At 73.4% G+C, this 112,614-nt stretch carries 110 protein-coding genes (2 of these 110 running past the window's edge); 44 read left to right on the forward strand and 66 right to left on the reverse strand.

Going from position 1 to position 112,614, the window contains the following annotated elements:
• Window positions 1-1,119: the 5' portion of a cellulose binding domain-containing protein gene (locus M8C11_RS01405; protein ID WP_252447912.1), read on the reverse strand. The gene continues 126 nt to the left of window position 1, outside the view; only the first 1,119 of its 1,245 coding nucleotides appear in the window; it begins with the start codon at window positions 1,117-1,119; its stop codon lies beyond the left edge, outside the window.
• Window positions 1,120-1,408: 289 nt separating this feature from the next.
• Between M8C11_RS01405 and M8C11_RS01410 the strand changes: the two genes are divergently transcribed.
• From M8C11_RS01410 to M8C11_RS01420, 3 genes are all read left to right on the forward strand, one after another.
• On the forward strand, window positions 1,409-1,753 hold the full coding sequence (locus tag M8C11_RS01410) for a hypothetical protein (RefSeq protein WP_252447913.1): 345 nt from the start codon (window positions 1,409-1,411) through the stop codon (window positions 1,751-1,753).
• Window positions 1,754-1,847: 94 nt separating this feature from the next.
• Window positions 1,848-2,186: a PadR family transcriptional regulator gene (locus M8C11_RS01415; RefSeq protein WP_091416661.1), complete on the forward strand. Its 339-nt coding sequence runs from the start codon at window positions 1,848-1,850 to the stop codon at window positions 2,184-2,186.
• Entirely contained in the window at window positions 2,183-3,160 is a 978-nt protein-coding gene (locus tag M8C11_RS01420; RefSeq protein ID WP_252447914.1) for a DUF1700 domain-containing protein, read from the forward strand. Before M8C11_RS01415 ends, M8C11_RS01420 begins: the two co-directional genes overlap by 4 nt.
• A gap of 36 nt (window positions 3,161-3,196) precedes the next feature.
• On the opposite strand, the gene M8C11_RS01425 is transcribed toward M8C11_RS01420, so the two are convergent.
• Entirely contained in the window at window positions 3,197-5,227 is a 2,031-nt protein-coding gene (locus M8C11_RS01425; RefSeq protein WP_252447915.1) for an acyl-CoA dehydrogenase, read from the reverse strand.
• A 167-nt stretch (window positions 5,228-5,394) separates the two neighbouring features.
• Between M8C11_RS01425 and M8C11_RS01430 the strand changes: the two genes are divergently transcribed.
• The 3 genes from M8C11_RS01430 to M8C11_RS01440 are packed head-to-tail and all read left to right on the forward strand — an operon-like array spanning window position 5,395 to window position 10,479.
• The gene (locus M8C11_RS01430; RefSeq protein ID WP_252447916.1) at window positions 5,395-7,116 is read left to right on the forward strand and encodes an ABC transporter ATP-binding protein; all 1,722 of its coding nucleotides are present in this window, start codon (window positions 5,395-5,397) and stop codon (window positions 7,114-7,116) included.
• Window positions 7,113-8,921, forward strand: a complete 1,809-nt coding sequence (locus tag M8C11_RS01435; protein WP_252447917.1) for an ABC transporter ATP-binding protein — start codon at window positions 7,113-7,115, stop codon at window positions 8,919-8,921. The genes M8C11_RS01430 and M8C11_RS01435 overlap by 4 nt, the downstream gene beginning before the upstream one ends.
• 34 nt (window positions 8,922-8,955) lie before the next feature.
• A complete protein-coding gene (locus tag M8C11_RS01440; RefSeq protein WP_252447918.1) occupies window positions 8,956-10,479 on the forward strand; it encodes a class I SAM-dependent methyltransferase in 1,524 nt (507 codons plus the stop codon).
• A 60-nt stretch (window positions 10,480-10,539) separates the two neighbouring features.
• Here M8C11_RS01440 and M8C11_RS01445 read toward each other — a convergent pair whose 3' ends face one another.
• Genes M8C11_RS01445 through M8C11_RS01470 form a run of 6 tightly spaced genes read right to left on the reverse strand, consistent with a single transcriptional unit; the run spans window position 10,540 to window position 15,679 of the window.
• Complete coding sequence (locus M8C11_RS01445; protein ID WP_120569426.1) at window positions 10,540-11,235, reverse strand: LysE family translocator; 696 nt, start codon at window positions 11,233-11,235, stop codon at window positions 10,540-10,542.
• Window positions 11,228-11,602, reverse strand: a complete 375-nt coding sequence (locus M8C11_RS01450; RefSeq protein WP_252447919.1) for a hypothetical protein — start codon at window positions 11,600-11,602, stop codon at window positions 11,228-11,230. The genes M8C11_RS01445 and M8C11_RS01450 overlap by 8 nt, the downstream gene beginning before the upstream one ends.
• A 5-nt stretch (window positions 11,603-11,607) precedes the next feature.
• Window positions 11,608-12,867 carry a lysine N(6)-hydroxylase/L-ornithine N(5)-oxygenase family protein gene (locus tag M8C11_RS01455; protein WP_252447920.1) on the reverse strand — a complete coding sequence of 420 codons (1,260 nt, stop codon included), beginning with the start codon at window positions 12,865-12,867 and terminating at the stop codon, window positions 11,608-11,610.
• Window positions 12,867-13,907, reverse strand: coding sequence for an FAD-binding oxidoreductase (locus M8C11_RS01460; RefSeq protein ID WP_252447921.1), 1,041 nt, complete (start codon window positions 13,905-13,907; stop codon window positions 12,867-12,869). Before M8C11_RS01460 ends, M8C11_RS01455 begins: the two co-directional genes overlap by 1 nt.
• The gene (locus M8C11_RS01465; RefSeq protein ID WP_252447922.1) at window positions 13,900-15,264 is read right to left on the reverse strand and encodes a class I tRNA ligase family protein; all 1,365 of its coding nucleotides are present in this window, start codon (window positions 15,262-15,264) and stop codon (window positions 13,900-13,902) included. Before M8C11_RS01465 ends, M8C11_RS01460 begins: the two co-directional genes overlap by 8 nt.
• The gene (locus M8C11_RS01470; RefSeq protein WP_252447923.1) at window positions 15,257-15,679 is read right to left on the reverse strand and encodes a cupin domain-containing protein; all 423 of its coding nucleotides are present in this window, start codon (window positions 15,677-15,679) and stop codon (window positions 15,257-15,259) included. The genes M8C11_RS01465 and M8C11_RS01470 overlap by 8 nt, the downstream gene beginning before the upstream one ends.
• Window positions 15,680-15,994: 315 nt before the next feature.
• Here M8C11_RS01470 and M8C11_RS01475 point away from each other — a divergent pair, with 315 nt between their 5' ends.
• Complete coding sequence (locus M8C11_RS01475; RefSeq protein ID WP_256484860.1) at window positions 15,995-16,903, forward strand: NB-ARC domain-containing protein; 909 nt, start codon at window positions 15,995-15,997, stop codon at window positions 16,901-16,903.
• Between the two features lie 25 nt (window positions 16,904-16,928).
• Here the strand turns inward: M8C11_RS01475 and M8C11_RS01480 are convergent, their stop codons facing one another.
• The gene (locus M8C11_RS01480; RefSeq protein WP_252447925.1) at window positions 16,929-17,603 is read right to left on the reverse strand and encodes a pyridoxamine 5'-phosphate oxidase family protein; all 675 of its coding nucleotides are present in this window, start codon (window positions 17,601-17,603) and stop codon (window positions 16,929-16,931) included.
• A 29-nt stretch (window positions 17,604-17,632) separates the two neighbouring features.
• Window positions 17,633-19,105, reverse strand: a complete 1,473-nt coding sequence (locus M8C11_RS01485) for a PLP-dependent aminotransferase family protein (protein WP_252447926.1) — start codon at window positions 19,103-19,105, stop codon at window positions 17,633-17,635.
• Window positions 19,106-19,151: 46 nt separating this feature from the next.
• On the opposite strand from M8C11_RS01485, the gene M8C11_RS01490 reads away from it, so the two are divergent.
• Window positions 19,152-20,459 carry an FAD-binding oxidoreductase gene (locus tag M8C11_RS01490; RefSeq protein ID WP_252447927.1) on the forward strand — a complete coding sequence of 436 codons (1,308 nt, stop codon included), beginning with the start codon at window positions 19,152-19,154 and terminating at the stop codon, window positions 20,457-20,459.
• A gap of 61 nt (window positions 20,460-20,520) precedes the next feature.
• Here the strand turns inward: M8C11_RS01490 and M8C11_RS01495 are convergent, their stop codons facing one another.
• The 5 genes from M8C11_RS01495 to M8C11_RS01515 form a co-directional block, all read right to left on the reverse strand.
• Complete coding sequence (locus M8C11_RS01495) at window positions 20,521-20,883, reverse strand: helix-turn-helix transcriptional regulator (protein WP_121685383.1); 363 nt, start codon at window positions 20,881-20,883, stop codon at window positions 20,521-20,523.
• Between the two features lie 117 nt (window positions 20,884-21,000).
• The gene (locus M8C11_RS01500) at window positions 21,001-21,408 is read right to left on the reverse strand and encodes an arsenate reductase ArsC (protein ID WP_252447928.1); all 408 of its coding nucleotides are present in this window, start codon (window positions 21,406-21,408) and stop codon (window positions 21,001-21,003) included.
• Between the two features lie 58 nt (window positions 21,409-21,466).
• Entirely contained in the window at window positions 21,467-22,552 is a 1,086-nt protein-coding gene (arsB, locus tag M8C11_RS01505; RefSeq protein WP_252447929.1) for an ACR3 family arsenite efflux transporter, read from the reverse strand.
• On the reverse strand, window positions 22,549-23,274 hold the full coding sequence (locus tag M8C11_RS01510; protein ID WP_252447930.1) for a helix-turn-helix domain-containing protein: 726 nt from the start codon (window positions 23,272-23,274) through the stop codon (window positions 22,549-22,551). The genes arsB and M8C11_RS01510 overlap by 4 nt, the downstream gene beginning before the upstream one ends.
• 79 nt (window positions 23,275-23,353) lie before the next feature.
• The gene (locus M8C11_RS01515) at window positions 23,354-23,737 is read right to left on the reverse strand and encodes a metalloregulator ArsR/SmtB family transcription factor (RefSeq protein WP_121685380.1); all 384 of its coding nucleotides are present in this window, start codon (window positions 23,735-23,737) and stop codon (window positions 23,354-23,356) included.
• A 322-nt stretch (window positions 23,738-24,059) separates the two neighbouring features.
• Between M8C11_RS01515 and M8C11_RS01520 the strand changes: the two genes are divergently transcribed.
• The 3 genes from M8C11_RS01520 to M8C11_RS01530 all read left to right on the forward strand — a co-directional run bounded on the left by M8C11_RS01520 (window position 24,060) and on the right by M8C11_RS01530 (window position 27,125).
• Window positions 24,060-24,389 carry a metalloregulator ArsR/SmtB family transcription factor gene (locus tag M8C11_RS01520; RefSeq protein ID WP_091416818.1) on the forward strand — a complete coding sequence of 110 codons (330 nt, stop codon included), beginning with the start codon at window positions 24,060-24,062 and terminating at the stop codon, window positions 24,387-24,389.
• 97 nt (window positions 24,390-24,486) lie between these two features.
• On the forward strand, window positions 24,487-25,902 hold the full coding sequence (locus M8C11_RS01525; RefSeq protein ID WP_252447931.1) for an FAD-dependent oxidoreductase: 1,416 nt from the start codon (window positions 24,487-24,489) through the stop codon (window positions 25,900-25,902).
• Entirely contained in the window at window positions 25,902-27,125 is a 1,224-nt protein-coding gene (locus M8C11_RS01530) for an MFS transporter (RefSeq protein WP_252447932.1), read from the forward strand. The genes M8C11_RS01525 and M8C11_RS01530 overlap by 1 nt, the downstream gene beginning before the upstream one ends.
• Here M8C11_RS01530 and M8C11_RS01535 read toward each other — a convergent pair.
• Entirely contained in the window at window positions 27,122-27,904 is a 783-nt protein-coding gene (locus M8C11_RS01535; RefSeq protein ID WP_252447933.1) for a DUF2470 domain-containing protein, read from the reverse strand. The two genes, M8C11_RS01530 and M8C11_RS01535, sit on opposite strands and share 4 nt — an antisense overlap.
• 152 nt (window positions 27,905-28,056) lie before the next feature.
• Complete coding sequence (locus M8C11_RS01540; protein WP_120569438.1) at window positions 28,057-28,353, reverse strand: DUF1540 domain-containing protein; 297 nt, start codon at window positions 28,351-28,353, stop codon at window positions 28,057-28,059.
• 591 nt (window positions 28,354-28,944) lie between these two features.
• Between M8C11_RS01540 and M8C11_RS01545 the strand changes: the two genes are divergently transcribed.
• Entirely contained in the window at window positions 28,945-29,523 is a 579-nt protein-coding gene (locus M8C11_RS01545) for a VanZ family protein (RefSeq protein ID WP_252447934.1), read from the forward strand.
• A gap of 94 nt (window positions 29,524-29,617) precedes the next feature.
• Here the strand turns inward: M8C11_RS01545 and M8C11_RS01550 are convergent, their stop codons facing one another.
• Window positions 29,618-32,335 carry a sugar-binding protein gene (locus M8C11_RS01550; RefSeq protein WP_252447935.1) on the reverse strand — a complete coding sequence of 906 codons (2,718 nt, stop codon included), beginning with the start codon at window positions 32,333-32,335 and terminating at the stop codon, window positions 29,618-29,620.
• A gap of 589 nt (window positions 32,336-32,924) precedes the next feature.
• Between M8C11_RS01550 and M8C11_RS01555 the strand changes: the two genes are divergently transcribed.
• The 7 genes from M8C11_RS01555 to M8C11_RS01585 all read left to right on the forward strand — a co-directional run bounded on the left by M8C11_RS01555 (window position 32,925) and on the right by M8C11_RS01585 (window position 41,494).
• On the forward strand, window positions 32,925-34,007 hold the full coding sequence (locus tag M8C11_RS01555) for an ROK family transcriptional regulator (RefSeq protein ID WP_252447936.1): 1,083 nt from the start codon (window positions 32,925-32,927) through the stop codon (window positions 34,005-34,007).
• A gap of 248 nt (window positions 34,008-34,255) precedes the next feature.
• Complete coding sequence (locus M8C11_RS01560; protein ID WP_121685375.1) at window positions 34,256-35,308, forward strand: extracellular solute-binding protein; 1,053 nt, start codon at window positions 34,256-34,258, stop codon at window positions 35,306-35,308.
• 61 nt (window positions 35,309-35,369) lie between these two features.
• Window positions 35,370-36,443, forward strand: coding sequence for an ABC transporter ATP-binding protein (locus M8C11_RS01565; RefSeq protein WP_252447937.1), 1,074 nt, complete (start codon window positions 35,370-35,372; stop codon window positions 36,441-36,443).
• Entirely contained in the window at window positions 36,440-38,188 is a 1,749-nt protein-coding gene (locus M8C11_RS01570; protein ID WP_121685373.1) for an iron ABC transporter permease, read from the forward strand. Before M8C11_RS01565 ends, M8C11_RS01570 begins: the two co-directional genes overlap by 4 nt.
• Window positions 38,176-38,997 carry a creatininase family protein gene (locus M8C11_RS01575; protein WP_252447938.1) on the forward strand — a complete coding sequence of 274 codons (822 nt, stop codon included), beginning with the start codon at window positions 38,176-38,178 and terminating at the stop codon, window positions 38,995-38,997. Before M8C11_RS01570 ends, M8C11_RS01575 begins: the two co-directional genes overlap by 13 nt.
• A gap of 47 nt (window positions 38,998-39,044) precedes the next feature.
• Entirely contained in the window at window positions 39,045-40,499 is a 1,455-nt protein-coding gene (locus tag M8C11_RS01580; RefSeq protein WP_252447939.1) for an argininosuccinate lyase, read from the forward strand.
• Between the two features lie 95 nt (window positions 40,500-40,594).
• Window positions 40,595-41,494, forward strand: coding sequence for an ROK family protein (locus M8C11_RS01585; RefSeq protein ID WP_252447940.1), 900 nt, complete (start codon window positions 40,595-40,597; stop codon window positions 41,492-41,494).
• Between the two features lie 60 nt (window positions 41,495-41,554).
• Here the strand turns inward: M8C11_RS01585 and M8C11_RS01590 are convergent, their stop codons facing one another.
• The 11 genes from M8C11_RS01590 to M8C11_RS01640 are packed head-to-tail and all read right to left on the reverse strand — an operon-like array spanning window position 41,555 to window position 53,271.
• Entirely contained in the window at window positions 41,555-42,304 is a 750-nt protein-coding gene (locus M8C11_RS01590) for an enoyl-CoA hydratase (protein ID WP_252447941.1), read from the reverse strand.
• Window positions 42,301-44,415 carry an acyl-CoA dehydrogenase family protein gene (locus tag M8C11_RS01595; protein ID WP_252447942.1) on the reverse strand — a complete coding sequence of 705 codons (2,115 nt, stop codon included), beginning with the start codon at window positions 44,413-44,415 and terminating at the stop codon, window positions 42,301-42,303. The genes M8C11_RS01590 and M8C11_RS01595 overlap by 4 nt, the downstream gene beginning before the upstream one ends.
• On the reverse strand, window positions 44,412-45,140 hold the full coding sequence (locus tag M8C11_RS01600) for a co-chaperone HscB (RefSeq protein ID WP_252447943.1): 729 nt from the start codon (window positions 45,138-45,140) through the stop codon (window positions 44,412-44,414). Before M8C11_RS01600 ends, M8C11_RS01595 begins: the two co-directional genes overlap by 4 nt.
• Window positions 45,137-45,931: a CoA transferase subunit A gene (locus M8C11_RS01605; RefSeq protein ID WP_252447944.1), complete on the reverse strand. Its 795-nt coding sequence runs from the start codon at window positions 45,929-45,931 to the stop codon at window positions 45,137-45,139. The genes M8C11_RS01600 and M8C11_RS01605 overlap by 4 nt, the downstream gene beginning before the upstream one ends.
• Window positions 45,928-46,758, reverse strand: a complete 831-nt coding sequence (locus M8C11_RS01610; RefSeq protein WP_252447945.1) for an SDR family oxidoreductase — start codon at window positions 46,756-46,758, stop codon at window positions 45,928-45,930. The genes M8C11_RS01605 and M8C11_RS01610 overlap by 4 nt, the downstream gene beginning before the upstream one ends.
• Entirely contained in the window at window positions 46,755-48,158 is a 1,404-nt protein-coding gene (locus M8C11_RS01615; RefSeq protein ID WP_252447946.1) for a 3-hydroxyacyl-CoA dehydrogenase NAD-binding domain-containing protein, read from the reverse strand. Before M8C11_RS01615 ends, M8C11_RS01610 begins: the two co-directional genes overlap by 4 nt.
• Window positions 48,155-49,321 carry a thiolase family protein gene (locus M8C11_RS01620; protein ID WP_252447947.1) on the reverse strand — a complete coding sequence of 389 codons (1,167 nt, stop codon included), beginning with the start codon at window positions 49,319-49,321 and terminating at the stop codon, window positions 48,155-48,157. The genes M8C11_RS01615 and M8C11_RS01620 overlap by 4 nt, the downstream gene beginning before the upstream one ends.
• Window positions 49,321-50,655 carry a phenylacetate--CoA ligase family protein gene (locus M8C11_RS01625; protein WP_252447948.1) on the reverse strand — a complete coding sequence of 445 codons (1,335 nt, stop codon included), beginning with the start codon at window positions 50,653-50,655 and terminating at the stop codon, window positions 49,321-49,323. The genes M8C11_RS01620 and M8C11_RS01625 overlap by 1 nt, the downstream gene beginning before the upstream one ends.
• Complete coding sequence (locus M8C11_RS01630; protein ID WP_252447949.1) at window positions 50,652-51,290, reverse strand: TetR/AcrR family transcriptional regulator; 639 nt, start codon at window positions 51,288-51,290, stop codon at window positions 50,652-50,654. Before M8C11_RS01630 ends, M8C11_RS01625 begins: the two co-directional genes overlap by 4 nt.
• Window positions 51,287-52,120 (reverse strand): cyclase family protein, encoded by an 834-nt coding sequence (locus M8C11_RS01635; RefSeq protein ID WP_252447952.1) that lies wholly within the window; start codon window positions 52,118-52,120, stop codon window positions 51,287-51,289. Before M8C11_RS01635 ends, M8C11_RS01630 begins: the two co-directional genes overlap by 4 nt.
• Window positions 52,117-53,271: an acyl-CoA dehydrogenase family protein gene (locus M8C11_RS01640; RefSeq protein WP_252447956.1), complete on the reverse strand. Its 1,155-nt coding sequence runs from the start codon at window positions 53,269-53,271 to the stop codon at window positions 52,117-52,119. The genes M8C11_RS01635 and M8C11_RS01640 overlap by 4 nt, the downstream gene beginning before the upstream one ends.
• A gap of 215 nt (window positions 53,272-53,486) precedes the next feature.
• On the opposite strand from M8C11_RS01640, the gene M8C11_RS01645 reads away from it, so the two are divergent.
• Together M8C11_RS01645 and M8C11_RS01650 are read left to right on the forward strand one after the other, a co-directional pair.
• Window positions 53,487-54,254 carry an enoyl-CoA hydratase-related protein gene (locus tag M8C11_RS01645; protein ID WP_252447958.1) on the forward strand — a complete coding sequence of 256 codons (768 nt, stop codon included), beginning with the start codon at window positions 53,487-53,489 and terminating at the stop codon, window positions 54,252-54,254.
• Window positions 54,255-54,263: 9 nt separating this feature from the next.
• Window positions 54,264-54,893 (forward strand): enoyl-CoA hydratase/isomerase family protein, encoded by a 630-nt coding sequence (locus M8C11_RS01650; protein WP_252447960.1) that lies wholly within the window; start codon window positions 54,264-54,266, stop codon window positions 54,891-54,893.
• Between the two features lie 53 nt (window positions 54,894-54,946).
• On the opposite strand, the gene M8C11_RS01655 is transcribed toward M8C11_RS01650, so the two are convergent.
• The 6 genes from M8C11_RS01655 to M8C11_RS01680 form a co-directional block, all read right to left on the reverse strand.
• Window positions 54,947-55,366, reverse strand: coding sequence for a heme-binding protein (locus tag M8C11_RS01655; RefSeq protein ID WP_252447961.1), 420 nt, complete (start codon window positions 55,364-55,366; stop codon window positions 54,947-54,949).
• A gap of 35 nt (window positions 55,367-55,401) precedes the next feature.
• The gene (locus tag M8C11_RS01660) at window positions 55,402-56,607 is read right to left on the reverse strand and encodes a CaiB/BaiF CoA-transferase family protein (RefSeq protein WP_252447962.1); all 1,206 of its coding nucleotides are present in this window, start codon (window positions 56,605-56,607) and stop codon (window positions 55,402-55,404) included.
• 46 nt (window positions 56,608-56,653) lie between these two features.
• Window positions 56,654-57,673, reverse strand: a complete 1,020-nt coding sequence (locus M8C11_RS01665) for an ABC transporter permease (RefSeq protein ID WP_252447963.1) — start codon at window positions 57,671-57,673, stop codon at window positions 56,654-56,656.
• Window positions 57,670-58,596: an ABC transporter permease gene (locus M8C11_RS01670; protein ID WP_252447964.1), complete on the reverse strand. Its 927-nt coding sequence runs from the start codon at window positions 58,594-58,596 to the stop codon at window positions 57,670-57,672. The genes M8C11_RS01665 and M8C11_RS01670 overlap by 4 nt, the downstream gene beginning before the upstream one ends.
• Window positions 58,597-58,657: 61 nt before the next feature.
• Window positions 58,658-59,764 carry a sugar ABC transporter substrate-binding protein gene (locus M8C11_RS01675; protein ID WP_252447969.1) on the reverse strand — a complete coding sequence of 369 codons (1,107 nt, stop codon included), beginning with the start codon at window positions 59,762-59,764 and terminating at the stop codon, window positions 58,658-58,660.
• A 44-nt stretch (window positions 59,765-59,808) separates the two neighbouring features.
• Complete coding sequence (locus M8C11_RS01680) at window positions 59,809-60,654, reverse strand: ATP-binding cassette domain-containing protein (RefSeq protein ID WP_252447973.1); 846 nt, start codon at window positions 60,652-60,654, stop codon at window positions 59,809-59,811.
• 336 nt (window positions 60,655-60,990) lie between these two features.
• On the opposite strand from M8C11_RS01680, the gene M8C11_RS01685 reads away from it, so the two are divergent.
• From M8C11_RS01685 to M8C11_RS01745, 13 genes are all read left to right on the forward strand, one after another.
• The gene (locus M8C11_RS01685) at window positions 60,991-62,100 is read left to right on the forward strand and encodes an amidohydrolase family protein (RefSeq protein ID WP_252447978.1); all 1,110 of its coding nucleotides are present in this window, start codon (window positions 60,991-60,993) and stop codon (window positions 62,098-62,100) included.
• Window positions 62,097-62,474: a metal-sulfur cluster assembly factor gene (locus M8C11_RS01690; protein WP_252447983.1), complete on the forward strand. Its 378-nt coding sequence runs from the start codon at window positions 62,097-62,099 to the stop codon at window positions 62,472-62,474. Before M8C11_RS01685 ends, M8C11_RS01690 begins: the two co-directional genes overlap by 4 nt.
• A 269-nt stretch (window positions 62,475-62,743) precedes the next feature.
• The gene (locus M8C11_RS01695) at window positions 62,744-63,952 is read left to right on the forward strand and encodes a substrate-binding domain-containing protein (protein ID WP_252447984.1); all 1,209 of its coding nucleotides are present in this window, start codon (window positions 62,744-62,746) and stop codon (window positions 63,950-63,952) included.
• Window positions 63,949-64,725: an ATP-binding cassette domain-containing protein gene (locus M8C11_RS01700; RefSeq protein WP_135240670.1), complete on the forward strand. Its 777-nt coding sequence runs from the start codon at window positions 63,949-63,951 to the stop codon at window positions 64,723-64,725. The genes M8C11_RS01695 and M8C11_RS01700 overlap by 4 nt, the downstream gene beginning before the upstream one ends.
• Window positions 64,722-65,819, forward strand: coding sequence for an ABC transporter permease (locus M8C11_RS01705; RefSeq protein WP_252447986.1), 1,098 nt, complete (start codon window positions 64,722-64,724; stop codon window positions 65,817-65,819). The genes M8C11_RS01700 and M8C11_RS01705 overlap by 4 nt, the downstream gene beginning before the upstream one ends.
• The gene (locus M8C11_RS01710) at window positions 65,816-66,856 is read left to right on the forward strand and encodes an amidohydrolase family protein (RefSeq protein ID WP_135240668.1); all 1,041 of its coding nucleotides are present in this window, start codon (window positions 65,816-65,818) and stop codon (window positions 66,854-66,856) included. Before M8C11_RS01705 ends, M8C11_RS01710 begins: the two co-directional genes overlap by 4 nt.
• Window positions 66,846-67,145: a NifU family protein gene (locus M8C11_RS01715; protein WP_052166116.1), complete on the forward strand. Its 300-nt coding sequence runs from the start codon at window positions 66,846-66,848 to the stop codon at window positions 67,143-67,145. The genes M8C11_RS01710 and M8C11_RS01715 overlap by 11 nt, the downstream gene beginning before the upstream one ends.
• Complete coding sequence (locus tag M8C11_RS01720; protein ID WP_135240667.1) at window positions 67,142-68,350, forward strand: CaiB/BaiF CoA-transferase family protein; 1,209 nt, start codon at window positions 67,142-67,144, stop codon at window positions 68,348-68,350. Before M8C11_RS01715 ends, M8C11_RS01720 begins: the two co-directional genes overlap by 4 nt.
• A 10-nt stretch (window positions 68,351-68,360) precedes the next feature.
• Complete coding sequence (locus M8C11_RS01725) at window positions 68,361-68,792, forward strand: heme-binding protein (protein ID WP_135240666.1); 432 nt, start codon at window positions 68,361-68,363, stop codon at window positions 68,790-68,792.
• The gene (locus M8C11_RS01730) at window positions 68,789-69,673 is read left to right on the forward strand and encodes a hydroxymethylglutaryl-CoA lyase (RefSeq protein ID WP_135240665.1); all 885 of its coding nucleotides are present in this window, start codon (window positions 68,789-68,791) and stop codon (window positions 69,671-69,673) included. Before M8C11_RS01725 ends, M8C11_RS01730 begins: the two co-directional genes overlap by 4 nt.
• Window positions 69,670-70,827 (forward strand): CaiB/BaiF CoA-transferase family protein, encoded by a 1,158-nt coding sequence (locus M8C11_RS01735; protein WP_252447987.1) that lies wholly within the window; start codon window positions 69,670-69,672, stop codon window positions 70,825-70,827. Before M8C11_RS01730 ends, M8C11_RS01735 begins: the two co-directional genes overlap by 4 nt.
• Window positions 70,824-71,573 carry an SDR family NAD(P)-dependent oxidoreductase gene (locus tag M8C11_RS01740; RefSeq protein ID WP_252447992.1) on the forward strand — a complete coding sequence of 250 codons (750 nt, stop codon included), beginning with the start codon at window positions 70,824-70,826 and terminating at the stop codon, window positions 71,571-71,573. The genes M8C11_RS01735 and M8C11_RS01740 overlap by 4 nt, the downstream gene beginning before the upstream one ends.
• A gap of 29 nt (window positions 71,574-71,602) precedes the next feature.
• Entirely contained in the window at window positions 71,603-72,238 is a 636-nt protein-coding gene (locus M8C11_RS01745; RefSeq protein ID WP_013286904.1) for a GntR family transcriptional regulator, read from the forward strand.
• Between the two features lie 58 nt (window positions 72,239-72,296).
• Here the strand turns inward: M8C11_RS01745 and M8C11_RS01750 are convergent, their stop codons facing one another.
• The 25 genes from M8C11_RS01750 to M8C11_RS01870 all read right to left on the reverse strand — a co-directional run bounded on the left by M8C11_RS01750 (window position 72,297) and on the right by M8C11_RS01870 (window position 96,191).
• Window positions 72,297-73,154, reverse strand: a complete 858-nt coding sequence (locus M8C11_RS01750) for a CoA ester lyase (protein ID WP_252447994.1) — start codon at window positions 73,152-73,154, stop codon at window positions 72,297-72,299.
• 12 nt (window positions 73,155-73,166) lie between these two features.
• Entirely contained in the window at window positions 73,167-74,630 is a 1,464-nt protein-coding gene (locus tag M8C11_RS01755) for a dihydroorotase family protein (RefSeq protein ID WP_120569441.1), read from the reverse strand.
• Window positions 74,631-74,652: 22 nt separating this feature from the next.
• Window positions 74,653-76,059: an MmgE/PrpD family protein gene (locus M8C11_RS01760; protein WP_252447996.1), complete on the reverse strand. Its 1,407-nt coding sequence runs from the start codon at window positions 76,057-76,059 to the stop codon at window positions 74,653-74,655.
• Window positions 76,052-76,891 carry a cyclase family protein gene (locus M8C11_RS01765; RefSeq protein WP_252448001.1) on the reverse strand — a complete coding sequence of 280 codons (840 nt, stop codon included), beginning with the start codon at window positions 76,889-76,891 and terminating at the stop codon, window positions 76,052-76,054. Before M8C11_RS01765 ends, M8C11_RS01760 begins: the two co-directional genes overlap by 8 nt.
• Before the next feature lie 31 nt (window positions 76,892-76,922).
• Window positions 76,923-78,122, reverse strand: coding sequence for a CaiB/BaiF CoA-transferase family protein (locus M8C11_RS01770; protein ID WP_252448003.1), 1,200 nt, complete (start codon window positions 78,120-78,122; stop codon window positions 76,923-76,925).
• Entirely contained in the window at window positions 78,115-78,972 is an 858-nt protein-coding gene (locus tag M8C11_RS01775) for an IclR family transcriptional regulator (protein WP_121685366.1), read from the reverse strand. The genes M8C11_RS01770 and M8C11_RS01775 overlap by 8 nt, the downstream gene beginning before the upstream one ends.
• A 45-nt stretch (window positions 78,973-79,017) precedes the next feature.
• Entirely contained in the window at window positions 79,018-80,007 is a 990-nt protein-coding gene (locus M8C11_RS01780; protein WP_252448013.1) for an EamA family transporter, read from the reverse strand.
• Window positions 79,994-80,458 carry an Ohr family peroxiredoxin gene (locus tag M8C11_RS01785; RefSeq protein WP_252448036.1) on the reverse strand — a complete coding sequence of 155 codons (465 nt, stop codon included), beginning with the start codon at window positions 80,456-80,458 and terminating at the stop codon, window positions 79,994-79,996. Before M8C11_RS01785 ends, M8C11_RS01780 begins: the two co-directional genes overlap by 14 nt.
• On the reverse strand, window positions 80,455-81,282 hold the full coding sequence (locus M8C11_RS01790; RefSeq protein ID WP_252448037.1) for an alpha/beta fold hydrolase: 828 nt from the start codon (window positions 81,280-81,282) through the stop codon (window positions 80,455-80,457). Before M8C11_RS01790 ends, M8C11_RS01785 begins: the two co-directional genes overlap by 4 nt.
• Window positions 81,279-82,643, reverse strand: a complete 1,365-nt coding sequence (locus M8C11_RS01795) for a M20/M25/M40 family metallo-hydrolase (protein WP_123109430.1) — start codon at window positions 82,641-82,643, stop codon at window positions 81,279-81,281. The genes M8C11_RS01790 and M8C11_RS01795 overlap by 4 nt, the downstream gene beginning before the upstream one ends.
• A gap of 36 nt (window positions 82,644-82,679) precedes the next feature.
• Window positions 82,680-83,426: an SDR family NAD(P)-dependent oxidoreductase gene (locus M8C11_RS01800; RefSeq protein WP_252448039.1), complete on the reverse strand. Its 747-nt coding sequence runs from the start codon at window positions 83,424-83,426 to the stop codon at window positions 82,680-82,682.
• A gap of 100 nt (window positions 83,427-83,526) precedes the next feature.
• Window positions 83,527-84,387 carry an ABC transporter permease gene (locus M8C11_RS01805; protein ID WP_091417004.1) on the reverse strand — a complete coding sequence of 287 codons (861 nt, stop codon included), beginning with the start codon at window positions 84,385-84,387 and terminating at the stop codon, window positions 83,527-83,529.
• Window positions 84,388-84,399: 12 nt separating this feature from the next.
• Window positions 84,400-85,230 (reverse strand): ABC transporter ATP-binding protein, encoded by an 831-nt coding sequence (locus tag M8C11_RS01810; RefSeq protein WP_181726621.1) that lies wholly within the window; start codon window positions 85,228-85,230, stop codon window positions 84,400-84,402.
• A gap of 25 nt (window positions 85,231-85,255) precedes the next feature.
• A complete protein-coding gene (locus M8C11_RS01815) occupies window positions 85,256-86,365 on the reverse strand; it encodes an ABC transporter substrate-binding protein (protein WP_252448040.1) in 1,110 nt (369 codons plus the stop codon).
• 132 nt (window positions 86,366-86,497) lie between these two features.
• On the reverse strand, window positions 86,498-86,884 hold the full coding sequence (locus M8C11_RS01820) for a nuclear transport factor 2 family protein (RefSeq protein WP_123109426.1): 387 nt from the start codon (window positions 86,882-86,884) through the stop codon (window positions 86,498-86,500).
• Entirely contained in the window at window positions 86,884-87,195 is a 312-nt protein-coding gene (locus M8C11_RS01825; RefSeq protein WP_120569453.1) for a hypothetical protein, read from the reverse strand. The genes M8C11_RS01820 and M8C11_RS01825 overlap by 1 nt, the downstream gene beginning before the upstream one ends.
• Window positions 87,195-88,271 carry a class I SAM-dependent methyltransferase gene (locus M8C11_RS01830; RefSeq protein WP_252448042.1) on the reverse strand — a complete coding sequence of 359 codons (1,077 nt, stop codon included), beginning with the start codon at window positions 88,269-88,271 and terminating at the stop codon, window positions 87,195-87,197. Before M8C11_RS01830 ends, M8C11_RS01825 begins: the two co-directional genes overlap by 1 nt.
• 63 nt (window positions 88,272-88,334) lie before the next feature.
• Window positions 88,335-90,362, reverse strand: a complete 2,028-nt coding sequence (locus M8C11_RS01835; protein WP_252448044.1) for an FAD-dependent oxidoreductase — start codon at window positions 90,360-90,362, stop codon at window positions 88,335-88,337.
• A 488-nt stretch (window positions 90,363-90,850) separates the two neighbouring features.
• Window positions 90,851-91,435: a TetR/AcrR family transcriptional regulator gene (locus M8C11_RS01840; RefSeq protein ID WP_121685357.1), complete on the reverse strand. Its 585-nt coding sequence runs from the start codon at window positions 91,433-91,435 to the stop codon at window positions 90,851-90,853.
• 62 nt (window positions 91,436-91,497) lie between these two features.
• The gene (locus M8C11_RS01845) at window positions 91,498-92,223 is read right to left on the reverse strand and encodes an ABC transporter ATP-binding protein (protein WP_252448045.1); all 726 of its coding nucleotides are present in this window, start codon (window positions 92,221-92,223) and stop codon (window positions 91,498-91,500) included.
• Window positions 92,220-93,350, reverse strand: a complete 1,131-nt coding sequence (locus M8C11_RS01850) for an ABC transporter permease (RefSeq protein WP_252448046.1) — start codon at window positions 93,348-93,350, stop codon at window positions 92,220-92,222. Before M8C11_RS01850 ends, M8C11_RS01845 begins: the two co-directional genes overlap by 4 nt.
• Before the next feature lie 135 nt (window positions 93,351-93,485).
• Complete coding sequence (locus M8C11_RS01855; protein ID WP_252448047.1) at window positions 93,486-93,902, reverse strand: DUF6069 family protein; 417 nt, start codon at window positions 93,900-93,902, stop codon at window positions 93,486-93,488.
• On the reverse strand, window positions 93,895-94,362 hold the full coding sequence (locus tag M8C11_RS01860) for an SRPBCC domain-containing protein (RefSeq protein ID WP_252448048.1): 468 nt from the start codon (window positions 94,360-94,362) through the stop codon (window positions 93,895-93,897). The genes M8C11_RS01855 and M8C11_RS01860 overlap by 8 nt, the downstream gene beginning before the upstream one ends.
• A complete protein-coding gene (locus tag M8C11_RS01865; protein WP_120573738.1) occupies window positions 94,316-94,696 on the reverse strand; it encodes a helix-turn-helix transcriptional regulator in 381 nt (126 codons plus the stop codon). The genes M8C11_RS01860 and M8C11_RS01865 overlap by 47 nt, the downstream gene beginning before the upstream one ends.
• 145 nt (window positions 94,697-94,841) lie before the next feature.
• The gene (locus tag M8C11_RS01870; RefSeq protein ID WP_256485029.1) at window positions 94,842-96,191 is read right to left on the reverse strand and encodes a PHB depolymerase family esterase; all 1,350 of its coding nucleotides are present in this window, start codon (window positions 96,189-96,191) and stop codon (window positions 94,842-94,844) included.
• Window positions 96,192-96,446: 255 nt separating this feature from the next.
• Between M8C11_RS01870 and M8C11_RS01875 the strand changes: the two genes are divergently transcribed.
• The 4 genes from M8C11_RS01875 (at window position 96,447) to M8C11_RS01890 (ending at window position 100,425) form a co-directional block, all read left to right on the forward strand.
• Entirely contained in the window at window positions 96,447-97,418 is a 972-nt protein-coding gene (locus tag M8C11_RS01875) for a PaaX family transcriptional regulator C-terminal domain-containing protein (protein WP_252448050.1), read from the forward strand.
• 77 nt (window positions 97,419-97,495) lie between these two features.
• Complete coding sequence (locus tag M8C11_RS01880) at window positions 97,496-98,749, forward strand: cytochrome P450 (RefSeq protein WP_252448051.1); 1,254 nt, start codon at window positions 97,496-97,498, stop codon at window positions 98,747-98,749.
• A 96-nt stretch (window positions 98,750-98,845) separates the two neighbouring features.
• Window positions 98,846-99,106, forward strand: coding sequence for an acyl carrier protein (locus M8C11_RS01885; RefSeq protein WP_121685322.1), 261 nt, complete (start codon window positions 98,846-98,848; stop codon window positions 99,104-99,106).
• A gap of 80 nt (window positions 99,107-99,186) precedes the next feature.
• Window positions 99,187-100,425 (forward strand): beta-ketoacyl synthase, encoded by a 1,239-nt coding sequence (locus M8C11_RS01890; RefSeq protein ID WP_252448052.1) that lies wholly within the window; start codon window positions 99,187-99,189, stop codon window positions 100,423-100,425.
• A 16-nt stretch (window positions 100,426-100,441) separates the two neighbouring features.
• Here M8C11_RS01890 and M8C11_RS01895 read toward each other — a convergent pair whose 3' ends face one another.
• The 3 genes from M8C11_RS01895 to M8C11_RS01905 form a co-directional block, all read right to left on the reverse strand.
• On the reverse strand, window positions 100,442-101,755 hold the full coding sequence (locus M8C11_RS01895) for a glycosyltransferase family 2 protein (protein WP_252448053.1): 1,314 nt from the start codon (window positions 101,753-101,755) through the stop codon (window positions 100,442-100,444).
• Between the two features lie 11 nt (window positions 101,756-101,766).
• Window positions 101,767-102,036 carry a phosphopantetheine-binding protein gene (locus tag M8C11_RS01900; RefSeq protein WP_252448054.1) on the reverse strand — a complete coding sequence of 90 codons (270 nt, stop codon included), beginning with the start codon at window positions 102,034-102,036 and terminating at the stop codon, window positions 101,767-101,769.
• 86 nt (window positions 102,037-102,122) lie between these two features.
• Entirely contained in the window at window positions 102,123-102,803 is a 681-nt protein-coding gene (locus M8C11_RS01905) for a 4'-phosphopantetheinyl transferase superfamily protein (protein ID WP_252448055.1), read from the reverse strand.
• Window positions 102,804-102,868: 65 nt separating this feature from the next.
• Between M8C11_RS01905 and M8C11_RS01910 the strand changes: the two genes are divergently transcribed.
• On the forward strand, window positions 102,869-104,278 hold the full coding sequence (locus tag M8C11_RS01910) for a condensation domain-containing protein (RefSeq protein ID WP_252448056.1): 1,410 nt from the start codon (window positions 102,869-102,871) through the stop codon (window positions 104,276-104,278).
• 4 nt (window positions 104,279-104,282) lie between these two features.
• Here the strand turns inward: M8C11_RS01910 and M8C11_RS01915 are convergent, their stop codons facing one another.
• Complete coding sequence (locus tag M8C11_RS01915; RefSeq protein ID WP_252448057.1) at window positions 104,283-105,485, reverse strand: cytochrome P450; 1,203 nt, start codon at window positions 105,483-105,485, stop codon at window positions 104,283-104,285.
• 10 nt (window positions 105,486-105,495) lie between these two features.
• Window positions 105,496-106,659 (reverse strand): nucleotide disphospho-sugar-binding domain-containing protein, encoded by a 1,164-nt coding sequence (locus M8C11_RS01920; protein ID WP_252448058.1) that lies wholly within the window; start codon window positions 106,657-106,659, stop codon window positions 105,496-105,498.
• Between the two features lie 157 nt (window positions 106,660-106,816).
• On the opposite strand from M8C11_RS01920, the gene M8C11_RS01925 reads away from it, so the two are divergent.
• A complete protein-coding gene (locus M8C11_RS01925; protein WP_252448059.1) occupies window positions 106,817-108,028 on the forward strand; it encodes a cytochrome P450 in 1,212 nt (403 codons plus the stop codon).
• A gap of 7 nt (window positions 108,029-108,035) precedes the next feature.
• On the opposite strand, the gene M8C11_RS01930 is transcribed toward M8C11_RS01925, so the two are convergent.
• The gene (locus M8C11_RS01930; protein WP_252448060.1) at window positions 108,036-108,899 is read right to left on the reverse strand and encodes a TauD/TfdA family dioxygenase; all 864 of its coding nucleotides are present in this window, start codon (window positions 108,897-108,899) and stop codon (window positions 108,036-108,038) included.
• Between the two features lie 161 nt (window positions 108,900-109,060).
• On the opposite strand from M8C11_RS01930, the gene M8C11_RS01935 reads away from it, so the two are divergent.
• From M8C11_RS01935 to M8C11_RS01950, 4 genes are all read left to right on the forward strand, one after another.
• Window positions 109,061-110,086, forward strand: coding sequence for a methyltransferase (locus tag M8C11_RS01935; protein ID WP_252448061.1), 1,026 nt, complete (start codon window positions 109,061-109,063; stop codon window positions 110,084-110,086).
• Between the two features lie 251 nt (window positions 110,087-110,337).
• Window positions 110,338-111,357 (forward strand): polyprenyl synthetase family protein, encoded by a 1,020-nt coding sequence (locus M8C11_RS01940; protein ID WP_252448062.1) that lies wholly within the window; start codon window positions 110,338-110,340, stop codon window positions 111,355-111,357.
• The gene (locus M8C11_RS01945; RefSeq protein ID WP_252448063.1) at window positions 111,354-112,391 is read left to right on the forward strand and encodes a UbiA family prenyltransferase; all 1,038 of its coding nucleotides are present in this window, start codon (window positions 111,354-111,356) and stop codon (window positions 112,389-112,391) included. Before M8C11_RS01940 ends, M8C11_RS01945 begins: the two co-directional genes overlap by 4 nt.
• On the forward strand, window positions 112,388-112,614 hold the 5' portion of the coding sequence (locus tag M8C11_RS01950) for a prenyltransferase/squalene oxidase repeat-containing protein (RefSeq protein WP_252448064.1). It continues 1,474 nt past the right edge of the window; the window shows 227 of its 1,701 coding nt (coding positions 1-227); the start codon lies at window positions 112,388-112,390; its stop codon lies off the right edge, out of view. The genes M8C11_RS01945 and M8C11_RS01950 overlap by 4 nt, the downstream gene beginning before the upstream one ends.

Below are 112,614 nucleotides of genomic sequence, written 5' to 3' on the forward strand. Positions count from 1 at the left end.
GGTGCCGCTGGGCACGCCGTTCCACAGCGAGCTGATCGCGGCGCCGCCCGGCAGCGTGAGCGTCACGCGCCAGCCGGTCAGCGCGGCGCTCCCGGCGGTGACCGTCACGTTGGCGACGAAGCCACCGTTCCACTGGTCCTGGACGGCGTAGACGGCGGTGCAGGAGGCCCCGCCCGGCGGCGGCGTGGTCGGCGGCGGGGTCGTGGGCGGCGGCGTGGTCGGCGGGGGCGTTGTGGGCGGCGGCGTGGTGGGCGGGGGAGTGGTGGGCGGCGGGGCGTCCAGCGTCAGGTTCTTCTGCTGGACGTTCCACTGGCTGCGGCACAGGCCGCAGTCCGGGCCGACGAAGTTGGCGCCGGCGCTGATGTCGCCCTTCAGGCGCCACTTGAGGTAGAGCACCGCGACGCGGCCGAACTCGCCGCCGTTGGGCTGGTCGTACGTGCCGCCGTGTCCGACGTTCAGGTTGCCCATGAAGGCGGGCAGCCCGGCCGGCAGCTTGCCCCAGTCGTCCATCGCGTTCGGGTACGCGATGTCGCTGGGCCCGCCGACGAAGTACGCGATCGGTTTGGTCAGTCTCCGCAGCTGGTAGTCGTCGGCGTCGTTCAGCAGGCCGCTGCTGAAGATGCCGGTGGTGGTGACGCGCGGGTCGTTCGAGACCGCGTACGCCTCCAGGCCGCCGCAGGAGAACCCGGCCACGGCGATCTTCGTGGTGTCGATCCGGTTGTAGTACTTGCTGCCCGACCGGGAGTTCTCCGCCACCGCCCAGTCGATGGACTGGGTGAGCATCTGGGAGTTCGTGGAGCCGGAGCCGTTCGGTGCGCCGTTGGCGATGGCGAGGAAGCCGTGGGAGGCGATCTCGCGGAGGAAGTTGCCCTGCGACAGGCCGTTCGCCGAGCAGGCGCCGTTGCCCCAGACCAGGACGGGAAGGCGCTCGGACGGGAGCGTCTGGGGCCGGAAGATGGTGTGGTTGGGCAGGCTCGACGAGGTCTCGTAGTCGGCGGGGTAGGGCCCCGAGCCGCCGATCGCGGCGCCCGCGGGTGTCGCGCCGAGCGCCACGACCACGGAGGCGAGCGGGACGATGGCGGCCGCCAGCCCGGCGTAGATCTTCGATCTTCTTCTCATGCGCCCTCCAGGGGACGTCGTGGCGGCGCTCCCTGGATGGTGGTGGCGGTGTGTCGGCCACGTCGGTGTGGCACCGCCGCGATGCGTCCCAGCGGAGGGACCGGCGGGAGCTTTGCAGTCACTATCACCGCCGTAACGAAATGTGTCAATAAACGTCGGTCGATGCTTGCTGCCGATTTGATTGACAACTCAACCTTCCTGCGGGATCGTCGGCATCGATGCGCATCACTCCTGGCGGGGCGGGAGACCGCCGCCCCGCCCTGGCCGCCCACCGTCCCTGGAGGACAGAATGCGCACGTCCGCCCTGCGAATCGCCGCCGGTCTCGCCGCCGCGGCCCTGACCGTCCCGCTGTTCGCCGTGCCGGCCGCCGCCGAGCCGGCGACGATCCCGAACCCCGACACGGGGCTGGTCTTCTACTCCAGCAATCCGCTCGCCGTGGTCGCCCGGCAGGCCGCGCCGGACGACCTCTGCCGCCCGTTCCCGGCCGACGCCGACTGGCTGCTCGGCTGGAGCGGCGGCTTCCAGAACGTCATCGGCTACCAGTCCGCCGACTGCAGCGGGCACGGGTACGGGCTCGGCCTCTTCCGGGGCTGGACGACGCGCGGCACGTTCGGCTCGTACCGGACGCTCTGACGGGCCCCGCGACGCCGGTCCGCGGTACGCCGTGCGAGGCGTACCGCGGACCCCTCGCGCCACATACCTTGCATAACAAGGTATCTTGCGACGCATGGACGGCGCACGTGAGCGGATCACCACGAACATCCGCAAGGGCGTGCTGGAGTACTGCGTGCTCGCGTTGCTCTCGCGACGCGACATGTACGGCCTGGAACTGGCCGAGTGGCTCGCCGTCCGTGGCCTGACCGCGAGCGAGGGCAGCCTGTACCCGCTGCTCGCCCGCATGCGGCAGGCGGGCACCGTGGAGACCCGGTGGGTGGCGCCCGAGCAGGGGCACGCCCGGCGGTACTACACGATCACCGATCAGGGGCGGGCGCACCTGCGGATGTTCGCGGCGGTGTGGCGGGAGATCCAGCCGCACGTGGACGAGCTGATGGTGGAGGAGACATGAGCGACGACGGCCTCCCGGAGGCGGCGGAGACCTACCTGCGGGCACTCGACGCGGAGTTGTCGGAGATCCCGCCGGACGCCGCGCACGAGATCGTCGCGGACGTCCGCGCGCACATCGCCGACGCGCTGGACGGCGGACGCGACATCGCCGAGATCCTCGCCGGTCTCGGCGGTGCGGACGCCGTGGCGAGCCAGGCGCGGGAGGAACTGGGCCTGCCGGTCCGGGACGGCGCGGAGCGGGCCGCCCGGACGCTGTCAGTGGTCGCGCTGGCGGCCGGCGTGCTGATCGCCGTGTGCGTGAGCTTCCTGCTGCCGTCCGCGGTGCCGGTGGACCCGCTCGGGGCCGACTCCGGCGAGCAGGGCGTCGTACGGCGGTTCGGCCCCGGGATCGCGATGCTCACCCTGCTGCCGGCGCTCCTCGTGGCCGCGCCGCTCGTGCTGCCCGGCCGGGTCCGCGGCGCAGCACGGTTCGCCGCCGCGACGGTCCTCACCGTGTCCGCCTGCGCGGCCGGCGAGATCGGCCTGTACTACGTCCCGCTCGCGCTGGTGGCCTGGGCGGCGGCGACCGTGCCGTGGGCCGTGCGGCGGGGAGCCGGTGGACGGTGGTGGCGCTACCTGACCGGCGGCTTCGTGGCGCTGCCCGGCGTGCTCGTGGCGGTCGCGTCGGCCGGCGGCTCGGTCGGTGTCGGCTGGGTGGGCGCGGCGCTGTGGATCGCCGGACCGCTCGCGGCCGGCGCGCTGTGCGCGTACGGCATCCGGGCGGGATACGCGGTGACCGCCCTGGCCGGCGCGCTCGTCATGATCCTCTCGATGGCCGAGCGCGGCTTCCTGTTCGCCGCGTTCTGGCTGTTCGGCGGGCTGTACCTGGCGATCGGCGCCGGCGGGTACGCCGCGTCGCGGACCGCCGACGGCGAACCGGCCGGGACACCCGGGCCACCGGCACGGACGCGCCCCGCACCGGCCCCCGGAGGCTGACCGAGGGTCGTGACGCCGGCGTCTCCGGCCGGCCGGCTACGGGGCGGCGGCCGCCGAGTCGGCGACGCCGCCCGGTGAATCGGCACCGGCGGCCTGCGGGTCGGCGGCGTCGTGCGCGGCCATCTCGTCCTGCCGGGCGGGCTCCTCGCGCAGGATCGCGGCGTGCAGCCACGCGTCCGGGATGGCGAAGCCGTCGACGAGCGTGCGCATGTACGGGCGCAGCTCCTTGAGCAGCCCGTTCACCACGCCGGTGATCGCCTTCGACCGGGCCGGGGTGAGCCGGCCGTGCTCCAGCAGCCAGCCCTTGTTCGCCTCGATGACGCTCAGCGCGTACAGGTCGCAGACCCGCGACAGCAGTTCCTTGACCGCCGGGTCGGCGGTGGCGTCGATGCCTGCGACGAACGCCTCCAGCGTGACGCGGTCGACGTGCGCGGCGGCGACGGCGAGGACGTGGTCCTGGACGTCGTTGAAGATGTCGAACGGGCGGTCCTTCTTGCTGGACGCGCCACCGCGCAGGCGGCGGACCGCGCTGTCGAGCAGGTGCTCCTCCCGGTCCTCGAACACCTTGAGCTGCCAGCCCCGGTCGGTGACGGCGACCTCGTCGTCCCGGCCGGGCACGGCGCCGACCAGCCGCGCGATGAGTGCCCGGGCGGCGGTGCGCTCCAGCACCATCTCGCGTACCTGCTCGGCGACGAACGACGCGCGCCCCCAGCCGTCCAGCGAGCCGAACTCGTCCCGGTAGCCGGTCAGCAGCCCCTTGGCGACGAGCTGGAGCAGGACCGTGTTGTCGCCCTCGAACGTGGTGAACACGTCGGTGTCGGCCTTGAGGCTCGGCAGCCGGTTCTCGGACAGGTAGCCGGCCCCGCCGCACGCCTCCCGGCACGCCTGGATGGTGCGTGTGGCGTGCCAGGTCTGCGCCGCCTTGAGCCCGGCGGCACGCGACTCCAGCTCCCGCTGCCGGTGCTCGTCGACCGGCCCGTCGCCGCCCTGGATCTCGTCGAGCGCGGCGACCAGCTCGGTCTGGGCGAAGTGCAGCGCGTACGTGGTGGCCAGCGCGGGCAGCAGCTTGCGCTGGTGGGCCAGGTAGTCGTTGAGCAGCACCTCGCGGTCGCCCTCGGCGTCACTGAACTGGCGGCGGATGTCGCCGTACCGCACCGCGATGGCCAGGGCCGCCTTGGTGGCCGCCGACGCGGCGCCACCCACGCTGACCCGGCCACGCACCAGCGTGCCGAGCATGGTGAAGAAGCGGCGGGAGTCGTTCTCGATCGGGCTGGAGTACGTCCCGTCCTCGGCCACCTGCGCGTACCGGTCCAGGAGCATGTCCCGCGGCACCCGTACGTGGTCGAAGCTGAGCCGCCCGTTGTCCACGCCGAGCAGGCCGGCCTTGGGGCCGGCGTCGCCGATCGTCACGCCGGGCATCGGGTTGCCGTGCTCGTCGCGGATCGGCACCAGCCACGCGTGCACCCCGTGGCGGCGCCCGCCGGTGATCAGCTGGGCGAAGACCACAGCCATCCGCCCGTCCCGGGCCGCGTTGCCGATGTAGTCCTTGCGCGCCGCCTCGTGCGGCGTGTGCAGGTCGAAGGTCTGCGTCTGCGGGTCGTACACGCAGGTGGTGCGCAGTTGCTGCACGTCCGAGCCGTGGCCGGTCTCGGTCATCGCGAAGCAGCCGAAGATCCGTCCCTCGACGATGTCCCGGAGATAGGCGTCGTGGTGCCGCTTCGTGCCGAGGGCGGCGACCGCGCCGCCGAACAGGCCCCACTGCACGCCGGCCTTCACCATGAGTGACAGGTCGACCTGCGCGAGCATCTCGGTGGCGACGATCGAGGCGCCGATGTCGGACCGGCCGCCGTACTCGGGCGGGAAGCCCGCGGCGATGCCCAGCTCGACCGGCAGTTCGCCGAGCAGCCGGGTGATCCGCTCACGCGCCTGGTCGCCGGTCTCGCCGTAGACCGGCAGGAAGCGCTCGTCGAGGTGTTTGCGGTGAGCCTGACGGACCTCGGCCCACGGTCCGTCGAGCGTCTCCTGAAGGCGGGCGATGTCGATGCGGCCGGACGCGTGATCGAGCATGGTCGCTCCTCGGGGCAGCGGACATATGGGTGCACTCTCGGCCTGATCAACATTACCGGCGGTCACCGTGCCCCGCTGGCGGAGACCGTGGTGAGCCGTGCCACCCGACTCGGCCACCGAGGCTGAGGTTAGGCTGTCCTCACTTCGATCACTGGAGGCATCCCCTCGTGTCCCCGCTCCCCGCCGGCAGCGCCGTCACGGCCCGGTACGTGCTGCGTCAGGCATTGCGCCGCCAGCGACGGCCGGTGCTGATCGGCGTGACGCTGCTCGGCCTGCACCAGGTCGCCGAGGCGCTCGTGCCGGTGGCGATCGGCCTGATCATCGACCGCGCCGTGGTCACCGGCGACCCGTGGGCGCTGGCGTACTCGGTCGCCGGCCTCGCGGCCCTGTTCGCCGTGCTCGCGTTCGCCTACCGCAACGGCGCCCGCCAGGCGTACGCCGCGGTGGAGCGGGAGGCGCACCTGCTGCGGGTGGAGATCGCCGAGCGCGCGCTCGACCCGCGCGGGCACCGCTCCGGCCTGCGCGACGGCGAACTGCTCTCCGTCGCCGCCTCCGACGCCGAACTCTCCGCGCTCGTGGTGCGGGTGGCCGGGTTCGGCGTCGCCGCGGTGACCGCGCTCACCGTCGCGGCCACCGCGCTGCTGGTCATCGACGTCCCCCTCGGACTCGGCGTGCTCGTCGGCGTACCGGTCCTGGTCCTGGTGCTGCAACGGATGGCGCCGCTGCTGTCCCGGCGCAGCACCTCCCAGCAGGAGGCCCTCGCGGAGACCACGGCGCTCGCCGTGGACCTCGTCTCCGGCCTGCGCGTGCTGCGCGGCATCGGCGCCCAGCACCACGCCGCCGGCCGGTACGCCGCCGCCAGCCGCAACGCCCTCGCGGTCACGCTGCGCGCCGCCAACACCAAGGGACTGCACCTCGGGCTCACCACCGCCGCCAACGGCCTGTTCCTCGCGGCGGTCGCCGGGGTGGCCGGCTGGCTCGCCCTGCGCGGCCGGCTCACCATCGGCGAGCTGGTCACGGTGGTCGGGCTCGCGCAGTTCGTCGCCGAGCCGGTGCAGACCATGGGCTGGTGCGTGCAGCTGTTCGCGATGGCCCGCGCCTCGGCCGCCCGGGTGGCGCGCGTGCTCGGCGCCGAGCCGCTGACCCGGCCCGGCGACGCACCGGCCCCGGCACACCCGGACGGGCCGCGGCTGACCCTCGACGACGTCGGGCACGCCGGACTGGACGGGGTGAACCTGCGCGTCGGCCCCGGCGAGGTGGTCGGTGTGCTCGCGTACGACCCGGCCGACGCCGAGGCGCTGGTGGCGCTGCTGTCCGGGCGGGTGCCGCCGGACGCGCGCCGGGGCGCCGTGCGTGTCGACGGCGTACCCGCCGACGAGCTGCACGTCGACGCGCTGCGCCGCACCGTGCTGGTCGAGCCGCACGACGTGACGCTGTTCGAGGGCACTGTCGCGGCCAACCTCGCCGCCGGCGCCCCCGCCGACCAGGCGCGGCTGCACGCCGCCGTCCGGGCCGCCGCCGCCGAGGACGTGGTGGACGCGCACCCCGCCGGCCTCGACCACCGCCTCGTCGAGCGGGGCGCGAACCTCTCCGGTGGACAGCGCCAGCGGCTCGGGCTGGCGCGGGCTCTGCACGCCGACCCGCCCGTGCTGGTGCTGCACGATCCCACCACCGCCGTCGACGCGGCCACCGAGGCGCAGCTCGCCGACGGACTCGCCGAAGCGCGCCGGGTGGCGCCCCGGGGCACGCTCCTGATCACCAGCAGCCCGGCCCTGCTGCGGATCACCGACCGGGTGGTGGTGATCGCCGACGGCCGGGTGGCCGCCGAGGGACCGCACGAACGCCTGCTGGCCTCCGACGCCCGCTACCGCGAGGAGACACTGCGGTGACCGCTGACCCGCGTACCCCCACCCGGACGTTGCTGCCGGTCGCGTCCGCCCGGCAGACCTGGACCATGCTCGGCGCCCAGTTCCGCGACCGGCCCGGCCTCAGCACCGCCGCCGCGACGGTGCTCGTCGCCGCCGCCACGGGCGGCCTGGTCGCGCCCTGGGTGCTCGGCCGCCTGGTCGACGACGTCATCGCCGACGCCCCGGTCTCCCGGATCGCCGGCCGGGTGGCGGTGATCGCCGCCGCCGCCGTGCTCACCGGCCTGCTCACCGCGCTCGGCGCCGCTCTCGCGTCCCGGCTCGGCGAGACGGTGCTGGCCCGGCTGCGCGAGCGCGTCCTCGACCGGGCGCTGCACCTGCCGTCGGCGACGCTGGAGCGGGCCGGCACCGGCGACCTGCTGGCCCGCGTCGGCGACGACGTGGCGGTGGTGACGAACGTGATCGCGGTGAGCGGCCCGGCGTTCGTCGGCGCGCTGCTGTCCGTCGTGCTCACCGTGTTCGGGCTGGTCGCGCTGGACTGGCGGCTCGGCCTCGCCGGGCTGGTGGCCGCGCCCGCGTACGCGCTGGCGCTGCGCTGGTACCTGCGGCGCTCGATGCCGTACTACGCCCGCGAGCGGGTCGCCACCGGTGAGCGGACGCAGGCGATGGCCGGTGCGCTGCGCGGCGCGGCGACGGTGCGCGCGTACCGGACCGAGGACGCGCACGTGGCAGCGATCGCCGAGCGGTCCGGCCTGGCCCGCGACCTGTCGCTGGAGATCTTCAACCTGCACACCCGCTTCGGGCTGCGGATCAACCGGTCGGAGTTCCTCGGCCTCGCCGCGGTGCTCGTGGCCGGGTTCTTCCTGGTCCGCGACGACCTGGTCACCGTCGGCGCGGCGACCACCGCCGCGCTCTACTTCCACCGGCTGTTCAACCCGATCGGCCTGCTGCTGATGGAGTCCGACTCGGTGCTGCAGGCCGGCGCGAGCCTCGCCCGCCTGGTCGGCGTGGCGAGCCTGCCCGACACCGCACCGCCCGCCGCGGCCGGCCCGGCCTCCACCCCCGCCCCGGCCACCGCGCCGGCCGGCCCGCGCGGCCCGGCGGCGCTGGACGTCACGGTGCGCCGCCACCACTACGACGACGGACCGCTCGTGCTCGCCGACGTCGAGCTGCGCCTGGCGCCGGGGGAGCGGGTCGCGCTCGTCGGCGCCAGCGGCGCCGGCAAGAGCACGCTCGCCGGCATCGCCGCCGGAATCATCGCGCCCACGGACGGATCGGTACGCCTCGACGGCGTGCCGCTGACCGGGGCGGGCGAGGCGGTCTCCCGGCGGGACGTGGCACTGGTCAGCCAGGAGGTGCACGTCTTCGCCGGGCCGCTCGCCGCGGACCTGCGCCTGGCCGCCCCGGACGCGACCGACGCCGAGCTGCTCGACGCGCTGGAGCGGGTCGGCGCCACCGCCTGGCTGCGTGCCCTGCCGGACGGGCTGGCGACGCCGGTGGGGGAGGGCGGTCACCGGCTCACCGCCGCGCAGGCCCAGCAGGTCGCCCTGGCCCGGCTGGTGCTCACCGCGCCCGCCGTCGCCGTGCTGGACGAGGCGACCGCCGAGGCCGGCAGCGCCGGGGCGCGTGACCTGGACCGGGCGGCCCTCGCGGCCACGCGGGGGCGTACCACGCTGATCGTGGCGCACCGGCTCAGCCAGGCGGTCACCGCGGACCGGATCGTCGTGCTCGACCACGGCCGGATCGTGGAGCAGGGCACGCACGACGAGCTGCTGGCCGCCGACGGCCGGTACGGCCATCTGTGGCGGTCCTGGCGCGTCCCGGTATGATCACCGACCGCTCCACGGCCCAGGCGAGGTGCCCATGACCGACCTGCCGACCCGCTTCGTGCTGTTCCCCGGGCGGCATCACCTGCTGACCCGGTTCCAGGCCGACTACCTGAGCCGGCTCGCCGGCGACGAGGCCACTGTGGTCTGGGCGGTGACGTCGGCCAACCACGAGAACACCCGGCGCAACCCGGTCGCGTACCACAGGCGGGAAGCCGCGATCGAGCGGTTCAGCGTGCTGACCGGGCTGCGCTCGCTGGCCGTGCCGATCTTCGACACCGCGTACACCGACGCGTTCGCGGAGGTCACGCTCAAGAGCATCGCGGTGGCCACCGGGCTCGAACTCACGCCCGCCGACACGGTGGTGGCCTGCTCCACGCCGGAGGTCGCGAAGCTGTACGAGCGGCTCGGCTTCGCGATCGCGCAGGTCGAGGCCGACCCCGGCCTGAGCGAGGCGCCCGAGCGGCCGTGGGACGTGCTGCTGCGCCTGGCCGCCGGCGACGAGACCTGGCGTGCGCTCACCCACCCGGCGACGATCGACGTGTTCGAGCGCTACCGCCTCGTCGAGGCGATCCGGTCGGTGGTGAACGACCCGCTCGTCGGCGACGAGGGCGGCCTCACGGTCACCCGCGACTACCGGACCTACGTGGAGGCGTTCGCCTCGGCCGCGCAACGCAAGTGGGACTCGGTGCGCCGGTACGTGCAGCCCGGACGCATCGTGGACATCGGCTGCGGCGCGGGCGCGGTCCTGGAGCTGGCCGACCGGGAGGCCGCGCTGCGGGAGAGCGACCTGATCGGCGTGGAGGTGGCCCGCCACCTCTACCAGGAGTGCCTGCACAAGAAGGCGCAGGGCGTGTTCCGCAACGCCAACGTCTACTTCTTCCACCGCAACGTCCTCGGCGGCGCCGTGTTCAAGGACCGGTCGGTGGACACCACGCTCACCTTCGCGCTCACCCACGAGATCTGGTCGTACGGGCGGCAGCGGGAGTCGCTGCTCCAGTTCGCCCGTCGCATCCACGACCACACGGTGCCCGGCGGCGTCTGGATCAACAGCGACGTGTGCGGACCGGACGACCCCGGCCGGCCGGTGATCCTGCGGCTGACCGCGGACGACGGCGACAACCCCGCCTCGCCCCGCCGTGACCTGGCCGACCTGACCTCGGCCGAGGTCCGGCGGTACGTCTCGGGACTGTCGGCGCGGGCGCGGCTGGACCAGTTCGCCGTGGACTTCGCGTTCGGCTTCGACTACGAGCCGCTCGCCGACGGCGCGGTACGCCTCGGCCTGGGCGCGGCGATGGACTACCTGACCCGCAAGGACTACACGGACAACTGGCTGTCGGAGACGAAGGAGCAGTTCTGCGGCCTGAGCTTCGCCGACTGGACGGCGTTGCTCACCGAGGCCGGTTTCGAGATCGGCCCGGCCTCGGCGCCGGTCCGCAACGACTGGGTGATCGACAACCGGATCGCACCGGTCGCGTCCCTCACCGACCTCGACGGCCGGCCGCTGGAGTGGCCGACCACCCACGTCCTCACCGTCGCCCACCGTCCGCGCAACGCCTGACACCACAGCGCCGCCGGCCCGGCTGGATGCGGCCGGGCCGGCGGGCGCCTGTGGTGCGGCTCAGTGGCTCAGCGCGATCCGCACCGCCAGGACGATCAGGATCAGCCCGGTCAGCCGTTCGATCACCAGCAGCACCGACGGCCGCGTCAGCCAGGGCTGCAACCGGTCGATGAGCAGGATGTAGCAGGCCCACCAGAGCACGGCGAGGCCGATGAACGTGGCGGCCAGCACCGCCGTGCGGGCCGCCGCGCCGTCGCCGGGCTTGACGAACTGCGGCACGAACGAGACGTAGAAGACGACCACCTTGACGTTCAGCAGCTGGCTGGTGACGCCCATGACGAACGAGCGGCGCGCCACGTGCGGCTCGTCGGCGGCCGGGACGTCCCGGACCGGCGCGGCGGCCTCAGTGCCGGCACCGGCCCCACCCGCGCCGACCGGCACCGGCTGCGCCACCGGGGCGCTCCGGCGCGGCCGGGTGGCCCAGAGGATGGTGCCGCCCAGGTAGAGCAGGTACAGCGCGCCGGCGACGCGCAGCACCGTGTAGAGCGCCGGTGAGGAGACCAGCAGGGCGGACAGGCCGGCGGTGGCGAGCGAGGCGTGCACCAGGGCGGCGGCGAACAGCCCGGCCAGCACCACGAATCCGGCCCGCCGCCCGTACCGGACGGTCTGCCGGGTGACCAGGGCGAAGTCGACGCCCGGCACGATGATGATGAGCAGGCTCGCGGCGACGAAGCTGACGATCTGGATGTCAGACACGCTGCTCCTCCCTCGCCTCGACGCGCGCCGGGGCGGCCTCCTCGATGACCGAGACGCCGCTGTCCCGACGCGGCCCGTGCCGGCGCCACTGCTCGCGCAGCCGGATCCGGCCGTCCGGCAGCCGCTCGGGCCGGGACTCGCACTCGCCGACCACGATGCTGCCGTCGGTGAGCACCTCCACGTACGCGAAACGCACCACGCCCTGCGCGTCGCAGGTGCCGGCGAGCCGGCCGTGCCGTACCGGGCCGCCGGAGATCTCCGCCCAGACCAGGTCGCCGCGCTGGTGGTAGTGCCCCCGCAGCGGATCGGCGTCACCGGCGTGGTCGACGGAGACGAAGATCCGGTCGTCGTAGTCGAATGTGGTCATCGCGCTCACGCCCATCGGGTGCTGAGGTAGTCGTCGCGGAACCGGCAGACGGTACGGCCGGCGATCGAGTTGAGGACCATCGCGCTGCGGATCGGCAGGATGCTCAGGTTGGAGTCGACGAGCCCCTGGACGTACCGCCCCCGGTTCAGCACGAAGATCTTGTGGTCGTCAGCGTGCTTCCACCGGATCGAGTAGTCCGACTCGATGACCGGCTCGCCGCGCTCGTCCAGGTCGATCAGCGCGGTCAGCTCCGGGTCGAAGGGCAGCGGCGCCTGCCGGCGTCCCGCCGCGACGACCAGGTTCACCGCCCGGTGCCGCTCCTCGCCGCTGCCGGCGGTCAGGCACTCCAGCTCGACCTCCCCGTCGAGCTGCCGGGCGCCGGTCACGGTACGGCTCGGCATGATCGTCACCGGGAACCGCCCGGTACGCAGCCGCTCCTCGTAGTTGTGCTGGTAGATGCCGCGCAACGTGCCCGGGGAGATGCCGTCGCTGGTCAGGATCTGGCCGGAGACGAGGCGTTCCCGCACGTCCCGGGACAGCGTGAGGAACGCCTCCTGGTAGGCGGGCCGGTACAGGTCGTTCGCCGACGGGGAGTCCTCCAGCGGAGCGAACCACGACCGCCGCCCGATCCACCTGATGTCGCGGCACCCGCGGGCGAGCAGCGCCGCGACGCACTCCGCGCTGGTCTGGCCGCTGCCGATCACGATCCACGGCAGGTCCGGCTCGTCCGGCACGGTGGCGAGGCGCTGGTGCAGCTCGTCGGCGACGAACAGATGCCGCGGGTCGAGGGCGTCCAGGAACTCCGGTACGAAGGGGACGGTCCCGCTGCCGAGCACCAGGTGCCGGGAGCGGGCGACCTCCGCACCGCCGCTGCGGCTGATCAGCGCTCCGTCGAACTCCACCCGGTCGACGCGGGTGCCGTACGTGATGCGCGGCAGCTGAGCCGCCGCCCACACCAGGTACTGCTGGTACTCGATCCGGGGGATGGTGTCGAACCCGGCGCCCAGCAGGGCGTACACCCGGCCGGTGGTGACCAGGTAGTTGAGGAACGACAGCGGGTGGGTCGGGTCGTAGAGCGAGACCAGGTCCTTGACCCAGCCGGTCTGCATGCGGACGCCGCTGTGCAGCATCCCGTCGTGCCAGCCCGGCCGGTCCCGCGCCTCGAACAGCGCGATGTCGTGCGGCGCGAGGGTGTCGTACATCGCCGCGAGGCTCAGGTTCGCCGGCCCGGCGCCGATTCCCACTGTGTGAAAGGTCTGCGTCATCAGTCTGCCTCTGTCTGGCCGTGGGGGACAGGGATCGCGGTTCGGGTGTTCAGCAGGGCGGTGGCGGCGAGCCGGCTGGCGGCCAGGACGGTCTTGGCGGCGCCGCCGCTGCCGCCGGTGAAGGTGTGCACGGCGCCGGCCACGTGGCGCAGGGCCAGGCCGGCGGGTTCGCTGTAGCAGTCGGCGGCGCTCACCGGCGGCCCGGCCGGTCGCAGGTCCACGCCGGGCAGCCGTCGTGCGGCCACCGCCCGGACCCGTGCCGCCAGATCGGCGTCCGGCTCGGGGACCGGCGGGTCGACGTCCCACCTGTCGCTGGGCAGCCCGAGCAGCACGCGCCCCGGACCGGCCGGCCGGCCGTAGAGGCCACTCGACTCGTCCACGAAGCACGGCAGGTCGTCCCGGCCGGTGGCGTGGTGGGCGTACTGGATGTGCTTGGTGCGCAGCGAGGTCGGCAACCCGGCGGCGCGCAACAGTCGCGGGGTCCAGGCCCCGGCGGCCACGACGACGAGGTCGCCGGTGAGCCGGCGGCCGTCGCGCAGCTCGACCACGCGATCGTCGAGGCGGGCCACCGGTGTCGTCTCGGTCCGGTCCAGGCCACGCAGGACGGTCCGGCGCAGCCGGTCCGGGTCCAGGTATCCGGCCCGGTCCTCCCAGATCCCCACCGTGCCGTCCGGCAGCCCGGCGAAACCGAACCGCTGGGCGACCTCGTCCCGGGTGAGCACCTCGGCGCCGTCCACGCCGGCCGCCGACCCGGCGTCGAGCAGGTAGAGCGAGCCGGTCCGCCGCCACCCGGCGGCGGCCGCGAGGGACGGATCGGCCCGCAGCTCGGCGAGGCTCGCGGCGGCCAGGGACCGGGCGGCCGGATCGGGCTCGAAGGCCCGCACCAGCCCACCGGACGCGGCCGTCGCGTCGGCGGGCCGCCCGTCCGGGCCGCCGTGCGGGCCGATCAGGACCGCCTCGGCGCCCGCGTCCCGCAGCCGCCGGGCCAGCAGGACACCGCTCACGCCCGCGCCGACGACGAGCACGCGCGGCTCACCCATCGGACTCCGCCGGTTCCGCGCCGCCGACGATGCCGAGCAGCCGGGCCGCCCGCTCCGGCCGGCCGGGGTACGCGGCCAGCGCCGCCCGGACCGCGGTGGCGGGATCGAAGTGCTCCAGGCGCAGCGCCTGCTCGCCGCGGGTCAGCTCGGTGTCGGCCAGTACGCCGTCCAGGCCGGCGGTGGTGCCGGCCAGGGTCGCGGCGTACCGGGCGGTGAACGCCTCGTACGCCTCCGGGCGGAAGTCCGACTCGTAGCTGTCCGGCCGGTCCCAGCTCAGGAACGCCCGGACCACCGCCGGGTCCTCGGCGGCCAGGAACTCGTGCGCCCAGATCGCGTGTTCGCGGCTGGTGGAGAACTTGGCGCCGGTGAGCCGGTAGAACTCGTTGACCACCAGCCCGGTCGGCCGGTCGGGCAGCCCGGCGGCCAGGTGCAGGGCCGGGATGAGCAGTGCGTAGTAGAACGCGTTGTCGACCCCGAGGAAGATCCACTGCTCGTCCACGTCCCGCCACGCGTCCAGATACCCGGCCAACGTGTCCGCGTCCGGCCGCAGGTGGCGGGCGGGCAGCACCAGGTTGGCCAACGCCATCTCGGCCCAGACGTCGATGCGCAGGCCGTCGTCCCACTCGATGCCCCAGTCCGACGGGTACGCCAGCGGCACCTCCGGCAGCCCGCCGTCGAGGTACGACGCGACGAGGCGCCGCAGCCGGGGCGGCAGCACCGCGCGGGACCAGAACTCGGCGAGCCGCTCCCGGTGCTCGTCCAGCCGCAGCACCGGGACCGTGCGGGTGACCGGCTCGGGTGCCGCGTCGCAGCAGGTCGACAGCGCGCCGACCAGGTTCGCGGCGGTGCAGAAGCCGCCGCACCCCTCGCAGGTGCCGCCGTTCGCGCCGGCGCCGCAGGCCGGGCAGCGCCCGGCGACCCGGACGTGGTGCAGGGTCCGCCGGCAGGCCGCGCACGCGCGCAGCGACACCGGGCCGACCTCCACCACCTTGGCCTCCACCAGTTCGGTGAGCAGGCCGGCCACCGCCCGGCGGTAGTCGGCGTCGGCCAGCGGGTCGGCCATGACGTCGTACCGGATGCGTGCGGCGCGCAGCGCGGCGTGGATCGACGAGCCGTAGCGGGCGGCGGTGTCCGCGGGAGTCTCGCCCAGCGCCTGCGCCCGGGCGAGCACGTAGTTCTGGTGCGCGTCCAGGCCGCACTGGGTCACCACCCGCCGGCCGGCGGCCCGCAGCGCGCGGGCGGCGACGTCCCCGGCGACGTACGGGCCGCTGAGGTGCCCGAGGTGCAGCGGCCCGTTCGGCGTCGGCGGCGGCGTCACCACCAGCACCGCCCCGGCAGTGGAGGCGGCGTCAGTCACGGCCGGCTCCGCCGTCCGCGCCGGCCTGCCGGCTGTCCGCCCCGCTCTGCCCGCCGTCCGCGCCGGCCTGCCCGGCCTCGTCGGGGCGGGGCATCCAGTAGATGCTGAGGATGGTGAGCGGTTGCTCCGGCGAGGGGTTGTGGATGACGTGCCGCTGCTCCGGTTCGAGCAGGATCACGCCGCCGGTCGGCACCTCGACCTTCTCGCCGCCCGCCTCGTAGATGGCCGTGCCGCGGGTCACCACGGCGAACTCGACCTCCGGGTGGACGTCCTCGCTGCTGCTGCCACCGGGCGGGATCACGCACCACATGGCGTCGAACGGCAACGGGCCGAGATCGCGGTACTGCGTCCAGCGGCCGATCCGGATGCCGTACTCGTCGGTGAGTTCGGCGGTGTCGCTGACGTACCTTCGCATGTTCGTCCTCCTGGTCGGCGCGCTGCCCTCCGGGCCCGCGCCGGACGGTTCTGAGGTTTGCGGAGAGTGACCGGAAGTGCTGCTTCTGCGACGCTGCACCGATGCCGGGAAGGGCCCGTCTCGTCGACCGTCGATTCGACTCCGGTCGATAGCGTCGGACCCACTGTGGACTTAACCTCGTCTGGCCAACAGGAGCTTCACCGGCAGATCACCGGCAATGTCGCTGCTGACTGCCCGCTCAGCGGCCTCGGCTTCGGTGGTCCACCGGCATGAATCCACCAGAACCGGTACGGAGACGACGCTGTGATCGGCTACATGGATACGTTGGGTCATGAAATCGCTACCGCACGGCGACTGGCCAACTTGACACAGGAGGAGTTGGCCGCCCGTACCGGACTGAGCGTCCGGAGCATCCGCAACCTGGAGTCGTCGCGCGTGACCCGTCCGCGGCCCGCGACCGTCCGGCTGCTCCGCGAGGTCCTCGGCCTGCCCGCCAACCCGGCGCCGTCGGGCCGGATCCGCCCCATGCAACTGCCGCTGGAGATTCCCGGCTTCACCGGCCGCTCGGCACAACTGCGGCAACTCGACCGGCTGCTCGACGGCGGACCGCGGCGGATGTCGAGCGTGGTCGTGTGCGTCCTGTCCGGCCGGTCCGGCATCGGCAAGACGGCGCTGGCGCTGCGCTGGGCGCACCGGTCGGCGGCCCGGTTCTCCGACGGGGTGCTGCACGTCCAGCTCGGCGGCAGCGAACCGGGCAGAGCGGCGGTGGCGCCGGCGGAGGCGCTCGGCGGCCTCATCGAGGCGCTCGACGTCCCCGGTGGTGTCCCGTGCGGACCGGCGGCGCGCACCGGGCTCTACCGCAGCGCGCTCGCCGGGCGCCGGATGCTCATCGTGCTCGACGACGCCCGCGACGCCGACCAGGTACGGCCGCTGCTGCCCGGCGTACCCGGCTGCATGGTGGTCGTGACCAGCCGGGACCGCCTCACCGGCCTGGTCGTCGGCGAGGCCGCGTGCCCGGTCGCGGTCGACGAGCTGGCCGCCGGCGAGGCGTGGGACCTGCTGGCCGCCCGCCTCGGCGAGCGTCGCCTCACCGCCGAGCGCGCGGCGGTGCGGGAGATCATCGCGTACTGCGCCGGAGTGCCCCGGGCGCTCGCGGTGGTGGCCGCCCGCGCGGCCGTCCAGCCCTGCCTGCCGCTGGCGGAGGTGGCCCGCCAGCTCCGGTAGGCGGGCCGGGGGCCGCCCGGGCCGGTCAGGCCTGGTCGGCGCGGGTGCCGGCGCGCGCGGCGACGTGCGCCGGCACCGGCGTCGTCGGCGGCAGCGCCGGGTCGGTCGCCGGCTGTTCCCAGCGCGCGACCAGGGGAAGCTCGCCCGCCCACAGCCCGAGAGCGGCGTCCGGGCCGTCGCCGTCGTCCGGCGGGCCGCTGCGCGTCTTGACCGACGCCTCGGCCAGCGGAAGCGCCAGCAGCGTGGTGGCCGCGAGTTCCCGCCGGTTCGGCCGGCGGGCGTGGTCCCACTGGCCCGGGGCCACGTGCTCGGTCAGCAGCCGCAGGCCGTGCAGCTTCTCCTCGGCGTCGGTCACCCACCGGGGCCGGCCGTAGATCATCGCGCTGCGGTAGTTGATCCCGTGCTCGAACACCGACCGCGCCAGGACCAGGCCGTCGACCACTGTGACGGTCACGCAGACCTCGGCGTCGGTGGTGAGACTCCGGCTGGCCACCGAGCCGTGCAGGTAGAGGTGCCGGTCGTCGAAGCCGTAGACGGTCGGCACCACCATCGGACCGCCGTCGACGAGCACCCCGAGATGGCAGACGAAGGCGGCCCGCAGCACGCCGAAGAGAGCGGCGCGGTCGCGGTGCCCCTTCTCCTTCATCCGGCGCAGGGTCGTACGCGGCGTCGCGGACAACCGCCCGTCGATATCGGTCATGGCTGATTCTCCTGTCGGCCCCGCCGTTTCTACCGGGTCGGGCCGCGGTCCTCAAGGGCCGGCCCGCCGGACCGGTGGGGGAGCGGGCTCCGGGGGAGGATGCGGCACAGCGCCTCCAGCGCGGCGGCGTACGCGTGCTCGGGCGGCGTCGCGTAGCCGACCACGAGGCCGTCGAGGGCGGGCATGACGGCGTCCGGGTGGCGGAAGCCGGCCAGTCCGTCGAGCGCGATCGACCGTCCGGCGGCGGCCTCGACCGCCGCGCGTTCGGTGCCCGGGGGCAGGCGCAGCACGGCGTGCAGCCCGGCGGCGACGCCGGTCGGCGTGACGTGCGGGGCGTGGGCGGCGAGCGTGGCGACGAGGCGGTCGCGGCGCGCGCGGTACCGCTGCCGCATCCGGCGGACGTGCCGGTCGTACCGGCCGGAGTCGAGGAAGTCGGCGAGGGTGAGCTGGTCCGTCACGCCCGCCCACGCCTCCCGCTCGCCCTTGGCGTCCAGCACCGGGCCGACGAGCCGTTCGGGCAGCACCATCCAGCCCAGACGCAGCGCGGGGGAGAGGCTCTTGCTCACCGAACCCAGGTAGACCACGCGCTCCGGGGCCAGGCCCTGCACCGCGCCGACCGGATCCCGGTCGTACCGGAACTCGCCGTCGTAGTCGTCCTCCAGCACCAGCCCGTCCCGCGCCTCCGCCCACCGCACCGCGGCGAGACGCCGCCCGGGATGCAGAGGGCCACCGGTGGGGAACTGGTGTGCCGGCGTGAGCAGCGCCGCCCGTACCCCGGAGAGGCCCGCCAGCTCCTCGGTGCGGGCCCCGTCCGCGTCGAGCGTGAGAGGGACGGTACGCACGCCTGCCGCCGCCAGGACCGCGCGGTGGAACGGTAGCCCGTAGGACTCCACCGCCAGCGGGCCGCGCAGAACCCGGCCGCCGAAGAGCAGCCGCAGCGCGTGCGCGACACCGGAACACACCACTATCTGCTCCGGGGTGGTCCGGACACCCCGGGCCCGCGCCAGGTAAGCGGCCAGCGCCCGGCGCAGCTCCGGGCGGCCCCGCGGGTCGCCCGGCCCGAACGCCTCGTTCGGCGCGGCGGTCAGGGCACGCCGCGCGGACGCCAGCCACGCGGCGCGCGGGAAGGAGGCGGCATCCGGCTGCCCCTGACGCAGGTGGTGCACGGCCGGGGCCGGACGCGCGGGCGTCTGCCTCGGGACGCGGGCGACCCGGGCGGGCTCGGCGCGCGGCGCCACCCGCGTCCCCGACCCCTGCCGGGCGACCAGCCATCCCTCGGCCACCAGTTCGGCGTACGCGGCGGCGACTGTGTTGCGGGCCAGGCCCAGGTCGGCGGCGAGGGACCGGTACGGCGGCAGGAGGGTGCCGGCGGCCAGCCTCCCGTCCCGGACGGCCTCCCGCAGGGCACGGGTGAGCGCGGACCGGCGGCCACCGGCGCCGGCCAGTTCCAGATGCAGGTCGCTGCCGAGCCGGCGCGCCGGATTGGCCCACGAATCCGTCATGCGAATGCACCCTAGTCCGGGTCTTTTCCGACCCTAGTGTGGGCTCATGGACACGATCACGAACGCCCCGCACCCGCTGCGCTCCGCCGTCCGGGGCCGGGTCCTGCTGCCGGGGGACGCCGGGTTCGACGTGGCCGGCCGGGCCTGGAACCTGGCCGTCGAGCAGTCGCCGGTGGCCGTGGTCGAGGCCGCCGACGCCGACGACGTCGTCGCGCTCGTCCGGTACGCCCGCTCGGCCGGACTGGGCATCGCCGCGCAGCCCAACGGGCACGGCGCCAGCGGCAGTGCCGACGGCACGATCCTGCTGCGCACCGGCCGCCTGGACACCGTGGAGATCGACCCGGACGCCCGCCGGGCCCGGGTCGGCGCGGGTGTGCCGTCCGGCCGGCTCCAGGCCGCCGCCGCGCCGCACGGGCTCACCGGGCTGCCCGGCAGTTCCCCGGTCGTCAGCGTGACCGGGGTGGCGCTGGGCGGCGGGCTGAGCTGGTTCGGCCGCGCGTACGGCTGGGTGTCCGACGCGGTCACCGCGTTCGACGTCGTGGACGCCGAGGCGCGGCACCGGCACGTCACCGCCGAGACCGACCCCGACCTGTTCTGGGCGCTGCGCGGCGGTGGCGGTGACTTCGCGATCGTCACCGCGCTCGAACTCGCGCTGCACCCCGCGCCGAGCCTGTTCGGCGGACGGATGCTGTGGTCGGCGGCGCAGGTGCGGGACGTGCTGCGGGCGTTCCGGCGGATCACCGCCACCGCGCCCGACGAGCTGACCGTGTGGATGGACCTGCTGCACTTCCCCGGCGGCGAACCGATGGTGGCCCTCGACGTCACCTACCTCGGCGACGAGGCCGGGGCGCGGAGCCTGCTCACGCCGCTGGACCGGTTGGCGACGCCGATCTCCGACAGCAGGCGGGTCATGGCGGTCACCGAACTCGGCGGCATCACGGCCGAACCCACCGACCCCAGCCCGGGCATCTCCCGCGCCGAACTGCTGACCCGCCTCGACGACGACGCGGCCGAGGCACTGCTGGCCGACCCGATCGCCCCGCTGCTGAGCGTCCAGCTCCGGCATCTGGGCGGCGCCCTCGCCCGGGCCTCCGACAGCCCGCACGGCACGCTCACCGAGCCGTACGCGCTCTACCTGTTCGGTGTCGCCACCGACCCGGCGGCGGTCAAGGCGCGCCAGCGGGACCTCGCCGGCGCCCTGCCGGTCAGCGGACGCAAGCCGGTGACGTTCCTCAACCGGGACGAGACGGTGGCCGACGCGTTCACTCCCGCCGTCCTCGACCGGCTCCGGGCGGTCAAGCGCCGCCACGACCCGGACGCGCTCGTCCGATCCAACTTCCCGGTGGCCGGCTGACGTTCCGGGGCACGAACCGGTCAGGCCGGCGGGCACGCGCGGCAGCCCGGCAGTCCTCCGCTCAGCGGACCTTCTTCGTCGGCCGTTTACGAGGCGGCGTCAACGACTCGGCGATCGCCGAGATCGCGGACGGCACCAGGCGGTAGTACGCCCACACACCCCGCTTCTCACGCTCGAGCAGGCCGGCCTCGGTGAGGATCCGAAGGTGATGGCTGACGGTCGGCTGGGAGAGACCGAGCGGCGCGGTGAGGTCGCTGACGGACGCCTCGCCCTCCGGAGCGGACTGGATCAGGCTGAGCAGGCGCAACCGAGCCGGGTCGGCGAACGCCTTCAGGACTCCCGCGAGCCGTTCGGCATCGGCACGCTTGATCGGCTCGCCGGCAAGCGGCGAGATGGCAGGGGTGGAGGTTTTCGCAGTTCCCACGCTTGCATCGTTGCACCAACGGCGGCCGCCTGCCCGTGCAACCAGGAGCGGATCACCGTCAGTTGCACGCCGGGAGCTGCCGACCGCCGTCCGGCCGCGGAACAGTCGGGGCGGATGTCAGGCGCTGCGGTGCAGCTCGGCGAGCAGCCGTTCCACCCGGGTGCGGATCTCGTCCCGGATGGGGCGTACCGCGTCGAGACCCTTGCCTGCGGGGTCTTCGAGCTTCCAGTCCTCGTACCGCTTGCCCGGGAAGACGGGGCAGGCGTCACCGCAGCCCATGGTGACGATGACGTCCGAGGACTCCGCCGTCTCGTACCGCAGGAGCTTGGGGGTCTGGTCGGTGATGTCGATGCCGGCCTCCCGCATGGCCTCGACGGCGGCAGGGTTGACCTCGCCGGCGGGTGCGCTGCCGGCGGAGCGGACCTCGACGGTGTCGCCGGCGAGGTGGCGCAGCCACCCGGCGGCCATCTGGGAACGGCCCGCGTTGTGCACGCAGACGAACAGGACGCTGGGCTTGTCGCTCATCGGGTCTCCCTGATTCCGGTGGTCGCCGCGCGGCGTGCCGCGGCGCAGTCGAGGCGTCTCATGGCCGGGTTCCCGGGGCGGGGAACAGGCGGGAGCGGGCCCACAGCGACACGTAGACCAGGCCGACGAGGACCGGGACCTCGATCAGCGGGCCGACGACGCCGGCCAGGGCCTGGCCGGAGGCGATCCCGAAGGTGCCGATCGCGACCGCGATGGCCAGTTCGAAGTTGTTGCCCGCCGCGGTGAACGCCAGGGTGGTGGTGCGTTCGTAGTTCAGGCCGACGGCCCGGCCGAGCAGGTAGGAGCCGGCCCACATGAGGGCGAAGTAGGCCAGCAGCGGCAGGGCGATGCGGGCCACGTCGACCGGTCGGCCGGTGATGGCCTCGCCCTGCAGAGCGAACAGGACGACGATGGTGAACAGCAGTCCGTACAGGGCGACGGGCCCGATCCTGGGCAGGAATCGCTGCTCGTACCAGTCGCGGCCCTTGGCGCGTTCGCCGAGGCGGCGGGAGAGGTAGCCGGCGAGCAGTGGGATGCCGAGGAAGACGAGCACGTTGCCGGCGATGTCCCAGCCGGAGACCTCCAGCGCGGCGCCGTCCAGACCCAGCCAGCCGGGCAGTACCGACAGGTAGAACCAGCCGAGCAGGCCGAAGGCGAGGACCTGGAACACCGAGTTGACGGCGACGAGGACCGCCGCTGCCTCCCGGTCGCCGCAGGCCAGGTCGTTCCAGATGATGACCATCGCGATGCAGCGGGCCAGACCGACGATGATCAGACCGGTGCGGTACTCCGGCTGGTCGGCCAGGAACACCCAGGCCAAGGCGAACATGACGGCGGGACCGACGATCCAGTTGAGGATCAGTGACGAGACCAGGAGACGCCGGTCACCGGTGACGGTGTCGAGGCGGTCGTAGCGGACCTTGGCCAGTACCGGATACATCATGATCAGCAGGCCGAGAGCGATGGGCAGGGAGATGCCACCGACCTCGACGGCGTCGAGAGCGTCGTCCAGTCCGGGAACGATCCGGCCGAGCAGCAGGCCGGCGACCATGGCCAGGCCGATCCAGACCGGCAGGAACCGGTCGAGGCGCGACAGGCGGGCCACCACCGGTGGGGCGTGGTCGGCTCTGGTGGCGGTGGTCATGGGTGTCTCCCGTGGGCCGTCGGTGCCGGCGCATGCGCGTCGGGTGAGGTCGCCGCGGTGTGCGGGGCGACGCGGTCGACGCGGTCGGCGAGGTCGGCGTAGGCCGCCTCGAACGCTTCGTCGGTGTCGACGCGGGCCGGGTCCGGCACCGACCAGTGCAGGCGGGGGCGGACCGGCCCGGTGAGCTCCTCGTGGGCGTTGTCGCAGACGGCGATGACCAGGTCGTCGTCCCGGACGATGTCGTCGACGTGTGCGGTGCCGGCCGGGTCGAGGTCGAGGGCGTGGCGGTGGGCCACGGCGACCGCGCGGGGATGGACCCGGGGAGCCGGCCTGGTGCCGGCGGACGCGGCGTCGCCGTTGGTGCGTCGCTTCCACAGCGCCGCGGCCAGTTGCGAGCGCGCGGAGTTGTGGGTGCAGACGAAGACGACCCGATGCGCAGCCGCCAGCGGCGGCGGCGTGAGAGCGGAGAGGGCGGCCGGTCGGAGTCGCAGGTAGGTGCGCCGCCGGTCGCCCTCCGACCGGCCCCGGGCGACGAGGCCGGCGTCGGTGAGGACCTTGACGTGGTGGGCGACCAGGTTCGTCGGCATGTCCAGGGCGTGGGCGATCTCCCCGGGGGAGGCGTCGCCCAGGGTGAGTGCGTCCACGATGGCCAGGCGGGCCGGATCGCCCAGCGCGGCGTGGATCCGCGCACGGGCGGCGAGGGATGAAGGCTCAATGTCCATTGACTCAATCATTGCTGAGCAATCTGGGAGCGTCAAGCCGGCATCGAGCGGATCGAAGCGCAGGGCGCCGCGCGGCGGTCTACCGCTGCGTCGCGGCGGTCGGCTCGATCGACAGCAGACCGGCGAGCTGGCGCAGGATCTGTGGCCGCGCCCGGTAGTAGACCCAGGTGCCCCGCCGCTCGGCGTCCACCAGGCCCGCCTCGCGCAGGGTCTTGAGGTGGTGGGAGATCGTCGGCCCGGTCAGGTCGAACGCCGGCGTCAGGTCGCACACGCAGGCCTCGCCGCCGTCGGCGGAGGCGATCATCGACATGAGCTGCAGCCGTACCGGATCGCCGAGGGCCTTGAACGCGGGTGCGAGCACCGCGGCCGTCTCGGCCGGGACCCGGCGCTGCGCCAGCGGGGGGCAGCACGGCACGTCGGCGTCGAGGTCGACGAGTGGGATCGGCGCCTGGTGCTTCGGCATGCCCCTAGGTTGACATCTATCTAATCAGCGTGCAAATCTCTGTTTAGACAGGCATCTAGACAGGGTGCCCCGAGGAAACGAGGCTCGCCATGTTCGGCTTCCCGCGTCGCCGGCCGTCCGTCCTGGCAGGGGTCCGGTTCTGCGGCTCCTGTGCCCGGGTGTCCACAACCGCGCAGCGGATCGACCGCCTCCACGACCGCGCCCGCACCGCCGCCTACGCGCTGACCGCCCCCCGCTGAGAAGGGATCACCGCCCTGCGGGTCACCGTTCCCGCGCCTGCTACGCTTCGATCGTTAATCGGCGATGAACGATAGAGGGAGTGATGGTGGGCGACCTCCTCGACCGCGGCACCGCGCAGACCTACGCCTCGTGGTTCCGGGCACTCGCGGACCCGACGCGGGTGCAGCTCGTGGAGTACCTGGCCCGCCATGCCCGCCCGATGAGCGTGGGGGAGATCGTCGCCGCCGTCGGGCTCGCCCAGTCCACCGTCTCCCAGCACCTGAAGATCCTCACCGAGGTGCGGTTCGTGCTCGTCGAGCCGGTCGGCACCGCACGCCACTACCGCATCAACGACGCCTGTGTCGGATGCTTCCCGTCCGCCGCCGACGTCGTCATGGGCCGCCCGGCGCCCGATCCGGTCGGAGCCTGCTGACGGCCGGCCGCGCCGTCACCTGATCCCGGTCCGTGCCGTCCGCGCGGCACCACCGCACCTCCTTGATTCGACAATTCTCAATACAGAGGAGTTCCCGATGAGTGTCCTGGACGAGTTGCCCGTCGTGGTGATCGGCGCGGGCCCGGTGGGTCTGGCCGCCGCCGCCCACCTGCGCGAGCGTGACCTGCCCTTCCTCGTCCTGGAGGCGGGCGACACCGCCGGCGCGGCGGTGCGGCAGTGGGGGCACGTGCGGGTGTTCTCCCCGTGGCGGTACAACGTCGACCCGGCCGCCCGCCGGCTACTCGACGACACCGGCTGGGTCGCCCCGGCCGAGGACGCCCTGCCCACCGGCGCCGAGCTGGTCACCGACTACCTCCAGCCCCTCGCGGACCTGCCGCAGCTCAAGCCCCACCTGCGCTACGGCGCGCGGGTGGAGGCGATCAGCCGGCTCGGCCTGGACCGGCTGCGCACCGCCGGCCGGGAACAGACGCCGTTCCTGATCCGCCTCGCCGACGGCGACGAACTGCTGGCCCGCGCCGTCATCGACGCCTCCGGCACCTGGGGCACCCCCAACGTCCTCGGCGCCTCCGGCCTGCCCGCCCGGGGCGAGAAGGACGCGGCGGCGTTCCTCGAACACGCACTGCCCGACGTGCTCGGCGCCGACCGGCACCGCTTCGCCGGCCGGCGCACCCTCGTCGTCGGCGCCGGCCACTCCGCCGCGAACACCCTGCTCTCACTGGCCGAGCTGGCCACCGCCGAGCCCGGCACCGAGGTGATCTGGGCGATCCGCTCGGCCAGCCCGGCCCGCACCTACGGCGGCGGAGACGCCGACGCCCTGCCCGCCCGCGGCGCGCTCGGCGCCCGGCTGCGCGACCACGTCGACGCCGGCCGCATCCGGCTGCTCACCGGCTTCTCCGTGCACGCCCTCACCCCGGCCGAGGGCCGGGTCGCCGTGGTCGTGCGTCACGCCGACGGCACCGACGAGTCCGTCACCGTGGACCGCATCGTCGCCGCCACCGGATTCCGCCCCGACCACTCGATCGCGGCCGAGCTGCGCCTGGACCTCGACCCGGTCATGGGCGCCACCCGCGCCCTCGCCCCGCTGATCGACCCGAACGAGCACTCCTGCGGCACCGTTCCCCCGCACGGCGCCGCCGAACTCGCACATCCGGAGGTCGGCTACTACGCCGTCGGCATGAAGAGCTACGGCCGCGCGCCGACGTTCCTCATGGCCACCGGCTACGAGCAGGTCCGCTCCGTCGTCGCCGCTCTCGCCGGCGACTGGGACGCCGCCCGCGACGTCCAGCTCGACCTGCCCGAAACCGGCGTCTGCAACAGCAGCCCCGCCGACTCCACCGGCACCGACGGCTGCTGCGGCCCCGACCCGGCCGCCCAGCCGGCCGCGCAGGGGCTGGCGACCGGAATCTCCGGGGGCCTGCTCTCCGCGCCGCTCAGCCTGGTCAGTCTCGACACCCCGGCCGGCGGCCAGACCGGCGGCTGCTGCACCAGCTGATGACCACCACGACGGCGCCCGCCGGCCTCACGGCCGGCGGGCGTCACGGGTGGCGCGTCGTCGCCGCCCTCGCCGTCACCAGCACCATCGGGTACGGCACCCTCTACTACGCCTACGCGGTCCTCCTCGGCCCCATGGCCGCCGGCCTCGGCGCCTCCACCACCGCCGTCACCGGCGCGCTCACCGCCAGCGTCCTCGCCGGCGCGCTGATGGCCATACCCGTCGGCAGGTGGCTCGACCGGCACGGCGGACGAGCCCTCATGACCGCCGGCTCGATCGCCGCCACCGCCCTCCTGATCGCCTGGTCCCAGGTCCGAACGGTCGGGCAGCTCTACGTCGTCATGGTCGGCATCGGCATCACCGGCGCGATGGTCCTCTACGAACCCGCTTTCGCCGTCGTCATCTCCTGGTTCGCCCCCGACCGGCGCCCCGCCGCGCTGCTCGCGATCACCGTCGTGGCGGGGTTCGCCAGCACCATCTTCATGCCGCTCACCGGCGTACTGGCCGCCCACCTCGGCTGGCGCGGCGCGCTCCTCGTTCTTGCCGCCGTCCACGGCACGGTGACCATCCCCCTGCACGCCCTCGCCGTCCGCACACCGCCGCACCTCGCCCCCGCCACCCCCGCGGCGTCACCTGTCGTCCCGCGACAAGCGGCGGCCCGCGCCGCGATGCGCGACAGGCGGTTCTGGATCCTCGCCGCAGCCCTCGTCGCCCACGGCGCCGCGACCGGCACCATCGGCGTCCACCTCGTCGGCTACCTGACCAGCCGCGGCCACCCCGCGACCTTCGCCGCCGCCGTCGCCGGTCTCCTCGGCGTCCTGTCGGTCGCCGGACGACTCGTCCTCACCGGCGCCCGTCGCCGCCTCCCGATCACCGCCGTCGTCGCCACGGTCTTCGCCGTCCAGGCCGCCGCGGTCCTCGCCATGCCGTTCACCGCGGGAAGCCCGGTGGGCGCCGTCGTCACCGTCACAGGATTCGGCCTCGGCTTCGGCGTCGCCAGCCTCGCCACCCCCGCGATCCTCGCCGACCGCTACGGAACCGCCGCCTACGCCACCATCGCCGGGCGACTCACCGCCCCCGTCACCACCGCCAAAGCCGCCGCACCCCTTCTTGCCGCCGTGCTTCTGGCGTACGGCGGCTACCACCTCCTGCTCGCCGCGGTCACCACGGCCTGCCTTCTCGCCGCCGCCGCGATGCGCTCCGTCGGGAGCGGCAGGCCCTAGGCGAGCAGCGTCCGCAGCGCCTCGGCCAGGCCGGCGCCGGCGGTGACCGGGCGGGCGAAGGGCAGCCGGGTGTCGGTGTGGCCGTCCGGCCGCTCCGCGCGCAGCACGATGCCCTCGGCGTCCAGCGCGACCGGGACGACGCGCGTCGAAGCGGCGGGGTCGACGAGCGTGCCGAGCCGGTCGAGGACGTCGCGGTGGCAGCGCGTCAGGTGCGCGAGGTGGGCGGCCTCGTCGACGGCGATCGGATCCGGCCGGGCCGCGCGGTACGCGCCGAGGTCCACCGAGACGGGATCGGCGGTCCGGTCGAGGACGACCTCGTCCGGCGCGATCGCCCACAGCGCCACCGGGGGCAGGTCGAGCAGCGACATCACGGTGGCCGGATCGCAGGAGTCGAGGGCGGCCGGGTCGAACCGGCGGGCGGTGCCGAGGATCCGCAGCCGGGCGCGCACCCGGGAGCGCACGGCGAGCGGGGCGAGGTGGGTCACGTCGAGGCGTACCGCGCCGCTGTGGCCCCGCGCGGCGACCAGCAGGCCGCCGGTGCGGCTCATCGCGTCGACCGCGAGGACGACCGTGCCGTCGGGGAGGACGGCGTGGGCGGCGAGGAGGTCGGCGGTGGTGTCGCCGAGCGTGAGCCGCAGTGAGGAGGCAGCGGTCAGTACGCACCGGGCGGCGACGGCGTCGCGGGGCGTGGAGGTGCCCGTACCGCCCGCCGACGGCCCGGCGGCGACCGGGACGACACCGGCCGCCGGGGCCGGACGCCCCGCGGGGTGCAACGCCATGTCTGTCTCCTCGGCCGGGAAGGGGTGAAGTCGGCCCAGGTCAGACGTTAGTAGGTAAGGCTTACCTGTGCAACGGCGGGTCGGGTGCCGGAGACGCGGTACGGGTCACGACGGTGACCGTCGTGACCCGTACGGACGTGCTGTCCGGTTTGTCAGGCGGGCTGGTAGGTGAGGCAGTCGCTGACCGTGGCGCCCGGACCGACCGTGATCGACTCGGCGGTGCAGGCGAGGTTGGTGTTGTAGACGCACTCGGCCCGCGCGCACGCGCCCACCGCGCCGGTGACCTCCTTCATCCCGCCGCTGAGCGACGACTCGACGAACGTCGCGCAGGAGGCCGCGTCGGCGGTCGCCGCGACGGTGATCGCGGGAGCGTGACAGCCGTTGTCGTTGAAGCTGCACGCGGTGGCGGCGCATTCACGTACCGGCGGAGACTGCAACAGGGTCTTCATGGTGCCTCCAAGTCATGCGGGCCGGCGGACGGGAGCGGCCGGCCCTCGTGGTGCTCGAATGCCATCTGGTATTTGCCTGGCGGCCGGTCCTCAAACCCGTCGGCCGCCAGTGAGGATCATGCTCACCTTAACAACGGAATGCGGGGTTGGTGGCCGTTAGCCGCCGTTTCCGCGCGGAATCCCGAACGACGAAGATAAGGCTTGCCTTGGTTAGGTGAGTCTTTCTTTACCCGCTGCGGGCGTGAAAGCGGATGCGTGATTTCCACCGGCCGGGCCGCGGCTCATCTGCGGTTATGCTCGCTGCCCACCGGCCGGATGCCCGGCGGTCGCGGTGGAATGGGTGAGCGCGTGACGACCGTGTGTCCCGAAACGGCCGGCACCATTGCGGCCCACGCCGAAATGCCGGCCGGGAAATCAGCGATTCGACGGGGGATTGACAACCGGCCGGCGGCCGAATGCGAATCCGGAGGTGGTTGGCGCGGTCGCCACGTACCCGATGGCGTCCGGGCCGGGGCCACCGCTCGACGCGGCCGTGGCACCCTGACCGACGGCGGGCCCGGTGCGGGCCCGGCGGATCCGGGCGGAGGCGGCGTGATCGAGGGATGGCACGGCTGGTTCGGCACGATCAACGGGGTCGTGCTGCTCACGGTGGCCGCGTTGCCGGCGGCCGCGCTCGTGGTGTGGCTCCTGGCCCGCCGGCGCGGCGGCACGCGGCCGGCGTGGCGCAGGTCGCTGGCCGAGGTGGGCATCGTCTACGGGACCGTGCCGTGGGTCTGGATGATCATGCTGCCGGGGGACGGCGCCGGCGTGGTCCCCGGCCGGGTGAGCCTGGTGCCGCTGCGGGACCTGCTCACCGTCCTCACGGGCGGGCCGCTGACCGTGACGGTCCAGATCGTCGGCAACCTGCTGGTGTTCGCGGCGCTCGGGTTCCTCGCCCCGCTGCGGTTCGCGACGCTGGCGTCGGTGCCGCGGATCCTGGCGCTGGCGGCCGGCTGCTCGGCCGTGGTCGAGGTGGCCCAGTACGTCCTGCGGCTGGACCGGGTGTCCTCCGTCGACGACGTCCTGCTCAACACCGCCGGCGCCGGGCTGGCCGCGCTGGCGTCGCGCCGCTGGTGGCGCGAGCCGGCCGAGGTGTCACCGGCCGCCACCGGTCCGGCGCCGGTCCGCTGAGCGGGGTGCGGCGCGGGTCACGCGGACGGCACGATGGGCCGGGCCTGCCGGCCCGGCCCATCGCGTGCGTCAGATCGACGCGATCAGTGTCCGCTCAGCAGATCTTCTTCGACAGAGCGGTGGTGGCGCCGCCGTGCTCGTACGAGACGAGCAGCGAGGTGCCGGCCGGAAGCGACCCGCTCAGCGGCAGGACGAGCGTGCCGTCCTTGCGCAGCTCGGCCTTGGCGTCCGCCACGACCCGGGTGCCGTCCCAGAGGAAGGCCCGGGCGGTGCCGGCCTTCTTCACCTGCAGCTGCACGGACACCTTGCTCGCGCTGCGGGTGACCTTCTTGATCTTCACGGTGTTGTCCGCCAGCTTGGCGTAACCACCCGGTGCGACCCCGTCCGAGACGGACTGGAGCAGGGTCTGCGGCGAGTCCACGCTCAGCGCCGCGGTGTCGGGCATGATCGGAGCCTTCGGCGCCGACGGCTTCGCCGGCAGGTCCGGCAGGAGCGCGTTGCCCCAGCGCCACGGGTCGGCCCGCACGCCGCTCCAGGTCGACCAGCCGACCCGGGTCTGCGAGCTGAGGTCCTGCGTGTCCGAGTCGTTGACCAGGATGTTCAGGCCCATCCGGCTCGGGTCGATGGTGTCCGGCAGCACGCTGAACGGAATCTTGACCTCGATCCGGTAACCCGTGTACGGGTTGCTGGTCACCACGGAGGCGATCTCCACACCCGGCGCGGTCTCCGGGCCGCCCTGGTGGTTGTCCCGCTCCCGGGCGAAGCACGGCGGGTTCCCGTTGGCCGGGTCGTTCGTGGCCGGGAAGAGCGCCATGTTGAACACGGTGGAGGTGTTCGCCGAGTTGCCGCGCGGGTCGATGCCGAACTCGATGTTGTCGTTACGCCGCGGACGCTTGCAGTCCTCCGGCGGCAGGACGGTGCCGAGCACGTCGTCGGTGATGTTGAAGATGGCGTACAGGGCGTCGTCGGTGTGGGTGAGCTGGGCGGTGCCGGAGATGTCCGACGCCGGGGCGGCGGTGCCCTCCCAGCGGGTGGAGATGTCGATGACCTCGCCGGTGTACTCGTGGTCGTGACCGTGACCGTCCACAGTCGGCGCGGTGGCGGCCTTCGGGATCGTGGTGGTCGGCACCAGGTTGAACGCACCCGGCTCGCTCGCGCTGCCACCGGTGTAGCTGGTCTCGATCTGCACCCGGTAGGCGCCGTTGTCCGGGGCCCGGTTGGCCGTCGGCAGCGACGTGTCGGTGTTGGTCACGGTGAACGTCACCGAGGTGCTGGCGCCCGGCCGCAGGCTGCTGTACGGCACCTGCTGTTCGGCCACCGAGAAGCCGGCGGGGACGTTCAGCTTGACCGTGCCGGACTCGACGCGGGTGCCGTGGTTGGTCAGGTTGACCTTGACGCTGCGGGTGCCGCCGCTGGGGATGTTCAGCAGGGACTCGATGAGCGCGTCGAGCTGCTGGGTCTTGTTGCGCACGGTCCAGGCGCGGAAGTCGGCGATCTCCTCCAGCGGCTCCAGGGTGCCGCGCACCGGAGCGGTGCCCTGCACTCGGGCGCTGCTGACGCCGCTGCCGTCCTTCTTGCTGGTAAGCGTGGCCTCGAGCTTGAAGCGGGTGCCCACCTCGACCTGCGCCGGCGGGGTGACGGTGAAGGTCTTCACGACCTCCTTGCCCGGCGTGAGCGTGCCGACGTTGCCGTTACCGCTGACCTTCCAGCCGGCCGGGACGTCCAGGGTGACCTTGGCGCCCGGGATGGCCTTCTCGGCGTACAGGACGGTGTCCACCTTGATGGGCTGGCCGCCGACGGCCTCCCAGTTGTGCGGACGCACGTGGACCTCGGTGCCGAGCGGCAGGCCGCCGGGCGCGCGCAGCGTGGCGCCCTGCAGCGCGCCGGTGCCGGCGCCGACGTTCGGGTCCGGGTACGGCGTCCGGGTGTCGATCAGCGTCAGCCGGTTGCAGCCGATGGCGTCCGGGTTGGTCGTCGGGAAGGAGCTGTTGCCCCAGCCCTGCGACACGTACTCCCGGCGGGCCCAGGTCTGGACCGTGTTCCACCGGTTGCCGTCGTGCCGCGCCGACTCGTACCCCTGCCAGGTGCCGAAGATGACGTCGCTGGCCTCGGCCGGCGTGAACGTCGTCTCGCAGGCGGGGCCGTTGGTGCCGGTGGTGCCGCTGCCACCGGTCTGGAAGATGCGGGAGACCCGCCAGGGCTTGAGCCCTTCCTTCTTGATCTGCTCCGGGAACGCCTTCGGGTCGGCCGCCGCGTAGAAGGCCTCCACGGCCAGCATGGCCGCCTTCTGGTGGTTGCCGTGGTTGCCCTGCGTCGCCGAGGGGTTCATCGTGAGGATGACCTCGGGCTTGGTGGTCCGCAGGACCCGCACGATCCGGGACAGCGTCTCCTGGTGGCCCCAGACCTCCTCGGTCAGGGGAGCGCTGGCGGTGTACCAGAAGTCCAGCGCGTCCAGGTTGTAGATGTGCTCGACGCCGGCCCAGCCGACGGCCTTGCGCTCCTCGGCCTCCCGCAGGATGCCGAGCTCCGGGCCCTCCTCGAGACCGGTGGCGTTGCCACCGCCCTCGCCGCGGGTGGTGGTGATGACGCCGGCCTTCATGCCGTGATACTCGTTCCAGTATCCGAGCATGCCGAGCTGGCCGGCCTCGTCGTCCGGGTGGGCGCCGATGAACATGATGTCCAGGTCGACCGGCTTGTCGGACTTCTTGGCCTGGGGCTTCGGTGCTTGCTGGGGGTTGGCCTGGGCCGGAGTGGCCAGGCCCAACGACAGCAGACCGCACATGGCGATCGCTGCGCTGGTGCGCCATCTCATGGGCATACCTCTTCGTCTCGAAGCGAGAGTGCTGCGGCTGGGGACGGTCGGCCCGGCACGGGCCGGCTGACACGTGGCTCGTGCCGGGCCGTGATGCAGACAGCTGTCCACTGAGGACCGTCGGGTCCTCGGGGGTCGTGGTGCTCGACAACGGGATGGTGGTGCTCGCGCACCGTCACGGGGTGAGCGGTACGCACGGTGGTGACGTCGGTCCACCGGAAGGCCTTCGGGCCGTAACCTAGGGATCTTGCGGAGGCGTCGTCAATAGCTCTGGACGACTTTCTTCCTTATCCGAATAAACGATCGTGCCTGCTCAGGGCGATCCTCGGGAGGCCGGCTGTGGCATGGGGACAGTCTTTGTCCGGGTTTGGCACCCCAATGTGGACCGTAGGGCTCGGTTTTGCGCGTCATGTCGGGCTGGCCCCAGCCCGACCGGCTTGTCGGTCGCAGAATTTTCCCTGGTCGGCGGACCGAGATCATCTCGTTACTTGACGGCAGAATTTTTTCTCACTAGGAAGAAAGTGTGTCTGACAAAGCCCCGACCAGCCCGGTCAGCCGTGAGCGGTCCCGTGAGATCAAGCGTCTCTCGGTGATCTTGGCCGCCCGGCAGGCCCGGCGGCTGTCCCGCGTCGACCTGGCGGAGATGACCGGCCTCTCGGCGGCCACTGTGACCGCGCTCGTGCGGGAACTCGTCGCCGAGGGCTACCTCATCGAACGCGGCCCGGGCGCGCCCACCACCGGCCGGCCCCGGGAGATGCTCGAGTTCAACCCCCGCGCCGAGCTGGTCGCGGCGGTGTCGCTGGAGCCGCCCCGGATCAGCTGCGAGATCGCCGACAGCGAGGGCGCGGTCATCGCGCACCGCGTCGCGCGGCTCGGCGCGAACGTGGTGGAGACCGTCTGCGAGTTCGTTCTCGACCTGGTCGGCGACAACCTGCCGTCGCTGCGCGGCGTCGCGATCGCGGTGCCCGGCGTGTCCAGCAACGGCGCGGTACGCCTCGCGCCGTCGGTCGGACTGGTCGAGGCGTGGCCGATCGGCGAATCGGTGCAACGGCGGCTCGGCGTACCGGTGGTCGTCGACAACGACGTCAACCTCATGGCCGCCGGCGAGTGCGTCGCCGGCGCCGGCGCGGACGTGGCCAACCTGCTGCTGATCCACGTCGCCGACGGCATCGGCGCCGGGCTCGTGCTCGACGGCAAGGTCCGCCGCGGCGCCAGCGGGGCCGCGGGCGAGGTCGGCTTCTTGCCGCTGGGCGGCGCGGCCGAGCGCCGCTACAGCGGCGTCGGCGAGTTCGAGGCCCGGTGGTCGGTCAACGCCATCGCGGAACGTGTCGTCGCGCTCAACCCGGGCCGCCGGCCCGAGTCGCCGGTACGGGAGCTGAGCCGGCTCGCCGCGACGTCGGCGCCCGCCCGCGCCTACCTCGACGAGGTACTCGGCGCCTGGGCCGGGCTCATCCTCTCCTGCGCCTGCGTGGTCGACCCGGGGCTGGTGCTGCTCAGCGGCGCCGCCGCGGAACTCGACGACCCGGCGCTCGACCAGCTCCAGACCCTCGTCTCCGCCCGCACCCCGGCACCCACGGAGGTGCGGCGGGCCACCCTCGGCGACCAGGCCGTGCTGCACGGAGCGATCAGCTACGCGCTCTCGGCCGCGGTGCCCCGGCCCTCGCTTCCCTGACCACCACCCGACCCCGACGACTCCGACACCCCCGACCCCGACACCACCCACCGTCACCGCAACCTTCGCGGCGACCGCGTCCCTCGGACGACCGGCCGCGGCGCGATACGGCGCGCCCCGGTCCGGCGCGCCACCCGCGGACCCTCGACCCCGTCCCGGGGAACCGGCGAACCCGCCGGCGCCTCCGGTCGGGATCGCACACCGTCTTTTCCCGCTTCCGATAGTTCCCCCGCAAAGTGGAGGTACCAATGAAACGTCGTTTGGCCCTGGCCGTCGCGTTCAGCGCGCTGCTGGCCGTCAGCGCGTGCGGCAGCAGCGACGACGACAAGGACGCCGGCTCCTCCGGCTCCGCGTCGGCCGAGAAGGTCGTCATCTACAGCGCCCGCGACAAGTCGGTCACCGACTACGTCGTCGAGCAGTTCACGACCAAGAACCCCGAGTACAAGGGCAAGGTCGAGGTGCTCAACATGGGCGCCCAGGAGGTGCTCGAGCGGGTCCGCGCCGAGAAGGCCAACCCGCAGGCGTCCGTCTGGTGGGGCGGCACCCAGCAGGGCCTCGCCGCCGGCGCGTCCGAGGGCCTGCTGGAGTCCTGGCAGCCCTCGTTCGCCTCGAAGATCGACGCGCGGTACAAGGACGCCGAGGGCCGCTGGTTCGGCGAGATCCTGCTGCCCGAGGTCATCATGTACAACAACAAGGCGCTGACCCCGGAGACCGCGCCGAAGGACTGGGACGACCTGGTCGACCCGAAGTGGAAAGACAAGATCATCATCCGGGACGTGGCCGCCTCCGGCACCATGCGCTCGATCTACGCCTCGATGATCCAGCGCTTCACCGCCGACGGGTCCAACCCGCAGCCCGGCTACGACTGGCTGCGCAAGCTCGACGCCAACACCGTCGAGTACGCCGCCAACCCCAGCGACCTCTACCTGAAGATGTCGCGTGAGCAGGGCGTGGTCAGCGCCTGGAACCTCCAGGACATCCTGCTGCAGGCCAACGAGAAGATGCCGTTCGGCTACGTGATGCCGGCCTCGGGCGCCCCGGTGCTCGTCGACGGCGTGGCCGCGGTCAAGGGCGGCAACAGCGAGGGCGCGAAGAAGTTCCTCGAGTTCCTGTTCGACGACTCGCTGCGGGCCAGCCTGGCCAAGGACTACTTCCAGATCCCCGCTGTCGACATCGCCGAGAAGCCCGAGTGGCTGACCAAGCTCGACCTCAAGCCGATGGACGTCGACTGGGACGTGATCGGCAAGAACGAGACCGCCTGGATCACCCACTGGAACGCCCAGATCAAGGGCAAGGGCTAAGACGCTCGGATCCGGGCCGTGCTCCGGCACGGCCCGGCTTCGTCCTGGAAGGACCCACGAAATGATCGATGTCCGACTGACGGCGGTCAGTAAGCGCTTCGCCAAGTCGAGCGACTCCGCGGCGGTCGATGACGTCACCGTCACCATCGGAGCGGGCGAGTTCTTCACGCTGCTCGGACCGAGCGGTTGTGGCAAGACGACGACGCTGCGCATGGTGGCCGGCTTCTACTTCCCGACCTCCGGTCACATCCACTTCGGCGACGACGACGTCACGCACTGGACGCCCAACAAGCGGGACACCGGCATGGTGTTCCAGAACTACGCGCTGTTCCCGCACATGACAGTGGCGCAGAACGTCGCGTACGGGCTCAAGGTCCGCCGGGTCTCCCGCGCCGACCAGGCCCGCCGGGTGGAGGAGGCGCTCGCCCAGGTGCACCTCGCCGGGTACGGCGACCGGCGCATCGACGCGCTCTCCGGCGGCCAGCAGCAGCGCGTCGCGCTGGCGCGGGCCCTGGTGATCCGCCCTCGCACCATGCTGCTCGACGAGCCGCTGTCGAACCTCGACGCGAAGCTGCGCGAGGAGACCCGCGCCGAGATCCGGCGCATCCAGCGGGAGAGCGGCACCACCTCGATCTACGTCACGCACGACCAGGCCGAGGCGATGGCGATGTCGGACCGGATCGCGGTCATGGAGTCCGGCCGGGTCCAGCAGGTCGGCTCCCCGCACGAGGTCTACTACCAGCCCGCGAACGCGTTCGTGGCCCGGTTCATCGGACGCAGCAACGTGCTGAGCCTGCCGGTGACCGGCGCCGCGGAGCAGCGCGTCCAGGTACGCCTGCCCGGCGGCGCCACCATCGAAGTGGGCGCTCCCGCCGGTCACGGGCTCGCCGAGGGCGACACCGCACTGGTCTCCGCGCGCCCCGAGCACATCGCGCTCGGCGGCGACGACGACACGGCGGCCATGCGCGGCCGGATCAGCCACGTCGAGTTCACCGGCATGGCCACCCACATCACGGTCGACGTCGACGGCGCCGAGGTGATGGCCGCGCTGGTCGACGCGCCCGCCGGCATCCAGCTCGGCGACGTCGTGGGCCTGCGGCTCACACCGGAGCGGCTCTGGGTGGTCAAGCCGTGACCGCTGCGACCCCGACCGCCCCCGGCTGGGCGGCGGCCCTCGGCCGGCGCCTGGCCGGCGGAGCCGGCTCCCGATGGTTCCCCTACCTGCTGGTGCTGCCGCTGGTCCTGGTGCTCTGGGGCTTCGTCGTCCAGCCGATGTTCGCAACGTTCCGGGAGAGCGTCAGCGCCAACGGCAGCGACAACTACCTCCAGTTCCTCTCCTCCTCCGGCGTGGCCCGCGAGTCGCTGTTCACCTCGCTGTTCATCTCGGCGGCCAGCGTGCTGCTCTGCGGCATCGTCGGCGTGGCGATGGCGTTCCTGCTCAAGCGCTTCCATTTCCGCGGCCGGCGGCTCATCGAGGCGTTCATCCTCGTGCCGGCGGCCCTGCCGCCGCTGATCGGCGCCGTCTCCTTCCAGCTGCTCTACAGCAACATCGGCATCGTGCCGCGCGGCCTTCAGGCGCTGCTCGGCACCGACAAGCCGGTCCTGGCCTTCGACGGCATCGCCGGCGTGCTGGTGGTGCACACGTTCACCATGTACCCGTTCTTCTACCTGGCCGCCTCCGCGGCGCTGGCCGGGATGGACCCCTCGGTGGAGGAGGCGGCGTACAACCTCGGCGCGGGCCGGGTACGCGTGTGGCGCACCGTCCTGCTGCCGATGCTCACCCCGGCGCTGATCTCGGCGTCGCTGCTGGTCTTCATGACGTCACTGGCGTCCTACACCGCGCCACTGCTGTTCAACGTCAGTCAGACCATGACCATGCAGATCTACATCAACCGCACCAACGGCGACCTGCCGATGGCCTCGGCGTACGCCTCCGTGCTCGGCATCGTCTCGATCATCTTCCTGCTGGCCATGCGCTGGTACGAGGGGCGGCGCAACTACCAGTCGCAGTCCAAGGGCATCTCGGCGGTCCGGCGGGAGATCACCAACCCGATCGGCCGCTGGCTCGCCCCGCTCGCCTCGGTGCTGGCCACGCTGGTCCTGCTCGCCCCGGTCGGCGCGATCGCGCTCGTCGCGTTCTCCGCGGACCGGTCCTGGACCACCGAGGTGCTGCCGCCGACGTACACGTTCGAGAACTTCGTCACCATCTTCACCGACCCCAAGGCGTTCCAGCCGATCCTCAACTCGGTGCAGATGAGCCTCCTCGCGGTCGTGGGCTGCGTGGTGATCGGCGTGCTCATCGCGTACGCGGTGCGGCGGCTGACGTTCGTCGGTCGCGGCCTGCTCGACGTGGCCGTGATGATCGCCTGGGCGCTGCCCGGCACGGTCGTGGCGATCAACCTGATCTCGGCGTTCAGCACCGGCAACGCGTTCAGCTTCGGGCAGGTGCTGGTCGGCACGTTCTGGATCCTGCCGCTGGCCTACTTCGTGCGGTTCCTGCCGATCGTGTTCCGGTCCAGCTCCGCGACGCTGGCGCTGATCGACCCGTCGCTGGAGGACGCGGCGCGCAACCTGGGCGCCTCCTGGCTGCGCGCGTTCTACACGATCACCGTGCGGCTCATGCTGCCCGGCGTGCTCGCCGGAGCGCTCCTGGCGTTCGTGCACGGCGTCGGCGAGTTCGTCGCCTCGGTGCTCATCTACACCTCGTCGACGGTGCCGATCTCGGTGGCCATCAACAACCGGATGTACAGCTTCGAGCTGGGCACCGCGGCCGCCTACGGCATGCTCCAGGTGCTGCTCATCTTCGTGGTGATGTGGTTCTCCGGGCGGCTGGAGAGCAGCCGGACCGCGACCCGGAGGGCCGAGCAGTGGACGAACTGATCGAGCGGTGGCGGACCGGGGGAGGGCTGCTCCCGGTCACCCGGGTACCCGGGCACGCGTTCGCCGCCGTGACCGAGGCGGCCGACCTGGCGGTGCTGCCGGTCGGCGCCGTCGAGTGGCACGGTCCGCACCTGCCGATCGGTACCGACCTGATCCTGGCCGAGGGCTTCGCCGGGGAACTTGCCACCGGGTCCGCCCGGGCGGTGCTCTTCCCGGCCACGCCGTACGCCGCCTGCCCCGGCCAGACCCGGCCCTGGCCGGGCACCGTGGCGCTGCGCCCGGAGATCGCCGTCGGCTACCTCGCCGACGTGCTCGCCGGCATCGTCGAGGCGGGCTTCACCCGGGTGCTCGTGGTCAACGGGCACGACGCCAACATGTCCACCGTCCGCGCCGCGATGGAGTGGGTGTCCGGGCGGCACCGGGCCAGCATGATGCTGGTGAACTGGTTCCAGCTCGTCGGCCCGGACGAGACGGCCGGGATGTTCGGGGAGCTGCCCGCCCGCGGGCACGGCGGCGCGTACGAGAGTTCCGCGGTGCTCGCCTTCGACCCGGCCGCGGTGCGCCTGGACGCGGCGCCGGACCTGCCGCCGAAGCCGAAGCTGCCCACCCCGTACCCGTACGTGCTGGTGGAGTCGCGGCCGGACCCCTGGCAGGGCTGGTCGGGCCACATCTCGCTGGCCGGCGAGGAGGCCGGCGGCCGGATCCGCGTCACCGCCGGCGCACGCCTGCGCGAGCTGGTCGGGGCGTGGCTCGCCGCGCCGCTGCCCGGGCCGCCCGGCGCCGACGGGCCGGACCAGACGACCGGATGACCACGCGCGGCACGCCGCACGACAACGCACCACCTCGGGAGGCCACCATGAGCCCGTCACTGACCGTCTACCAACAGCACCATCTCCGCGTCGTGTTCGACCACCACGTCGCCAACCTCTACCCGGCGATGGTCACGGCCAGCAAGGCCCACGTCGTCATGCTCGCCGAGCAGGGCCTGATCTCCGACGAGGCCGCCGCGACGATGCTGCGCGGCCTGGTCGCCCTCACCGGTGACCGGCCCGAGGAGCTGGAGTACGACGGCAGCGTCGAGGACGTCTACTACACGCTGGAGAAGCGTCTCGCCGCCGCGGCCGGCATCGAGGTGTCGCAGCTGAGCGTGCAGCTCGCGCGCAGCCGCAACGACCTCGACGCCGGCGTCTTCCGGATGGTGCTGCGCGACCAGCTGCTCCAGGTGCTCGACGCGCTGCTGGCCACCGGCCGGACCGTGCTGGACCGCGCCGATCGGCACGCCGACGTGGTGGTCACCGGCTACACGCACCGCCGCCCGGCCCAGCCGACCAGCATCGGGCACGTCTTCGCCGGTTACGCCGAGGCGCTCGCCGGTGAGGCCGCCGCGTACGCCGACCTGCTGGACGAGATGAACCGGTCGCCGCTGGGCTCCTGCGCCTTCGCCGGCACCGACCTGGACATCTCGCCCCGCCGCCTGGCCGACCTGCTCGGCTTCGACCAGCTCATCGTCAACTCGTACGAGGCGGTGGCCGGCGCCGACCACCTGGTCCGGGTCGCCACGCTCAACGCGCAGGCGCTCGCCACCGGCGCCCGCCTCGCCCGCACCCTGATGGACTGGCTGAGCTGGGGCTGGGTGGTCACGCCCGGCGAGTTCACCCAGGGCAGCAGCATCATGCCGCAGAAGCGCAACCCGGTGGTGCTGGAACACCTCGTCTCGATGGCCGGCGCCGCCGCGGCCGACGCGGCGAGCGTGCTCAACAACGTCGGCGCCGCCTGGTGGGAGGACTCGAACAACGCCACCACCGACGTGCAGTCCCGGCTCTGGGAGGGCGACGACCGGGCGTACCGGTTCTTCTCCCTGCTCGGCGGCCTGATCGAGAAGCTGGACCCGCAGCGCCCGCCGTCCGGCGAGGAGATCGTCGCCTCCGGCGCCACCACCACCGCGGCGGCCGACGCGCTGGCCCGCCACGGCGTGCCGTTCCGGGGCGCCCACTCGCTGCTCGGCCGGCTGGTCCGCGGCGGCGCGCCGGCCACCTGGACCGACGAGCTGGTCCGGTCCACCGCCGCCGACCTCGGTCTGACGCTCGACGACGCCGCGGTACGGGACCTGCTGGCCGCCGCGGTCCGCCCCGAACTCGTGCTGCGCCGCGCCCAGGCCAACGGCCCCGGCGAGGCGGCCGTCCGGGACCAGGTCGGACGACTGTCTACAATGCTCTACGCGGTGCAGGAGCGGGCGCAGACGTTGCGCGAGCGGCTGACCCGTGCCGACGCGGCTCTCGCCGAGGCGGTCGCGGCGAGGGTAGGCCCGTGACGGGGCGGCAGACGCAGCTGGCCGTGGTCGCGGACGTCGTGTCGCGGCGACCACGTGATCTGGACCGACGGCCCGAAGGGCGATCTGACATCACCATGGAACGACCGGCAAATCCACGCCTGCTCGGCATCGACTTCGGCGGCACCAAGATGGCGATCGGCGTGGGCGACACCGACGGCCGGCTGCTCGCCTCCGAGCGCCTGCCCACGATCGCCGAGCAGGGCGCACAGCAGGCCCTCACGCGGGCACTGGACCGGGCGTGCGAACTCGCCGAGCAGACCGGCGGCACGATCGTCGCGGCCGGCATCGCCTCGCCCGGCGTCGTCCACGACCACGGCATCGAACTGGCGCCGAACGTGCCCGGCTGGGAGGAGCTGCGGCTCGCCGACGCGGTCCGCGCCCACCTGAACCTCGCGCACGTGCGGGTGACGAACGACCTGAAGGCCGCCGCCTACGCCGAGCTGCGGCTCGGGGCGCTGCGCGACGCCGATCCCGGACTCGTCGTCGGGCTGGGCACGGGGGTCGCCGCGGCGGTAACCGTCAACGGCGAGGTGCTGCCGGGCCGTCACGGCGCGGCCGGCGAGATCGCCTACGGACTGACCGACCTCAGCTGGCCGCCCCGCCTGGAACCGATGCTGGAGGCGACGTTCTCCGGCCGGGCCCTGGACGAGCTGGCGCAGCGGCTCGGGGTGGACGGCCGGGCGGCCGGCCTGTGTGCCGCCGCGGAGCAGCCCGGCCCGGTACGCGATCAGCTCCGCCTGCGCGTCGACGAACTGGCCCGCCAGCTCGTCACGTGCTGCCTGCTGCTCGACCCCCAGCGGATCGTGCTGGTCGGCAGCGTCGCGGGCAACGACCTGGTGCGGGAGCTGCTGACCGAACGGCTCACCCACACGCTGCCGTACCCGCCGGAGATCGTGCTGTCGGACTTCGCGCAGGACGCCGCGCTGCTCGGTGCGCTCGTCATGGCCACCGAGGCCCAGCCCGCGGTGGTCTGAGCGGGCCGGGCGCCGGGCGGGGTGCGGTGGGGCGCCCCGCCCGGTCCGGCGGTGGCCGGATCACCTGCGGAACGCGGCTACCGCCTCCTGGATCGCCGGCCCGGTCGCCGAGGACGCCTGCGCCCACGACTCGAACTCCAGGGCGGCGGCGAAACCGGCCGTCTCCGCGGTACGCACCGACGTCTTGATGTCCCGGGCCAGCGCCGGGTCCAGCGCCGCCCACCGCCCGGCGCGCTCGTGCGCGGCCGCCAGCGGGTCGTCGGCGAGCGTCGCGGCGAGCCCGACGCGTACCGCCTCGGGTCCGTCCACGCTCCCGCCGTCGAGCAGCAGTTGCAGGGCGCGTTCCGGGCCGAGCGCCCGGGTGAGGAACCAGGTGCAGCCCCCGCCCGGGTGCAGGCCGAGCTTCGTGAACGAGGCGATCAGCTTCGCCTTCGGCCCGACGATCCGGGTGTCGCACGCCAGCGCCAGGTTCAGCCCGGCGCCCACCGCCGGTCCCTGCACCGCGGCGATCGTCGGGATCGGCAGCGCCCGTACCCGCAGGAAGCTGTCGTAGACGCGGTGCAGGTCGGCGCGGATCTCCGCGACGCCGCGGCCGGGCTCGCCGAACATGGCGGGCAGGTCGGCGCCCGCGCAGAACGCCGTACCCGCGCCGGTGACCACGAGCGTGCGGGCGTGCCGGTCGGCCGCCACCTCGCTGATCGCGTCGCCGAGCGCGTCGCGCATCTCCGCGTCGATGGCGTTGCGCCGGTCCGGGTCGTTAAGCGTGAGCGTCCAGCGCCCGTCGGCGTTGTCGAGTTGCACCTTGCTCATGAATCGGTCTCCTCATCGGTCAGCCAGGACCAGACGCCGGCGCTGCCGCGCGGCACCAGCGCCGCGCCCAGTGTCCGGGCCCAGAACTGCTGGGTGCCGTTCTCGTCCCGCCAGGACCAGAGCCTGCGGGTGGACAGGTGCAGCGGGTGCTCGCGGGTGACGCCCATCGCCCCGTGCAGTTGGTGCGCGCCCCGCGCCACGAGCGTCGCGGCCCGGCCGGTGAGCACCCGCGCGGCGGCGACCCGCAGCGGGTCCGGCCCGGCCAGCGCGGCGTCCAGCGCGGTGCCGGCCAGCAGCGTGTGCGACGTCATCCGGGCCAGCGTCTGCCCGACCGCCTGGAACGCCAGCAGCGGCCGGCCGAACTGCTCCCGTGTCGTCACGTGCCGCCGGGTGTGCTCCACAGCGGTCTCCAGGGCGCCGGTCAGCGCGGCGGCGGTCAGCAGCGCCGCCTCGGCGCGTACCGTCCCGGCGGGCGCGGCACCGGTGAGCCGCATGCCGTCGGTGACCGGCACGTCGAACGTGACGTCGTCGCGCGGCTCGGCGGCCAGGTTGTGGCCGGGGGTGACCCGGAGGCCGGGGTGGCCGGCGGGTACGGCGAACGCCTCGTCGCCCGCGTACACCAGCAGCGTCCGCGCGGCGGCGGCCCACGGCACGTGGGCGGCGGTGCCGCGCAGCCGCCCGCCGGCCACCGCGACCCCGTCGCCGGCGACCACCGTGGCGACGCCGTCGGTCAGGCCGCGACCGGCGGCGGCGAACTGCCGGGCGGCCAGCACGGTCTCGGCCAGCGGCAGGGAGACGCCGTGGCGGCCCATCCCGCGTACGAGCGCGGCCAGGTCGGTGAGCGTGCCGCCCGAGCCGCCCGCGCCCTCCGGCACCGACACGCCGGTCCAGCCCAGCCCGTGCACGGTGGACCAGAGCGCGGGCAGGCCGTCCGGGTCGCCGCCGTGCCCGCCGAGCACGTCGTCGGCCAGCTCCCGCAGCTCGTCGCCGCCGCGCCGGGGCGCCCGGGCCGCGCCCTTGGCGATGATGGTGCGCAGCACCTCCGTGGTGCCGCCGCGGATCGAGAAACCCGGGGCGGCCAGCAGCCCCTGGGCGAGCAGCCCGGCCGGTCCGTCGCCGTCGGGGTCGGGCTCGACGTCGAGCACGGTACGGGCGATCTCGTTGACGTCGGCCTCGAACTCGGTGCCCAGGTCCTTCAGCACCGCCGCGGCGTGCACCGGGGCCTGGCCGGCGTCCAGCTCACCGGCGATGCGCCAGGCCAGGCCGCGCAGCCCGGCCAGCCGGGCCAGCGCCTCGCCCAGCGCGGCGTCCGCGTCCCGCCGCGCGGCGCACGCGTCGACGGTGGCGGCCAGCAGCGGGTACGTGCTCAGCACCCGCTCCATCCCGCCGCGCTCGAAGGACAACTGCTCGGTGACCTGCGTCCAGCCGTTGCCGGCGGTGCCCAGCACGTGGTCGCCGGGCACGTGCACGTCGTCGAAGACGACCTCGTTGAAGTGGTGCTCGCCGCGCAGGTCGACGATCGGCCGGACGGTCACGCCGGGCGCGGACATGTCCACGATCAGCTCGGTCAGGCCCTCGTGCCGGTCGCCGCCGGTGCCGGTGCGGCACAGCACGTACGCGTGCGTCGACCGGTGCGCGTGGCTGGTCCAGATCTTGCCACCGGTGAGCCGCCAGCCGTCGCCGTCCGGGCGGGCGGTGGTACGCACCGAGGCGAGGTCGCTGCCGGACTCGGTCTCGCTCATGCCGAGGCAGAACGTCACCGCACCGGCGGCGATCGCCGGCAGGTACCGCTCGCGCAGCGCGGGGGAGCCGTACCGCAGGACGGCCGGTCCGATCTGCCGGTCCGCGATCCAGTGCGCGGCCACCGGCGCCCCGGCGCGCAGCAGCTCCTCGGTGACCACCAGCCGCGCCCGGTTCGAGCGGGCCTGCCCGCCGTACTCGCGCGGCCAGGTCAGGCCGATCCAGCCCCGGTCCGCCAGCGCGCGGCTGAACTCCGTGTCGTACGAGCGCAGCCACGCGTCGCACACCGGCCGGAACCGGTCGCCGTCGCGCCACTCGCCGACCAGGTCCCGCACCTGCCGGCGCAGCTCACCGAGATCGTCGTCAGTCATCCTCTGTCCGTTCCCTTCGCCACTGAGTAGCCGCGTACGGCGGCCTGCCGCAGCACGTCCACGGCCGCGGCGCGCTCGGCGGTGCTGACCGGCGGCCGGGGCACCGCGTCCTCGACCGGTACGCCGAGCGCGGCCAGGTGGTCGCGCAGCACCTCGCCGTCCGCGGTGACCTCCTCCAGCCGGGGTTCGGCGCCGAGCCGCACCACGCCCCACCGGGTGTGCAGCCGCACCAGCGCGTCCGGCGCGGGCGCGGCGGTCACGTGCTCGACCGCCCGCGCGATCCGGCGCGGATCCCGGGCGCCGTGCAGCAGCACCAGTTCCCGCGCCGCAGCCGCGATGTCGGCGGCACCACCGCCACCGGGCAGCCGCACCGTGGGCCGCTCCCGGGGGCCCAGGTACGACGAGTTGATCCGGCCGCGCAGGTCGACGTTGCCGGCGTCGAGCACCACCCGGTCGAACCGGTGGCCCATCGCCAGCAGCACGTCGGCGGTGCCGCCCAGCCAGCCGAACCCGCCGGCGTACGCCGGGTAGTCGGTGGTGCTGGTCGGCACGTCGGCGCCGGGCCGGTGCGCGCTGGCACCGGCCTCGAAGACCTGGCTGAACGGTTCGCCGGGCAGTGCGTACGCGCACTGGCCGGCCAGCACCGGCCAGTGGAAGCCGGTGAACACCCACCCGCCGCGGCGGAACTCCCGCGCCGCCCGGACCAGGAAGTCCGCTGTGGTCACAGCACCTCCTCGGCGAGCCACCGCCGGAAACCGTCGACCGTGGCCGAGCAGCGGGCATACCGCTCGTACGCCTGCACGTCGCGCGGGTACCGGCCGACCGCGCCGTCGGGGCGTACCGCGCCGGGGGACTCGACCACCGCGTCGACGAGCAGCCCGGGAATGCTGATCCCGGCGGCGCGTACCGTCTCGGCGTCGGTGACCTGCTCGGCGACGAGCACGGTGCGGCGGGCCGCCTGGGCGGCGACGAGCACCTCGCCCAGCGGGCCGCGGATCACCCCGTTGCCGTCGGTGTCGGCCAGGTCGACGTGGACGAACGCCACGTCGGGCCGCTCCGCGCGGACCACCCGGGCCGCGCCGAACGCCGAGTCCACCCGCGACAGCCGGCCCCGGCTCCAGTCCTCGTTCACGTAGCCGGTTCCGGGCAGGTCCGGCACCGGCATGAACGGCACCCGCCAGGCCCCGGCCGTCAGCGCGGCGGTGAGCAGCCCGAGGCTCAGCTCGTGCAGCGTGACACTCGTGTCGCCGTCCTGCGCGGCGCGCCGGAAGTTCCACGCGGGCGCCGGGCCGACCGGGCTCCAGCAGTGGCCGTATGTCGCCGACCGCAGCACCCCGGCGCCGAGCAACTGGTCCATCAGCAGCCCGCCGGAGGCGATCACCACGTCCACGTCCCGGATCCGCTGCCGGATCATCTCGTGGCCCACGGCGAACAGCTGCGCGCCGAAGTTGCCCAGGTAGACCCGCCGGCCGGGGCGTACGTGCTCGGCCACGACGTCGGCGAGGGCGCGGCTCACCGGTACGCCTCGGCCAGCATGTGCAGCCCCGGGCCCAGGTGCGCGCCGCCGTCGAGCTGGATGAGCTGGCCGGTCATCATGGCGGCGGCCGGTCCGGCCAGGAACGCCACCAGCTCGGCGACCTCCTCGACGCGGGTCGGGCGGCGCAGCGGCGTGGCCCGGTCCACCAGGTTGTCCCGTACGTGCCGGTCGGCCTCGGCGTCGAGCGCGGCGGTGAGCACCGTGCCCGGTCCGAGGCAGTTGAGCCGGATGCCGTCGGCGGCCCACTCCAGCGCCAGCGTGCGGGTCAGCCCGAGCACGCCGGCCCGGGCGGCGACGGCGTGCGCCATGCCCTGCCCGCCGCGTTCCACACCGGACAGGGACATGCTCACCACCGCCCCGCGGGCCCGCCGCAGGTACGGGTACGCGGCGGTGGTGAGGTGGAAGACGCTGGTCAGGTTCAGGTCGACGACTGCCGCCCAGCCCCGCGCCGAGATCCGCGTGGCGGGGGCGAAGAACTGCCCGCCGGCGTTGTTCACCAGCAGGTCGATGCCGTGCGCGTCACCCACCTCGGCGATGGTCGCGGCGGCGCGGTCGTGGTCGCGGACGTCGCAGACCGCGTACGTGTAGCGCCCGTCCCCGGTGGCCGCCTCGCCGGTGATCGCCTCGCCGGTGGCGGCGAGCGTGTCGGCGTGCCGGCCCAGCCCGGTGACGTGGGCGCCCAGCTCGACCAGGCGCACGGCGACCGCCCGGCCGATGCCGCTGCCGGCGCCGGTGACCACGGCGTGCCGCCCGGCGAGCACACCCGCGCGCAGCACGCCCACGCCGGTGTCGTCCGCCCGCGTCACCGGGCGGCCCTCGCCTCGCCGATCGCCTGCCGCCGCAGCAGTTGCGCCGGGCGGTAGCGGGGGTCGCCGAACGCGTCGGCCATCGACCGCAGCGCCTCGTACACGGTCACCGCCCCGGCGGACCGCAGTGTCTCGAACGGGCCGCGCGGATGGTTCATCGCCAGGCGCAGCGCCACGTCCACGTCGTCGGCGGTGGCGGTGCCCTCCTCGACCACTGTGGCTGCCTCGTTCACCAGGCAGTGGGCGAGCCGGTCGCCGACCAGGCCGGGCAGCGCCGGCACCCGCACCGACGGCGCGCCGAGGTGGTCCAGCAGCCGGTCGACGAAGCCGGGGACGGCGATGCCCGCGACCGGGTCCTCGACCACCTCGGCGAACACGGCGTCGTCGGCGCGCCGGTGCAGCCGGATCCAGCCGACGTCGGCGGGCAGCACGTCCGCCCAGCCGGCGTCGGAGCTGTCCAGCACCACGTTCTGCCGCGCCGCCAGCCGGGCCAGCTCCGCCACCCGCTGCGGGGTCGGCGCGCCGAGGCCGACCACGCGGGGCGCCGGGCCGTTCGGCGGCCCGGGTTGCCGGACGACCCGGGCGTTGGCGTCGCGCGGCGGCTCGGCGGCGTAGTCGTAGAAGCCGCGACCGGCGGCCTTGCCGGTCAGGCCGGCCCGGACCAGGCCACGCACCTGGGGGATGGGCCGGTAGCGGGGGTCGCCGAACTCGCGCAGCGCGGTCTCCGAGGAGGCCAGGTGGGTGTGCAGCCCGGTGAAGTCGAGCAGTTGCAGCGGTCCCATCGGGTGCCCGAGCGCGCCCCGGGCGACCGCGTCCACCACCGCCGCCTCGACGCCCTGCGCGAGGAGGAGCTGCGCCTCGTAGTACAGCGGCCGGCAGACCCGGTTGACGATGAAGTTCGGCGAGTCCCGGCACACCACTGCGGTCTTGCCGAGCGACTCCACGAGCGCCAGCGCCCGCCGTACGGTCGCCTCGCCGGTGGCCGCGCCGACGATCACCTCCACCAGGCGCATCCGGGTGGGCGGGTTGAAGAAGTGCAGCCCGAGCAGGCGTTGCGGGGCGCCGAACGCGCGGCCCATCTCGTTGACGCTCAGCGACGAGGTGTTGGAGGCGACGAGCAGGTCCGGGCCGCCGGCGGCGGCGACCCGGGCGAGCAGGTCGCGCTTGGCGGCCATGTCCTCCACGATCGCCTCGATCAGCACGTCCGCGCCGGCCAGCGCGGTCTCGACGTCGGCGGCGGCGTCGAGGTCGCCGGTGGCGCCGTCGGCGCGGATCCGCTCCAGGCCGGCGCGGCCCAGCTCGGCGGTGGCGTCGACGACCCGTACGGTGTGCCCCGCCGCGGCGAGGACCTGCGCGATGCCCCGGCCCATCGGGCCCAGGCCGACCACGACGGCGATCACCGGGTCATCCGCTCGATCACGGCGGCGATGCCCTGCCCGCCGCCGACGCACAGGCTCGCCACGCCGTACCGGCCGTCGCGGCGGGCCAGTTCGTGCAGCAGCGACACGACCAGGCGGGCGCCGCTCTGGCCGGTCGGGTGGCCGAGGGCGATCCCGCCGCCGTTGACGTTCACCCGCTCCTCGTCCAGGCCCAGCGCGCGGACGTTCTGCAGGATCTGCGCCGCGAACGCCTCGTTGATCTCGAACAGGTCGACGTCGCCGATGGTCAGCCCGGCCCGGCGCAGGGCCAGCGGGATCGCCTCGGCCGGTCCGACGCCCATCATCGTCGGGTCCACGCCGACTGCCGCGAACCCGACGATCCGGCCCAGCGGGGTCAGCCCGTGCCGCCGTACCGCCTCGCCGCTCGCCACCACGACCGCCGCGGCGCCGTCGGCCATCTGGCTGGCGTTGCCGGCCGTGACGGTGCCGTCGCCGGTGAACGACGGGCGGAGCCGGGCGAGCCGTTCCGGTGTGGTGTCGGGGCGTACCGTCTCGTCGCGGTCCAGCTCGTCCAGCGGCAGCACCTCCTGCGCCATCGCGCCGGACTCCCAGGCCCGGGCCAGCCGCTGGTGGCTGCGCGCCGACCAGGCGTCCTGGTCGGCGCGGGACACGCCGAACTCGCGGGCGACCTTCTCCGCGGTCTCGCCCATGCTCATGCCGCAGATCGGGTCGGTGCCGCCGTCGCGCCAGCCGTCCTGGAGCAGGACGTCGCCGCGCCGCACCCCGTCCCACCGCAGCGTATACGGCGCCAGGTACGGCATCGTGCTCATGCTCTCCGCGGCCACCGCGAGCGCCACGTCGGCCTCGCCGGACCGGACCGACCGGTGCGCGAGCTGCACCGCCTTGAGGCCGGAGGCGCAGGCCATGTTGATCGTCTGCGCCGGTGCCGGCACCGGCACGCCCGCCGCGAGCGAGATCTGCCGGCCCGGGTTCGGGCCGTTGCCCGCCTGGCGGCAGTTCGCCACCACCGTCTCGTCCACCGCCTCGGCGGGCACACCGGCCCGCGCCAGCGCCTCGGCGCCGGCGAGCCCGCCCAGGCGCACCACCCGCACGTCGCGCAGCGCGCCGCCGTACCGGCCGTGCGGGGTACGCACGGCGCCGACCAGGAACGCTTGCCTGTCCATCACGGAGCCTCTCGGTCGGCGCGTACGACGCGCTTGCTCTTGTGGGTGCTGCGCGGCAGCGCGCCCTCGGCAACGGTCTCCACCACCGCGCGCACGGTCAGCTCGGCGCGTACGGCGTGCGCCAGCTCGCGGGCCACCCGCTGGTCGTCGCCGGTCACCTCGACGCGCAGCTTGATGCCGGTGAGGTAGCCGGTCGCCGGGTCGGTGACGTCCTCGTCGAGGACGATGAGGTATTCGCCGCAGGTGCCGGGCGTGGCCCGGACGACCTGCTCGACGGCGGACGGGAACAGGTTCACCCCGCGTACCACGAGCATGTCGTCGGCCCGGCCGACGACGCCGCCCGGCAGCCGGGCGAGCGTGCGCCCGCACGGGCAGGCGGTGCTGTCGCGGACCACCACGTCGCCGGTGGCCCAGCGCACCAGCGGCGTCGCCCGCTTGTCCAGGTGGGTGAGCACCAGCAGGCCGGGGGTGCCGTCGGGCACCGGCTCGTGGGTGTACGGGTCGAGCACCTCGGCGTACGCGAAGTCCTCGGCCAGGTGGCCGCCGGCCTGTTCCTCGCACTCCCAGGCGATCGGCTGGAACTCCAGGCTGCCGTAGCCGTCGAAGCACTTCGCGCCCCAGCGCTGCTCGATGTGCGCGCGGGTGGCCGGCACCCCGGCACCGGGCTCGCCGCCGACCTGGATCCGCCGCACCGGCGAGTCGCGCAGCGGGGTGCCGGCGCGTTCCGCGGTCTCGGCCAGGTGCAGCATGAACGACGGTGTGCCGCCGACGGCTGTGGTGCCGTACCGGAAGATGGTGTCGATCTGGCGTTGGGTGTCGCCGGAGCCGGCGGGCAGCAGCGTCACGCCGATGCGCTGGTAGCCGGCTGTCGCGCCGAGCCCGCCGACGAACCAGGCGTAGCTGAACAGGCACTGGTACACGTCCGTGTCGCGGACGCCCTGGCTGTAGGCGGCCCGCGCGTACAGGTCGGCCCAGCGGTCCAGGTCGTGTGCGGTCCACAGCACCGGCGTCGGGTTCGAGGTGGTGCCGGAGGAGAAGTGCACCCGGCGACGGTCGGCGACCGGCGCGGCGACGGCGCTGCCCCAGGGCGGGTGCGCGGCCAGGTCGGCCACGTAGTCGGCCTTGCCGACCAGCGGCAGGCGGCGCAGGTCGGCGAGTTCGCGCACGTCGCCCGGGTGGAAGCCGAGCGCGTCCCACCGGGTGCGGTAGAAGCCGCTGGCGTCGTACACGTAGGACAGTTGCGCCTTCAGCCGGGTGAGCTGGTACGCGGCCAGCCGCTCGCGTGGCCACGTCTCGGCCTCGTGCCAGTGGCGCTCGGAGAACGGCCCGGTCATCGCGGGCTCCGGCGCAGCCCGCCGACGATGAAGTCGGCGTACTCGTCGGCGAGCCGCTGCCGGGTGTTGTAGTCGCCGCGCTGCGGATCGTACCAGAGGCTGATCCAGTTCAGCGCGCCGAGCAGCGGCTTGGTGGCCAGCCGGCTGTCCACCTCGCGGAACACCCCGGCCTTCCGGCCCTCGTCGATGACGTCGGCGAAGATCTGCTCGTACCGGTCGCGCATGGCGATCACGGTCTCCAGGGCCTGCTGCTGGGCGGGCGCCTCGCCGAGGCGGCGCATCTCGACCGCGCGCATCGCCACGCGCTGGAACGAGTTGCGGGTCATCATCAGCCCGGCGTGGTGGTGCGCCATCCGCCAGAGCCGGGTGGCCGGGTCGAGGCCGCCGTTGCCGGCGATCGGCTCGATCCCGTCGATCAGCTCCTGCATGCCGGTGGTGACGATGTCCAGGAAGACGTCCGCCTTGGCCCGGTAGTAGTGGTAGACCCGGCCCTTCGTGGCGCCCATCTCGCGGGCGATGTCGTCGATGGTGGTTGCCGCGTACCCGTTGCGGGTGAACGCGGTGGCGGCGGCCTCCAGGATGTCCCGCCGGCCGGGGGCGGGCGGGCGCGTGGTGGTGTCGTCGTCGGCGGTCATGCGGTGGTCTCCGGTGCGGTGGTGTCGGGTACGACGGCGAGCGGGCGGATCGGCGAGCCGGTGCCGCCCCGGATGGACAGCGGGGTGGCGATGAAGAAGAAGTCCCCGACCTGCTCGGCGGCCAGTGGCGCGAGGTTCATCGCCTCCATGATCGGTACGCCGTGGTCGACCAGCAGGTGGCAGTGCACCGCCAGCGCGGGGCTGGGCATGTGCTCGAACGCGATGGTGTCCGCGCCTGCGGCCACCACACCGTGGTCGGTGAGCCAGCGCGCGCCGCTCAGGTCGACGCCGGGCGCGCCGGTGGCGACACCGAGGTACGCGGCGTTGTCCGTCCACTTCTCGTCCCAGCCGGTACGCACCAGCACCACGTCGCCGGGGCGGGGGCGGGGCCGGTCGGCGAACCAGCGCTCGAACAGTTCCGCGCCGACGCCGTCCGCGGGTGTCAGCGGCCGGCCGAGCGCGACTGTCGCGTCCACCAGGTGACCGGGCGCCAGCATCGGCGGCAGGTCGTGCACCGACACGTCCGGCACCCCGTCGGCGTACGACTGGCTCGCGGTGACGTCCACGCCGCCGTACACCTTGCCGAGCCGGGAGACGTGGGCGAGCCCGTCGACGTGGGTGCCCACGTGCCCGCCCGTGGTGATCATCTCGGCGGCGGCGGAGACGCCGTCCGGGTACATGATCTCGCCGTGCCGCTTGGTGAGCGTGAAGCTGTACGGCGGGTGGTTCGGGTGGTGCGGGATGCCCGTGTACATCTGCTGCGCCAGGTCGAACACCCGGGTCGAGCCGGACACGGGCCAGTCGACGCTCAGCCGCCAGGACGCGCTCATGCCGCCACCGACGCCTTGATCGCCCGGCCCAGCACCAGCCGCTGGATCTCCGAGGTGCCCTCGTAGATCTCCAGGATCCGCTGGTCCCGGTAGAGCCGTTCGGCGGGGCAGGGCTTGCAGAAGCCGTCGCCGCCGAACACCTGCACCGCCGTGTCCACCGCCCGGTGCGCGACCTCGCTGGCGTACAGCTTGGCCATCGCGCCGAGGACGCCGACGTCGCCGCCCTCCTGATGGGTCCGGGCGGCCTCGAAGGTGATCATCCGGGCGGCGGTGATGCCGGTGGCCACGTCCGCGAGCGGGAACGAGATGCCCTGGTTGTCGATGATCGGCCGGCCGAACGTCTCCCGCCGGACCGCCTCCCGCGACGCGACGTCGAAGCCGGCCAGGGCGACGCCGAGCGACTGGGCCGCGACGCTGATCCGCCCGGCCGACAGCGTCTGCATGGCCAGCCGCATGCCCCGGTTGAGGTCGCCGAGCACGTCGCCGTCGGGCACCCAGGTGTCCAGCTTGAGGTTGCTGGTGAGCGTCCCGCGGATGCCCATCTTGTCCTCGTACCGGTCGATGACCACGCCGTCGGCGTCCTTGTCCACGAGGAACGCGGTGATGCCGCGGGTGCCGGCCTGCGGGTCGGTGAGCGCGAAGACCACGTAGTACCGCGAGGCGCCGCCGTTGCCGATGTAGATCTTCTCGCCGCGCAGCCGCCAGCCCGCGCCCTCGCGTTCGGCCGTGGTGCGGATGCGGGCGGCGTCGCTGCCGGCGCCCTCCTCGGTCAGCGCGAAGCTGATCGCCTCGCCCTTGGCCAGCCCGCCCAGGTAGCGCTCGCGTTGCGCGGGCGTGCCGGCCAGCATCAGCGGCGTGGCACCCAGCGCGTACGCGGTGAGGATCGCGCCGGTCGACGGGCAGGCGCGGGAGACCTCCTCGATGACCGCGCAGGCGGTCACGAACGACGTGCCCTGCCCGCCGTGCCCGCGTTCCACGAGCAGCCCGGCCAGCCCTTCCTCGACGAGCACCCGCACGCTCTCCCACGGGTAGCGCTGCTCCCGGTCGAGTTCCTCGGCCAGCGGCGCGAAGTGGCGCGCCGCCACGTCCCGGGCGAGGTCGCGCCAGTGGCGTCCCTCGTCGTCCAGGCGTGGCTCCCAGATCACGGACACGTGGTGCCTCCCGGTTCTCCGGCGCGGGCCGGTCGCTGCGCGCCGCGCCATACCGTTGCGTATGTCGAGATGTCTAGGCGGTGCTCGTTGCCGGTGTCAAGCGGATCCCGGATGCTATTTTCCCTTGTGTTCCCGGCTTTTCGCGACGATGGCTCGGATCTTGACGACATACCGAAGAGTATGTTCGCCTGGTGTGGACGACAGGGAGGTGATCCGTGGAACCCGTCGGTTACGCGGTACACGACGCCGTGGCGGTCGCCACGATCGACCGGCCGCAGACCCGCAACGCACTCAGCGCCGACGTCCTGCGCGCGCTCGCCGCGGCGATGGACCGGGCCGACGCCGACCCGGAGGTGCGGGTGCTGGTGCTGACCGGCGGCCCGCGGCTGTTCGCCTCCGGCGCCGACATCCGCGAGCTGCGCCGCACGTCCCCGGCCGACTACCTGCTCTCCGAGCGGCTGGAGTGCTGGAACCGGTTCGCCCGCTTCGGCAAGCCGGCCGTCGCCGCGGTCGCCGGATACGTCCTGGGTGGCGGGTGCGAGCTGGCCATGACGTGTGACGCGGTGGTCGCCGCCGACTCCGCCGTGTTCGGCCAGCCGGAGATCAACCTCGGCATCATCCCGGGCGCGGGCGGCACCCAGCGCTGGGCGCGCGTCGCCGGGCGGTTCCGGGCCGCCGAGCTGGTCCTCGGCGGCCGGCTGGTGGACGCCTGGACCGCGCAGCGGATGGGCCTGGTCAGCCAGGTGGTGCCCGCCGAACGCGTGGTCGAGGCGGGGATCGCGCTGGCGTCCTCGATCGCCGCCCGCAGCCCGGTCGCGGCCCGCCTCGGCAAGCAGGCCCTGCGTACCGCCGAGGAGGTCGGCCTGACCGCCGGCCTCGCCCACGAGCGTTCGCTGCTGCTGACGCTGCTGTCCACCGACGACCACATCGAGGGCATCGACGCGTTCCTGGAGAAGCGTCCGGCCCGCTTCACCGGCCGATAGGAGAGACACGTGACGCAGGTACACGAGGCCACCGACCCGGGCGCCGGCGAACGGCTCGGCCCGGCCGCCCGCGCCGCCCTGCTCGACGCGCTCAAGCAGCACGCCCGTACGCCGGGCGAGCCGCTGCTGATCCGCGTCCGGGGCGACGCCTGGCGGCACGAGCCCGACGACCTCACCCAGCCGGTCGTACGCGGACAGCTGCACGAGCTGGTGCTGCGGGTGCACGCCGCGCCCGGCCCGGTGATCGTCCACGTCGACGGCGCGGTACGCGGCCTCGGGCTCGGCCTGGCGCTCGCGGCGGACCTGCGCGTCGCCGCGCCCACCGCCACGTTCGGCGCCGGCTCGCCCGCGGCGTTCCTGGCCGGCGGCGCCGGCCGGCTGCTCGCCGGTGTCGCCGGCACCGGTGTGCTGGCACACCTGGCCTGGACCGGCGCCACGCTGGACGCCGAGGAGGCGCTGCGGCACGGCCTGGTCGGCTCGGTGTCCGCCGACCCGGACGCCGGGGCCGCGCTCGCCGCGCGGGTCGGCGCGATCGGCGCGGGCACGGCGTCCGCGCTCGCCCGTGCGCTGCGCGGCCGGGACCGGCCGGAGCTGACCGACGCGCTGGACTACGAGTCCTGGCTGGCCGGCGTCGGGTGAGCCGGGGCGGGGGACCGCCGCCCCGGCGGTCCCCCGGGCCCCGTGCCGGAGCATCAGGCCACGGCGTCCAGGCCGGCGCGTGCGACCTCCATGTCCTGCGTGTAGTGCCCGCCGCTGACCCCGATGCCGCCGATCACCGCGCCGTCGGCGGTGATCGGGTAGCCGCCGCCGAAGACCACGAGCCGGTCGATGCCGGCCGGCGCGCCGGTGGCCAGCGGCGCGTCGTCCTTGATGAAGTCGTACCAGCCGTCGGTGGGCATGCCGAAGCCCGCAGCCGTGTACGCCTTGTCCTGCGCGACCTGCACCGACAGCAGCGCGGCGCCGTCCATCCGGGCGAACGCCTTCAGCACGCCGCTCTCGTCGACGACGGCGACGACGCAGGGCAGCGCCATCTGCTCGGCCTTGGCGACGGCGGCGGCGAGGATCCGCTGCGCGGCGCCGATCGTGACGGACGTCTTGGTGTAGTGGGACATGGGACTTCCTTTCGTGGTGGTGGGTGGGGCAGGGCTCAGACCACGCCGGCGGCGCGCAGGCGGGAGATCTCGTCGCCGTCGAGTCCGGCGACGTCGCGGAGCACCTCGTCGGTGTGCTCGCCCAGCTCGGGCCCGACGCGGCGGATGCCGCCGGGCGTCGCGGTCAGCTTCGGCACGACGTTCTGCATCGGGAACTCGCCCAGGTCCGGGTGCTCCAGCCGGACGATCGCGTCCCGGGCGGCGAAGTGCGGGTCGGTGAGCATCTCCTTGGCGGTGTAGATCCGCCCGGCGGGGACACCGTGGCGGTGCAGGAGGTCCAGCAGCTCGTCCCCGGCGAACCCGGCGCACCACTTGGCGATCAGCTCGTCCAGCTCGCGCTGGTTGCGGCCGCGCGCGGTGTGGCCGGCGAAGCGTGGGTCGGCGGCCAGCTCGGGCTGCGCCATCGCCTCGGCCAGCCGCCGGAACACGGTGTCCTGGTTGGCCGCGATCACCACCATGCCGCCGTCGGAGGCGACGTAGACGTTGCTCGGCGCGATGTTCGGCAGGATCGAGCCGGTGCGTTCCCGGATGTAGCCGCCGATCGCGTACTCCGGCACCAGCGACTCCATCAGCGCGAGCACCGACTCGTAGATGGCGCTGTCGACGATCTGGCCCCGGCCGGTCGCCTCGGCCACCCGCAGCGCGCCCATCGCACCCACCGCGGCGAACGTGCCGGCCAGCGAGTCACCGATGCTGATGCCGACCCGGCTGGGCAGCGAGTCGGGATCACCCGTGGTGTAGCGGATGCCGCCCATCGCCTCGCCGATCGAGCCGTAGCCGGCGCGTTCGGCGTACGGTCCGGACTGCCCGTACGCCGACACCCGCACGATCACCAGCCGTGGGTTGATGTCCCACAGCACCTCCGGGCCGACGCCCCAGCGCTCCAGCGTGCCGGGCCGGAAGTTCTCCACCAGGACGTCGGCCTCGGCGGCGAGCCGGCGCAGCACCTCCTGCCCCTCCGGGACGCGCAGGTTGAGGGTGACCGAGCGCTTGTTGCGCCCGAGCACCGGGAACCACAGCGACTTGCCGTACGGGCGCTCGCGTCCCCACTCGCGCATCGGGTCGCCCCGGCCCGGCTCCTCCAGTTTGATCACGTCGGCGCCGAGGTCGCCGAGGATCTGGCCGCAGAACGGCCCGGCCAGCAGGACCCCGGCTTCGATCACGCGCAAGCCGGACAACGGGCCGCGGGCATAGTCGTTCATGTCGTCCCTGTTCTCTCGTCGGTCGTTCCGGTGGTGCGGGTGGAGGTCAGGCGGGCACGGCGTGCGGCCGGGCCTCCGGTTCGGGTTCCGGCGCGGGGGAGTGCCGCTGGGTGCGCTGGCGGATCCAGCCGAGCGACACCGCGCCGAGCAGCGTGACGCCGAGCAGGATGTCGCCCAGCGGCAACGGCATGCCGCGCAGCCGGAAGATGTTCAGCACGATGCTCAGCGAGAGCAGGCTCAGGAACGCCGTCATCGGGCTTCCGTGCCCGCCCCCGGCGAGCCGGAACCCGGCGATCAGCAGCGCGCCGTAGACGTACAGTTCGGTGCCCTCGCCGAGGGTGATCGCCGACGCGCCGGTGCGCATCACCTGGACGCAGCCGGCCACCGCCGCGGCGGTGCTGGTCAGCACGAACAGTGCCAGCCGGACCCGGCCGGCCCGGATGCCGGCGCGGGCGGCGACCACCTCGTCGCCGCCGGTGGCACGCAGGTGGGTGCCCCAGCGGGACCGGCGGACCAGCGCGCTGCACACCAGCGCGAGCCCCAGCACCACCAGCACGGGCACCGGCAGCGGCCCGATCGTGGTCTTCAGCGCGGTGCTGAGCTCCGGGGTGTACGCGGCCACCGAACTGCCGTCGCTGATCACCTTCGCCAGGCCGCGGGCGGCGACGAGCATGCCCAGCGTGGCGATCAGCGGCCAGACGCCGAACACCAGCGCGAGGCTGCCGTTCGTGAGCCCGGCGAGCAGCCCGGTGCCGAGCGCGGCGAGCACGCCGACCTGCCACGAGCCGGAGGCGGTGTAGACGGTGGCGTAGACGACCGCGCCGAGGCCGAGGACCGAGCCGACGCTGAGGTCGGCGACGCCGCCGGTCATCGCCAGGCTCGCCGCGAGCAGGACGATCGCCGGGGCGAGCATGTCGCCGAGCATGCTGGAGATGTTGGCGCGGGTGGCGAAGTCGGGCGCGAAGCTCAGTGCGGCGGTCACGGCGACCACGAACAGCAGCACGCTCGTGGTGGACGGGCGGCTGAGCAGGGCGGCCCATCCGGGCCGGGTACCCGTGGTCGTCATGGCGTGCTCCTGACGCTGTTGACGGCGAGCGCGACCGCGAGCACGACGCCCTCGACGACCGGTTGCCAGCTGGACGAGACCCCCCACGTGACGATCGCCGTGGGCAGCGTGTTGAGCAGCAGCAGCGCGAAGGCGACGCCGACGAAGCTGCCGCGGCCGCCGGTGAGCGCCATCCCGCCGAGCAGCAGGATCGAGATCACCCGGAACTCGGTGCCGGGGGTCAGCGTGGACTGGACGATGTCGCCCTGGGACGCGAGGACCAGCCCGGCGAGGCCGGCGATCAGCCCGCAGAACACCAGCGCGCCGGCCTGGATCCGGTCCGGCCGCAGGCCGCGGACGAGCGCGGCCTGCCGGTTGCCGCCGACCGCGACGAGGTGCCGGCCCAGCCGGGTCCGGCCGGCCACGAACGCGACCGCGGCGAGCAGCACCAGCATGATCCAGAAGACCCGCGGTACGCCGAACAGGTCGCCGGCGACGTGCCGGCGCAGGAAGCTGTCGCGCGGGATCGGCACGAACTCGATGAACAGCCTGGTGGTGCCGCTGACCAGGAACATCGTGCCGAGCGTGGCGACGATGGGGTGGATGCGCACGCGCACGATCAGCGCCGCGTTGACGACGCCGATGAGCGCGCCGAACACCAGCACCGCGACCAGCACCAGGGCGAACGGCGTGCCGTCGGTCAGCAGCTGGGCGGCGATCAGCGCGGCGGCCACCGCCGTCACGCCGACGGACAGGTCGAACTCGGCGCCGCTGAGCATCACCAGGCTGACGCCGACGACCAGGACGCCGATGAACGCCATGTTGAAGGCCACCGCGATGACGGTCTGGTGGGACAGGAAGGCCGGCGACTTCACGGCGGTGGCCAGCACCAGCGCCACCCAGAGCGCGGCCAGGGCGAGTGTGGCGCCGTGGCGGCGGAGCAAGGGAAGACCCGTGCTCCGCCGGACGGCTGCCTGCGGGGCAGACACGGACATGGTCAGGTGCTCACTTGCCGAGCCCGTACGTCTCGGTACCCGCGGGACAGTACTGCTCGGCGGCAGACTTGGCCGGGGCGTCCTTGGCGTAGAGCGCGTCGATCCGCTCCTTGAGCGGCGGGATGGACGACACCGCGTCCTTCGGGAACGCGCAGACCGGGTTGAACAGCGCGTTCGGGTCCTTCGGCGAGTCGACCACGGGGATCTTCTCGCCGCCGACCATCCGGTCGAGGATCGTGTAGATCTGCTTGGCGTAGCCCTCGTACCAGAAGGCGGTCGAGCCGCCGAGTCCCGGCGTGTCGACCCCGAACAGCATGAGGTCGGCGCCGAGGCCGTAGCCGTAGATCTCACCGGCGCGGCTGAGCTGCTCCGCGGCGTTGATGGTGCCGATGATCATGTTGTCGTTGCCGCCGAGCGCCAGGATCTTCTTCGCGTCGGGCTTGGAGACCAGGATGTCGCGCGCGACGCCCTGGGCACCGTCCGGCGTCGTCGGCGAGTTGCGCCGGGTGATGACGCCGTCGATGTCCGGGCAGACCTCCTTGAGTCCCTTGAGGATGCCCTCGGTGCGCAGCAGCGCCACGTCACCGGACTCCTCGTTCTCCAGCACCGTCACGAGGTCCGGCTTGCAGCCCCACTTCTCCTTCGCGTACGTCCCGCCGGCCCGGCCGGACAGCCGCCCCGACTCGACGTTGTTGATCCCGAAGAAGTGCGCGCCCGGGTGGGCGATGTCGATCGCGATGACCGGGATGCCGGCCTTGTTGAAGATGTCCATGATCTGCGGCGCGACCTTGCCGTCACCCTGGAACTCCACGACGTGGGTGACGCCGCGGGAGACCATGGTCTCGGCGTTCGCCACAGCGGTCGGCCCGTCCCGGTCGTTGTTGAGCACGAGGATCTCCCACCCGCGCTTCTCGGCCTCCTTGCGCATGCCGACGTCGATGGCCCCCAGCACAGGGCTGGCCGGCTCGGCGAAGTTGGCGAACCCGATCCGGACGTCCTTGGCCTCCATGGCCTTGCCCTCCGTGGGGGCCGCCGGGGCCGCCCCCTCGGTGGAACACGCCGCCGTCATGCCCAGCGCGACGACGAGCGCGGCACTCGCGAACGATCTGCGTCTCACTCTGATCCCTTCTCTCGGGCTTGCTTCGGCCGGTGCGGCCGGTGTCAGGACTCGGTCACCGGCGCGGCGGGCGCGGCACCGGTGATCAGCGCGACGATGTCGCCGGAGGACGCCTCGGCGGTGGTCAGCTCGCCGACCGTGCGTCCCTGTCGCATGACCGTGACCCGGTCGGCGACGCGGAAGACGTGTTCGAGGTTGTGCGCGATCATCAGGACGGCGATGTCCTGCTGCTTGAGCGCGGTGATGATCTCCAGGACGTGCCCGGACTCGGTGACGCCGAGCGCCGCTGTCGGCTCGTCGAGCATCACGATGTTGCGGCCCCACATGGTGGCCCGCGCGACGGCGAGCGCCTGGCGCTGTCCGCCGGACATCGAGGACACGTGCGAGGACAGCGAGGGCAGCCGGGCGCCGATACGGTCGACGGCCTTCTGCGTCCGCTCCGCCATCGCCCGGCGGTCCACCAGGCGCAGCAGCCGGGACATCGGGCCGCGGCCCAGCGGTTCCCGGCCCAGGAAGACGTTCTCCGCCGCGCTCATCGAGTCGATCAGCGACAGGTCCTGGTAGACGGTCTCGATGCCAGCGTCGAGCGCGTCGGCGGGGCCGGCGAACCGGCGGGGCGCGCCGTCGACCAGGATCTCGCCGCGATCCGGCGTGACCACGCCGGCGAGCGTCTTCACCAGGGTCGACTTGCCGGCGCCGTTGTCGCCCATCAGCGCCATGACCTCGCCCCGTCGCAAGGTCAGCGACGCGTCGCGCAGGGCCCGTACGGCGCCGAAGCTGCGAGCGATGCCGCGCGCCTGCAGGACCGGTGTGGTGGTGGGGGATGGGACCTCGTCCCGGCGGCGCTCGACGTCCCCGGGACGAGGGACTGCCGCTGCCTGCTCTGTCATGGCGAGAGAGTCAAGCAATGTATGCAATCACTGTCAAGGATTCGCGGCAAGGTGACGTCTGTGGTCCCGGTCGGCGGGTCTGGTTCGACCCGACGTGTCGAGAAAATCGGGACAACTACGAGGTAGAGGCTCCGTTCGGGGTGCATGGTGGCCTCTCTCGTCAACGACAGGACCGTCTTGACCGCTCCGAACTGCGCCCCTATGTTGTGTACATTCTTGGGCCGATGGTGGCCGCGATCACATACCGCGCACTGCCGCGACGGGCGGCCGGCGCGGTGACCGGCCGCGCCCGTCCACCGCTCGTCGCGCTCCCGTCGACAGGAGAACGGAGTTGACATGATCAATGGGATGGTCGTGGTGGACGGTGTCGTCCACGGGTACGACTTCCGGCCCGGGAACCGGGCGCCGCACTGCTCTCAGGCCGCGTACGACGGCATGGTGAACGCGCTGTACCGCATCGGGCACACCTCGGTCGAGTCGGCGGCGCCCGGCTACCTGATGACGCGGGACGAGTTCACCGCCGGCTGGACCGCCGAGGAACTGGCGGACATCGTGTTCGTGGAGAGCGCGGTCGACGTGATGATCTACCACGGCGTGGAGATCGACGGGTTCTTCGACGGCGGCGCCTCGCCGTACGAGCTGGGCCGCGAGCTGAAGCGGCGGTACCCGGACCGGGTGCTGCTGTTCGCGCCGGTGGACCCGCTGCGCGGCCCCGCGGAGCTGGACCTGATGCAGCAGCGCGCCGAAGAGGACGACATCGACGGGTTCAAGTTCTACCCGACCAACGGGCTGATCGACCCGGAGGTGAACTCCTCGAAGCTGATGCTGCTGGACGACCGGGAACTGGCGTTCCCGTTCCTGCAGAAGGCGCTCGACCTCGGCGTCACGCACATCGGCGCGCACAAGGCGGTGCCGGCCGGGGCCGGTCCACGGGTGCTCAACCACGTCGACGACGTGACCTGCGCGGCGATCGCCTTCCCGGGCCTGACGTTCGAGGTGGTGCACAGCGGCTGGGCGTTCCTGGAGGACTGCGCGCTGCAACTGCGTACGCACCCGAACATCTGGGCGACGATCGAGTCGGTGTCGAACATGATCGTGCGCAAGCCGCGCCGGTTCGCCGAGATCGTCGGCATGCTCATGATGCACGGCGGTACGGATCGCATCATGTTCGCCACCGGCGTGCCGTCCGCGCACCCGCAGCCGATCATCGAGGCGCTGACGACGTTCGAGATGCCCCGGGACCTGGTCGAGGGGTGGGGCTTCCCCGAGTTCACCCCGGATCTGCTCGCCAAGCTGATGGGCGGCAACGCGCTGCGTCTGCACGGCCTGGACGAGAGTGCGGTGCGCGCGGCGGTGGCGGGTGACGAACTGGCCCGGCGGCGCGAGGACTACCTCGCGCACGCGCCCCGGCCGTGGGCGCTGCACCGGGAACGGCTGGCCGCATGAGCGGCGTGGACACGGTCGCCGCCGACCTGCGGTCACGCCTGCTGACCGCGTGCAACACCGTGTACGACCCCTGCGGGCTGGGCGTCGGCCGGCGGGTGGGCATCGTCGACATGGGGCTGGTACGCGACGTGCGGGCGTGCCGCGAGCCGGACGGCCGGTTGCGGGTGACGCTCGACCTGATCACCACCGGTCCGTTCTGCATGTACACGCCGTTCTTCGAGCAGAGCGTGCGCCGGGAGATCGGACGGGTGGCGCCGGAGGTCGACGACGTCGAGGTCGAGTGGGGTGACAGCACCGACTGGTCCGAGGCGCTGATGACCGCGCACGGCCGAGCGATCCTGCGCATCGGGCGTTCCGCGGCGCCTGTCCGCTGACGCGTACCCCGAGAGCTTCACGTCGGAAAAATACAATTTCTCCGCCCGGTCGGGGCGAAAGCGCCTCCCAGTGGGCTGGCGAAACGCTCTCTAACAGGGCTTATGTTTCGGCATTGTGAACTATTGACTGTCGATGTTGATCGTGTTGGACTGCGATTGCATGCAACCCGAAGCGCCCGTCACGCGCCGGGTTTGTTTTCGCCCCTCCCTGCGCCGACTCATCGACGTGCTTCTTTTCGACGCCTGCCACCCACCGAGGGAGTAGCACAGTGACACACACTTTCCGAGCCCGCCGGCTCCGCGCCGCCGCCGCCGCGTTCGGGGTGGCCGCCCTTCTGCTCACCACCGCCGCCTGCGGATCGGGTGAGGACAGCGCGGCCTCCGACACGCCCGCCGCGGTCAACGACGAGTACACCGAGACGGCCCGCAAGCTGATCGCCGCCGGCACCGGCGGGATGCTCTACTTCGAGGGCAAGGAAGCCGACATCACCCTCGACAAGATCAAGGTCTACGAGGAGTGGTCCGGGCCGACGACCTCGGTGAAGCCGCCGGCGAACGGCAAGCTCAACATCATCGTCTGCAAGATCGGCACCTCCTGCGAGGAGGTCGGCAAGCGGGCCACCGCCATCGCCGAGAAGCTCGGCTGGAGCGCCGAGATCCTGGACGGCCAGGGCACCCCGGAGGGCTACCAGAAGGCACTGGCCACCGCCGCCGCCAACAAGCCCACCGCCGTCATCACCGTCGCCATCCCGGAGAACCAGGTCGCCGACGGCATCGCCGAGCTGCAGAAGGCGAAGATCCCGGTGGTGGGCGTCTCCGCCGTCGCCGAGGGCGGCGCGGTCGGCTACGACGCGCACGTGTCCAGCCGGGAGACGTTCCAGGCGGTGCTGGCCACGGCGAAGGCCGTCGCCGACTCCAACGGCAAGGCCAAGGTCGTCTTCCTCTGGGACGTCGGCTACCCGCACCTGGTCGAGGCGCTCAACGCCAGCAAGCGCGTGCTCGCCGGCTGCACCGGCTGCGAGCTGCTGGAGGTCCGCGAGCGCACGCTGGCGCAGGCGGTCGACCCGATCGAGATGCAGAACATCACCACCTCGCTGATCCAGAAGCACGGTGACAACCTGCAGTACATCCTCACGCCGTACGGCAACGGCGTGGAGTCCGTCATCGCCGCCATCCGGGCCGCCGGCCGCAACGACATCAAGGTGCTGTCCAAGAACGCCGAGCCGGAGCGGCTGGGCAGCGTGGCCGCCGGTGACCAGCTCGCCGACTTCGGCGCCATCCGCGGCTGGAACGCCTACGCCGCCATCGACCAGGTGGGCCGGCTGGCCGCCGGGCAGCCCGCGCTGCCCGACGCCGAGCAGGGCATCCCGGCCACAGTCTTCGACAAGACGAACGCGCCCAAGGACGGCGCCGTCGACTGGAACAGCTACGTGAACTACGCCGAGCGCTACGAGAAGATGTGGAGCGAGGCCCGATGAGTGCCGCCCCGGTGCTGGAGGCGGTGGGCGTCAGCAAGTCCTACGGCCGGGTACGCGCCGTCACCGACGTCTCCTTCGACGTGCGCCCGGGCGAGATCCTGGGCGTCGTCGGGGACAACGGCGCCGGCAAGTCCACGCTGATGAGCATGGTCAGCGGCGCGCTGGCGCCGGACACGGGCCGCCTGCGGGTGGCCGGCCGGGACCTGACGCCGCACACCATCGGCGGGGCCCGCGCCGCCGGGATCGAGATGATCTACCAGGACCTCGGGCTCTCCGACAACCTGAGCATCGTCGAGAACGTCTTCCTCGGTCGCGAGTGGACCGGCGGCGTACGCGGCCTGCCCGTGCTGCGCAAGCGGGCGATGCGCGAGCGCACCCGCGCGGTGCTGGAGGAACTCGGCATCGACCTGCACGACATGAACGTGCTGGTCGAAGGGCTCTCCGGCGGGCAGCGGCAGATGGTCGCCATCGCCCGCGCGCTGGTCACCGAGAACGAGCCGCGCGTGATGGTGATGGACGAGCCGACCGCCGCGCTCGGCACCACCGAGTCCGACGGCGTCAACGCGCTGATCCGCCGGCTGCGCGACCGCGGCTACGCGGTCATCGTGATCAGCCACCGGATCCCGGAGATCCTGTCGATGGCCGACCGGCTGCTGGTGATGAAGGGCGGCCGCAACGTCTACCACGGCCCCACCGAAGGGCTCGACGTCGAACGGTGCGTGCAGCTGATCGTCGCCGGCACGCTCGCCACGGCCGGGGAGGCGGTCCGATGACCGCCGCCACCACGAAGACGCCGCCGGGCGGCGGCCGCACGGTCGTCAAGCAGAGCGCCGACCGGTCCCGCGCCGGGGCCGGGGAGCGCGCGGTCGAGGGGGTGAGCCGGTTCGGGCTGCTCGGCATGCTCGTCCTGGTGATCGCGGTCTTCTCCGTGCTCACCCCGGAGACCTACTTCACCACCACGAACTTCCGGCTGATCCTGGTCAACCAGACCGTGACGGTGATCGTGGCGATGGCCGCCACGCTGCCACTGCTGGCGCACTACCTGGACGCGTCGGTCGGCCCGATGCTGGGCCTGGCGCAGGGCGTGAGCATCTGGCTGATCGCCGTGCAGGGCGTGCCGATCTGGCTGGCCCTGGTCGCCGTGCTCGCCGTCGGCGTCGCGGTCGGCCTGCTCAACAGCCTGCTGGTGCTGAAGTTCGGCATGAGTTCGATCATCGCGACGCTCGCCGTGGGCAGCCTGCTGATGGGTCTGCTCTACATGGTCACCGGCGGCCGGGTGCTGTACCAGAACGTGCCGCCGGCGTTCACCGAGATCGCCCGCGGCGACCTGGGCGGCGTCCCGCTGCCGCTGATCTACCTCGTGGTGCTGGTGCTGGCGCTGGAGTTCATCGTCGTCTGGACGCCCTTCGGTCAGCGGCTCTACGCGATGGACGGCAACCTGCGCGGCGCCGCCCGGGCCGGCATCGACGTGCGCAGCTACACCATCCGGGCGTTCGTCGGCGCGGCGGTGCTCGCCTCGCTCGCCGGGGTGCTGCTGGCCTCGCGGATCGGTTCGGCCCAGCCCACAGTCGGCGAGCAGTTCCTGCTGCCGGCCTTCGCCGCCGCCTTCCTCGGCGCCGCCGCGCTGCGACCCGGCCGGGTCAACATCCTCGGCACCGTGATCGCCGCGTACTTCATCACCTTCACCATCGCCGGCCTGCAACATCTCGGCGCCGCGACCTGGATCGAGCGCGTCTTCAACGGCCTCGCCGTCATCGCCGGCGTCTCGGTCGCCGCGTGGTCGGTGCGGCGCCGCCGTCAGCTCGCGGTCCGGCACGTCGAACGCCTGGAGCACGACACCACCCCGAAGGGACGTCCCACCCCATGAAGAACGGCTTCTTCGTCCTCGACAACGCCATCCACATGTACAAGCTCACCGACGAGAACATCGACTTCAACCACGGCGGGAAGAAGTCGACGAACGCGCTCGTCGAGTACGCCCGCAAGTACTCCGCCCCGGGCTACCCGTACGACGACATCTCCGGCCGTGAACTGTCGGTCGAGGACGCGTACCGGTTGATGTTCGAGGAGTCCGACACCGACATGGCGATGGCCCAGACGGTGCCCAGCCACGGCGGCTGGAAGCTGGGTTTCTCGCCGGCGGAGAACAACTACCGGCTCAAGGAGGCGTACCCGGACCGGGTGCTGTTCTGTGGCGGCGTCGACCCGATCACCCACGGCCGCTACGGCGCGGTGACCGAGATGATCCGGCAGATCGAGGAGTGGGGCGCCACCAGCTTCAAGTTCTACCAGGCGCACTCCGGCGGCCTGTCCTGGAAGATCGACGACCGGCAGGTCGCGTACCCGCTGTGGGAGACCGCCCTCGAACACGGTGTGACGAACGTGCAGTTCCACAAGGGCCTGGCGTTCAACACCCAGCACATCGCCGACCTGGCGCCGTACGACCTGGAGCGCGCGGCGCAGGACTTCCCCGAGATGACGTTCATCGTGCACCACCTCGGTGAGCCGTTCATCAACGAGACGATCAACATCGCCGCCCGCTACGAGAACATCCACCTCGCGCTGACCGCCTGGATCAACCAGTACCCGGTCGCGCCCCGCGCCGCGCTGCACGCCATCGGCAAGTGCCTGCTGCACGTCGGCCCGGACCGGCTGCTGTGGGGCTCCGAGGCGTTCGTCTGGCCGAAGGTGCAGGCGTACATCGACCTGTTCGCCGAGATGCGCATGCCGGAGGACCTCCAGGACGGTTACGGCTACCCGGAGCTGACCGACGAGATCAAGGAGAAGATCTTCGGCCTGAACTTCGCCCGGGTGCTCGGCATCGACGTGAAGGCCAAGAAGAAGGAGCTGTACGGCAAGAGCGGCAAGAAGTCCGCGAAGAAGGGCCGCAAGGATGGGCGCTGACAAGACGGCGAAGGCCGCCGACCGCGCGCTGGACGGCAAGGTACGCCAGCTCGTCGAGGCGCACGGCGGCGGCGTCACCGTCGACGTGGACGCCGACGGCGACGCCCGGGTCACGTTCCACGGCCGCTGCGCGGCCTGCCCGTCCGCGCCGGTCACCATGGGCTCGCTGGTCCGCCCGGCGCTGCTGAAGATCGAGGGCGTCCGGTCGGTGACCCGGGCGGGCGCGGTCTCCCGGTTCGCCGAGGCCCGTATCGAGAAGATGTTCGGCCTGTCGGAGCCGGCCGGATGACCGGCAGCTTTCCCGACGGGCCGCTGACCGGCGTACGGGTGGTGGAGGCCGGCGTGCTGCTGGCCGGGCCGTTCTGCGCGCAACTGCTCGGCGACTTCGGCGCCGAGGTGATCAAGGTCGAACAGCCGGACGGCGGCGACCCGATGCGGCAGTGGGGGCGGGAGAAGCCGCACGGCAAGTCGCTGTGGTTCCCGGTGGTGGCCCGCAACAAGAAGTCGGTCACCTGCAACCTGCGGATGCCCGAGGGGCAGCAGCTCATGCGCGACCTGCTCGCCGGCGCCGACGTGTTCGTGGAGAACTTCCGCCCGGGCACGCTGGAACGCTGGGGGCTCGCGCCGGAGGAGCTGCACCGGATCAACCCGCGGCTGGTCGTCGTGCGGGTCACCGCGTTCGGGCAGGACGGCCCGTACGCGTCCCGCGCCGGCTACGGCTCGATCGGCGAGGCGATGGGCGGGATCCGGCACGTCACCGGCGACCCGTCCACGCCGCCGAGCCGCATCGGCGTGAGCCTCGGCGACTCGCTGGCCGGCACGTTCGCCGCGCTCGGCGCCATGATGGCGTTGCGGGTGGCGGGCAGTACCGGCCAGGGCCAGGTGGTGGACAGCGCCATCTACGAGTCGGTGCTGGCGCTGATGGAGTCGCTGGTGCCGGAGTACGCGCTCACCGGCTACGTCAGGGAGCGGACCGGCTCCATCCTGCCCAACGTGGCGCCGAGCAACGCGTACCCGACCCGCGACGGCGCCACGGTGCTGATCGCCGCGAACCAGGACACGGTGTTCCGCCGCCTGGCGGCGGTGATGGGCCGCCCGGACCTGGCCGACGACCCCCGGTACGCCACCCACGCCGCGCGCGGCGCGCACCAGGCCGAACTGGACGACCTGATCGCGGCGTGGACCGTCACGTTCGAGCCGGCCGCGCTGCTGCGGCTGCTGCATCTGGGCGGCGTACCGGCCGGGTCGGTCTACACCGCCCGGGAGATGCTGGCCGACGAGCACTTCGCCGCGCGCGAGGCGATCGTCGAACTCGACCACCCGGAGATGGGCGCGTTCCCGATGCAGAACGTCGCGCCCCGGCTGTCCCGCACCCCGGGCCGGCTGCGTTCGGTGGGCCCCCGGCTGGGTGAGCACACCGACGAGGTCCTGCGCCAGGTGCTGTGCCTGGCCGACGACCGGATCACCGAACTGCGCGCCGCCGGCGCGATCTGAGGAGGCAGTCATGGCGAAGAACCCGCACGTGGTGAAGAAGCGCTCGATCTCCGCGCCGGCCGCGCGGGCGATGGTGGCCGCCGCCGTCGCCCGGGCCGAGGAGATGGGCTTCGCGGTCACCGTCGCGGTGTGCGACGAGAGCGGCGTGCTGAAGGCGTACGAGCGGATGGACGGCGCGCCGCTGGTGAGCGTGCAGCTGGCGCAGGACAAGGCGTACACGGCAGTCGGTTTCGGGCTGAGCAGCGACGGCTGGTACGACTTCATCAAGGACGACGGCCCGCTGGCCATGGGCGCCCCGCCCGCGATCGACCGGCTGGTGACCTTCGGCGGCGGCTATCCGGTGAAGGTCGACGACGTGCTGGTCGGCGGCATCGGGGTCAGCGGCGGCCACTACACGCAGGACATGGAGGTCGCGCAGGCCGGACTGAAGGCGCTGTCTTGAACGTCGAGATCGTCGAGGTCGGCCCCCGCGACGGCCTGCAGAACCACCCGGCGGAGCTGACCACCGCGCAGAAGGCCGAACTGGTGCGCCGGGCGGTCGCGGCGGGCAGCCGGCGCGTCGAGGTGACGAGCTTCGTCAACCCGGCCAAGGTGCCGAAGCTCGCCGACGCCGACGCGTTGACGGCGCTGGTCCGCGACGAGCCGGGCCTGGCCTCGATCGGCCTGGTGATGAACGGGCGCGGTCTGGACCGGGCCGTCGCCGCAGGCGTCACCGAGGTCAACTTCGTGGTGGTCGCCACCGACACGTTCTGCCGGCGCAACCAGGGCACGACCACCGCCGAGGCGGTGGCGGAGGTGCGGCGGCTGCTGCCCCGGGCCCGCGAGCATGGGCTGCGTGCCTCGGTCACCGTCGGGGCCGCGTTCGGGTGCCCGTTCGAGGGGGAGACGCCGCCGGAGCGCGTGCTGCGCGTCGTCGACGACCTGGCACCGGTGGCGCCGGACGAGGTGGCGCTCGCCGACACCATCGGTGTGGCCGTGCCGTCCCAGGTGGAGCGGCTGTTCACCGCCGTGCGCGAGCGCACCGCCGCGAGCCTGCGCGGGCACTTCCACAACACCCGCAACCTGGGCCTGGCGAACGTCCTGGCCGCCGTCGGGGCCGGGGCGCGGGCGATCGACGCCAGCGTCGGCGGCATCGGCGGCTGCCCGTTCGCGCCGGCCGCCACCGGCAACGTGGCCACCGAGGACGTGGTGTACGCGCTGGAACGCTCCGGGACGCGTACCGGGGTGTCGCTGGACGCGGCGATCGGCAACGCCAGGTGGCTGGGCGAGGTGTTCGGCACGGAGCTGCCGGGCATGCTGAGCCGGGCCGGTGGATTCCCGTGACCGGGCCGCTGTCCGGACTGCGGGTGCTGGACCTGACCAGCACGTTCTCCGGCCCGTACTGCACGCTGATGCTGGCCGACCTGGGCGCCGAGGTGATCAAGGTGGAGCCGCCGGGCGGGGACATCGCCCGCCAGCTCGGCGCCGCCCGTACCCCGGGCATGGCGGCGGTGTTCCTCAACATGAACCGGGGCAAGAAGAGCGTCCTGCTGGACCTCAAGGCGCCCGCCGACCGGGCCGCGTTCGACCGGCTGGTGCCGACGGTGGACGTGCTGGTGCACAACATGCGCCCGGCCGCCGCGGCCCGGCTCGCGCTCACCTACGACGACGTGCGCGCGCTGCACCCGGCGATCGTCTACTGCGCGATCCCGGGTTTCCGGGGCACCGGCCCGCACGCCGACCGGCCCGCCTACGACGACGTGATCCAGGGCGCCTCCGGGATCGCCCGGCTCCAGAGCGTCAACCAGGACCAGCCCGGGTACGTGGTCACGCCGCTCGCCGACAAGATCACCGGGCTGACCGCGTCCACCGCCGTGCTCGCCGCGCTGCGGCACCGCGACGCCACCGGCGAGGGGCAGCGGGTCGAGGTGCCGATGTTCGACACGATGGTCGCCTTCGGCCTGCTCGAACAGCTCGACGGCTGGACGTTCGAGCCACCCACCGGGCCGCCGCTCTATCCGCGTACCGCCGCACCGAACCGCCGCCCGTACGCCACCGCCGACGGGCACCTCTGCGTCCTGATCTACACGGGCCGGCAGTGGGAACGGTTCCTCACCCTGGTCGGGCGCGCCGACCTGCTGCGCCATCCCGACTACGACACCGTCGGCAAGCGGATCGCCAACGCCGACGGGCTCTACCGGGTGGTCGCCGAGGTGCTGCGCGGGCGCACCACAGCCGAGTGGCTGGCGGAGCTGTCCGCGATCGACGTGCCGTGCGCGCCGCTGGCCGGCTACGAGGAGATCCTGCGCGAGGAGGAAGAGGCCGGGACCGGCCTGGTGTCGATCGTCGAGCACCCGGTGGCCGGGCGGCTGCGCAGCATCGCCTCGCCGATCGTCATGTCGGGCTCGCCGCTGCCGGCCGGCCGGCTCGCGCCGACGCTCGGCGAGCACACCGACGAGGTGCTCGCCCGCGGCGGCACCGGGGGGAGCAGCGGATGAGGGGCAGGGTCGCCGTCGTCACCGGCGCCGGATCGGGGATCGGGCTCGAGGTCGCCCGCCGGCTGGCCGGCGAGGGCGCCGAGGTCGTCTCCGCCGACCTGGACGTCTCCGCCTGCGCGGGGGTCGCGGTCACCGCCGACCTGGGCACCCCGGCCGGCGTCGCCGCCGTCGTGCGGGAGGTGACCAGCCGGTACGGCGGCGCGGACGTGCTCGTCAACAACGTGGCGCTCGCGCCGTACCGGGACGCGTTCACCGACATCGACGACGCCGCCTGGCAGCGCACCTGGGACGTGAACGTGATGTCCTGCGTGCGCCTGTGCCGCGCGCTCGTGCCGCTCATGGTCGAGCGGGGCGGCGGCAGCGTGGTGAACGTCGGCTCCGAGGCGGCGCGGCACCCGAAGCCGCACATGCTCGACTACGCGGTCAGCAAGGCCGCGCTGCTCAGCCTCGCCAAGGGCCTGGCTCTGGAGTACGGCCCGCGGGGCGTGCGGGTGAACACCGTCGCGCCCGGCCCGACCCGGACCGCGACCATGGACGCCTACCTGGAGTCGGTCGCGCTCCGGCTCGGCATCGACGTCTCCGCCGCCGCCGACCACGTGGTGCACGAGTTGCGCCGGCTGCCCCTGGGCCGGATGAACGAGCCGGAGGACGTGGCCGAGGTGGTGCTGTTCCTCGCCGGGGACCGGGCCCGGCAGGTGACCGGCTCGGAGTACGCCGTCAACGGCGGTTCCACCGCGTCGATGTAGGTTCACCATCGGTGAACAGAGGGGGACGCATGGGCCGGGCCACGCAGTCGGCGTACGAGTCGATCAAGACGCGCATCCTCGGCGGGGCGTACGAGCCGGGGAAGAAGCTCTCCGAGGAGGATCTCGCCGCCGCGGTGGGGGTGAGCCGCACCCCGGTACGGGAGGCGCTGCGCCGGCTGCACGCCGAGGGCCTGGTGGACTGGGAGGCCAACCGGGGCGCCACCGTCCCGGCCTGGCGGGAGCAGGACCTGGAGGAGATCTTCGAGCTGCGTGCCCTGCTGGAGGGGTACGGCGCCGAGCTGGCCGCGACCCGGATCACGCCGGAGGAGATCGCCCGGCTGCGCGAGCTGTGCGCCGAGATGGAGGGCTACGCGGCCGGCCAGCGGCGGGACCGGGCGGACCGGATCGCGGTCTGCAACGCGCAGTTCCACGAGATCATCCTGGGCGCCGGGCGGAACCGCCGGCTGAGCGCGCTGCTCGGGGCGGTGGTGCAGACGCCGCTGGTGAACCGCACGTTCCGCCGGTACGACGAGGCGGCGATGGCGCGCAGCATGTCGCACCACCGGGAGCTGATCGACGCGTTCGAGGCGCGCGACCGGGCCTGGGCCGGCTCGGTGATGCGGGCGCACATCCTGGCCGCCCGCGCCACCCTCGGCACGCCCTGACCCGTGCCGGGCCGGGACGCGTCGCACCCGTCGACGGTCCCCGGCCCGGCGTCACGGTTCAGCCGGCGGACGCCTCGGCGCGGCGTACCACCTCGGTGGCGGCGCGCACCACGGCCCGGTCGAGCAGCCGGCCGTCGGCGTCGGTGGCCACCCCGGAGCCGCCGCGTTCGGCCTGCTCCAGCGCCGCCAGCACGGCCCGGGCGGAGGCCACCTCCTCTGCGGTGGGGGTGAACACCTCGTTGATCGTCGCGACCTGCCCGGGGTGGATGGCGCTGCGCGCCCGGAAGCCCTGCCGCAGCAGCGCTCGGGTGGTCCGCTCCAGCCGCTCCGGGTCGCGCAGCGTCGTCTCCACCGGCCCCACCGCGGGGGCGATGCCCGCTGCCGCCGACGCGACGACGACCTGGGCGCGGATCGGGGCGAACTCGGCGCGGTCCGGTCCGGGCTGCAATCCCAGCTCGCCGGCGAGGTCCGCCTCGCCGAGGCCGAGCCGCAGCACCCGGGGCGCTTCGGCCACCCGCGGCGCGGTGAGCACGCCCCGGGCGGTCTCGATCAGCGCCACCACCCGGAACGCCGGGGCGTCCGGGCCGAGCCGCCGCTGCACCCGGGTCAGCGCGGCGTCGACCTCGGCGAGCAGCTCCGGCTCGGCCTTCGGCACCCACACCCCGGCCGCCGCGGGGGAGAGCACCTCGACGTCCGCCTCGACCTGGTCGCTGTTGATCCGCACCCACAGCGCGGGGCCGGACGGCGCGGCGGCGCCCAGGTACCCGGCGACCGTCTCCCGGGCCTGCGCCTTGCGAGCGGGTGTGACCGCGTCCTCCAGGTCGAGCACGAGCGCGTCCGCGCCCCGCCCGGCCGCCTTGTCCAGCAGGTCCGCCCGGTCGCCCGGCACGTACAGGTAACTGCGCGCCACCGCCATCCGTCGTTCCCCCTACCGCTGCGGGCGGGCGAGGTAGCGGCCGGCCGGCTCGCCGGTCACCTTGCCGTCGACGAGCACGTGCTGCCCGCGGACGAAGGTGTCGGTGACCCGGGCGGTCAGTTCGAAGCCCTCGAACGGCGTGTACTCCTGCGTCGACTCGGAGTCCTCGGCGCGCACCGTCCAGGTCGAGTCCGGGTCGACCAGGCAGATGTCGGCGTCGTACCCCTGCGCGATGGCGCCCTTGTTGCGCAGGCCGAAGCGCTGCGCCGGGTTCCACGAGGTCAGCTCCGCCACCCGCTGGTACGACAGGCCGCGCCGGTTGCCCTCGGTGACCAGTCCGGGCAGCAGGTACTCGGCGCCGCCGAACCCGGACTTGGCGACGAAGATGTCGTCGCGCGGCTCACCGAACTTGACCTCGTCCTTGCAGCAGGCGTGGTCGCTGACCACCCAGTCGATCTTGCCGTCCAGGACGTACCCCCAGAGCGCCTCGACGTCGGCGCGCGGGCGCAGCGGCGGGTTGACCTTGCCGCCCAGGCCGTGCGCGGTGTCGATGTCGGCCACCAGGTGGCCGATTGTCACCTCGCGGCGGAAGTCGATGTGCGGGAACGCCCGCGCCATCCGCAGCGCCGCGTCGACAGCCTTCTCCGAGGTCAGGTGCAGCAGGTTGATCTTCGGCAGCCCGGTCTCGTGCGCCAGGTACGACGCGATCGACACGGCCAGTCCCTCGGAGTGCGGCGGCCGCGACGCGTGGTACGCCTCCAGCCCGCGCAGCGTGCCGTCCTGCTCGACCTGCTTGGTGTACGCGCTCATGATCTCGGCGGTCTCGCAGTGCAGCGACAGCGAGATCTCGTCGGCCAGCTCGGGGAAGCGCTCACGGGCCGCCTGGACGCCCCGCATCACGAACTCGAAGTGGGCGTAGTCGTACCGCTCGCCCTCCGGGATCATCAGGAAGGAGTTCTGGTCGGCGGAGCGGCCGTGCAGGCCGTGGCTGCCGTAGAACATGAAGATCTTGAACGAGGTGACCCCGTGCTCCTCGACCAGCGACGGCACCTCGCCGATGTGCTCCCGCGACATCGGCGCCAGGTGGAAGCCGTAGTCGATGTAGGAGCGGCCCTCCGTGGCGGCCAGCACCTCGGGGAAGAAGTCGGCGTACCGGCCGCCCCGGTTGAGGTAGTACTGCCCGGTGCGCATGTAGTTCAGCGCCGTGGTGACGCCGCCCTGCACCGAGGCGCGGCTCTCCGAGACGGCGTCCTCGCTCAGCGGGTTGTAGATGCCCCAGTGCTGGTGCGCGTCGACCACGCCGGGGAAGGCGAGCCGGCCGCCGCCGTCGACGACCTGGGCGGCCTCCGCCCGGTCGATCTGCGGGGCGACGCGGCTGATCCGCCCGTCGGTGACCGCGATGTCCATCAGCTCGGGCTCGGGCCGGTCGTGCCGGACCACGCGGACGTTCGTCAGCAGCAGGTCGTAGGTGCTCATGGTGTTGCTCCTCGTGCTCGGTTCAGCGGCGGTTGATCAGGCCCATCAGGCCGTGGACGTCGGGGGCCCGGTCCAGCCGGTGGACCTCCTCGGTGATGCGGTCGGCGGTCGCCTCCGGCAGGGCGGCGGCGTTGGTGCGGAACTTGACCGCCAGTTCGGCGTCACTGAGCGGACGCTGCGGCCCGCCCCGGTTGGCGAGCACCTCCTGCACCCACTCCCGCCCGTCGCGGGTGACCACCCGCAGCACGGCCGGGAACTGGTGCGGGAAGATCGCGTCGCACCGCTCGTCGCCCACCACGTCGACCAGCGCCATCAGCGCCCGCCGCTGCGGGTCGTGCGCCAGGGCGTCGGTGAAGTCGGCGAGGTCCACGCCGAGACCGCCGCCGCCGACCAGGCCGGCGACCACCGCGTACGGGCCGCTGAACTGCGCCTCGTAACCGGTCTGCGGCGCACGCTTGCGCTCGATGGGCTGGCCGATGGTGCGCACCGTCGGCGACGGTACGCCGAGCGTGATCGACTCGATCTCGTCCAGCGGCAACCCGCGCTCGCGCAGCGCGATCGCCGCGTCGATGGCGGCGTGGGTGAAGTGGTTCGCCGGGTACGGCTTGAAGAAGATGCCCGGTACCGCCCAGTCGGTGCCGAGCCCGCGGACGATCTCGTCGCCGTCGAACTCGCCGCGCAGGAACGCCTGGAAGAAGCCGAAGCGTCCCTCCAGCACGGTCGGCGGCCCGGTCACGCCGTGCCGGGCCAGCTGCGCGGCGCTGACCGCCGCGTGCGCCGCCCAGCCGCAGTGGATCCGCTTGACTGTGCCGCCGTTGCGGTTGGACTCGATCAGCCCGGCCGCCATCGAGGCGGACACCCCGAGCGCGTCGAGCGCGCCGTCGGCGTCCAGCTTCAGCAGCCGGGCCGCCGCGACCGCGCCACCGAGCGTGCCGCAGATCGAGGTGGCGTGCTGCCCGTGCTCGAAGAAGACGGAGTTGCCGGCCGCCGGGTCGTAACCGGCCATGCCGAGCCGGACGCACACCTCCAGGCCGACAGCGATGGCCGCGACGGTCTCCCGCCCGGACGCCCCGGAGGCCTCGGCGGCGGCGAGCGCGGCCGGCACCACCGACGCGCTGGGGTGCAGCACCGAGGGCAGGTGCGTGTCGTCGTAGTCGAGCGAGTGCGCCAGCACGCCGTTGGCGAACGCGGCCAGCGCGGCCGGAACCTTCTCGTCCAGTCCGACGGCGGTGGCCTGGCCCCGGCCGCCCTGCTCGGCGACGTAGTCCAGCGCCGCCTGGCTGGTCGGCAGCGGCCGGGCCGCCACGCACAGGCCGAGCACGTCCAGGACGCGGGCCCGGACGCTCGCGACCACGTCGTCGGGCAGCGTCTCGGCGGCGGTGTCGGCGGCGAAGGCGGCCAGGTGGCGGCCCAGGGTCGGCTCAGCCACGGCTGATCACCGCCAGCGGGCGCACCGGGGAGCCGGTGGCGCCGTACAGCGGCAGCGGCGCCATGACGAAGGTGAACTCGTGCACCCCGTCGCGGGCCAGCTCCTCCAGCGCCATCGTCTCGATCAGGTAGATGCCGTGCTCCACCAGCAGGATCCGGTGCGCCGGCAGCGTGCTGTGGCCCTTGCCCGGCGGCAGGCACTCGAAGGCGATGGTGTCCGCGCCGGCCGCGTGCACGCCGCGCTGCGCCAGCCAGGTGGCGCCGTCCGCGCCGACCCCCGGCACGCCGGAGTCCTTGCCGATGTACTGGTTGCGGTCCTCGTGGTCGAACAGCCGACCCCAGCCGCTGCGGATGAGCACCACGTCGCCCGCGCCCACCGGCGTGCCCTGCCGGGACACCGCGGCGTCCAGGTCGGCGGGGGTGATCTCGTAGCCGGGCTCGCAGCTCTGGACGCCCAGCGCCGCGGGCACGTCCAGCAGCACGCCGCGGCGCACCATCGGCGCGACCGTGTGCACGCCCAGCTCGTCGAACCGGCCGCCGACCTGCGCCGCGGCGGCGTCGGCGCCGCCGTGCAGCCGGCCGTCCTGGGAGACGTGCGCGAGCGCGTCGACGTGCGTGCCGACGTGCGTGCCCATCACCAGCAGGTCGTTGGCGGCGGAGCCGCCGTCGGCCCGCACCATGTCGCCGTGGCGGCGCGGCAGGGTGAGCCCGAACGCCGGGTGGTTCGGTGACTGCGGCATGCCGGCGGTCAGCCGCCGGCCCAGGTCGTAGGTCGTGACGCCGGCCTGCACGGCGTCGAGCAGGCGGTCGGCGGTTCTGGCAGTGGTGCCCACGGGGTTCCTCGCGTTTCGGCTGTCGGCGTCGTCAGGCGACGACGCCACGGGCTTTCAGGTCGGCGATCTCGGCCGGGTCGCAGCCGAGCTCCTCGACGAGCAGGGCGTCGGTGTCGGCGCCGGGGGAGCGGCCGGTGAACCGGATCCGGCCCGGCGTCTCCGACATCCGCCACATGACGTTGTGCATCCGCATCGGGCCGAGGTCCGGATCGTCGACCGTCGTGATCATCTCGGTGGCCTGGACGTGCGGGTCCTCGACGATGTCCTTGGCGCTGTAGACCGGGGCGACAGCGGCGCCGGCCTCGGCGAACGCCGCCGCCACCTCGTCGCGGGTCCGCTCGGCGATCCACGAGCCCACGTACTCGTCGAGCAGGTCCGCGTGCGCCACCCGCCCGACGCCGGTACGGAACCACGGCTCGTCGATCACCTCGGGGTGGCCCACCAGCCGCAGCACCCGTTCGGCGATGGCCTGGGCGCTGGTGGAGATCGCCACCCACGAGCCGTCCTTGGTCTGGTACGTGTTGCGCGGCGCGTTGTTCGTCGAGCGGTTGCCCTGCCGCTGCTCCACCACGCCGAGCTGGTCGTAGACGGTGGGACCGGGACCGACAGCGGTCATGATCGGTTCCAGCAGGCTCATGTCGACGACCTGGCCCCGGCCGCCGGAGCGCTCCCGGTGCCAGAGCGCCATCATCACGGCCGACGAGGTGGCGATGCCGCAGATGCTGTCCGCCAGCCCGAACGCGGGCAGCGTGGGCGGGCCGTCGGCGGTGCCGGTCAGGTGGGCGAAGCCGCTCATCGCCTCGGCCAGGGTGCCGAACCCGGCCCGGGAGGCGTACGGGCCGGTCTGCCCGAAGCCGGTGATCCGGGCGATCACCAGACCGGGGTTGACCCGGTGCAGCTCCTCCGGGCCGACGCCCCAGCGCTCCAGCGTGCCCGGCCGGAAGTTCTCCACCAGCACGTCGGCCCGCTCGGCCAGCCGCAGCAGCAGCGCCGCGCCCTCCGGCGCGGACAGGTTCAGCCCGACCAGCCGCTTGTTGCGGGAGATCTCCTTCCACCACAGGGGATGGCCGTCCTTGGCCTTGCCGTGGCCGCGCATGCTGTCACCCATGGTCGGATGTTCGATCTTGATCACGTCGGCGCCGTAGTCGCCGAGGATCTGACAGCACAGCGGTCCGGCGAGGATCGTCGAGACGTCCAGCACCCGCAGGCCCGTCAGCGGTCCGTCACTCACCTGTTCCACCTCCCCAGTTCTGTTCCTGACCCGTCCGGCCGGCGACACGCTGCGCCGGCGGCCGGAAACCCAGTTCGGCGGAGATCTCCGCCGCCGCCGCGGCGACCAGCGCACCGTGCGCGGCGCACACCTCCGGGGTGAACCGGTTCTGCGGCCCGCACAGCGAGATCGAGCCGAACACCTGCCCGGTCGCGTAGCGCACCACCGCGGCGACGCTGCCGGCCCCGTTCTGCCGTTCACCCATGCTCACCGCGTACCCCTGGCGGCGGACCCGGGCCAGCTCGGCCCGCAGCTTCGCGGTGGAGGTGATGGTGGCCGGGGTGACCGCGTCCAGCGGGTGGTGGCCGAGGTAGTCGTCCACCTCGGCGTCCGGCAGCGCCGCCAGGATCGCCTTCGACGACGACCCGGAGTGCAGCGCGTGGCTGGTGCCCAGGGACACCGACATCCGGACCTCGTGCGGCGAGAGCACCTGGTCGATGTAGACGCGCGACCAGCCCTGCCGCACCGACAGCGTGGCGGTCTCGCCGCTGTCGCGGACCAGCCGGACCAGGTACCGGCGCGCGATGTCCGGCACGTCCAGGGCACGCAGCGCGGCCAGGCCCACCGCCAGCGCGCCGGTGCCGAGGCGGTACCGCTTGGTCTCCTCGTTGAAGGTGAGGAAGTTGTCGGCCACCAGCTCCTTGAGGATCCGGTGGGCGACCGCCTTCGGCAGGCCCAGTTCCCGCGCGATCGTCGACACGCCGAGGGTCTCCGGTGCCCGTTCGGCGATGATGTTGACGATGTCGAGGGCGCGTCCCAGACCGGAGCGGGTCCGGCCGGCGCTGCTCTCGACGACCGTTGTCGTGATCATCTCTGTTCCTCCAGTGTCGACGTACGTGGGCGGGGTCGCCGGGCGTCAGGCTGGTGCGACGGGGGTCTTCCCGGGCGGTAGGCCGCCGGCCTGCCGGGGTCGCTCCCGCGCGATGACGAGCGCCACCGAGGCGAGCACCACGGCACCGGCGAGCACCTGTCGTCCGGACAACGATTCATCCAGCACCATCATGCCGAGCAGGACCGCCACCACCGGGTTGACGTACGCGTAGGTGGACGCGAGCTGGATCGGCGCGTTGCGCAGCAACCAGGTGTAGACGCTGAAGCCGACCACTGTGCACACCAGCATCAGGTAGGTCCACGCCAGCCAGGACCGGCCCGTCACGTCGGCCGGGCGGAAGCGCCCCAGCTCACCGCTGACCACGCTCGCCACCGCCACCGCGACGCCACCGACGAGCATCTGCCAGCCGGTGCCGACCAGGTGGTCGGCCGGCATGTGCAGCCGCTGCGACAGCGTCGAGCCCAGCGCCCACACCATCGTGGAGACCACCACCAGCAGCATCCCGCCCAGGTGCCATCCCTGCGTCGGCACCGAGAACAGCAGCGCCAGCCCGGCCACCCCGCCGAGCACGCCCACCACCGCCAGCGGTGACGGCCGCGCGCCGGTGGCCAGCCGCAGCACCAGCACCCACAGCGGCATGCCGGCCACCAGCAGCGACGTCAGCGCCGTCGGCACGTACTGCTGACCCAACGCGAGCAGCGCGCTCCCCGCACCGACCATCAGCAGCCCGCTGGCGCCCACGCCGCCCCACTGCCGCCGGGGCAGCAGGAGCCCGGCCGGTCCCCGGCGCAGCGCCGCCACCGCGAACAGCAGCAGCGCGGCGGCCAGGAACCGGGCCGAGGTGGCGACCAGCGGCGGGATGCTGTCCAGGGCCACCCGGTTGCCCAGGTAGGTCGAGCCCCAGATCAGGTAGACCGCGCCGAGCCCGGCGGCCAGGGCCATCGGGCCGGCGGGCCGCGGCGGATCCGCCGGGTGGCGGACCGCTGCGGGCCGGGTCAGGTCAGCGGTGGCCATCGACCCGGATCGCCACCGCGGTGTTGCCCCGCAGGGCGTTCGAGTAGGGACACATCCGGTCGGCCAGCTCCACCGCGCGTTCCAGGTCCGCCTGCGGGCACTGCGGCGCGGACACGTCCAGCGTCACGGCGATCGCGTACCGGCCGTCCTGCGTCTGCCCGAGGGAGACCGAGGCGGTCACCGTCGTCGGACCGGGCTTGACGCCGGCCTGCCGGGCGGCCACCGTGAGCGCGCTGTCGAAGCAGGCCGCGTAGCCGGCCGCGAACAGCTCCTCCGGGTCGGTGCCGGGCGCGTCCGGACCCCGCTGCGCGGGACGGGTCAGGTCGACCCGCAGCGACCCGGTCAGCGACCGGGCGCTGCCGCCCCGGCCGCCGGAGACCTCGACGGTCGCGGTGTAGAGCGTGTTCGCCGGTACGACCTTCGCCTCGGCGACCGGGGTGCCCGCGTTCACGCCGCCACCTCCCGCCCGAGGTCGGCGTGCACCTGCGCGGCGACCGCGTCGGCGAACGCCTCCGGCTGCTCGTCGGCCACGAAGTCGGTGCCACCGGGGATGGTGACCAGCTCGGCGCCGGGCAGCGCGGCCCGCACCTGCGGCGTCATCCGGTCCAGCAGGTCGTCGGCGCCGTGCAGCAGCACGATGGGCAGTGCGTCCAGGGCGGCGGTGTCCACGTGGTGGTCGAACACCGCCCGGTACGCGGTGGCGTAGTCCGGGCCGGTCAGCAGGTACTCGGTGACCTGGCGGTCCGCCTCCTCCGGGGTCAGGCGGGGGTACAGGCCGTACACCCGGTCCCAGATCACCTTCAGGTGCCCGCCGTCGCGCGCCGGCACGTAGCCGGGCGCGTACGACCGCTTCTTCTCCGCCCGCTCCTGCTCGTCGTAGAGCGGGATGCCCTGGAGGATCAGCCGGTGCACCCGCTCCGGCGCGGACATCAGCGCCTGGGCGCCGACGATCGCGCCGGTGTGCTGCCCGAGCAGGTGCACCCGGGACAGTCCGAGGGCGTCGGCGAACTGCCACACCCCGGCCGCGTACTCCGGGATGGACCACGGGCGCGGCGGCGCGTCCGACATGCCGAAGCCCGGCGTGTCCGGGGCGATCACCCGCAGGCCGCGGCGGGCCAGCGGCTCGATCACCGCGTCGTAGGTGGCCGAGGAGAGCGGGGACTGATGCAGCATCAGCAGCACCGGGGCGTCGGCGTCGCCGCCGTGCCGGTAGTGCACCTGACCCCACGGCACGTCGACGTAGGCGCGGCGGGCCACACCGCGGGCCCGGGTCACTCCGCCACCGCCAGCGCCGCCATGACCTCGATGACGTGCTTGATGCCGGCCTTGTAGTCGTCCAGCCGGATGTTCTCGTTCGGGCCGTCCACGCCGGAGTCGGCCCGGGAGACGCCGACGCCGACGATCGGGCGGTCGGCGATCACGCCCTGGTTGCCGATCCACTGCGTGTACGGCTCGATCACCGGCTCGGTCCCGTACACCCGGCGGGCCGCGTCGGCGACCAGCGCGACGAACGGGTCGCGGTGGTCGGTGAGGTTGGGCCGGCTGGTCGCCATCACCTCGATGCGCAGGTCACCGAAGCCGGTCGCCGCCAGGTGGTCGCGGATGCAGCCGAGCACCCGGTCCGGGTCCTGGCCGGGGACCAGCCGGATCTCCAGCTTCGCCGAGGCGGTCGACGGGATGCCGAGTGTCACGTCGTCGCGCATGTCGCCGCCGGCGAAACCGGCGACGGTGAGCGTCGGCACGGTCCGGATGGCCACGGCGGCGGCCTGGTCGTCCAGGTCACCGGTGAACCGGTCGACCTGGGCCCGCTTGCGCAGGAAGTCCCCGTCGAACGCCACCTTCTCCAGCAGCGCCCGCTCCTCGTCGGTCGGCGGCCGGGCGTCGTCGGCGAATCCGGGGATCGTCACGGTGCCGTCGGGCCGCTGCAGCTGCGCCAGGGCGGCGGCCAGCCGGGCCGTGGCGGCCGGCAGCAGCGCGGTGTTCTGGCTGGTCAGGTCGCGCGGCAGGGTCTGCGCGGTGAGCCGCAGGTAGAGCACGCCCTTCTCGGCGAGTTTGAGCAGCAGCCGGTCCTCGCCGTCGAGCCAGGAGTTCTCCCACAGCGCCGCGTCGCTGGCGAGCCGGTCGGCGTGCGCCTGCACGAACGAGCCCAGACCCGGGCTGTGCAGCCACTTCTTGCCCTCGAAGATGATCCGGTTGGTCACCGGCGGGGTCAGCCCGGCCAGCTTCCAGGCCGCCGCCGCGTGGATGCGGGACATGACGACGCCCTTGTCGTCGGCCACGCCCCGGGCGTACAGCCGGCCGTCGTGGATCTCCGCCGCGTACGGCGGGCTGATCCAGTCGGCGTCGTCACCGGCCGGCTCGACCTCAACGTCGTAGTGGGTGAAGTGCAGCAGTGCCTTGTCACCCTCGCCCGGCACCTCGGCCAGCACGTACGGGTACGACTGCTCCCATGGGATGATCTCGGCTTCGCCGCCCCAGCGGCGGACCGACCCGGCGATGAACTCGGCGGTGGCCTCCATCTGCTCCGGCTCCTGGCGGCGGCTGCGGATGCGGCACAGCTGCTGGAGCTCCTCGACGAACTCGTCGAAGTGCGCGTCGACGGCCGCGAGAGCGGCCGCGGTATCCGGTTTGGGCATGGTGGTCCTCACAGAAGGGGTCGGAGAGGGGGGAAGTCAGTGGATGGTGACGCCGCCGTCGACGAAGATCGTCTGCCCGGTGGTCATGGCGGCGGCGTCACTGAGCAGGTAGGCGACCGCGTTGGCGACGTCCTGCGGCTGCGCCATCCGGCCCAGCGGGATGCTCGCCATCTTGTCGGCCAGGTACGCCTCGTCACCGCGTACGTCGGAGGTCATGTCGGTGGGGACGATCGTGGGTCCGACGGCGTTGACCCGGATCCGGTCCGGCGCCCACTCCAGGGCCAGCACGCGCGCCATGTGCATCACGCCGGCCTTGCTGACGCAGTACCCGAGCGTGTTCAGCACCGCGATGTGCCCGTTCGTGGAGCCGATGTTCACCACCGCGCCGCGGGTCTGCCGCAGCGCCGGGTACGCGGCCTGGCACATCCGGAACGTGCCGGTCAGGTTGACGTCCAGGACGGCGGTGAAGTCCTCCTCCGACATCGTGGCCGCCGGCCCGCGCCGGACGATCCCGGCGTTGTTGACGAGCAGGTCGAGGCGGCCGTGGGAGTCGAGTACCTCGGCCACCAGGTCGGTGCAGGAGGCGGCCGACCGGACGTCCACCCGGTGCCGGGTGTGCGCGCCGCCGGTCAGCTCGGCCTCCGCCCAGTCGTCGAGCAGGTCGGCCTGCGCCACAGTCGCGCCGCGCTGTGCGAGGGTCGCGGCGATCCGGGCGCCGATGCCGCGGGCCGCACCGGTGACCAGTGCCACCCGCCCGTCGAACCGGTTCGGGTCGGTGTTCATGTCTCGTGTCCTGCCTTTCCCGTTCGGCCACCGGCCGGGCGGGCGTGAACCACGCCCGGCCGGTGCTCCGCACGCGTGACGACGGTCCCGTCAGCTGTCGTCACGCGCCGATCACCTTCGTGTCCTCGGCCCAGAAGGCCAGGCGCTTCTGCAGCAGCCGGATCACGAAGTGCGCCACCAGACCCATCACCGACAGGACCACCAGGACGGCGAACATGCCGGCGATGTCGAAGTTGTAGTTGGTCTGCAGCAGCAGGTAGCCCAGGCCCTCCTTGGCGCCGATGAACTCGCCGACGACCGCGCCGAGGATGGCGAAGACGATGCCGATGTCCAGGCCGGCGAAGATGAACGGCAGCGCGCTGGGCAGCCGGACCATCCGGAAGATCTGGGTCTTGCTCGCGCCGAACACCGTCAGCATCTGGATCTTGTCGGCGTCGGCCGCCCGCAGACCCTCGATGACGTTGACCAGCATCGGGAAGAACGAGATCACCGCGGCCATGACCACCTTGCTGGTCAGGCCGAAGCCGAACCAGACCACGAACAGCGGGGCCAGGGCGACCTTCGGCACGGTCTGGAAGGCCACGATGTACGGCATCAGGGTGGCTTCGACGATCTTGATCTGGGAGATGAACGTGCCGAGCAGCAGCGCGGCCCCGACACCGATCACGAACCCGAGCAGCGCCTCCTGGGTGGTCACCCAGAAGTGACCCCAGAACTGGTCGTCGCCGAGCTGCTGCCACAGCGACTCGACCACGCTCGACGGCAGCGGCAGGACGTACTCGTCGACGCCGATGAGCTGGACGCCGTACTCCCAGGCCAGCACGACCACGACGAAGACCGTCGGGACCAGCCAGAGCTGGGGCTTCTCGCGGAGGTCGAACTTGCGCCGGGCGGGCCGGGCGGGCCGGGCGGACGGCGCCGGTGGCTGGGCCGGCTCGCGGACCAGGTTGCTTGTTGCCATGGCTGTCCCTCGTCAGTCGATAACGCCGGCGGCGTTGAAGTGTCGGCGGATCCGCTCCACGTAGACCCCGGCCCGGTCGGACGACATGACGCCGAGGTCACGCGGCCGCTCCAGGTCGATGTCCATGACCTCCGCGATACGGCCCGGCCGGGGGCTGAGCACGACGACCCGGTCGGAGAGGAACACCGCCTCCGGGATGGAGTGCGTGACCAGCACGATCGTCTGGTTGCTCTCCTGCCAGATGCGCAGCAGTTCCACGTTCATGTACTCGCGGGTCATCGCGTCGAGCGCGCCGAACGGCTCGTCCATCAGCAGTACCGCCGGGTCGTGCACGAGCGCCCGGCAGATGCCGGCCCGCTGCTGCATGCCGCCGCTGAGCTCGTGCGGGTACTTCTGCTCGAAGCCGTTGAGACCGACCATCTCGAGCAACTGCTGCGCGCGTTCCCGGTGCCGGCGGGGATCCAGTCGCTGGATCTCCGCCGGCACCATCACGTTGTCGAAGATGGTGCGCCACGGCAGCAGCGTCGGTGCCTGGAACACCATCCCGACCTCGGGAAGGGGCTTCGTCACGTCCCGCCCGGCGATCCGTACCGCGCCGCCGGACTTCGGGCTGAGCCCGGCGAGGATCTTCAGCAATGTGGTCTTGCCGCACCCGGACGGTCCCACGACCGAGATGAACTCGCCGCGACGTACCGTCAGGTTGATGTCGCTCAGCGCCTGGGTCGGTGCCGACTTCCGGGGCCGGTACTCCTTGTCCAGCCCGTCGATCTCGATCCAGGAGTCTTCCGACACCGATGCCGGAGCCTGCGTCTGCGCCCGGCGGGCCGTCGCCTTGATGGCCATCGAAATCCCTTCCGCTGTCCGCTGCCTAGGCGGTGTAGTTCGCGGCCTTGCTCAGCACCGCGGCCTTGTCGAAGTCGTTCGCGCCGGAGAGCAGGCTCGGGTCCCACAGCTTCTTCAGGTCCACGTCGCCGGTGATCTGCCCGGCCTCCTTGGTGTACGCCTGGGTCTTCGCCCACTCGTCGTCGCTGATCGCGCCCCAGTCGCCGAACTGCTCCGGCTCGCCGCTGGCCGGGGTGGCCGTCTTCAGCCAGGCGGTGAGGCTCTCGGTGTCGGCCTTCAGGCGCTCGTCGGCGGACTTGCCGGCGAGGATCTGCGGGAAGACCTTGTAGCCGATCTTCATGGCGGCCTCGGGGTTCTTCGCCGAGAAGAGCATCGCCTTGTACGCCGCGCGCAGGAACCGCTCGTACGAGTCCTTCTTGGCGTCGAAGTCACGGGCGCCGACGCTGAAGGTCAGCGACCGGATACCGGTGAACACGTCCGGGTTGGTCAGGTACTTCAGCTCGGTGCCGGCGTTCTCGATGACCGCGTACGCCTGGGTGTAGAGCGCCAGCATGTCGACCTTGCCGTCGTTGAGCGCGGCGGCGGCCTGCGCGCCGACGCCCACCGGCAGCAGCTCGACGTCCTTGGCCGGGTCCAGGCCGGCGGCCTTGACGTAGGCGCGGGCGTACGGGGCCGAGCCGGAGGCCAGGCTGATCACGCCGATCTTCTTGCCGCGCAGGTCCGCGCCGCCGGTGATCGGGGAGTCCGGCTTCACCGCCATCACCCACGGCCAGTTCTGCACCAGGCCGCCGATCGCCTTGATCGGCACGTTCTTCTCCACCGCGCCGAGCGCCGAGCCGGCGTCGGCGGGGGTGATGTCACCGCTGCCGGACGCGACCGCCTGGAGGGCGGCGACCGAGCCGTCGGCGTTGATCGTCTCGACGGTCAGCTTCTCCTCGGCGAAGTAGCCGAGTTCCTTGGCGACCGCGTAGACGGCCACCTCCTCCTTCGGGCCGATCACGGCGGAGGCGATGGCCATGGTCAGCTTCGCCTCCTTGCCCTCGCCACCGGCGCCGTCGTCGGAGCCGCCGCCGCACGCGGACAGGACCAGCGCGGCGGCCAGCGCCGCCGGGAGCAGAGCCCACTTCCGTTTCATATGCACACACCTCGTCATGAGTCGGGGGAGACCACCTCCGCCGCCGGAGCGGCGGAGGTGGGGGAATCAGGCGTCGCGCTGCTGCGCGACCAGTGCCGGTCAGGCGTCGCGCAGTTGCGCGACGAGTGCCAGTCAGGCGTCGCGCAGCGACGCGACCAGGGCCAGATCGTTGTAGACGTGCTGCTCGACGATCAGTCCGCCGTCGAGCACGAACACGTCCGCGTAGCGGATGTCCTCGAACGGAGTGCCGTCGAGCCATTCCCCGTACAGCCGCCCGAGCGAGGTCACAGTGACCCGCCCGTCGGCGTCACCCACCAGGTAGCGGTCCCGGTGCTTGCGCACCCACCGGTAGGTTCCGGTCGACGCGGCCGCCATCTCCCGCAGCGACGAGTACTCCCGGCCGCCCGGGAAGACCAACCGCGCCTGCGCCGCGAGAAAGCTGCCTGCTTCGTCGAGCTCGCGGTCCTCGCACAGTTGCAGGTACCTGTCGATCAGGCCGGGCGCGTCCGGTGTGCTCATCAGCCGGTCTTCTCGCTCAGGGCCGCCTCCCACTGGTCCCGCAGCGGGTGCTCCGCGGGGCCGTGCTCGGTGAGGATGCGCATGAGGCGGGCCAGCAGCTCGTCCCGCTCCCGGTCGAGGACCCGCTGCTCCTCCTCGGTCGAGACGAACCCGTCGACGGCGCCCGCGGTGAGCGCGCCGGAACGGACCAGCAGCGCCTCGACGACGCGTACCCGCTGGCGGGTCACGTGCAGCTCGGTGGAGAGCTGCAGCACCAGGTCGAGCAGCTTGCCGACCTTGGGGTCCCCGAAGTAGTCGAACTCGGTGCTCATCACGCCTCCGGCTTGGTCGCGGCCAGTACGGCCCAGGGGAAGTGCCACTCGGGACGGTCGCCCCAGCCCTGCGGCTGGACGCCGTTGCGGCGCTCGTCGAACGGGGTCCACGACACGTCCGTCAGGCCGGCCTCGGTGCAGACCTCGATCAGGTCCGAACCGAACAGGTCGTGGAAGAACGGCTCGTTGTTGCGCTCGGCGTGCTCGTAGACGGTGGCGTCGCGCAGCGGGTCGCCGGTGAGCATGAACTCCAGGAAGCGCAGCGAGCCGCCCGGCTTGAGCAGGCGCGCGGCCTCCACGATCGTTTCCCGGATCGCGGCGGCCGGCATCTCGTGCAGCACCATCGTGCCGGTGACCACGTCGCAGCTGTCCGACTCGATGCCGGTGGCCCGGCCGTCGGCCTGCCGGTAGTCGATCGCGACTCCGGTCGCCTCGGCCTCGGCGTGGGCCAGGCGCAGACCGGGGGCGGCCAGGTCCACGCCGATCACCTGCGCGGTCGGGTACCTGGCGGGCAGCGGGCGGGTGCTCTTGCCGAAACCGCACCCGATGTCGACGATCCGGGTCGCCGCGGGCAGCTCGGGCAGCGCGGTCTGGGCGAACAGCGTGTGGAACTTGTAGCCGTCGTTGTCGCGCAGCATGACGATGCGCGCGCCGAACTCGTACACGTAGGCCGACATGTCGTCGGAGAAGAAGCTGCCGGGCTGGATGTGGATGTCGTAGTCGGTGTACCAGTCGGGCAGGTCCAGGTCGGGGTTCAGCTCCAGCGAGCCCTTCGGCTGCTCGGGCAGCGAGGTGAGCTGGTCGGTCAGCTCCTCGCGGCGGCTGAGCACCGCGTCGCCGGCGACCTTCCAGAGCATCTTCTGCTGCACCCGCTCCAGGTGGCTGAACCACGGGTAGAGCGGGAGACCGCGCAGCACCTGACCGGCGTCGGCGACGGTGGTGGCCGACGCCCCGGTGGCGCCGTACTCCTCGCGCAGCGCCGGGTAGACGGTGTCCGCCCAGCGCTTGCGCAGGCCGAGGACGAAGTCCACGGCGGAACGCTCATCCAGGGTGAGGCGCTCCTCGATGTCCAGCATGCTTGTCTCCTCTACAGGTGGGGGAGGTCCGGTCCGCGGTGCACCGCTACCGGGGTGGACGGGTCAGTGGGCGTACCGCACGCGCTGGGCGGACGCGGTGTCGAAGGCGCCGAGGAACGCGCCGGCCATCCGTCCCTCGTAGACGGCCTCGAAGGCGGTGCGGGGGGCGTTCGCGTCGCCGACGACGTGGACGCGGGGACCGTCGGGCAGCGCGTCGAGCTGCCGGTACAACTCGTCCGCGGCCTGCGCCGAGCCGCCGTCGACGACCGTGGTGACGTCCTCGACGATCGTCTCGCCGCCGGCGAGCGGGCCGCCGAGGGCCACCGCCGTGGCGCCCGCCGCGCGGGCGGTCCGCATCGGGTGCACCGCGATCCCCAGGTCCGCGAAGCGCTTGAGCAGCGCCAGGCGCGAGTACGTGGTGATCTTGGCGCTCACCGTGGCGGTGGGGGAGACGAGGTGGACCCGGGCACCCCGGCGGGCGAGCGCCTCCGCGACCGAGGCCGCCGACCAGGTGCCCTCGTCGTCGAGCACGACGACGGCGCCGGCGGGCCGGTAGCCGGGGTCGGCCAGGTTGTCCACGGCCTGCCAGATGTCGATCACCGGCGGGCCGCCGGGCAGCTCGCGGCGGGCGGGCCGGGAGCCGGTGGCGAGGACGACGTCCTGGTAGTCGCCGGCCAGCACGTCCTCGACGCCGGCGCGGTGGCCGAGCCGGACCGGGATGCCGGCGGCCGCCACGTCGCGGGCCAGGTCGCGGGTGAGCAGGCCGAGCCGCTCCCGCCCGGGTACGCGAGCGGCCACCTCCACCTGACCGCCGAGGTGGTCGCGCGCCTCGACCACCGTCACCCGGTGCCCGGCCCGGTGCGCGGAGAGGGCGGCCTCCAGCCCGGCCGGCCCGCCGCCGACGACGAGGACGTTCCGCGCGCCGGACGGCCCGGGCAGCTCCGGCCAGGCGTCGGCCCACTCCCGCTCGGCGCCGACCTCCGGGTTCACCACGCAGGAGATCGGCAGGCTGGTCTCCAGGCGGCCGATGCAGCCTTGGTTGCAGGCCAGGCAGGCGCGTACCTCGTGCTGGCGGCCCTGTTCGGCCTTGCGCACCAGGTGCGGGTCGGCGATGTGCGGGCGGGCCAGGCCGACCAGGTCGGCCTCGCCCGCGGCGACGAGTTCGGCGGCCTCCGGCAGGCTGTCCAGCCGGCACACCGCGAGCACCGGCAGGTCCGGGAACTCGCGCTTGAACAGCGCCGCGTGGTGCCGGAACGGGGCGTGGCCGAAGCTCATGTCCGCCATCTGCGTCGCGAGCGACCAGCTGCCGTGGTAGGCGGAGTGGCTGACGTGCACGTAGGCGAGGGGGAACTCGGCGCGCAGCTTTCCGACGATCTCCAGCACCGCGGCCGGGTCGAGGCCGCCGGGCAGGAACTCGTCGGCGCTGACCCGCAGCCCGACGGGTAGCTCGGGGGCGGCGGCGAGCACCGCGGTCAGCACCTCGCGGGTCAGGCGCATCCGGTTGTCGAGGCTGCCGCCGTACGCGTCGTCGCGGGTGTTCGTGTGCGGGGAGAGGAACTGCTGGAGCAGGTGGCCGTGGCCGGCGTGCACCTCCAGGCCGTCGAAGCCGGCCTCGCGCATCCGCCGCGCGGCGGCGGCGAACGCGGCGACGACGACGGCGATGTCCCGGCGTCCCATCGCGTGCGGCACGTGCGAGCCGGCCGCCCACGGCACCGGCGACGAGGACCAGGCGGCGGTACGGGTCGCGTCGCCGTTGGCCTGCCGTCCGGCGTGCATGATCTGGGCGAACATGCGTGCCCCGTGCTCGTGCACGGCCTCGGTCACCGCCGCGTACGCCGGGATCGACGAGTCGTCGAAGCTGCCGAGGCTGATGCTGCGGCCCGCGCTGGTGGGGTGCACGCGGATCGCCTCGGTGATGATCAGGCCGACACCGCCGCGCGCCCGCTCCGCGTGGTAGGCGACGTGGCGACGGGTGGGCACATTGTTCAGTCCGAAGTTGGTGGTGTGGCCGGGGACGAAGACCCGGTTCCGCAGGGTGAGGCGACCGAGCCTGGTGGGGGAGAGAAGAGCGAGAAGCTTGTCGTCAGGCATGCCTCGGACTTCCTGTTTCGGGCCGCACTCGGCGAGGCCGAGAGCGTTCGGATGAACCGTACGCCGTTCGATTGAGTGGAACGGTAGGGCCGGGTTCACATGCCGTCAACGGGCTACTGATCAGTAACTTAGTCCGCCGCACCGCCTCTGAGCTGCTGTTCCACTAGGCGGAACGGTGACCGATGATGACCGTCGATGCGGCGGTCGATCGTTCGGTTCCTCCTGATCGGACGACAGTGCCGGCCGCCGATCCCCGGTCGGTGGCCCGCGCCGATCGTTCGGACGGCTGCGCCGGACCGTGTCGGTGGGCGTCCTCCGGGTGTGCGGATGCGTCTCCGGGTGCCGGCTGCGGACGCGCGTCGGCCCGGGTCGTCGACCGGACGCGCACCCGTGGTGCGGCTGCCGGCGACGACCCGGGCCGTCGTTGTTCAGCAGGCGTGGTGACGGCCGGGCGCCGTCGCGCCGCGCCGGAGGTCAGGGGCGGGCGGTCAGCCGGCGTCCGGGCGCAGGTACGGGGTGAGCAGCTCGCGGCCGAGGCCGGTGGCGGCCGTGAGGTCGAGACCGTTCTCGATCATCCGGCTGAGGGCGTAGACGACCGACTGGACGAGCTCCGCCATCCGGTCCGGGTCGCTCGCCCCGTGCTCGGTGAGCGCGGCGCGCAACGGGGCCTCGAGGCTGTCGTGCAGCAGCCGGCTGGAGGTCGCCAGCACCTCGCTGTTGCCCGCCGACGCCAGCGCCCGGGCCAGTGCGTGGTCGCCCCGGGCAACCAGTTGCAGGTTGGCCTCGACGTACGCCAGGATTCTCGCCCCCGGCGTGCGGGCCTCGGCCATCTGCTTCTCGACGAAGGCCGACCACCGGGGAAAGGTGTCGGCGACCAGCACGTCGAACATGTCGGTGCGGGACTTGAAGTACGAGTACGCGCTGGACCGGGCCAGCCCGGCGTGCCGGGCGACGTCGGCCAGGCTCGGGATCTGCTCCGGGTGCTCGGAGAGCAGGGTGCGGGCGGCGTCGAGCAACGCCGCCCGCTGTGCGGCCCGGTGTTCCGCGACGGTCGAGGCTTGGATCTTCGGCACACCGACCTCCCCGTGTCTCCCGCCGCCCGTGTCCGGTCCGCGTCGCTCCCTGCTCGTCGCGGTCAGCTGCTCGTGGCCAGCTTGCCGTCGATCATCTCGTAGATGGTGTCACAGTATTGCAGCACGTCGTGATCGTGAGTGACCATCACGACGGCCACCGAGCGCTCCCGCGCCTCCTGGGCGAGCAGCTGGACGATGTCGTGGCTGCGGGCCCGGTCCAGCGCCGCCGTCGGCTCGTCCACCAGCAGCACCGAGGGCTCGGTCATCAGCGCCCGGGCGATGCCGACGCGCTGGCGCTCGCCGCCGGAGAGCTGGTGCGGCCGGCGGTCGGCCTTACCGGCCAGGCCGACGTGCGCGAGCATCTCCAGCGGGTCGCGCCCGGACCGCTCCCGTCGCCCGCCCAGCCGCAGCGGCAGGCGCAGCTGGTCGGCGGCGGTCAGCGCGGGGAGCAGGTTGCCCGACTGGAACACGAACCCCACGTGCCGTCGGCGCAGCTCGGTGCGCGCCCGGCGGCTGGACACGGTCATGTCGTGCCCGGCCACGGTGACGGTGCCCTCGTCGGGGCGGGCCAGCCCGCCGGCGACGGCGAGCAGGCTGGACTTGCCGGCGCCGGAGGGCCCGACGATCGCGGCCAGCTCGCCCGGCGCGACGGTCAGGTCGACGTCGTCGAGCGCGTGCACGGTCTCCGCGCCGTCGCCGTGCCGCAGGTGGACGCCGCGCATGACCAGGCCGAGGTCGGCCGGGGTGGTGCCCGGCGTCGAGGGGGACGGTGTGGTCCGGCTGCTCATCGGTTGCCTCCCAGGGCGGTCGCCGGGTCGATGGAGGTGAGGCGGACGACTGCGGCTGCCGCGCCGACCAGGCCGAGCACGAGCAGCCCGGCCGCGGCGGCGGCGATGCTCTGCGGGTGCAGCGCGAACGGGACGTTGCCGCCGGAGATCAGCGCGCCGAGGCCGAGGCCGATCCCCATGCCGACGGCGATGGCGAGGGCCAGCAGGATCAGTGCCTGGGTGAGGGCGTCGCGCAGCACCCAGCGGGTCGAGGCGCCCAGCGCCCGCAGCACGGCGACCTCCTGCTTGCGCTGGATCGCCCAGACCGCGAAGAACGCGCCGGCCACGAGCGCCGAGATCGCGTAGAGGAAGCCCTGGATCAGCTGGAGCGTTGTCGTCTCGGCGGTGTATCCCGGCGAGGCGCCGTATGACTCGTCGAGCGTCAGGCTCTCCGTGCCCGCCGCCTTGTCGCCCGCGGCCAGGTCCACCGAGTCGCCGTCGGCCGCGCGGACCGCGACGGCGGTGATCTCCTGGGCCGCCTGCGCCGGCGTCTGCGCGCCGGCCGGGGTGCCGGACTTGACCGCCTGCCATGTCGCCAGCGGCACGTACGCCACGTCGACGTGGCCGAAGGTGTCCTGCTGCTGGGTGACGCCGACGACGCGCAGCCGCGTGCCCAGCCGGTCCACCGTCACGGTGTCGCCGACGCGCAGGCCCGCGTCGATGGCGGTGGGGCTCACCACGATCCCGTCCGCCGAGCCGAGCCGGTCGCCCTCGCTGACGGCGGGCGACAGGAACGAGTCGGTCTCGACGCCGAACAGGGCCAGGTCGACCTCGGTGCCCCCGTCGGTACGCCCGTTGACGAGCGTGTTGCCGAACGGGGTCGCCTCCGCCACGCCCGGCTGGTCGCGCCAGGTGTCCACCGCCGAGGCGTCCACCACGCTGCGCGAGAACGCCGAGTCGTGCTGCACGCCGTGGGCGAAGGCGAACGAGGTGACCGGCAGGTTCTGCAGGCCGGAGACGCCGTCGCGGACCAGTCCGACGGACAGGCCGGACAGCATCACCATCAGCACCGAGATCAGCGCGATCACGGCCCCCATCAGGGCGAATCGCAGCCGCGCGAACCCCAGCTCGCGAATGGCCAGGAACATCAGCCGCCACCTCTCAAACTTGTCGACACCATGTCGTCATGTTAACAACGCGGTGTCGGCAAAAAGGGCCGGTGGTGGGTGTCTACCCGGCCACACCCGGTGACGGCGGGCGGGCGCGGCCGGTAGCGCCCGGCCTCAGGCGGCGACCGGGCCGGCGGTGGCGCGGCGACCGAGAGCGGTCACCGCGACGACGATGATCGGGGCGAGCGTGAGGTGGCACACCGCCAGCGTGATCGTGCTGGTGGTGTCCAGGTCGGCGGGCAGCGTCATGGTGGCGATCGTGAGCACCGCGAGCGCCGGGCCGATGATCAGCGCCGCCCGGACCACCCAGGCGAACCGGGACGCCAGCAGGGCGACGGCGGTGAGCCCGAGCGCCAGCGGCAGCGCGCTGAAGCCCGCGACGGTCACCGCGTCGACCTCGACCCGCCGGCCGTCGGCGGTGAACAGGAAGCTGCCGCCGGCCGCCCGGCCGATCGCGTACACGATCAGGTTGACGACCACCGCGGCGGCGGTGGCGAGCGCGACGACGGCGGTGCGGGACAGGTCAGCCACGGGAGGTCTCCTCTGCGTGCTCTCGGATCAGGTAAGCCTCGATGCGGGCGAACGCCCCGGCCCAGACCTCGCCGGCGAAGAAGTCGCGCAGCTGCGGGGTCGGGAAGCCGCTCTGCACCACTGTCATCAGCGTGCCGCCGTCCCTCGCCTCGAAGGTGACCTCGATGCGCGTGGTCATGGTCGTGCCGTCCGGGCCGGTGCCCGTGGACTCGGTGACCAGCCGGTGCGGGCGGTCGATCTCCAGGAACGTCTGCGTCTCACGGAACAGCATGTCGGGGGACGGGCCCCAGACGGCGGTCTGCCTCCCGCCGACCCGCAGGTCGGCGTCGATCTCCACGATGCCGGGCTCCTCGTCCAGGATGCCGAACCAGATCTTCTGTTTGCCGGCGTCGGTGTAGGCGTCGAACGCCTCGTCAGGGGTGCCCGGAGGGTGTCGTGTCACCCGTATGTGGAGCGTCATGGTCGCGGTCCTCCGTGGTGAGTGTGAGATAGGCGTCGAGGCCGTCGAGGCGGCGCGCCCAGAGCCGTCGGTAGAAGGCGATCCAGGCCATGGCCGAGTCCAGCGGCGCCTCGCTGAGCCGGCACTGCCGGGACCGGCCGACCTTGCGCGTCACCACGAGGCCCGCGTCCTCCAGCGCGCGCACGTGCTTGCGCATGCCGGTGAGGCTCATCCCGGTGGGCTCGGTCAGCTCGCTGATGGTGGCCGGGCCCGCGCCGAGCCGGATCAGGATGTCGCGTCGGGTGGGGTCGGCCAGGCTGGCGAACACCCGGTCGAGCGTCTCTTGCTGAACCACGAGGTTCACCGTACGACACTGAACCGTTTGGTTCAACGTTATGCCGCAGGTGGGCTGGTGCACGCGTGAAACGGCCCCGCGACCTCTCGGGTCGCGGGGCCGTCCCCGGCGCCGTGGGAAGAAACGCCGGAGTGCGGGGTGCCGGTCAGGCCAGCGTGCAGGGTGAGCCGTTGAGGCTGAACGAGCCGGGCCGGGCGGTGTTGCCGGTGTGCGTGGCCTGGAAGCCGATGGTGGTCGAGCCGCGGGCCGGGATGACCGCGTTGTACGCGAGGTTGCGCGCGGTCACCTGGCCCGAGGCGGGGGAGTAGGACGCGTTCCAGCCCGAGGTGATGGTCTGGCCGCCGGGCAGCGTGAACACCAGCGACCAGCCGTTCACCGCGGCGGTGCCGGTGTTGGTGACGGTGATGTTCTCGGTCAGCCCGTTGTTCCAGGCGTTCAGCTCGATGCTCACCGAGCAGGCGCCGGTGCCGGGCGGCGGGGTGGTCGGGCCCGGCGGGGGTGTGGTCGGACCGGGCGGCGGCGTGGTCGGGCCCGGCGGGGGCGTGGTCGGACCGGGCGGGGGCGTGGTCGGACCGGGCGTGCCGGTCAGGCCGAAGAACGCCACCGCGGCCGCGGCCATGCCCGCCGACGGCAGGCTGTGCCCGGCGCCCTGGATGCTGTACGCCTCGACCTGGACGGTGCCGTTGGCGTCGGCGTAGCGCCGCCGGTTCCAGCCGGACTGCGGCGTGTCGGTGGACGTCGGGTTCTGGCTGAGGCCGAACACGTTCGTCCACTGCTCGATCGTCTCCTGGAGCAGCGAGTACGGCACCAGCGTGTCGTTGGTGCCGTGCCACAACTGCACCCGGGGGCGGGGCCCGGTGTAGCCGGGGTACGCCTGGCGGACCGCGTCACCCCACTGCTGCGGGGTGCGGTTCATGTTTCCGCCGGTGCACTGGCTGGAGCCGGGGGGATAGTCGGCGGCGCCGGCGAAGCAGTTGAACGGCACGCCCATGAAGGCCGCGCCGGCCTTGAAGACGTCCGGGTAGAGCGCCAGCATGTGGTTGGTCATCATGCCGCCGGACGAGCTGCCGGTCGCGTAGACCCGGTCCGGGTCGGCGCCGTACTGCTGCTGGACGTAGCGGACCATCGAGATGAGCGACACCGGGTCGCTGCCGCCGCCGCGTCGCTTGGCCGCGTCGGACCAGGTGTCGAAGCAGTTGCCGAAGCCGGCCTGCTGGGTCGCGCTGGGGTAGATCACGATGAACCCGTACCGGTCGGCCAGCCCGGCGAACTCGCTGCCGGAGTAGAAGCCGGGGCCGGAACCGCCGCAGCCGTGCATGGCCACCACTGTGGCCGGCCGGGCCGGGCGGGCGTCCGGCACGTAGACGTGCATGCGCATCCGGCCGGGGTTGTCGCCGAAGCTGGTCACCTCGGTCAGCGACGCCGCGTACGCGGGTTGGACGGCGGGGACCACCAGGCCGGCCGCCACCAGCGACGCGGCCAGGGCCACCACCATCTTGGCTCTGATTCTCACGGAGACTCCTTCGATCGCCCTGTGCGGGCGGGGACGGGCGGGTGCGCGCCGCGCCGGCGACCCGGGCCGCCGCGGTGTCGCGCCTCACCCACTGACGTGGATCGCCCGGCCCGGCTCCGTCGTATGGCACATAGTGTTCCGGCCGGACGCCGAAGTGTCAATCGATGTGCTCCGATGAGCTGCGGCGGCGTTCGTCTACAGTCGGTGCACCGTCCCTGAGCCGAGCCCGGAGCGCGTGTGGCAAGCCCGTTCGACATCGAGGAGATCTACCCGGACGAGGGGCCGGCGCCGCGGCTGCCCCGGCGGCAGGCCGGCACCTCGCCGCAGAGCGTCGCGGTGACGCTCCTGACCGACTACACGCTGCGTACCCGCGCCGCGCTGCCGTCCGCGGCGATCGTCGCGCTGCTCGGCGAGGCCGGCGTGACCAGCGCCGGCGCGCGTACCGCGATCAGCCGGCTGGCCCGCCGCGGTGTGCTGGAGGGCGCCCGGCAGGGCCGCAACAGCTTCTACCGGCTCAGTCGCGCCGCCGCCGCCGACCTGTCCGCCGGCGGGAACTGGATCACTGCCTCCACGGCCGAGACGCAGGCGTGGGACGGGTGCTGGACCATCGTCGCCTTCTCGCTGCCGCAGGACCACGGCACCCAGCGCCGGGCGCTGCGCGGCCAGTTGCGCTGGCTCGGCTTCGCGCCGCTCTACGACGGGCTGTGGATCTCGCCGTACGAGCTGGCCGGGCCGGCGCGGGCCCGGCTCGCCCAGCTCGCCCTCGGCGCGGTCACGGTGTTCCGGGGGCGGCAGGACGCGCTGGACGCGATCGGCCAGCGCGCTCCCGTGGACGCCTGGGACGTCGACGCGATCAGCGGGCACTACGAGGCGTTCCTGCGCCGGTGGACGCCGCTGGTGTCGCGGCTCGGGTCCGTCGACGGCGCCGCCGCCGTGCGGGCCCGGACCGAGGTGATGGACACGTACCGGCGGTTTCCCACGCTCGACCCGCGGCTGCCGCTTGAACTGCTGCCCGCCGGATGGCCGCGCCGGGCGGCCCGGGACCTGTTCGCGGCCGTCTACGACGGCCTGGCCGACGCCGCCGAGACCCACGTCCGGGCGGTCGTCGCGCGGTTCGCCGACCCGGTGCCGCCCGGCATCCGGGCGCACACCACCGCCGACATGCTCGCCGGCGTACGCGAGGACGGCTGCGGCGCGCCCGCGGGCTGACCGTGACCGTCGCGCGTGGACACATCGGCGGCGGTGAGTCTAAGGTCGCGGCACCCGGTATCCCGCGAGGAGCGGCCATGCGCGTCACCATCTCCCTCGACGAGCTGCTCGGTGACGAGGTGCGGCGCGACCCGTACCCGTTCTACGCCCGGCTGCACGAGGCGGGGGAGGCGGTCGCGCTGCGGCCGGCCGACCCGCACGCGCTCGTCGTGCACGGGTACGACGCGGTCAACCGGGTGCTGCGCGACCCCCTCTTCCGGGTGCTCGGCGCCGACTACCTGGACCGGGCCGGGGTGCGCTGGCGCGAGCACCAGGTCATCCGGATCCTCCAGTCGTCGATGCTCAACGCCGCCGAGGGGGACCACCTGCGGGTCCGGCACCTGTTCTCCCAGGCGCTCACCCCGCGCCGGGTCGCCGCGCTGGAACCGGCCATCGGGCGCATCGCCGACGGCCTGCTCGACGGGCTCGCCGCGGCCGGCGCGGACGGCCGCCCGGTCGACTTCATGGCCCGCTTCGCGCTGCGGCTGCCCAGTGACGTCATCGGCGAGCTGCTCGGCGTGCCGGAGGCGGACCGGGAGTGGTTCCCGTCCCGGGTCCGCGCGTTCGACGCGGTGCTGGAGATCGGCCGCCGGTCCATGCGCGAGGTCCGGGCCGCCAACGTCGCGGCGGCGGAGCTGACCGCGTACTTCACCGATCTGGTCGCCGCGCGCCGGGAGCGGCCGCGCGACGACTTCGTCTCGGCGCTGCTGCGCGGCCTGGACGCCGAACCCGGCCGGATGACCGCCGACGAGCTGCTGGCCAACCTGATCATCATGTACAACGCCGGGTTCCGGACCACCGCGAACCTGCTCGGCAACGGGCTGGTGCTGCTCACCGAGCGGCCGGCCGCGCGGGACGCGTTGCGTGCCGATCCGTCGCTGGCCGCGTCGTACGTCGAGGAGATCCTGCGGTTCGAGCCGCCGGTGCACTTCGCGGTCCGCTACGCCGCCGCGGACACCGAGGTCGCCGGCCTGCCGGTGACGGCCGGCCGGACGGTGGTGGTGCTGACCGGCGCCGCGAACCGGGATCCGCGCCGCTTCCCCGACCCGGACCGGTTCGACCCGTCCCGCACCGACAACCGGCACCTGGCGTTCAGCGCCGGACCGCACTACTGCTTCGGGGCGACGCTGGCCCGCGCCGAGGGACGACTGGTGCTGCCCCGCCTGCTGGACCGCTTCCCGGCGCTGGCCGCCGAGCCCGGGCCGCGCCGCGCGCTGATGCTGCGCGGGTACGACCGGCTGCCGGTACGGCTGGCCGACCGGCCACCTTGCCAAACCAACCCGATCGAGTAAGGTCGATGCTACGCGGAGTGTCCGCTCCGCGCCTCACACGTTCCGTCGAGCAGGTCGAGCGCGCCGCCAGGACGCCGTGGAAGGGAAACACCGGACATGACCGACGAGATCCGCGCGTTCCTCCTCGCCGCACTCACCGAGATGAAGTACGACGTCTCCGACGTCGACGACGACACCGTCTTCGGCCCGGCCGGGCTCGACGTGGACTCCCTCGGTCTGGCCGAGCTGGCGGTGCGCGTGGAGGACCGGTTCGGGGTCGCCTTCGACGACGACGAGGCGGAGGAACTCGCCATGATGACGGTCGGCGAGTTCAGCCGGACCGTGGCGGCGCGCATCGCACCGGCCTCGGCGCACTGACCGATGCCGGCGCACCGCACCCGGCCGCACCGCACCCGGCCGCGCCGCGTCCCGGCGGCCCGGCCGGCACACCGGGGCCGGTGAGCGTGCGCGAACCGGTCACCGTCACCGGGATCGGGCTGGTCAGCCCGGTCGGCTCCACCGCCGCCGAGGTGTTCGACGCGGTCTGCGACGGCCGGTCCGGGCTCTCCCGCCCGCCTGCCGGCCATCCGCTGCACGGCGTGGTCGACGCCGCCGCGTTCGCCCCGGCGATCGACCCGGCGAGCGTGCTGCCCGGCCCGGAGTCCCGCGTCGTGGACCGGTCGATCGTGATGGTGCTGCGCGCCGCCGAGGACGCGCTCGCCGACGCCGGACTGCGGATCGGCCACGACGTCGACCCGTACCGGGTCGCGGCCGTCGTCTCCGGCGTCGGCGGTCTGTCCATGCTGGAGGAACAGGTGCTCGGCCGCGCCGCGCGGGGCCGGTTCGGGGTCAGCCCGTACATGCTGCCCGGGACGCTGCCGAACATGGGCGCGGCCCGCATCGCGATCAAGTTCGGCATCCACGGTTACACCTCGTCCATCGGCACGGCGTGCGCGGCCGGGGCGCAGTCGATCGGTGAGGCGCTGCGCATCCTGCGCGCCGGGGAGGCGGACGTGGTGCTCGCCGGATGCGCCGAGGCGCCGCTGTTCCCGACCTTCGCGTACGCGTTCGGCAACGCCCGGGCGCTCGCCCGCGGCTGGGCCGACCCGGCCGCCGCGAGCCGCCCCTTCGACAGGCGCCGCAACGGGCTCGTCCTCGGCGAGGGTGCCGGGGTGTTCGTGCTGGAACGCGCCGCGCACGCCGCCGCGCGCGGCGCCCACCGCCAGGCCGACGTGCTCGGCTGGGGCGCCACGAACGACGCCCACCACCCGACCACGCCGCGTCCCGACGGCGCCGGCGCGGCCGCGTGCATGCGGATGGCCGTCCGCGACGCCGGGCTGGTGCCCGCCGACATCGGGTACGTCAACGCGCACGGCACCAGCACCCGGGCCGGGGACGCCGCCGAGCTGGCCGCGCTCACCGAGGTCTACCGGGCCGGCCCGCCGCCGCTGAGTTCGACGAAGGGCGTCACCGGGCACATGCTCGGCGTCTCCGGCGTGATCGAGGCCGCGATCGCGGTCGAGGCGCTGCGTCGTGGCCTGCTGCCGCCCACGCACAACCTGGACGACCCGGAGCGGGCGGGCGAGGTCGACCACATCCGCGAGAAGGCCCGGGGGGCGGCGGTGGACGCGGTGTTGTCCAACTCCTTCGGCTTCGGCGGCCACAACGTCAGCCTGGTCCTGGCGCGCCCGTCCTGACCGGCGGCCGGGGACCTCAGCGGAGCGTGATCACCGTGGCGGTGTCGTACGCGGCGACGGCGACGGTGAAGTGCGGGCGCAGCATGTCGGCCACGTAGTCGAGGTCGGCGACGAGCGGCACCGGCAGCAGGGCGCGCTGGTCCGGGCCGGTACAGGTGGCGACCAGCTCGATCCGGTCGGCCTTGAGCAGCCCACGGGTGAGGAACGCGGGCAGGTCCTCGGGCAGCAGGCACCGCCACATGTCGACGTTGACGATCACGTCCAGCGCGCCGGCCTTGAACTGCTGGAGCACGGTGCCGAGCAGGTGCGAGTTCGTCTCGCCGACCGGCGCGTCGTGGTCGAACGTGTGCGACCCGGCACCCAGGGCCAGCGCGGACACGCCGTTGCCGACGACCAGGGCCGCGCTCCCCGTCAGCTCGTCGCGCAGCGACGCGGGCAGCGCGTCCGGCCGGCCCAGCCCACCGGCCCGGTACGCCTCGATGGCCTGGCCGTAGAGCCGGATCCGGCCCAGGTGCCGGCCGAACGTGTTGAGCCCGTACAGCACCTCGACGTCGTAGCGCAGGTGCTTGCGCAGCAGGTATTTCATGTTGTCCATCGAGGCGAGCCCGTTGGACGTCTTGCGGAAGTGCGGCAGGTGGTAGGAGAGCGCGTCGACGTCCAGCCGGAACAGCTCCGGCGGGGCGCCGTGCAGGTGGAACACCCGGTAGAAGAAGTCGAGGTCCTCGAAGCCCCACTTGACCATCGCCTCGTCGAAGCCGCCGACCCGCCGGAACGACTCGTGGTCCACCGAGGCGTTGTGGGTCAGGCCCAGCACCCAGGGCGCGCTCGGGAAGTCGTCCATCCGCTGCGGAAGGGCGATGTCCTCCAGCCGCGGGTCGCCGCGCTCGGCGTCGAGCATCGACGGGGCGACCGGCTCACCCCGGCGCAGCGCGTCCGCGCCGGCCCAGTCCAGGTCGTACCGCTGGCCGAGCAGCACGCCCGGCCGGCCGGCCCGCCCGGCGTGGAAGTCGCGGTGCCGTTGCAGCAGCCCGGGATGCGCCACCGTGTCGGCGTCCAGGAACATCAGCGTGTCCGCGCGGGCGCGGGCCGCCGCCGCGTTGCGGTTGGCGCTGCGGCCCCGGTTCCGCTCGCTGCGGACGTAGTCGATCCGCAGCCGGTCCCGGTACGCGTCCACCACTGGGCCCAGCGCCACGGCCGAGCCGTCGTCGCCGACGACCACCTCGAAGTCCCCGGACGGCAGCGTCTGCCGGGTCAGCGAGCGCAGCGTCGCGTCGAGCGCTGATGCGTTCTCGTGCGCGGGCACCACCACGCTCAGGCCGGGCCGGTCCATGGTCGGCCTGGTCAGCGCGGGGTGGAGTTGGCGGTGATGTAGTCGGCCAGTTTGCCGAGCGTGGCCATCCGGTCCTCGTCCAGCTCCTCGACGTCGATCTGGATCTCCAGCTCGTCCTCCAGCGCCAGCAGCAGCTCCAGGCCGAGGGAGGAGCTGAGGCCGAGCTCGTCCATCAGCTGGGTCTGCTCGGTGACCGGGGCGTCCGGCCGGAGCATCCGGGTCAGCAGCACGGTCAGGCGGTCCACGACCTTGTCACGGGGCGGGGCGTCGTGTGCTAGCACCTGTGGTCCCACGAGTCGATCATGCGCGTCGGCATGGAGTCATCAGAGCAGGGGACATCGGCGGGTGTCAACGGGTACGGCGATCGTCACCGATCGTGACCGAGGCCGGTGCGGCACTCGACGACGTACGGCCGGTCACCGGCGAGCGCGACCGCCACCGCGTACCCGGCGGGCGTGGGCAGGTCGGCGAGCCGGTGCGGGCCGGCCGGGTCGAGGCACTCGACCACGTCGCCCCGGTGCACCGGCATCCCGAGGTTGGGCCACAGCCGGCCCCCCGCCGCCTTGACGGCCGCCTCCTTGCGCGCCCACAGCCGGGTGAACCGCAGCGCCCGGCCGGCCTGGTCCGGTCCGGCCACGACGTGCCGCGCCTCCCGGGGGTGGAAGAAGCGGGCGGCCGCCGACACCGGATCCCCGCCCGGCGCGACGTGCTGGATGTCCACCCCGACCGGGCGGCCCTCGCTGAGCGCGACCGCCACGAGGTCGCCGGAGTACGACAGGCTCGTGTGCAGCCCGCTCCACGGTGCGGTCAGCGCCGGTTTGCCGTACCGGCCCCGGCGCCAGGTCAGCGCCGCCGGTGGCGTGCCGGTGGCCCCTCCGGCCAGGACGCGCAGCGCGCCGTGCGCCACCGTGAACCGGTCCCGCAGCACCCCGGTGCCGAACCGCGCGGCCCGGTCCCGCTCGTCCGCGTCGAGCACCGCCCGGTACCGGGCCAGCTCGTCCGCCGGCACCGCTGCCGCAAGGATCCAGACCCGGACGGCGTCCCGCATGGACGGCAGCGTAACCGTGCGCGCTCACGTTGACACACGCCGATACGCGTTGCTCTGATGAACGGGTGTTCGCGCAGACGGTCCAGGCCCAGGTTCCCGTGCCGTTCGCCGGGCCGGGCGCCGGCACCGCGCCCCTGACCTGGGGGCAGAAGGCCATCATGCAGGACATGCGGGAGACCGGCTGGACGCACAACGTCAGCGGTGCCCACCCGGTGCCGGCGGGTGTCACGGTCGAGCAGGTCGCGGCCGAGTTCGCCGCGCTGATGGCCCGCCATCCGGCGCTGCGGATGCGGCTGGGCGACGGCGACGGGAACGGCCCGTGCCAGGTCGTGTCGGGAAGCGGCGAGACGGTCCTGGACGTGGTGGACGTACCCGACGACGCCGACCCGGCCGACGTGGCCGCGTTCGCCTACGACCTGGGCCACGCCCGTCTGCTGAGCCACTACGACCTCTACCGGGACTGGTCGGTGAAGATGGCGGTGATCCGGCACCGGGGCGCCCTGGTGCACCGGGTGCTGACGATCGACCACCTCGTGGTGGACGGCACCGCCACGTCCCTGATCCTGGCCGACCTCGGCCTGGCCGGCCGGCCGGTCCGCCGGGTCGCCGACCCGCGTACCGTGCAGATCCTCGACCTCGGCCGGCGGGAGGCGACGCCGCCGCTGCGCCGGGTCAGCGACCGGGCCGTGCGTCACTGGGCCGGACACCTGCGCGACGTCCCGCCGCTGACGTTCGGCGAGCCGGCCGCCGGAGGGCGCCGGGGCCACCGGTACTGGCACGGCCGGTTCAGCTCGCCGGCTGCGTACCTGGCGGTGCGGGCCGTCGCGGCGCGGACCCGCACCGACACCTCGCGCGTGCTGCTCGCGGTCATCGCGGTCGCGATCGGCCGGGCCACCGGCGTCAGCCCGCTCACCGCCAAGCTCATCGTCGGCAACCGGTTCCGGCCGGGCTTCGCCGAGGCCGTCGCCCCGCTCAGCCAGAACGGCGTGCTGCGCGTCGACACCGCCGACACCACTGTGGACGAGGTGGTGGCGCGCGCCCGCCGGGCCGCGGTCTCCGCCGGGAAGTACGCCTACTACGACCCGGCCCAGCTCGCCGAGGTGGCGGACCGGCTGGACGCGGAACGCGGGTACCCGGCCCGGATCACCTGCCGGATCAACGACCGGCGGGTGACCACCCGGCAGGCGGCCGACGGAGGGCTGCACGACGGCCCGGTGACCGCCGAGCGGATCCGCCGCCGGGCGGACGAGACGTTCCTGGTCTGGGACGGCCCGCTGGACCACCTGCCCGAGCAGATGTTCATCACCGTCGAGGACCAGCCGGAGACGGTCCTCCTCCAGGTGATCTTCGACTTCGGCTGCTTCACCGAGGAGCAGGCGGAACGGCTGCTGCGCGGCGTGGAGGAGGTGGCGGTGGAGGCGGCCCTCGACCCCGCCGCGCCGACCCGGGTCACCCCCGGGTCGGCGGGCGGCTGACCGGTCACCGGTCCCAGGTCACCGGCAGCGACTCCAGGCTGCGCACCACCAGCCCCGGCCGGAACCGCAGCTCCGACTCGTCGACCGCGAGCCGTAGCCCGGGCAGCCGCCGCAGCAGTGCGCCCAGCGCCTCCTGCAACTCCATCCGGGCCAGCGCCGCGCCCAGGCAGTGGTGCGGGCCGGCACCGAACGCCAGATGCGGGTTGTGCACACGGGCCAGGTCGAGCGTGTCCGCGCCCGGGAACACGGTGGCGTCCCGGTTCGCCGACGCGATCGCCGGCAGCACCGCGGCGCCGGCCGGCAGGCGTACGCCGCCCAGCTCCACCTCCTCGGTCGTGACCCGGGGCAGCAGCACCCCGTTGTCGCCGAGCTGGATGAAGCGGGACAGCTCCTCGACCGCCCGGGCGACCGCCACCGGATCGTCGCCGCGCAGCCCGGCGAGCTGCTCGGGATGGCGGGCCAGCACGAGCAGGAACAGGTTGAGCTGGTTGGTGGTGGTCTCGTGCCCGCCCACGAAGATCCCGGCGGTGACCGAGACCAGCTCCCGTTCGGTCAGGTCGTCGTGTTCGTCCCAGACCGCGATGAGCGCGCTCATCAGGTCGTCGCCGGGCTCGCGGCGCCGCTGGTCGATCAGCTCACGGAACGCCTCCAGCGCGGCCCGGGGCGCCTCCGGGTCGGCGTCCCAGTCGCCGACGAGCGCGTCCGACCACTGGCGTACCCGCTCCCGGTCCCGGTCGGGGATGCCGAACAGCGTGCTGATCACGGAGATCGGCAGGGGGCCGGAGACGTGCGTGATCAGGTCGGCCGGCGGACCGGCCGCCTCCAGGTCGTCGATCATCCGGTCGACGAGCGCCGCCACCTGCGGGCGCAGCTCCTCCACCCGGCGGACGGTGAACGCGTGCGAGACGGCCCGGCGCATCGTGGTGTGCCGCGGCGGGTCCATCCCGATCAGCGAGTCCTCGGCGAGCGAGCCGAGTTCCCGGGTCGGGCGGTTCGGGCCGGCCGCGGCGGCCCGGCTGAACCGCTGATCGGTGAAGACCCGGCGCACGTCGGCGTGCCGGGTGGCCAGGTACGCGCACGCCCCGTCGGGCAGCTCGACCCGGGCCACCGAGCACGTCTCGCGCATCCGGGTGTAGTCCGGCGACGGGTGGTAGATCGTCGGAGCCGGCGCGAGCGGGTAGGTGATGGCCGGTGGCTCCTGCGTCATCTGCGACTCCTCAGATCGGGCCGCCCCGGGCCAGGGCGGCGAGCGTCGGCACGAGTTCGGCGGGGGAGGGCATGGCGTGGACCCGGTCACGCATCAGCGCCGCGGCCCGCCGCCGGGGGCCGTCGCCGACCAGCTCGCCGACGAGATCCCGTATCGCGGTGGCGGTGGCGCGCTCGCCCGCCAGCCAGGCGCCGGCGCCGGTGACCGCCAGCCGCCCGGCGTTGAAGTGCTGGTCGCTGACCTGCGGCAGGACGAGCTGCGGCACGCCGTACGCGAGCGCGGTCATGGTGGTGCCGGCCCCGCCCTGCTGCACCAGGGCGGCGCAGGTCGGCAGCACCAGCCGTACCGCCAGGGGCCCGTCGACCAGGCGGACCCGGGCCGGGAGCGGCCCCAGCCCCTCGTGCTGGCGCGGTTCGACCACCACGACGACCTCCATGTCGAGCCCGGCCACCGCCCGGATCACGCCGCCCAGGTCGAGCCGGTCGTGCAGCCCGGCGCCGGCCATCATGGTGCCCGCCGTGACGCACACCCGGGGCCGGTCCGCCGGGCGGCGCAGCCAGTCCGGCACCACGGCCGGACCGTTGTACGGCACGAACCGCACCGGGCGGCCGGGGCGCCGCATCGGCACCTGCATGGGCGGCGGCACCGGATCGAGCGTCAGTACGCCGTCCAACGGCACGTCGGCGGCGGAGAGCCCGAACCGGGCGGCCAGCGGCCCGATCACCTCGTCCGGGTCCAGGCGCAGCGTGGTCGAGGAGTCCGGCCCCCACAGGTTCAGCACGCCCGGCACGCCCAGCGCGGCGGCGGCCACCGGCGCGGCCAGGTTGAACGGTTCCCAGAGGACCAGGTCCGGCCGCCAGGACCGGCCGAAGGCGACCAGGTCGTCGAGGACGGCGTCGGCGAACCGGACCACCCCGCCGTCGGCGGTGATCGCCGGCTCGACGGCGCCGGCCGGGGCGGAACCGGCGAGCGGGGCCACCGCGCCGATCCGGCCCGCGAACGCCTCGGCGAAGTCGACGTCCGCGCCCAGCGGTACGGCGGCGAGCCCGGCCGCGCTGATCGTGGCGGCCATCGACGGGTGACTGGCCACCCGCACCTCGTGGCCGGCGGCCTGCAACGCCCAGCCGAGCGGGACCAGGCTGTAGAAATGCGACCGCCAGCCCCACGTCGACATCAGAATTCGCAGCGGCGCAGTCAAATCCCACCAATCCGCGCGGCGAAACGGCAGCCCTGGAGAACCGATGCTAGGGGATCGGCACCGGTACGCGGAAGGTCGCGGACCGATGCCATGGATATTGACGTCGGACTAACCGATGCTGGACTCTTAGCCGATGTCGGACGTGGACCGCGATCAGCTGGCCGGTGGCGCCGTGACAGTCAATTCCGGGCTGCGTTCCTATCCGTTCGAACCGTTCACCGGCGACCTTCCCGCCGAGCTGCTGGAGATGGTCGTCGCCGAGCCGGTCAGCCGGGTGCGGTTGCCCGACGGGCGGGCGGCCTGGCTCGTGCTCGGCTACGAGCACTGCTGCACCGTCCTGGCCGATCCCCGGTTCTCCCGGCTTCCGCTGGGCGCGACAGCGACACCGGACGGCGGCGGCCCCCGGGAGCTGAACATGGACGGCCCGGCACACGCCGTGGTGCGGCGGGTGGCCGGCCGCGCGTTCACCGCCCGGCGCATCGGCACGTTCCGGCCCCGGGTGCAGCGGCTGGTGGACGAGCTGGTCGACGCCATGCTCGCCGGTCCGCGCCCGGCCGACGTGGTGGCCGGGCTGGTGGCACCGCTGCCGGTGCTGGTGGTGTGCGACGTGCTCGGCGTCCCGGCCGCCGACCGGCCCCGGTTCTACGGCTGGATCGAGGGGCTGAACTCGGTCACCGCGTACGGCTCCGCCGCCGCCGCGACCGCGCAGGTGGAACTGCGGGACTACCTGGCCGGCCAGCTCGCGCGCAAGCGGGCCGAGCCCGGTGACGACCTGCTCTCGGCCTGGGTCCGCGGCGGCGACGCGCACGAGCTGGCCGACGCCGAACTGGTCGAGCTGGCCATGGGCGTCCTGCTCGGCGGGCTGGAGATCAACTCCACGAGCGCCGGCCTGCTCGCGCTGTTCCAGCACCCGGAGCAGTTGGCGAAGCTGCGCGCCGCGCCGGGCAAGCTTCCCGCGGCCACCGACGAGATCCTGCGCTACACGTCGGTGAGCGCCATGTTCCGGGTACAGGTGGTCCGCGAGGACCTGGTCCTCGGCGGGGTCGCGATGCGGGCCGGCGACTGCGTGATGGCGATCCCGTGGGCCGGCAACCGCGATCCCCGGTTCTTCCCCGAGCCGAACGTCTTCGACATCGACCGCCGGCCCGGCGTGCCGCACCTGACGTTCGGCTTCGGGCCGCACTTCTGCCTCGGCACGGCGCTGGGCCGGATGCAGGTGGAGCTGTCGCTCGGCGCGCTGCTGACCCGGATGCCGGCGCTGTCGCCTGCCGTGCCGCTTGCGGAGATCCCGTGGCGGCACGATCGGATGAACGGCGGCATCGCCTCCTTCCCGGTCACCTGGTGACCGCCGGTCAGTAGCTCTCCACCGCGTTGACCCGGCCCGGCCAGTAGCGCTCGCCGGGTGCCGGCACGTAGTGCTCCCACCGGGGCGGGTTCCCGGCCGGGTGGTCGCCGAGCACGGTGATCCGCTGCCCGCGCCGCAGGCCGTCGTAGTCGTTGACGGCGTAGTGCTGGGTGACCCGGTTGTCCCACACCGCGACGTCCCCGGTCCGCCAGCGGTACCGGCAGGTGAACTGGGGGCTCTCGGAGAAGGTGAACAGGTGCTCCAGCAGCGCGTCGCTCTCGTTGCGCGTCAGTTGCGGGATGTGCGAGGTGAACAGCCGGTTGACGTACAGCGAGCGGCGGCCGGTCTCCGGGTGCACCCGGACCACCGGGTGTTCGGCGCGGCTGGTGAACTCGGTGCCGATCCGGATGACGTGGACGGCGGTCAGCCCGTCGAGCAGGTCCCGCATCGGCGCGGAGAGCGCCTCGTAGACCCGGTACTGGTTGGTCCACATGGTGTCGCCGCCGACCTCGGGCAGCTGGATCAGGTGCAGGATCGAGGCGATCGGCGGGCTCTGGTGGAACGTCATGTCGGTGTGCCAGACGTCGACCTTGCCGCCGTCGGCGGAGTCGATCACGACGATCTCCGGGTGCCCGTCCAGCCGGGGCAGGTACGGGTGCAGCTCCACCTCGCCGAATCGGCGGCCGAACGCGACGTGCGCCTGCGGCGTCAGCCCGGTCTGGCCGGCCAGGAACACCACCTGGTGCTTCAGCAGCAGGTCGTGGATCAGCGCGAAGCCCTCGTCGGTGAGCGTGTTCAGGTCGATGCCGTGGACCTCGGCGCCCAGCGCGCCGGAGACGAGCCGGACCTCGGCCGCGATGGATGTGGTCATCGATGATCCCTCCGGTCTGCGCGCCACGGCTGGTCCGCGCATTGTTCCACGTCCATGAATGTCCTAACCAGCCGTCGTCGTTGACTCACCCGCCGTACGCCTGGAAGCATTCGCACCGGCGGGGGCGGCGGTGCCGGCCCGCGACGCGGGAGGAGGCGCCGGTGTCGATCGATGCCCCGATCGAGGGTGACGCGGGGGAGCGGCTCGACCGGCTCACCGACCTGGCTACCCCGTTCGCGGTACGCACGGCGGTGACGCTGCGCGTGCCGGACCGGATCGCCGCGGGCGTCACCGGTCTGGGCGAGCTGGCCGACGCCTGCGGCGCGGACGTCTCCGCGCTGGGCCGGCTGCTGCGCTACCTCGTGCACCGGGGCGTGTTCATCGAGGTGTCGCCGGACGTGTTCGGCCTGACCGACGTCGGCGAGCTGCTCTGCGACCGCGACGGCGGCGGCCACGGCGCCTATCTGGACCTCGCCGGTCTCGGCGCGCGGATGGACCTGGCGTGGACGGGCCTGCCGCACGCGATCCGCACCGGCGGGCCCGGCTACCGGGAGGTGCACGGGCGCGACTTCTGGGCCGACCTCGACGCCCACCCGGACCACCGCGCCTACTTCGACGCGCTGATGCTCAGCCAGCAGCGGTTCACCGCGCCGGAGGTCGCGGCGCTCTACCCTTGGCACGAGGTCGGGCATGTGGTCGACGTGGCCGGGGGCGCGGGCGGGCTGCTGCGGGAGGTGCTGGGCGCCCATCCGCACCTGCGGGGCACGCTCGTCGACCGCGACGAGCCGGTGGCCACCGCCGCCGCGACCTTCGCCGCGTGCGGCCTCGCCGACCGGGCCGGGGCCGTGGTCGGGGACTTCTTCGCCCCGCTGCCGCCCGGCGCCGACGTGTACGTGGTCTCCCGCGCGCTCACCGACTGGAGCGACGCCCACGCCACCGCGATCCTGCGGCGCTGCGCCGAGGCGGCCGGGGGTACGGGCCGGGTGCTCGTCATCGAGGTGCTGCCGACGGTGCCGCACGTGCCGCACCTGTCGCCGTACGACCTGCGCATGCTGGTGCTCGTCGGTGGGCGCGAGCGCGGGCTGCCCGAGTTCGCCGTGCTGGCCTCCGCCGCGGGACTGGCGCCCCGGCGCACCTACCACGGCGCCGACGGGCTGACGCTCATGGAGTTCGCCGCCGGCGCCTGACCCAGGCGGACGGGTCGCACCTGTCCGGTGCCGTCCCGTCCGCCCGAACATTGACGTATATGCATCGACATGGCGGCCGTGGGCCAAACGGCGGATTTCTCTGGGCATCGGTCATTGTGCTGAAGAATGCTGTCACGACATTTGCGGCCACCCATATGCATGCGCATTTATCAATGGTTGTTCGCGGGAGGGGCGAGCGGTAACGTCTCGCGTGGCGACTAGCCGATCCCTGGCGAAAGGGTCGACGCGTCATGACGGTTGCTGGCTCCACGCGATATCCGCCCTTCATCGACGACCTGGCCCGCAGCGAATCGGGGCGGCTGCTGCGTGCCGAACTCGGCCGGCGCTGGCCGGAGACGCCCGACCAGCTCGACGCGATCGTGCGCTACGCGCTGCTGCCGGCGGGCAAGATGCTCCGCCCGATGATGACGCTGCACGCCGCCGAGGCGGTGGGCGGATCGCCCCGGGACGTCCTCGCCGCCGCGCTCGGCACCGAGTACCTGCACGTCGCGACGCTCGTGCACGACGACATCATCGACGCCGACACGCTGCGCCGCGGCCGGCCCGCGGTCCCGGTCGCGTACGGCATCCCCGGCGCCATAGTGGCCGGCGACCACCTCATCTTCCACGCCTTCCGGGCCGTCGTGGAGGGCGGCCGGGCGGTGCCCCCGGCGTCGGTCGTCGCCGCCGTCACCGCGCTCGCCGAGGCGGGCCAGGACCTGTGCCGGGGCCAGTCGCTGGAGGAACGGCTCGTCGGCGACCTGGACGCGGGCGCCCGCTGGTATCCGGAGATGATCCGGCTCAAGACCGGCTCGCTGTTCCGCGCCGTGTGCCACATCGGCGCGCTGCTCGGCGGCGCCGACCCGCGGGTGTCGGCCGCGCTGGCCCGCTACGGCGAGCACGTCGGCACCGCGTTCCAGATCCGCGACGACCTGCTGTCCTACCTGTCCACCCCGGAACGGACCGGCAAACCGGCGACGAGCGACCTCAACAACGGCCGCCCCACCCTGCCGCTGCTGCTGGCGTACGACGCGGTCGGCGACGCGGCCCGGGTGGAGCTGCTGGCGGTGCTGCACCGGCGCGGCGCCGGCCCCGGCGACGTCGAGTGGGTCACCGCCCTGCTCCGCGACACGGGCGCGGTCGACGGCGCGCGGCGGCGGATGGTGGAGCACGCCGAGCGGGCCCGCGCCGAGCTGGCAGTGCTCACCCCGTCCGCGAGCGCGGACGTGCTCACCGGCATCGCGGCCTGGATGACGAGCGAGATGGCGTGAGCACGGCCGGCGCCGTGCGAGCACTGCGGGCCCACGTGGAGACCTGGCGGCCCTACACCCTCTGGTACGTCGGTCTGGTCGGCCTGGCCGGCGCCGCGGTCGCCGGTGGACGGCGCGACCCGTGGCTGCTGCTGTCGGCCTGGGCCGCGCCCACCGCCGGCTGGCTGGGCGGCCACTATCTCGGTGACTACTTCGACCGGGAGCTGGACGCCGGCAGCAAGCCGCACCGGCCGATCCCGTCCAGCCGGCTGCGCGCGGGCACGGCACTGCGGTGCGGCAGCGCCTGCTTCGCCGCGCTCGGCGTCCTCGCCGTGCTCGGCGGCTGGGGCACCACGGTGGCGGCGCTGCTGGCCGGGTGCGGCATCGTCGCGTACAGCAGGTGGTTCAAGGCCCGGGGGATCGCCGGCAACCTGGTCCGCGGCGCGCTCGGCGCGGTCGCGCTCGGCTACGGCGCGCTCGCCGCCGGCCTCGCGCCGGACCGGGCCTGGGCGGTGCCGGTGCTGCTCGCGCTCGTCGTCGCGTTCTGGTCGCACGACGCGATGTCCAACCTGGTCGGCGCGCTGCGCGACATCGACGGTGACCGCGCCGGCGGCTACCGCACGCTGCCGGTGGGGCGCGGCGTGCCGGTGGCCGTACGGACCGTCGTGGCGCTCTACGCCGTCACGATCGGCGCCGCCGTTACCGCCGGACTGCTGGCCGGGCCGGGCACCCGCACGGCGTACCTGGCCACGGTGCTCGTCGTCCTGGTCACCGGCGTCGTCGCGCTGGCCCCGCTGGTGGCGCGCCGCGACGGGATGCCCGTCCTGGTGGCGCTGCGCGCCCACTCGGTCCTGGTCGTCGAGCGGGTCGTGCTGGCCTCGGCGGCCGTCGGGCTCGGCCTCGGCGTCGCCGTGCAGCTCGCGCTCGCGCTGCCGATGGTGCTGCTGACCTGGCTGGCGCAGCGCGGCATGCGCGTCCGGCACGAACTCGGCCCGCCGGTCGCGGGCCTGACCCTCGCCACCCGCAGTCGACTGCCGCTGGAGGACGCGCCATGACCGCTGTGACCGCCGAGGCCGTCGGGAAGGCTCTCACCGACGGCGCCGAGGCGCTGTTCCGCCGCCGCCGACCCGACGGCGCCTTCGGTGACGACCCGCCCGCCTCGGTGCTCGGCACCGCGGGCGCGGTCGCCGCGCTGCACGCCGCCGACCCGTCCGGCTGCGCCGACCTGGTCCGCGCCGGAACCGCGTGGCTGCGCCGGGCGCAGCACGACGACGGCGG

Origin of the sequence: Micromonospora sp. CPM1 (assembly GCF_023896895.1) — a bacterium.
GTDB classification, from domain to species: domain Bacteria; phylum Actinomycetota; class Actinomycetes; order Mycobacteriales; family Micromonosporaceae; genus Micromonospora; species Micromonospora tulbaghiae.

Coding starts and splice junctions, on each gene's coding strand:
- M8C11_RS01905 (WP_252448055.1), bottom strand. CDS start 102,803: ATGCGGGACGCCGTCCGGGTCTGGATCCTTGCGGCAGCGGTGCCGGCG.
- M8C11_RS01845 (WP_252448045.1), bottom strand. CDS start 92,223: ATGAGCAGCCGGACCACACCGTCCCCCTCGACGCCGGGCACCACCCCG.
- M8C11_RS01635 (WP_252447952.1), bottom strand. CDS start 52,120: ATGAGCGCGTCCTGGCGGCTGAGCGTCGACTGGCCCGTGTCCGGCTCG.
- M8C11_RS01715 (WP_052166116.1), top strand. CDS start 66,846: ATGGGCGCTGACAAGACGGCGAAGGCCGCCGACCGCGCGCTGGACGGC.
- M8C11_RS01490 (WP_252447927.1), top strand. CDS start 19,152: ATGGACACGATCACGAACGCCCCGCACCCGCTGCGCTCCGCCGTCCGG.
- M8C11_RS01440 (WP_252447918.1), top strand. CDS start 8,956: ATGACCGACCTGCCGACCCGCTTCGTGCTGTTCCCCGGGCGGCATCAC.
- arsB (WP_252447929.1), bottom strand. CDS start 22,552: ATGACCACCGCCACCAGAGCCGACCACGCCCCACCGGTGGTGGCCCGC.
- M8C11_RS01420 (WP_252447914.1), top strand. CDS start 2,183: ATGAGCGACGACGGCCTCCCGGAGGCGGCGGAGACCTACCTGCGGGCA.
- M8C11_RS01470 (WP_252447923.1), bottom strand. CDS start 15,679: ATGCGAAGGTACGTCAGCGACACCGCCGAACTCACCGACGAGTACGGC.
- M8C11_RS01515 (WP_121685380.1), bottom strand. CDS start 23,737: ATGCCGAAGCACCAGGCGCCGATCCCACTCGTCGACCTCGACGCCGAC.
- M8C11_RS01940 (WP_252448062.1), top strand. CDS start 110,338: ATGACGGTTGCTGGCTCCACGCGATATCCGCCCTTCATCGACGACCTG.
- M8C11_RS01860 (WP_252448048.1), bottom strand. CDS start 94,362: ATGACGCTCCACATACGGGTGACACGACACCCTCCGGGCACCCCTGAC.
- M8C11_RS01720 (WP_135240667.1), top strand. CDS start 67,142: ATGACCGGCAGCTTTCCCGACGGGCCGCTGACCGGCGTACGGGTGGTG.
- M8C11_RS01660 (WP_252447962.1), bottom strand. CDS start 56,607: ATGAACGACTATGCCCGCGGCCCGTTGTCCGGCTTGCGCGTGATCGAA.
- M8C11_RS01565 (WP_252447937.1), top strand. CDS start 35,370: ATGATCGATGTCCGACTGACGGCGGTCAGTAAGCGCTTCGCCAAGTCG.
- M8C11_RS01455 (WP_252447920.1), bottom strand. CDS start 12,867: ATGACGCAGACCTTTCACACAGTGGGAATCGGCGCCGGGCCGGCGAAC.
- M8C11_RS01820 (WP_123109426.1), bottom strand. CDS start 86,884: ATGAGCACACCGGACGCGCCCGGCCTGATCGACAGGTACCTGCAACTG.
- M8C11_RS01520 (WP_091416818.1), top strand. CDS start 24,060: ATGGTGGGCGACCTCCTCGACCGCGGCACCGCGCAGACCTACGCCTCG.
- M8C11_RS01550 (WP_252447935.1), bottom strand. CDS start 32,335: ATGAGATGGCGCACCAGCGCAGCGATCGCCATGTGCGGTCTGCTGTCG.
- M8C11_RS01775 (WP_121685366.1), bottom strand. CDS start 78,972: ATGATCACGACAACGGTCGTCGAGAGCAGCGCCGGCCGGACCCGCTCC.
- M8C11_RS01745 (WP_013286904.1), top strand. CDS start 71,603: ATGGGCCGGGCCACGCAGTCGGCGTACGAGTCGATCAAGACGCGCATC.
- M8C11_RS01425 (WP_252447915.1), bottom strand. CDS start 5,227: ATGCTCGATCACGCGTCCGGCCGCATCGACATCGCCCGCCTTCAGGAG.
- M8C11_RS01530 (WP_252447932.1), top strand. CDS start 25,902: ATGACCACCACGACGGCGCCCGCCGGCCTCACGGCCGGCGGGCGTCAC.
- M8C11_RS01535 (WP_252447933.1), bottom strand. CDS start 27,904: ATGGCGTTGCACCCCGCGGGGCGTCCGGCCCCGGCGGCCGGTGTCGTC.
- M8C11_RS01810 (WP_181726621.1), bottom strand. CDS start 85,230: ATGGCCATCAAGGCGACGGCCCGCCGGGCGCAGACGCAGGCTCCGGCA.
- M8C11_RS01540 (WP_120569438.1), bottom strand. CDS start 28,353: ATGAAGACCCTGTTGCAGTCTCCGCCGGTACGTGAATGCGCCGCCACC.
- M8C11_RS01500 (WP_252447928.1), bottom strand. CDS start 21,408: ATGAGCGACAAGCCCAGCGTCCTGTTCGTCTGCGTGCACAACGCGGGC.
- M8C11_RS01685 (WP_252447978.1), top strand. CDS start 60,991: ATGATCAATGGGATGGTCGTGGTGGACGGTGTCGTCCACGGGTACGAC.
- M8C11_RS01885 (WP_121685322.1), top strand. CDS start 98,846: ATGACCGACGAGATCCGCGCGTTCCTCCTCGCCGCACTCACCGAGATG.
- M8C11_RS01475 (WP_256484860.1), top strand. CDS start 15,995: ATGGATACGTTGGGTCATGAAATCGCTACCGCACGGCGACTGGCCAAC.
- M8C11_RS01710 (WP_135240668.1), top strand. CDS start 65,816: ATGAAGAACGGCTTCTTCGTCCTCGACAACGCCATCCACATGTACAAG.
- M8C11_RS01825 (WP_120569453.1), bottom strand. CDS start 87,195: ATGAGCACCGAGTTCGACTACTTCGGGGACCCCAAGGTCGGCAAGCTG.
- M8C11_RS01655 (WP_252447961.1), bottom strand. CDS start 55,366: ATGTCCCACTACACCAAGACGTCCGTCACGATCGGCGCCGCGCAGCGG.
- M8C11_RS01410 (WP_252447913.1), top strand. CDS start 1,409: ATGCGCACGTCCGCCCTGCGAATCGCCGCCGGTCTCGCCGCCGCGGCC.
- M8C11_RS01625 (WP_252447948.1), bottom strand. CDS start 50,655: ATGACCGGGCCGTTCTCCGAGCGCCACTGGCACGAGGCCGAGACGTGG.
- M8C11_RS01450 (WP_252447919.1), bottom strand. CDS start 11,602: ATGACCACATTCGACTACGACGACCGGATCTTCGTCTCCGTCGACCAC.
- M8C11_RS01725 (WP_135240666.1), top strand. CDS start 68,361: ATGGCGAAGAACCCGCACGTGGTGAAGAAGCGCTCGATCTCCGCGCCG.
- M8C11_RS01830 (WP_252448042.1), bottom strand. CDS start 88,271: ATGCTGGACATCGAGGAGCGCCTCACCCTGGATGAGCGTTCCGCCGTG.
- M8C11_RS01925 (WP_252448059.1), top strand. CDS start 106,817: ATGTCGGACGTGGACCGCGATCAGCTGGCCGGTGGCGCCGTGACAGTC.
- M8C11_RS01870 (WP_256485029.1), bottom strand. CDS start 96,191: ATGGTGGTGGCCCTGGCCGCGTCGCTGGTGGCGGCCGGCCTGGTGGTC.
- M8C11_RS01560 (WP_121685375.1), top strand. CDS start 34,256: ATGAAACGTCGTTTGGCCCTGGCCGTCGCGTTCAGCGCGCTGCTGGCC.
- M8C11_RS01915 (WP_252448057.1), bottom strand. CDS start 105,485: ATGACGCAGGAGCCACCGGCCATCACCTACCCGCTCGCGCCGGCTCCG.
- M8C11_RS01525 (WP_252447931.1), top strand. CDS start 24,487: ATGAGTGTCCTGGACGAGTTGCCCGTCGTGGTGATCGGCGCGGGCCCG.
- M8C11_RS01780 (WP_252448013.1), bottom strand. CDS start 80,007: ATGGCCACCGCTGACCTGACCCGGCCCGCAGCGGTCCGCCACCCGGCG.
- M8C11_RS01415 (WP_091416661.1), top strand. CDS start 1,848: ATGGACGGCGCACGTGAGCGGATCACCACGAACATCCGCAAGGGCGTG.
- M8C11_RS01620 (WP_252447947.1), bottom strand. CDS start 49,321: ATGGACAGGCAAGCGTTCCTGGTCGGCGCCGTGCGTACCCCGCACGGC.
- M8C11_RS01590 (WP_252447941.1), bottom strand. CDS start 42,304: ATGAGCAAGGTGCAACTCGACAACGCCGACGGGCGCTGGACGCTCACG.
- M8C11_RS01755 (WP_120569441.1), bottom strand. CDS start 74,630: ATGAGCACCTACGACCTGCTGCTGACGAACGTCCGCGTGGTCCGGCAC.
- M8C11_RS01835 (WP_252448044.1), bottom strand. CDS start 90,362: ATGCCTGACGACAAGCTTCTCGCTCTTCTCTCCCCCACCAGGCTCGGT.
- M8C11_RS01580 (WP_252447939.1), top strand. CDS start 39,045: ATGAGCCCGTCACTGACCGTCTACCAACAGCACCATCTCCGCGTCGTG.
- M8C11_RS01690 (WP_252447983.1), top strand. CDS start 62,097: ATGAGCGGCGTGGACACGGTCGCCGCCGACCTGCGGTCACGCCTGCTG.
- M8C11_RS01705 (WP_252447986.1), top strand. CDS start 64,722: ATGACCGCCGCCACCACGAAGACGCCGCCGGGCGGCGGCCGCACGGTC.
- M8C11_RS01595 (WP_252447942.1), bottom strand. CDS start 44,415: ATGACTGACGACGATCTCGGTGAGCTGCGCCGGCAGGTGCGGGACCTG.
- M8C11_RS01480 (WP_252447925.1), bottom strand. CDS start 17,603: ATGACCGATATCGACGGGCGGTTGTCCGCGACGCCGCGTACGACCCTG.
- M8C11_RS01510 (WP_252447930.1), bottom strand. CDS start 23,274: ATGGACATTGAGCCTTCATCCCTCGCCGCCCGTGCGCGGATCCACGCC.
- M8C11_RS01920 (WP_252448058.1), bottom strand. CDS start 106,659: ATGTCGACGTGGGGCTGGCGGTCGCATTTCTACAGCCTGGTCCCGCTC.
- M8C11_RS01895 (WP_252448053.1), bottom strand. CDS start 101,755: ATGGACCGGCCCGGCCTGAGCGTGGTGGTGCCCGCGCACGAGAACGCA.
- M8C11_RS01630 (WP_252447949.1), bottom strand. CDS start 51,290: ATGACCGCCGACGACGACACCACCACGCGCCCGCCCGCCCCCGGCCGG.
- M8C11_RS01805 (WP_091417004.1), bottom strand. CDS start 84,387: ATGGCAACAAGCAACCTGGTCCGCGAGCCGGCCCAGCCACCGGCGCCG.
- M8C11_RS01700 (WP_135240670.1), top strand. CDS start 63,949: ATGAGTGCCGCCCCGGTGCTGGAGGCGGTGGGCGTCAGCAAGTCCTAC.
- M8C11_RS01795 (WP_123109430.1), bottom strand. CDS start 82,643: ATGCCCAAACCGGATACCGCGGCCGCTCTCGCGGCCGTCGACGCGCAC.
- M8C11_RS01815 (WP_252448040.1), bottom strand. CDS start 86,365: ATGAAACGGAAGTGGGCTCTGCTCCCGGCGGCGCTGGCCGCCGCGCTG.
- M8C11_RS01750 (WP_252447994.1), bottom strand. CDS start 73,154: ATGGCGGTGGCGCGCAGTTACCTGTACGTGCCGGGCGACCGGGCGGAC.
- M8C11_RS01800 (WP_252448039.1), bottom strand. CDS start 83,426: ATGAACACCGACCCGAACCGGTTCGACGGGCGGGTGGCACTGGTCACC.
- M8C11_RS01930 (WP_252448060.1), bottom strand. CDS start 108,899: ATGACCACATCCATCGCGGCCGAGGTCCGGCTCGTCTCCGGCGCGCTG.
- M8C11_RS01460 (WP_252447921.1), bottom strand. CDS start 13,907: ATGGGTGAGCCGCGCGTGCTCGTCGTCGGCGCGGGCGTGAGCGGTGTC.
- M8C11_RS01665 (WP_252447963.1), bottom strand. CDS start 57,673: ATGACGACCACGGGTACCCGGCCCGGATGGGCCGCCCTGCTCAGCCGC.
- M8C11_RS01585 (WP_252447940.1), top strand. CDS start 40,595: ATGGAACGACCGGCAAATCCACGCCTGCTCGGCATCGACTTCGGCGGC.
- M8C11_RS01680 (WP_252447973.1), bottom strand. CDS start 60,654: ATGACAGAGCAGGCAGCGGCAGTCCCTCGTCCCGGGGACGTCGAGCGC.
- M8C11_RS01850 (WP_252448046.1), bottom strand. CDS start 93,350: ATGTTCCTGGCCATTCGCGAGCTGGGGTTCGCGCGGCTGCGATTCGCC.
- M8C11_RS01485 (WP_252447926.1), bottom strand. CDS start 19,105: ATGACGGATTCGTGGGCCAATCCGGCGCGCCGGCTCGGCAGCGACCTG.
- M8C11_RS01880 (WP_252448051.1), top strand. CDS start 97,496: ATGCGCGTCACCATCTCCCTCGACGAGCTGCTCGGTGACGAGGTGCGG.
- M8C11_RS01740 (WP_252447992.1), top strand. CDS start 70,824: ATGAGGGGCAGGGTCGCCGTCGTCACCGGCGCCGGATCGGGGATCGGG.